Genomic DNA, 115,343 nt, shown 5'->3' on the forward strand with positions numbered 1-115,343 from the left:
CGCGTTGACAGCCTGCGAGGCCTTCTGCGGCAGCGAGCGCTGGCCAGACCGGCGCGGCGAATCGCTGAGCAGCCCGGCAAGCTGCATCGTGACGGTCGACGCGCCGCGCGTGCGCTCGTTCCACAGGTTGCCCCATGCGGCACCGGCGATCCCGCGCCAGTCGACGCCACTGTGTTCGTAGAAGCGCTTGTCCTCGGACACGACGATCGCTTCGCGAAACGCCGGTGACACATCCGCAAGCGACACCCAGTCGCCGCGCCGTTCGGTGAGGTCGACGCGCGTGCGCTGCAGCGGCGTGCCGTCGCGCGCGAGCAGCACCCAGTCGGAGCTGCGCCAGTTGCGGCGCACTTCGTCGTAGCTCGGCAGCGCATGCGCGACGAGCGGCACGGCCAGCACGACGGCGACGAATACGCGGCCGGCGAAACGCGCCGGCCGCGGCATTACCTGATCGATCATCGCTTGCTCGTTACTTGCCCGCGTCGGCCGGTTTCACGGTCATCGGCGGGTTCGGCCACAGGCCGTACACGGACGGTGCGTACAGCGCCTCGACGCGCGTCGGCGGCAGCCCGAAGGTGCCGACGTTGTTCAGGCGCACGGTGTATTCGACCGAGAATTTGCCCTTCGGCAGATAGTCGTAGTACGCGCGGTAGCCGTCGAAGTCACGCTCGATGAACGTCGGCCACGCGCCGTCGGGCGTCTTCTCGCCCTGCGTCGCCGCCTCGGAATCGCGGCCGAGGCCCGAGCCGAGGATCGTCGCGCCGGCCGGAATCGGGTCGTTGACCGCAACCCACGTCATGTCGCTCTGCGCATCGATGTCGAGATGCACGCGCACGACGTCGCCGCGCGTCAGCACGCCCTTGACGGCCGGCGAGACCGGCGTGACGGTCTTCGTGATCCGGTAGCCGGCCGCGAACGGCGAGCGCAGCGGCACGGCCGCGAGGCTTTCGACCGTCGCCCACGGGCGGCCCGTGCCGTCTTGCGTGACGGACAGCGTGGCCGGCCCCTGCGACGCGCGCGGCCACGGCAGCATCACGCTGCGGGCAGCGGCGGCGCGGGTGGCCGGGGTGGCCGACGCAGCCGTGTCGGCGGGCGCGGCCGCCGGCGCCTGCGACCACGCGATCGAGCGCTCGTCGCCGCCCAGCGCGACCTTCGTCGCGCCGGCAACCGGCGTGCTCTCGTAGGTGCGCGAGAAGCGCTCGACCGCGAGCAGGCCGAGCGCATTCGATGTCGTCGTCTGCCATGCGCCCTGGCGCTGCAGGGCGAGCAGGCCGGCCGTCACGCGCGGCATCTCGTCCTTCCACGCCGGGTCGCCCGCGAATTCCAGCGCGAGACGCGCAGCGTTGGTCTCGTTGCTGGTCATCAGCCACCACAGGTCGTCGTCGCGCGCGGTCGAGAACACGAGCTGCGTGCCCTGGTACGTCAGGCGCGCACGCAGGATCTGTTCGACCTGCGCGCGTTTCTCGTCGCGTTGCGGGATGTCCTTCACGCGCGTCAGGATCGCGTGATAGTCGATCACGGCCGACGTCGGCCACTGGTTCGGCGCGATCTCGATCGAGCCGAGCATGCGGCCTTGTGCAGCGCCGAAGCGCGACAGCGCCTCGATCGCGGCGAGCTTGCGCAGGTCGCGGTCCTGGCGCGGCGCCCACGCGTTGCGCTCGATGCGGCCGTCGACGAAGCGCGCGAGCCCGGCCTCGAGCTGCGTGCGCAGGTCTTCCGGCAGCGCGAAGCGCGGGTCGAGGCGGCTGGCTTCGTCCGACACCACGAGCAGGTATGACGACAGCGTCGGGCTGCCGTGGTGCGAATCGTCGGACGACGGCGGGAAGTAGCTCGCGAGCCCGTCACCGTCGAGGTAGACGGGCATGCGGGCGACCAGCGCCTGCCATTGCGCCGGGTCGCGCAGGCCGATCGCGCGCGACGTCTGCTGTTCGAGGCAGCGGTACGGATAGCGCTCGAACCAGCGCTTCACGCCGGGCAGCCCGTCGGCGAGCTTCGACTGCAACGACACGGCGATGCCGCCGCGCGGCAAGCCTTGCGCGTTGTTCGCGGCGCCGGCCGGGGAGGCCACCGGCACCGTCAGCGTGCCGTCCACTTGCGCGAGCGTCGCTTGCTGCACCGTGACCGGCAGCGCGGGCACCACCTTCTGCGCGACCGCCAGCGCGTCGGACGCGCGCTTGCCGCCTTGCTCGGCCGCTTCGATGCGCCAGTTCAGCGCACCGGCCGCGTCGAGCGCCTGCTCGGGCACGGTGATCGTCCACGCGACCTCGGTCGCCGTATTGGCCGCGAGCGACACGGTTTGCGGCGCGACCTCGAGGCCCGTCACGCGCGGCGTCACGACAACCTGCATCGCGCGGTCGGTCGTGTTGCGCAGCGTGACCTGCGCACGGAACGCATCGCCTTCGCGCACGAGCGGCGGCAGGCCGGAGATCAGTTGAAGATCCTGCGTGCTGCGGATCGACGTGCTGCCCGTGCCGAAGCGGTCCGGGCCGACCGCCGCGATCGCGACGATCCGGAAGCGCGTGAGCGCGTCGTTCAGCGGCACCTCGACCGTCGCACTGCCGTTTGCATCCAGCGTCACGCGCGGATTCCACAGCAGCAGCGTGTCGAACAGCTCGCGCGTCGGCGCGCTGCCGCCCCCGCCGCCGGCCGGCACGGCCTTGCGGCCGAAGTGGCGGCGACCGACGATCTCCATCTGCGCGGTGGCCGTTTCGACACCGTACGCACGCCGGCGCAGCATCGCGTCGAGCAGGTCCCAGCTGTTGTTCGGCATCAGTTCGAGCAGCGCCTCGTCGACGGCCGCGACCGCGATCTGCGTGCCGGCCGGCGCGGGCTGGCCGTTCGGCAGCGTGACCTTCACATGCGCCTGCGCCTTGCTGCGCACCGTGTAGCGCGTCGCATCGGTCGTCACCGTCACGCCGAGGCGGTGGACGCCCGTGCCGACCTTGATCTCGCCGAGGCCATAGCGGAACGCGGGCTTCGACAGGTCGACGAACGCGGTCGGCGCCTCATAGTGGCGACCTTCGCGCCAGAACGCGCGCGCCCATTCGACGGGCGCTTTCCAGCCCCACGTGAAGAACGAGTACCACGGCACCTCGCGAATGCGGCCGCGCAGCGCAAGCACCGACACGTATACGTTCGGCCCCCACGATTCGTCGACCTTCAGGTCGACGGTCGGGTTCTTGCCGTTCAGCTCGACGATGTGCGTTTCCATCACGCCGCCGCGTTCGACCGCGACGAGTGCCGTTGCATAGCGGAACGGCATCCGTACCTGGAAGCGGGCCGTTTCGCCCGGTTCGTACGACGTTTTCTCCGGGATCACGTCGATCCGGTCGGTGTTGTCGCCGCCGAACCAGAGTTCGTCCTCGCGCGTGACCCACACCGACGTCGATGCATTCGACGTACGGCCGTCGCCGTCCTTCGCGACCGCGATCAGCTGCACGTTGCCGGCTTGTTCGAGCGTCGCGTCGCAGGCCATGCGGCCCTTGTCGTCGGTCTTGCCCGAGCACAGCACGCCGAGGTCGCGCGTGTCGCTCTTGTTGTCGTACGCATAGAAGCCGCCGACCATCCGCTTGCGCGACGACGTCGTGATGTGCGCGACACCCTTGATCTCGATCGGCACCGAGGCACGCGGCTTGCCCTGCAAATCGACCGCCAGTGCCTGAACCGGCACGCGCTGGCCGACCGACACCCAGCGGCCTGCCTTGACGCCGGCCACCACCGCGGCCGGCCACAGGATCGTGTCGCCACGGATCGTCTGTACTTCGCCGTTCGGGTCGGCGAAGGTTGCTTCGAGTGCGATGCGCTTCGGCGCGTCGACGTCGGGCAGGCCCTTGAGCGTGACCGAGCCCGAGCCGTTGCGGTCGAGCGTCAGCGGCAGCTTGTCGGCGATCAGCTTCGTCGCGTCGGGATCGTTGTTCGACGCCGATGCGTTGTCGCCGTCCTGCGAATCGTCGTCGGCATTGCCGTCGCCCTTGTCGGGGCGATACGGCGTGAAGCTGAAGTCCTCGAAGCGATCCGCGAACGGCGGCGATGCCCACTTCATCAGCGCCGACACCTGCACGGGCAGGTTCGATGCGCCACCGCCCGACACGTAGTCGATTTGCACCGCGAGCGGCGCTTCCTTCACGGCGACGAGCGGGCTCTTCTGCGCGTCGCGCGCGCCGATCGAGCCTTTCAGCACCGGCAGGCGGAATGCCTCGACGCGAAAGCTGCCGCTGTAGTAGGTGGCCGTCGGCGCGTCTTCCGGGCCGCCTTCCAGCTCGACGCTGTATTCGCCGAGCTTCGCGGCGGCCGGCAGCGTGAACTGTGTGTCCGCGCTATGGTCGGCCGCCCACGTGAGCGGCAGCTTGTAGGTCTGGCCCGTGCCGAGATGGCGGATCGTCACGCGCGTCGGGTATTGCGACGGGAACGCGAGGCTCTGCAGCGTCTCGGTACGGATGAAATGCTTCATCGACACGGTTTCGCCGGCGCGCAGCAGCGTGCGGTCGAATACCGTATGCGCACGCACGGTCGGTGCGCTGTCGGTGTCGGTCGGCACGTTGAAGCGCCACGATTCGATTCCGCGGTTCCAGCCCGAGCTGACGAACGCCATGTCGGGGCCCGTCTTCGGATCGTTGACGCGAGCCGACACGAAGTAGTCGTCGAAGCGCTGCTCCGACGAGCTGCATGCGTGCTTCGGCTCGAACGGCCCGTCGATCTTCAGCAGGCCTTGCGCGTCGGTCGTGCCGGCCGCGATTTCATCGCCGTTGCAGTCCGACACGCGGATCTGCGCGTTCGGCACCGGCTTGCCCTTGTCGAGCGTCGTGACCCACACGAGGTTGTTCTCGCGGCCCTGTTTCAGGTGCACGCCGAGGTTCGTGACGAGCACGGTGGTGCGCACGTACATGCTCGACGGCTTCGCGAGCAGCGAGCGACCGAGTGCGGGCGACGCGAGTTCGAGCACGTAGAAGCCGGGCTTGTCGATCGGCACACCGACCACTTCGAACGGGCGCAGCGTCTTCGGGTCGGCGGGCGGCAGCGTCAGCGTCTGCGCGCCGGGCTCGCCCTTGAGCAGCGACAGCGAGCGCACGTCGATCCGACGATTCTTCGGTGCGGGCTGTTTTTCGCCGGCTTCGAGCGGCACGTAGACGGGATGCTGGCCCTTGCGGTCGAGCAGGCCGGGAATCTGATTGTCGATCGAGCCGGCCGTCATCGACCAGTTGTCGAAGCGGTCGACGGTGCGCATCCATTGGCGGATCGCCGTATCGTTCTCGACCTTCAGGTTCGCGAATTGCGCGCCGCCCGCGTTGAGGCCCGCGATATGCAGGTCGGCCTCGACGTTGCGCAGCGTGACGGGCACGAGCGCGGGCGTATCGGGTTCGGCGAAGCGCTCGACGATCCCGAACGTGCCCGACGAGAATTTCGCGAGCGGTGGCATCGGCGCGGTGCGCGTCGCCAGCGGAAACAGGTCGGCATTCGACAGCGGCCGATCGGTCACGTCGCGCAGGCCCGACGGCAGTTCGATCGTCAGGCCGGCCTGCGCGGGCAGCGGCGGGTTGAACGTGACGGTGGTGACTTCCTCGCTCTTGTCGTCGGCTGCGAAGGTCGGGTTCAGCGAGCCATCGGGGCCGCGCAGCTTGATCGCTTCGGCGTTCTTGCGCGAGATCGGCGCATTGAACGACAGCGTGAGCGGGCGCAGCGGCGTGCAGGGCGCCTTTGCGTTCTCGCGTTCGCACGAGAAGCTCGCGGCGAATGGCGCGCGTACGGTGAAGTCGAAGCGTCGTTCGGTTTCATTCGCGATGCCGCTCGGGCTCGCGACACCCTTGCCGTACACGAGCTGCATCTTCGCGCTCGCCGGCAGCGCCTGCGAGCATGACAGCGTCAGCACGCGCGCGGCGTCCTTCTTCAGACCAAAATGATCGAGCAGTGCGTTGCGCGCATCGTCGTCGGCAGCCGTGACCGGGATGCGGTTGCCGATGCCGGCCGCCTCGCACCAGATGTTCGCGAGCGCCGAACGCGGCTCTGCCGGGCCGTTCAGCTTCATCACGAAGATCTGCCGCTCCTCGATCTCGCGCGAGCCGGGGCGTACCGACACCGGGAACGGGCCACCCGTCTGAAACGTGAAGCGGCGCGGGCCGCTCGCCGCATTGCCGGCGACCGAGCGCAGCGTGTCGTTGAGCGCGACCGAGCAGCGCACGCCGGGCGGCAGGTCGTTTTCGAAATCGTAAACCCAGGTCTTGTCGTCGAGCCAGTGACCCTGGCCACGCGCGGCGGTCGAATCGTTGCAGGTGACGCGCGCGGGATTCGGCGCGGAGGCCGAGCCGAACGCGACCATCGGTTCGTCGAACTTGACGACGCTCTGCCGGACTTCGGTGACGGTGCCTTGCGGCGACACGCTCACCGTGCGCGCCGCGCCCGCGTGCAGCGAGAGCGCCGCCGCGCCGCCGAGCACCGCGACGGCGCCGATGCGCCAGAGCAGCCGGGTGGTGTGGTTGGTTCGATTCGCGTTGTTGTGTTTGTCGTGCTGCTTCATCGCTCGATTGCCCTCGGAGGGAAGCTTTCTGTTTGATTGCACGCGATTCTAACCGACCGTCATGCCCGCGCATCGCGGTGCGCGGTGTGTCGTCGGCATGCGACACTGGCGTCGGCGCCGCAGATTTGTCGCGTCAACGACACAAAAATGCAGCGAAATGTCGATTGTCTCGGATTGCGGAACATTTAATGGACTATAAAAAGATTGTTCGATCCGATTTGTGCGCGTACATTTCAGATCCGCGCCAATGTTTGAGAAATATCAAGCGTGGTTTTCCCGAATCCGGTGTTCGAGAGAAGGAAACATGCACAACGACAACACTCCCCACTCGCGTCGTGAAAGCGACGCAACCGCAAGCGGTATCACGCGGCGTCAATGGCTGCAGGGCGCACTGGCGCTGACGGCGGCGGGCCTCACGGGCTCGCTGGCGTTGCGGGCCCTGGCCGACGATCCCGGCACTGCGCCGCTCGATACGTTCATGACGCTCTCCGAAGCATTGACCGGCAAGAAGGGGCTGAGCCGCGTGCTCGGCGAACGCTTCCTGCAGGCCTTGCAGAAGGGCTCGTTCAAGACGGCCGACAGCCTGCCGCAACTCGCCGGCGCACTCGCGTCCGGTTCGCTGAATCCCGATCAGGAAGCGCTCGCGCTGAAGATTCTCGAAGCGTGGTATCTCGGCATCGTCGACAACGTCGTGATTACCTACGAAGAAGCATTAATGTTCAGCGTCGTATCCGACACGCTCGTGATTCCCTCGTATTGCCCCAACAAACCCGGCTTCTGGGCCGAAAAACCGATCGAGAGGCAAGCCTGATGGCCGATACCGATACGCAAAAGGCCGACGTCGTCGTCGTCGGATCGGGTGTCGCAGGCGCGATCGTTGCCCATCAGCTCGCGATGGCCGGGAAGTCCGTGATCCTGCTGGAAGCCGGCCCGCGCATGCCGCGCTGGGAAATCGTCGAGCGCTTTCGCAATCAGGTCGACAAGACCGATTTCATGGCGCCGTATCCGTCGAGCGCATGGGCGCCGCATCCGGAATACGGCCCGCCGAACGACTACCTGATCCTGAAGGGCGAGCACAAGTTCAACTCGCAGTACATCCGCGCGGTGGGCGGCACGACGTGGCACTGGGCCGCGTCGGCGTGGCGTTTCATCCCGAACGACTTCAAGATGAAGACGGTGTACGGCGTCGGCCGCGACTGGCCGATCCAGTACGACGACATCGAGCATTACTACCAGCGCGCCGAAGAAGAACTCGGCGTGTGGGGCCCGGGCCCCGAGGAAGACCTGTACTCGCCGCGCAAGGAGCCGTACCCGATGCCGCCGCTGCCGTTGTCGTTCAACGAGCAGACGATCAAGAGCGCGCTCAACGGCTATGACCCGAAGTTTCACGTGGTGACCGAGCCGGTCGCGCGCAACAGCCGCCCGTACGACGGCCGGCCGACTTGTTGCGGGAACAACAACTGCATGCCGATCTGCCCGATCGGCGCGATGTACAACGGCATCGTGCACGTCGAGAAGGCCGAGCAGGCCGGCGCGAAGCTGATCGACAGCGCGGTCGTCTACAAGCTCGAGACCGGGCCGGACAAGCGCATCGTCGCCGCGATCTACAAGGACAAGACCGGCGCCGACCATCGCGTCGAGGGCAAGTACTTCGTGATCGCCGCGAACGGTATCGAGACGCCGAAGATCCTGCTGATGTCCGCGAACCGCGATTTCCCGAACGGCGTCGCGAACAGCTCCGACATGGTCGGCCGCAACCTGATGGACCACCCGGGCACCGGCGTGTCGTTCTACGCGAACGAGAAGCTCTGGCCGGGCCGCGGCCCGCAGGAGATGACGTCGCTGATCGGTTTCCGCGACGGCCCGTTCCGCGCGACCGAAGCCGCGAAGAAGATCCACCTGTCGAACATGTCGCGCATCAACCAGGAGACGCAGAAGATCTTCAAGAGCGGCAAGCTGATGAAGCCCGCGGAACTCGACGCGCAGATCCGCGACCGTTCCGCGCGCTTCGTGCAGTTCGACTGCTTCCACGAAATCCTGCCGCAGCCCGAGAACCGCATCGTGCCCAGCAAGACGGCCACGGACGCGGTCGGCATTCCGCGCCCCGAGATCACGTATGCGATCGACGACTACGTGAAGCGCGGCGCCGTGCATACGCGCGAGGTCTACGCGACGGCCGCGAAGGTGCTCGGCGGCACCGAAGTCGTCTTCAACGACGAGTTCGCGCCGAACAACCACATCACGGGCGCGACGATCATGGGCGCGGATGCACGCGACTCGGTCGTCGACAAGGACTGCCGAACGTTCGACCATCCGAACCTGTTCATCTCGAGCAGCTCGACGATGCCGACCGTCGGTACGGTGAACGTGACGCTGACGATCGCGGCGCTCGCGCTGCGGATGTCGGACACGCTGAAGAAGGAAGTCTGACCGTGCGGAAATCTACTCTCACCTTCCTCCTCGCCGGCTGCCTCGCGCTGCCGGGGCTCGTACGCGCGGCCGATGCGGCCGATCCGGCGCTGGTCAAGCGCGGCGAATACCTCGCGGTCGCGGGCGACTGCATGGCATGCCATACCGCGAAGGGCGGCAAGCCGTTCGCGGGCGGTCTCGGCATGCCGATCCCGATGCTCGGCAAGATCTACACGAGCAACATCACGCCCGATCCCGATACGGGCATCGGCAACTGGACGGCCGAGGACTTCGAGCGCGCGGTGCGTCACGGGGTGTCGAAGAACGGCGACAACCTGTATCCGGCGATGCCGTACGTGTCTTACGCGAAGATCAACGACGACGACATGCAGGCGCTGTACGCGTACTTCATGCACGGCGTCGAGCCGGTCAAGCAGGCGCCGCCGAAGAACGAGATCCCCGCGCTGCTGAGCATGCGCTGGCCGCTGAAGATCTGGAACTGGCTGTTCCTGAAGGACGGCGCGTACGAGCCGAAGCCGGCGCAGAGCGCCGAGTGGAACCGCGGCGCGTATCTCGTCCAGGGTCTTGCTCACTGCAGCACGTGCCACACGCCGCGCGGCATCGCGATGCAGGAGAAGTCGCTCGACGAAAGCGGCGGCAGCTTCCTGTCGGGTTCGGTGCTCGCGGGTTGGGACGGCTACAACATCACGTCCGACGCCAACGCGGGGATCGGCGGATGGACGCAGCAGCAGCTCGTCCAGTACCTGCGCACTGGTAGCGTGCCGGGCCTCGCGCAGGCGGCCGGCCCGATGGCCGAGGCGATCGAGCACAGCTTCTCGAAGATGACCGAAGCCGATATCGGTGCGATCTCGACGTACATCCGCACGGTGCCGGCGGTGGCCAGCGGCGACGCGAAGCAGTCGCGCTCGTCGTGGGGCAAGCCGGCCGAGGACGGCCTGAAGCTACGCGGCGTCGCGCTCGCGTCGTCGGGCATCGATCCGGCGCGGCTGTACCTCGGCAACTGCGCGACCTGCCACCAGATGCAGGGCAAGGGCACGCCGGACGGCTATTACCCGCCGCTGTTCCACAACTCGACGGTCGGCGCACCGAATCCGACCAACCTCGTGCAGGTGATCCTGAACGGCGTGCAGCGCAAGGCCGGTAGCGAGGACGTCGGAATGCCGGCGTTCCGCCACGAGCTGTCGGATGCGCAGATCGCCGCGCTGACGAACTACGTGACCGGGCAGTTCGGCAATCCGGCCGCGAAGGTGACCGAGCAGGACGTCGCGAAGCTGCGCTGATGCGGCGCGCAACGAAGCAGGGCGACAACGGACAAGAGGAGGCGCACAGCACATCGGGCGGGCCCGATGCCGGTTGTTGCAGGGCGGGGCGGGCGGCGCAGGCGGCCGCCCGTCCTGGTTCGTTGGCAATCCGGTGCGCGTAGGCCGCGCATCGTTTTCGTTGGTCGAGACCATGACACCGAATCAACCGTTTCTCGCGTCCCAGCGCGATGTGCTGCTGCTGCTGTCCCGGATCCTGCTCGTGATCCTGTTCGTGATGTTCGGCTGGAAGAAGATCGTCGACTTCCCCGGTACCATCGCGTTCATGGGCTCCGAAGGCGCGCCCGCGCCGATCATTTCCGCGGCGATCTCGGTCGTGATGGAGCTGTTCGCCGGGATCGCGATCCTCGTCGGCTTCCAGACGCGCCCGCTTGCGCTGCTGCTGGCGCTCTATACGATCGGCACCGGCATCATCGGCCACCACTACTGGACGATGACGGGCGGCGAGCAGATCAACAACATGATTCATTTCTACAAGAACATCGCGATCGCGGGTGGCCTGCTTGCACTGTGCGCGGCGGGCCCCGGTCGATATTCGATCGATCGCGGATAAACAGATCCTGGGCGCGCGCATGGGGCGCGCGCGGGAAGGTCGAGACTCCGAGGGGGCATCATTTTGCGACTTAAACATTTCGCATGGCTGATTGCCGCCGCCACACCGGCGGCTGCCTTTGCACAGACGAGCGTGATGCTGTACGGCCGGATCGACGGCGGCATCGAATACCTGAACCACATCGCGACGCCGAACGGCAGCAAGTCGCGCTGGAGCGCGGAAGGCGGCGACTGGGGCACCAGCATGTTCGGCCTGAAGGGCTTCGAGGATCTCGGCGGCGGGCTGTCGACGGTCTTCAACCTGGAGACCGCATTCCAGGTGATGAACGGCACGACGGGCGGCGGGCGCATGTGGTCGCGGCGCGCATATGTCGGGCTGAAGAGCGACACGTGGGGCCAGCTGCAGGCCGGCCGCAACCTGTTCATCGACAGCGACGGCGTGTGGGAATTCGATCCGTTCGTCCAACAGGCGTTTTCGTCCGCGTCGCTCGTGCGTGGCCGCAACTGGCAGCAGAGCAGCAACAACATCGAATATCACAGCCCGGTGATCGGCGGCTTCGACGTGCAGGCGCAATATGCGTTCGGCAATCAGTCGCGCGGCTTCAACTACGGTGCGGCCGACGATTTCGGCCGCTCGGACGGGATCATGATCTCGTACCACTCGCCGGTGTTCGACGTGCGCGGCATGTACGACGAGCTGCGCGACAACAACGGCAAGTTCAGCAACATCTTCACGGCGTCACGCGAGTACTTCGTCGGTGCAAACGTGAAGGTGTCGAAGTTCAAGATCCAGGGTGCGTATACGCACTACCAGGCGCCTGACAGCCCGGCCGGCGTCGCCGATCGCGCCGATCACTACTGGCTCGGCGCGACCTATGCGGCGAATCCGCAATGGGCCGTGACGGCCGGCGGCTATTACGTGAAGGTGGGCGACGGCGGCAGCGACGCATCGCACGATCCGTCAGGCCACGCGATGATGTACGTGCTCGGCACCACGTACAACCTGTCGAAGCGCACGTTCCTGTACGGCACGGTCGCGTATGTGCGCAACGGCGGCAACTCGAACTTCTCGCTGCTGGCGACGCCGCGCGACGCGACGTCGGGCACGAGCCCGCTTGCGGGCGAGTCGCAGACGGGGGCGTATGTGGGGATGATGCATACGTTCTGAGCGGGGCAACGCCAGATACGCAAAAGGCACGGGTCGTCGAACCCGTGCCTTTTTCATTTGCGGCATGCGGCAGCTTCAGCCGCATCGGCCGCCGCTTAGTCGAGCGACTTCCCCGCCTTCTCGTCCATGCAGCGAATCGCGAGCAGCGTGAATACGCCGCAACCGATCGCATACCACGCGGGCGCATTCGCGTTGCCGGTCGCCGCGATCAGCCACGTGACGAAGAACTGCGCGAAGCCGCCGAAGATCGCGACGCCGACGCTGTACACGAGCGCGCCGCCGGTTGCGCGCACCGCACGCGGGAACAGTTCGCCGAGCATCGCGCCCGTCGCACCGATGTTGATCGCGTGCACGATCGACAGCGCGGCGATGATCGACAGCAGCGACGCCGCGCCCGGCCAGCGGTTCAGCGCGACGAACGCCGGGTAGATCGCGACCATCAGCACGATGCGCGTCCACCAGACGATCCGGTTGCGCCCGTACACGTCGGACAGGTGGCCGCCGATCGGCGTCACGAGCATCAGGATCGCGCCGGCGACGCAGCCGGCCGTCATCGACAACCAGGTCGGCAGGTGCAGCACCTGCACGCCGTAGATCGCCATGTAGAACACGATGATGTAGTGGATCGACGTGCCGCCGATCGTCACGCCAAGGCCCGCGAACACGGCCTTGCCGTGATGGCGCAGCACGTCGGCGAGCGGCAGCGACGCGACCGGTTCGTCGTGCGCGGCGGCGGGCGTGGCAGCCGGCACTTCCTCGACGGTACGGCGCAGCCAGTAGCCGAGCGGAACGAACAGCGTGCCGATGATGAACGGTACGCGCCAGCCCCAGCTTTCGAGCTGCGCGGTATTCAGCGTCGACGTCAGCGCGACACCGGTGAGCGCGCCCGCGAGCGCGGCGAGCCCCTGGCTCGAGAACTGGAACGATGCGTAGAAGCCGCGACGATGCTGCGGCGCCTGCTCGAGCAGCAGCGTCGTCGACGCGCCGACTTCGCCGCCCGACGCGAACCCCTGCAGCAGGCGCGCGAGCACGAGCAGCACCGGTGCGGCGATGCCGATCTGCGCGAAGGTCGGTGCGACCGCGATCGTCGCGGTGCCGAGCGCCATCAGCAGCAGCGTGAGTATCATCGCCTTCTTGCGGCCGGCACGGTCGGCATACATGCCGATCACGAGCCCGCCGAGCGGCCGCGTGACGAAGCCGACGCCGAAGCTCGCGACCGCGAGCATCAGCTGCCCGAACGGCGAATGCACCGGGAAGAACAGCTTGCCGATCAGGATCGCGAAGAAGCTGTAGACCGTGAAGTCGTAGAACTCGAGCGCGTTGCCGACGGCGGCGGCAGCGATCAGCCGGCGTTTCTTTGCGGCGGCGCGGGCATCGACCGGCGTGCCGGCGAAAGGAAGGGCGGACGTTTCCATGGGGTTCCCCCGGTAAGCGCGAAACTGCGTGGTGAAGGGCTGTCAGGCCGCGAGCCAGGCTTCGGCGACGCGAACCCAGTAGCTCGCGCCGATCGCGAGAATGTCGTCGTTGAAGTCGTAGCCGGGGTTGTGCACCATGCAGCCGCCCTTGCTGCCGATCCCGTTGCCGATGAATGCGTAGCAGCCGGGGCGCGCCTCGAGCATGAACGCGAAATCCTCGCTGCCCATCAGCGGTGCGGAGTCGGTTTCGACACGGTCGGCGCCGAGCATCTGGCGCGCGATATCGGCCGCGAACGCGGTCGGTTCCGCGTGATTCACGAGCACCGGGTAGCCGTAGTCGTAGTCGACTTCCGCCGTGACGCCGAAGCTTTCCGCCTGGCCTTTCGCGAGCGCTTCGATGCGGCGCGCGAGCAGCGCGCGCACGTCGGCGTTCAGCGCGCGCACCGACAGCTTCATCACGACGGTTTCGGGAATGATGTTGAACGTCTCGCCGGCCTGCACGCTGCCGACCGTGATCACGGCCGCATGCTGCGCATCGACCTCGCGCGCGACGATCGTCTGCAGCGCGACCATGATGCTGCCCGCCGCCGACATCGGATCGCGCGCGAAATGCGGCATCGCGCCGTGGCCGCCGACGCCGCGCAGCGTGATCGTCACGCGGTCGGCCGACGCCATCGCGGCGCCGGTGCGGAACGCCATGTCGCCGGCCGCGCGGCCCGGCATGTTGTGGATCGCGAAGATCGCGTCGCACGGGAAGCGGTCGAACAGGCCGTCGTCCATCATCGCCTTCGCGCCGCCGAAGTTTTCCTCGGCCGGCTGGAAGATCAGGTTCAGCGTGCCGGAGAACTGGCGCGTTGCCGCGAGGTGGCGCGCCGCGCACAGCAGCATCGCCGTGTGGCCGTCATGGCCGCACGCATGCATCTTGTTCGCATGGCGGCTCGCATACGGCAGGCCCGTGGCTTCCGCGAGCGGCAGCGCGTCCATGTCGGCGCGCAGCCCGACCGTGCGCGTGCCTTGCCCTTCACGCAGCACGCCGACGACGCCTGTCTTGCCGATGCCGCGATGTACTTCATAGCCCCAGCCGGTGAGCAGCTCGGCGACGAGATCGCTCGTGAGCGTCTCTTCGAATGCCAGTTCGGGATGAGCATGGATGCGGCGGCGCACCTCGACCAGTTCGGGCGCGATCGCGGCGATGCCGGGGATGACGGGGTTCACGGCTTGCAGCATGGTGTCTCCAGTGGGGCCGAAGGGGCGTTTGACGCGTATATGACGAGCAAGCATATAAATTTCTTTTGCTTACCAGAAGCTGATAAATTGCTTTGGTGCACACCACCGGTTGCCGCTCGGGAATACCCTGAACAGGCGCGCACGGCCGAGTACAGGGTTTCCACGGATCACGCATCGCCGCCATGAAATACCATCAGCTGAAAGCGTTCGTCACCGTCGCCGAAGAAGGCAGCATTCGCGCGGCCGCGCGGCGTCTGAACGTGTCGCCGGCGGCGCTGACGAAGGCAGTCAAGGAACTTGAGATCGCGCTTGGCGTGTCGCTCGTCGTGCGTACCGCGCGCGGCGTGCAACTCACTGCGTTCGGCCAGCAACTGCAGGTGCGCGCGCGGCTGATCGTCGCCGAAATGCAGCGCGCCCGTGACGACATCGAGCAGGCGCAGGGCGCGATGACGGGTTCCGTCGCGGCGGCGATCACGCCGGCGGCCGCGGTGACGATCCTGCCCGACGCGTTTCGTGCATTCCGGCGCCGCTTTCCGGTAGCGCGCGTCAACCTGATCGAAGGGTTTCCGGGTGTCGCGCTGCCGCGCCTGCACGACGGTTCGCTCGATTTCGCGATCGCCGTCGTCGTGCCCGAGCTGCTGGCGGCCGAGTTCGATCATGCGGAGCTTTACGCGAGCCGCTCGCTGATCGTCGCGCGCAAGGGGCATCCGCTCGCGTCGGCCACGTCGCTCGCCGATCTCGTCGAGGCCGACTGGCTGATGAACCCGTCGCCGGAAAGCTCCACACAGGTATTGTTCAATTCGTTTGTCGCATACGGGCTGCCGGTGCCGGCGCGCGTCGTCGAATGCCCGAGCTTCGGGCTCGCACACAGCCTGATGACCGGTTGCGACCTGATCGCATCGATGCCCGAGCAATTGTTGCAGGGTGAGTGGGCGCGCGACCAGCTCGCGGTGCTGCCGATCCGCGAGCGCCTGCCGGGCGTTTCGGTGCAGGTCGTCACGCGCCGCGACAGCCCGCTGACGCCGGCTGCTGCGATGCTGCTCGACTGCCTGCGCGATTCCGCGCGGCGCAAGGGGTTGCGGTGAACCGGCACGCCACGATCGTCATGTAGTCATCCTGACGATATCCGGCCCGACAGGCGGCCGGCTGCACGTCGTTCCGGCGCATGCCGCGCGAGCCGGTATGATATCGGCCGGCCCGCCGCTCCGGCCGGCCTCCAACCACATCGCCATCCGGCATCCAGCAATCAGAGGCATCACATGACCAGTGCAACCCAATTCGACAACGTATCGGTCGTCAAGCGCGCGAACGTCTATTTCGACGGCAAGTGCGTGTCGCATACCGTGCTCTTCCCGGACGGCACGCGCAAGACGCTCGGCGTGATCCTGCCGTGCGCGCTCAACTTCGGCACGGACGCTCCCGAATTGATGGAAGTGCAGGCCGGCAAGTGCCGCGTGAAGCTCGACGGCAGCAGCGAATGGCAGACCTACGGCGCAGGCGAGTCGTTCTCGGTGCCGGGCAAGAGCCGCTTCGACATCGAAGTGCTCGAGACGCTCGATTACGTCTGCAGCTACCTGTAAGCGCGGGCGGCAGCAAAAGAAAAAGCCCCGCAGAAGCGGGGCTTGTCGCAAGCGGATGGCGCAAGGCCATCCGGAGCGCCTGTTCGATTTACAGGCAGGCGTTGATGTCGCCGGCCGACGATGCATCGCCGCCGCGGAAACCGACCCAGGTTTTCGCATTTGCGGCATTGGCCGGGCGCACCACGGCGGCGGCGCCGTTCGGCGGCTGCTGGCCCGGCGCATAGACGGCCATTGCGAGGCCGTTCGCCAGTTCGTACTGCGACGTCACTTGTTGTTGCGACTTGTCGGCCCACGTCTTGGCGATGCACTGCGCCACCTGGTCGGCGGGTTTTTGGCTTTGTCCCACGTTCTGCAGGGCAGAGTCGGCAGCATGAGCAGAAAATGCCACGGTCAATGCGATGAGCGGTAAGTATTTTGCGTTCACGTTATCTCCCTCGAGTCGTGATTGATTGAGTGGGATGCGCAGCAGTACTGCGTGCTAATGAGATCGCATCGGGAAAGCACGGTTCCGGTGATTCCGAAACAAGTTGTTAACGCGCTTGCCAAATGGCGGCTCCGGTGCTGTGCGGCGTTGCTGCGATGCGGCATGCGTCGTGTGTAACTCGACGTCATGCGTTGCTCGGTCGGCGCGCTGTCCGGTCGTGTGGTGTCGTGATGGCCACGGCAATCGGCATGTGCGTGCATGCCGTGCCGCGACTCTTTATCTGATGGCGAAGTGGAATGGCTGATTGATGGCCCCGTCGCATGGTCACCATGATGACAAACTTTCGTCAGTCGAATTGTTAACCAACTTTAAACGTGGAACGCGGGGGCATGCGATGCGGCGCGCGAAGGGCGCGCGGCATCGTGCAGCGACGTGAAGCGGGAGGAGGAGGCGGTGCGCGGCCGGGATGCCGCGCACGCGGGTGGCGTCAGCCGGCCTTGCGGGTGCCGGCGTCGCGCAGGTTGACCGGGACGATCGGGCGGAAGCGTTCGCGCTTCTGTTCGTCGTCGAAGTGCTGGAGCGCGGGCTTGATCAGGTCGCTGCGCGACACGATGCCGGTGATGCGCAGCGATTGCGCATCGTCGACGACCGGCAGGCGTTCGAGGCCCAGCATCGCGAGGCGCGATGCGACGACGCGGCACGTTTCGTGCGCGAGCGCGACGGACGGCGCGCGGTGCGCGAATGCGCCGGAGATCGGCGTATCGGCGCCGGCCTGTGCGCGCTGCGCGTCGAGCGTCGCGCGATCGACCAGACCGAGCAGGCGGCCGTTCTGCACGACCGGGTACGCGCGATGCGCCTGCTTCGCGCCGAAGTACTGCGACTCGACGGTATCGAGCGTCGCTGCGCCGTCGATCGCGACGAGCCGGTCGGCCGACGTCATCACTTCGGCGATGTCATGTCGCTCGAGCGGATCGACGCCGTATTCGCGATAGATGTGATAGCCGCGACGCGCGATCTTTTCCGTCATGATCGAGCGCTTCATCACGATGGTGGAGAAACCGTGCGCGACGAGCGTCGCCGCGAGCAGCGGCAGCAGCGCGTTCGCGTCGTGCGTGAGGCCGAACGCGAACACGATCGCGGTCAGCGGGGCGCCGAGCGTCGCGCCGAGCGTCGCGGCCATGCACACGAGCGGCCACAGCGCCGGATCGCCGCCCGGCAGCAGCGGCGACAGCACCGTGCCGAGGCCGGCGCCGAGCATCAGCAGCGGGGCGAGCACGCCGCCCGACGTGCCCGAGCCGAGCGCGATCACCCACATCACGGCCTTCACGATCAGCAGCGCGAGCGCGATCTTCAGTGCGATGTGCTGATGAAGCAGGTCGCCGATCACGTCGTAGCCGACGCCGAGCGCCCGCGGTTCGAGCCAGCCGCCGATGCCGATCACGATCGCGCCGAGCGCGGGCCACCACATCCAGTGCACGGGCAGCTTCGCGAAGGTATCCTCGACGCGGTAGAGCGCCGCCGACAGGCCGCATGCGAGCATGCCCGACAGCAGGCCCGCGACGACGCACGACAGCAGCGCGACAGGTGTGGGCGCGGCCGTGGTCAGCGGAAACAGCGGATCGACGCCGAAGAACACCGCGCGTGCGAACCCGGCCACCGCGCATGCAAGCGCGACCGGCAGGAAACTGCGCGGACGCCATTCGAACAGCAGCAGTTCGACCGCGAGCAGCACGGCGGCGACCGGCGTGCCGAACACGGCCGTCATGCCGGCGGCCGCACCGGCGACGAGCAGCGTCTTGCGCTCGGCGGCGGTCACGTGCACGCATTGCGCGATCAGGGAGCCGAGAGCGCCGCCCGTCATGATGATCGGGCCTTCGGCGCCGAACGGGCCGCCGCTGCCGATCACGACGCCGGACGACAGCGGCTTGAGGATCGCGACCTTCGGCGACATGCGGCTCTTGCCGAACAGGATCGCCTCGATCGCTTCGGGAATGCCGTGGCCGCGGATCTTCTCCGAACCGAAGCGCGCCATCATCCCGACGATCAGCCCGCCGATCACCGGGATCACGATTACCCATGCGCCGAGCGTGTTGTTCGCCGGCGAGCGGTCGGCGAACGAAAGCTGCTGGAAGAAGAACAGGTTCGTGAACAGGTGGATCAGGCTCAACAGCACGAACGCGGCAAGCGTGCTGAGCAGGCCGATCCCGGCGGCAAGCAACGCGATCCTGGGCAGGCGTTCGTTGGTCGAGAAATCGCGTTTGTGTGGTGCGTTCATCGGAGTGTCAAGGGCAGGGGTCAGTAATCGATCTGGGGAACCTGGAACGCGTCCTTGAGCGACTTCAGCTCGGCGCGATGCATGGCCGCGAGGCGGGCGAGCAGCGTCTCGCCGGCGGGTTCGAGGTGGACTTCGACCTGCCGGCGATCGGCTTCGCTCGTCTTGCGCTTCACGAGCCCGAGCGCTTCACAGCGTGTCACCAGCGCGACGACGCCGTGATGCTGCGCCTGCAGGCGTTCCGCGAGCTCGCCGATGGTTGCCCATTCGCGATGCGGATAGCCCTTGATGTGCAGCAGCAGCAGGTATTGCAGCGGCGTCACGCCTTCGCTTTGCGCGGCGCGTTCGGAGAAGCGCTCGAAGCGGCGCATCTGGTAGCGGAACTCGGACAGTTGCTGGAAATCGCTTTTCGCCAGCGCGCGTCGGGTATCGTTCATCGAGGTCGGTCGTGCAGTCAGTTTGGGTGGCGTCAAATATATCACAACATGATATAAATGGCCGAGCTTCGGCGAAATGGATGTATTTCACGATGTGTCAGCCGTTATGTGGCATGACGTGCGTTACGCGGCCTCGAGCATTTGGGTCTGCCGATAAAGGCCCGTCACGAGATCCGTCTGCGTAATGATCCCGACGAGCCGGCGCGACGCATCGACGACGGGAATGTGGTGGTGGCCCGAATGCGTGAACAGCGGCACGAGCGCGGTGATCGGCATCGTTTCCGGCACGCACGCGACGTCGCGCGTCATCACGGTGGCGACGCTCGCAGGCTGGCCGCCGAGCGATTGCGGCAGCCGCGCGGACAGGCGTTGCCACAGCGGGGTCGGGCGGCGCAGCTGGCGCGTGAGGTCGGCGCGCGTGACGATGCCGGTCAGGCGGCCTTCGCCGTCGACCACCGGCAGCGCCTTCACGCGGTGGCGGTCGAGCAGCGTCAGCGCGGCCGTCACCGACGTCGACGGCGCGGCCTCGATCGCATTCTTCGTCATCAGGTCGGCGCACGTGAGTTGGCCGAACGTGCGCGCATAGGCCTGCATTTCGGTTTCGCGCAGCAGCGTTTCGAGATCGTCCGGATCGACGTCGAGCCATTCGCCGCGGCGCTTCAGCACCGCGTCGAGATCGCTGCGCGTGAAGCCGCCGCGTGCAGGTGCGGCGCCGCCCGCCTGCGGTTTCGCTTCGGGACGCACGCCGCCGTGCGGGTAGCGGTGCCCGGTCAGCGCGTGATACGCGAGCGCGGCCGACAGCAGGATCGCCGATTGCAGCGCGATCGGCTCCAGCACGAAACTGAAGCCCAGCGAGTGGATCGCCGGGCCGCCGACCACGGCCGTGAGTGCGACGGCGCCCGACGGCGGGTGCACGCAGCGCAGCGCGAACATGCCGCCGATCGCGCACGCGATCGCGACCGCGGCGGCCGTGATCGGATCGGCGATCCATTGCGCGCAGGCAACGCCGACCGTCGCCGCGACGAGATTGCCGCCGATGATCGACCACGGCTGCGCGAGCGGGCTTGCCGGCACCGCGAACAGCAGCACGGCCGATGCCCCCATCGGCGCGACGAGCAGCGGCACGAGGCCAGGCACGCCAGGCAGCAGCCGCATCGTGACGCCGACCGTCGCGATCCCGACGAGCGCACCCGTGCACGAACGCAGGCGTTCGCGCCAGCCAAGCGACATCGGATGGGGAAGGAAGCTGTGCAGCCATTGCCGCAACGTGCGGCGCGACGGAGAGGAGCCTGACGACATGGACGGGGTAAGCGGTAAAAATGACAGCGCGGGGCGCGCGCGGCGACAAGGGCGCGATTATATCGCGTTGTGATACAAATTGTCGCGCTGCATCAAGCCGTTGCATGCGCACGACGCTCGAGCCTTGCGAAAACCTTTCATGTGATGAAAGCTTCGGGGCCGGGCAATCGCGCAAATTTGTCTGCAGCGGCGTACAATTCGGGCCACTGAATCCCCCGTCATGCCAGAACCACGTACGCGATGCCCGCTCTCCCGCCTTTTCTCCGGCTCGGCGATCGAATCGACGTGGTTCGCGGCCGCGTTCCGTTTCCCACCTGACGCGAGCGCCGCCGACGCCTCCCCACTGACTCTCCCCAAGCCAATCCAATGGACATGCTCGAAAACATGCGCCTGTTCGTGCGCGTTGTCGAAGCCGGCAGTTTTACTGCGGTCGCGAAGGAAATCGACGCGACCACCGCGCAGGTGTCGCGCGCGGTCTCGAACCTCGAAGCGCACGTACAGACGCGCCTGCTGCATCGCACGACGCGCCACCTCGGCCTGACCGAAAGCGGCGAACGTTATTTCGAGCGCGCGAAATCGATCCTCGCGGAAATCGACTACGCGAACGCGGAGGCGCGCAACGCGCTGCTGCGGCCGAGCGGCAAGATGCGCATCCATGCGATGACGGGGCTCGGGCAGAGTCATGTCGTGTCGTCGATCGTCCGCTACCAGGAGGACAACCCTGACGTGTCGGTCGAACTGACGCTCGCGCAGCGGATGCCGAATCTCGTCGAGGAGGGCTACGACGTGTCGATCGTGACGGCGTCGCAGCTGCCCGATTCGGGCTATGTCGCACAGACCTGCGGCACGAGCTGCAGCGTGCTCGTCGCATCGCGCGAATACCTGGCGCGGCACGGCACGCCGCAGACGCCCGACGAATTGCCGAACCACGTGTGCCTGCGTCTCGACACGCCCGCATCGCCGGCCAGCGAATGGCGGCTCGAGCGCAACGACGGCGAGGAAGCCGTCTACGAACTGCAGCCGGCGCCGTTCCAGGTCAACGTGCCGGATGCGCTGTGCGTCGCGGTGCGCGCCGGGCGCGGGATCGCGTGCGTCGCGCTGTATACGGTGCTCGACGATATCCGCGAAGGGCGGCTGATTCGCGTGCTGCCTGAGTACCGGCTGCAAACGGTGAGCGTGTATGCCGTCTATGCGACGCGTCGTTATCTCGACGCGAAGATCCGCACGTTCCTCGACCACCTGCGCACGACGCTCACGCCCGCGCTGGAGAACGACCTGCGCGAACTCGAGCGGCTGACGACCGAGCAGACGCCGGGCGGCCGCAAGCGCGCGTGACCGCGCGCATGCGTGCCGCTGCGATGTTCACGCGGACGGCGTGATGCGGATCCGCTCGAAGCGTCCCGCGAGCCACGCGTACGTGGCGATGCCGATCAGCCCGTGCGCGGCGACGAACCACAACGCGCCGGCGAACGAGCCCGTGCTGGCGACGAAGTAGCCGATCACGAGCGGCGTGACGATGCCGGCGATGTTGCCGAGGCCGTTGAACACGCCGCCGCTCAGCCCGACCATTCCTTCCGGCGCCGTATCGGCGAGCACGGCCCAGCCAACCGCTGCAAGCCCCTTGCCGAAGAACGCGATCGTCATCAGCGCGATCACGACCGCGTTCGACGACGCGCCATTCGCGAGCACGAGCAGCGTCGCCATCGCCATTCCCGCGACGAACGGCGTTTTGCGTGCTTTCGACGGATGCATGCCGCGCCGGATCAACCAGTCCGACAGCACGCCGCCGAGCACGCCGCCCGTGAACCCGCAGATTGCCGGCAGCGCGGCAACCCAGCCGGCTTCCATGATCGTCATCCCGCGCCCCTTGATCAGGTAGATCGGAAACCACGTGATGAAGAAGTAGGTGAGCGCCGTGATGCAGTACTGGCCGATATAGATCGCCCACAGGTTCCGGTGGCGGAACAGTTGCGACACGTCATGCCACGACACGCGCGGCCGGTGGCGCACACGGTTCGCCTCGAGATCGACGAGCGCGCCGTGCGCGCGCAGGTAGTCGCGCTCCGCGTCGGTCACGCGCGGATGGCCGTGAGGCTCGCGATACCACGCGAACCACAGCGCGGCGAGCGCGATGCCGAGCATCCCCATCCACAGGAACACATGCTCCCAGCCGAGCGCATGCGTGAGCCAGGCCATCGCCGGCGTAAACAGCACGACGGCCATGTATTGTGCGGAATTGAACAGGGCCGACGCGGTGCCGCGTTCGGCGGTCGGGAACCAGCAGGCGACGATCCGCGAATTGGCCGGGAAGGCCGGCGATTCGACGAGGCCGAGCATGAAGCGCATGACGAACAGCGCGAGCGTCGCGGCCGCACCCTGCACGGCGAGCCAGCCGACCGTACCCTGCAGCATCGTGAATGCCGACCACAGCAGCAGGCTCAGGCCGTACACGCGCCGCGCGCCGAAGCGGTCGAGCAGCCAGCCGCCCGGGATCTGGCCGATCGCATAGGCCCACGCGAATGCTGAAAAGACGATGCCGAGCTGCACGGGCGTCAGGCCGAGATCGTGCGCGACGCCGGTGCCGGCGATCGACATCGTCGCGCGGTCTGCGTAGTTGATGACGGTGACTGCGAAGATCAGTGCGAGGACCGCGTAGCGGACGCGGCCGATCGTGCGCGAAGCGGCGGGCGATGCGGCGAGGGCGGCGCCGCTGGATCGATTGGGCATGCGTGTCTCCTGGCCTCCGTCGGGCGGAGGCGTCTGGTGTCGTAACGGGGGCCGCCGTGCGGCGTGCGGAGGTCAGCTCGTGACGCTGGTCGGCGGGCGTTGGCCCGCGAAGCACGCGGCGAGGTTGGCGAGCACGATCCGGCCCATCGCTTCGCGCGTTTCGTGCGTGGCGCTCGCGCGGTGCGGCTGCACGACGACGCGGTCGAGTTCGAGCAGCGCGGCCGGCACGTGCGGCTCGTTTGCGAACACGTCGAGGCCGGCGCCGGCGATCGTGCCGTCGGCGAGCGCGCGTATGAGTGCGGTTTCGTCGACCAGCTTGCCGCGTGCGACATTGATCAGGAATCCTTTGGGGCCAAGCGCGGCGAGCACGTCGGCCGTCACGAGCACGTTGCCGTGATCGGCCGATGCCGCGATCACGAGCACGTCGCTGTCGCGCGCGAGGGCAGCGAGGTCGGGTACGAAGCGGTAGCCGCTGTCGCGATGCTCGCGCGGGCCGAAGTAGCTGACGGGCATCCGGAACGCCTGCGCGCGTTGCGCGATCGCGCGGCCGACACGGCCTAGCCCGACGATGCCGAGCCGCTTGCCGGTGACCTGCGTGGCGAGCAGCTGGGCCGTCTTCCCCCAGCGGCCGGCGCGCACGATCCGCTCGCCGGCGCCGAGGTCGCGCAGCGTCATCAGGATCAGCCCCAGCGCCATGTCGGCGACGTCGTCGGTCAGCACGTCGGGCGTCGTCGTCACGTGGATGCCGCGTGCGCGAGCGCGGTCGAGATCGACCGCATCGGTGCCGATGCCGCTGATCGCGACGATTTCGAGCGCGCTCAGCCGGTCCATCAGCGCGGCGGACAGGCCGTTCGCACCGCCGGTCACGACACCGCGAATGCGCGATGCCACGCGATCGAGCAGCGCGTCCGGTTGCGCGTCCGCATACAGCCGGTGCACCGCGTAACGGGCGGACAGTTCGGCGTCAATCGTGTCGGGGAGCGGCTGGGTCAGCAGGATGTCGATGGTCATGAAGGTCTCGGTCGTCGTGCGCGGCGCAGGCCGTGCATCAGGTGGAACCGAGTATAGAAATCGCATCGATATCGGTCTAACATCAAAAGACTATCGATTGATTCAAGAATTGGATGATTGAACTGCACCAGCTTCGCTGCTTCGTCGCGGTGGCCGAGGAACTGCATTTCGGCCGCGCGGCCAGACGGCTCTTCATGACCCAGCCGCCGCTGAGCCGGCAGATCCAGCTGCTCGAGCACGCGCTCGGCATCGCGCTGCTCGAGCGCAGCAGCCGGCAGGTCAGCCTGACCGCGGCCGGCGAGCGCTTCCTGCGCGACGCGCGGCACATCCTCGAATTCTCCGCACGGGCCGAGCAGGCCGCGCAGCGCGTCGCGCACGGCGGGGCCGGCCGCATCACGCTCGGCTTCACGGCCGTCAGCGCATACCGGATGATTCCGGTGCTGCTCGCGCACGCGGCGCATGCGCTGCCGGACGTCGACGTGGAATTGCGCGAGATGGTGTCGACCGTGCAGATCGACGCGCTCGCGTCGCGGATGCTCGACGCGGGTTTCGTACGCCAGCGCGCCGCGCGCCAGCCGCTCGAATACCGGCTCGTGCAGCGCGAGCCGATGCTCGTCGCGGTTGCACAAGGCGCGCCGCTTGCCGGCTACGAGCAGATCGGCCCCGACGAACTCGACCGGCAGCCGTTCATCGCGTATTCGCCGAACGAGGGGAAGTACTTCCACGACATGATTTCGGGGATGTTCGCGGGTGCCGGGCGGCTGCCGAACTACCTGCACTACGTCGGGCAGACGCATACGATTCTCGGCCTCGTGCGCGCGGGGCTCGGCGCGGCGCTGGTGCCAGCCTCGGCGCGCGAGCTTCATGTCGATGGCGTGGTGTTCCGGCCGCTGGCGGGCGTGAACGTGGCAGCCGAGCTGTATCTCGCATGGCGAGCGGACAACGACAATCCGGCGCTGCCGGTGTTCAACGCGATGGTCGAACGGTTTCTCGCGCAGGAGCAGGACGGCGCGGTGACGTGATGCGCCGGGAATCCGCGCGAGCGATGTGACAAGCTTTCAGTCGGCAAGCGTGCGCACGCGATGACAAGCAATCCTGACCGAGCACGACAGGTCTCGGTCCTGCGAATCCTTACCGTATTGAAAGCCGTTTCGGCACCGGCGTTCCAACGAAGGAACGCAGCGGTTCGCTGCACTGCGACAATCGCTTGACGCTGCATGCCGGTCGGCGCACGATACGTCCGTGCATTTGGAGCGGGACGCGCCGGCCGCGCGGTTCCTGCACCCGCGACACGCAAAAGAACAACGATGAGCCTTTACGCCCTCGTACCGGAATACCGGCGCCGCATCCGTCCGCACGCCGGCACAACGCTTCACCCGACGCCCGCCGCGTCACGTATCCGTCATCCCGTTTCGTACCGCGCGTCGGTACACTTTCTCGTTCGCGCGACGGCCGCGACGATGAACGGCGCCGGTCCGGCCCGCCGCATCGCTCCACCGCACGCTGCCCCCGCTCACCGCATCCCGAACGGCGCCTACACCGGCGTCTCGTGACGTTCGCACGCGCCCGTCCTTGTATTGCGCCGCCGGCTTTCCTGATTGCCGGGCGGCACCGGAGTCCGAAGCATTTCGATTGCGCTTGAAAAAGCAAACGTACGCAGTTCGGTTCGAGGTTCAAGGAGAAAAACTCATGTCGCAGCTTTCAAATGAAGAAGCAAACGGCAGTTCGGGGAGTGGCAAGGTCAAGCTGATCAAGTGGGCGATCATCGTCGCCGGCGTCGCGATCGCGGCACCGGCCGCGCTGTTCATCCTGAAGGGGATGATCGCGCTGGTCGCGGCCGGCGTGATCGGTCTCGGCGCGATTTATCTGGCGCCGGTCCTCGCGATGAAGCTCGCGAACCAGAAGGTGAAGATGATCGTCGCGGAGGCGCAGTCGAATCCGATCGAGACGCTGATCAACCAGCTCGCGGAAAAGCGCCAGGATGCGCAGAAGTTCGCGGACAGCATCACCGCGTTCCGTACCGAGGTGAAGAACTTCGAGAACAAGACGGAGCTGTTCGAGAAGCAGTACCCGGACGACGCGCCACGCTTCCGGGCGCAGCTCGACACGATGAAGCAGCTGCTTGCGTTTCGCGAGGGCCGCTACAAGCAGGTGCAGGTCGAACTGAAGAATTTCGCGTCGGCGATCGACCGCGCGAAGGCAATGTGGGACATGTCGCAGGCGGCGCAGCAGATGAACAAGCTCGCGGGCCGGCAGGCGTCCGATACGTTCGAGCAGATCAAGACCGACGTGGCCGTCGATTCGGTGATGCGCTCGGTCAACAAGGCGTTCTCCGAGATGGAGACGTCGCTGCTGGATAACCCCGAGGTCAAGCAGGCGCAGCAGCAGGCGGTGTTGAACGGCGGCCGCGCGCCCGGGCTCGATGCGGCGAACCCCGCGCAGTTGCCGTCGAAACAACAATAACTTCCTGCAGGCCCTCAACCATGAAAAAACTTCTTGGCGCAATCGCGTTTCTGGTCGTGCTCGTCGGCGTATGGATCGTGCATCAGGGCGGCCTGTCGACGCTGATTCCCGCGCATGACGCGGCTCCGTCGTCGACATCCGCACAAAATGTCGACACCGGCCAGCCCGCGCAGACGCCGCCGTCGGCCAATGTCCTGCCGGCCGGCTTCACGCCGCAGGCCAGTTCGCTGAAATCGATTGCGGAAAATGGCATCGTGCGGATCTCGGTGCAGAACCCGAGCGAACCGTTCTTCGGCGAGGACAAGGGCGCGCCGCACGGCTTCAACGTCGAATTCGCGCGGTTGCTGTTCGCGGATCCGTCGTTCTCGCACGGTGGCAAGCCGGTCGTCGTCGATACGCGTCACGAGGTCGACACTTACCCGGGCGTGCCGAAGCAACTGCTCGATACGGATGCGAAGGGGAACCACGTGGTCGACGTCGCGATGGACGGGCTGACGTTCCCGGACAACTCGCCGGCCGGCGTCGTCTATTCGGTGCCGTACGTCGACGATTTCGGCTATTCGCTGATCGTGCGGCAGGGCTCGGCGATCCGCTCGACCGACGATCTCGCCGGCAAGACGGTCGGGATCCTGAAGGGCGACCCGGACGTGCGCGCGTTCGTCACGCGCCAGTATCCGAACGTGCACTTCGTCGAGGTCGACGATTCCGATCCGGCGTTCATCGCGAAGAGCATCGACGGCCGCACGGTCGACGCGTTCATCTACGACTATCCGTTCGCGGTCAGCTCGATCAAGAACACCGACCTGAAATTCGCGGTGACCAAGCTCGACGGCTCGAACATCGCGTACAAGATCGGCGTGCGCGCGGACGACCAGGACCTGCTGATCTACCTGAACGCCGCGATCGCGAAGCTCAGGCAGTCGCCGCAGTATCTCGACCTGCTGCGCAAGTACTTCGTCAGCGACCAGGCGGTGACGACCGCGGCCGCATCGGGCGAACATACATACGTGGTGAAGGCGGGCGACACGCTGAACCTGATCGCGGCGAGCAAGCTCGGCAGCGGCCAGCGTTATCGCGAGATCCAGCGCCGCAACAACCTCGCGAACCCGAACCTGATCCTGGCAGGCCAGCATCTCGTGATTCCGGTCCGGTGACGGCGGCGTGGTGTGAATGAAGGAAGGTGAAGGGACGTGAAGGACGGCGCGCGGCCCGGCGGAGAGAAACCGCCGGGCCGCGTGCTTTTGGACGTCAGTGGGTGATCGACAGGAACAGGTACGCGGCGAACAGCGACAGGTGCACGACGCCGTGCAGCACCGTCGTGCGGCCCTGGCTGAGCGTCAGCGTGCTGACCAGCAAGGTGAGCGCCAGCAGCACGGTTTCCATTGGCCCGATGCCGAGCGTGAGCGGCTGGCCGACCCAGATGAACACGGCCGCGACGGTCGGGATCGTGAGCCCGATGCTCGCGAGCGCGGAACCGAGCGCGAGGTTCATGCTGGTCTGCAGGCGGTTCGCACGCGCGGCGGTGACGGCCGCGAGCCCTTCCGGCAGCAGCACGAGCGCGGCGATCACGATACCGACCGCGGCCTCGGGCGCACCAAGCTTCAGCACGGCGTGCTCGACGGCCGGCGACAGCAGCTTCGCGAGCAGCACGACCGCGACGAGGCTCACGAACAGCAGGACCATGCTGATGATGGCGGTACGCGTGCTCGGCGCCGCTGCGTGCACCGACTCGTTTGCGCTGTCGTGCGCGGCGAGGAAGTAGTCGCGGTGGCGCACGGTCTGCACGAACACGAACGCGCCGTACAGCACGAGCGACGATACGCCGGCAAACGCGAGCTGCGATTTCGAAAAGAACGGGCCCGGCGCGGCGCTCAGATAGTTCGGCATCACGAGCGACAGAACCGACAGCGACGCGAGTACCGCGAGCGCCTTGCTCGCACCGCGCCCCTGGAAGTCCTGTTCGCCGTGCTTCCACGCACCGACCAGCAGGCAGATGCCGACGATGCCGTTGCAGATGATCATCACGGCGGCGAACACGGTGTCGCGTGCGAGGCCCGATTTCTCGGGGCCCGCGCCGAGCATCACCGACACGATCAGCGCGACTTCGATGACGGTGACGGCGACCGCGAGCACGAGCGTGCCGAACGGCTCGCCGACGCGGTGCGCGACGACTTCCGCATGATGGACGGCGGCGAACACGGCGCCGGCGAGCGCGGCGGCGAACACCGCGATGACGAGGCCTTCGGCCGGCACGACGCGCGACAGCGCGAGTACCAGCCATGCGGCAAGCGGGGCCCAGAGGGTCCAGCGCGGGAGCTGGTTGGACGAGAGCGGCATGGAGGGTTTCCTGATGCGAGTGGCGGCGCGCGACGCACCGTCACGGGTTGACGAAGCCCGGCCGTACTATCCGCCGAACGAGGATGATGAAACCGAAAGGTGGCAGTGTGCAACGGTGCTGCCTCAAGTTCGCCGCGATGAGGCGGCGAGGGGCGCGGGCGGGCCGAAGCCCGTCGCTGGATGAAACGGTTCGATGTGGCTGGCCGCGGACGGCGAGGCGAGTACACGTGACGACGCGCGGGCCGGAGCTCGGTTCCGACCCCGACAGGGCGGCCAGCGATGGACGGCGGTGGCGACGTGACACGCGGTTTCCCCCTGAAATCCGGCGGTTTGTCGAATTTTATCAGGCGTTCGGGGGTCACTATCTCATATTCGAACACTTACGTTGACCTTTCGGTTTACAAAAAGTGCCCTGATCTTTCAATTTCTTTACTTTTGCAGTCTCCGTAACGGTCTCTTGCACGACAAATTCGGGCAGGCCCTGACATAAATCTACCGACCGGTCGGTTTATAATCGCTCGCACCTCCACTTCATGACGGATCGCAAGCGATGGCTGTTTCCTCTGCACAATCGGTGAACTCGGGCGCGCTGGCGCCGTCGGCCGTCGTCGGCGTGATCGGCGCCGGCGCGATGGGCGCGGGCATTGCGCAGGTCGCAGCCGCGGCCGGCCACACGGTGCTGCTGTACGACCTGAGCGAAGCGGCCTGCGACAAGGCACTGGCCGGCATCCGCGCCCAGTTCGCGCGACTTGCGGAGAAAGGCCGGCTCGAACCGGCTCAGGCCGACGCGGCCGGCAACCGGATCCGCGCGGTGCGTGCGCTGGCCGACTTCGCGGGCGCCGCGCTGGTTGTCGAGGCGGCGGCCGAGCGGCTCGACGTGAAGCGCGAGATCTTCGCGACGCTCGAATGCCATGTTGACGACGCGTGCCTGCTGGCGACCAACACGTCGTCCATCTCGATCACGTCGATCGCGGCCGGGCTGCGTGTGCCGCAGCGCGTCGCCGGCCTGCATTTCTTCAACCCGGCGCCGCTGATGGCGCTCGTCGAGGTGGTCAGCGGGCTCGCGACCGCGCCGGACGTCGCGCAAGTGCTTTATGCAACCGCCGCCGCGTGGGGCAAGAAACCCGTGATGGCGAAATCGACGCCGGGCTTCATCGTGAACCGCGTCGCGCGGCCGTACTACGCGGAGGCGCTGCGCGTGCTGAACGAGCAGGGCGGCGCGCCGGCCTCGATCGACGCGGTGATGCGCGAAGCCGGCGGCTTCCGGATGGGGCCGTTCGAGCTGATGGACCTGATCGGCCACGACGTGAACTTCGCGGTCACTGAATCGGTGTTCCGCGCGTATTTCAACGATCCGCGCTACACGCCGTCGCTGATCCAGCAGGAACTCGTGAACGCGGGCTTCCTCGGGCGCAAGTCGGGGCGCGGTTTCTACTCGTATGCGGATGGCGCGACGCCGCCCGCGCCCGATCTCGAAGCTTCGCGCGACGCGCCGGCCGACGTTGCACTGTTTGCGCAGGACGGCCCGGCCGCCGCGCTGCATGCACGCTTCACCGAACGCATCGCGGGCGCCCGGCAGGCCGGCGCCCATGCCGATGACCTGCTCGCGACGGCGGGCCGCGCGTCGATTGCGCTGACCGATGGCCGCACTGCCACCGCACGCGCCGCGCAGACGGGCGTGGCCGATCTCGTGCTCGTCGATCTCGCCCGCGATTACGCGCAGGCCGGGCTCGTTGCGCTGACACGTGCGCTCCAGTGCAGCGACGCAGCCTATGCGGACGCGGTCGGCCTGTTCCAGCAGGCGGGTTTCCGTGTCGTCGGCGTCGCCGACGTGCCGGGGATGGTCGCGATGCGCACCGTCGCGATGCTCGCGAACGAGGCGGCCGACACGGTGAACCAGGGCGTGTGCTCGCCCGCCGATCTCGATCTCGCGATGGAGAAGGGCGTGAACTACCCGTGCGGCCCGCTCGCGTGGGCCGATGCGATCGGCATCGGCCGCGTGCATCGCGTGCTGTCGAACCTGGCGGCGAGCTACGGCGAGGACCGCTATCGCGTGTCGCCGCGCATCGCCGCGCTGCATGCGGCCGGGCGCACGTTCCGGTCGTAACCGCCCGGTCGCACCGAATACGAACACGAAAACGACATCACTCCATTGGAGGAGCACCCCGATGACTCACCCGACGCATCCCGCCGCCGCCCTCGAGCCGATCGAGACCGCCAGCCGCGACGAACTGCAGGCGCTGCAGCTCGAGCGCATGAAGTGGTCGCTGCGCCACGCGTACGACAACGTCCCGCACTATCGCCGCACGTTCGATGCGGCAGGCGTGCATCCGGACGACCTGAAGTCGCTCGCCGATCTCGCGAAATTCCCGTTCTCGACCAAGAACGACTTGCGCGACAACTATCCGTTCGGGCTGTTTGCCGTGCCGCGCGAGCAGGTCGTGCGCGTGCATGCGTCGAGCGGCACGACCGGCAAGCCGACCGTGGTCGGCTACACCGCGCGCGACATCGATACCTGGGCGAACGTGACCGCGCGCTCGATCCGCGCGGCCGGCGGCCGCCCGGGCGACACGCTGCACAACGCGTTCGGCTATGGCCTGTTCACGGGCGGCCTCGGGATTCACTACGGCGCGGAGCGGCTCGGTTGCATGGTCGTGCCGATGTCGGGCGGCCAGACCGAGAAGCAGGTGCAGTTGATCCGCGATTTCGAGCCGAAGATCATCCTCGTCACGCCGTCGTACATGCTGAACCTGATCGACGAAATGGTGCGGCAGGGGATGGATCCGGCCGAGTCGTCGCTGAAGATCGGCATCTTCGGCGCCGAGCCGTGGACGCAGGCGCTGCGCGAGGAAGTCGAAACGCGCGTGGGCATCGACGCGCTCGACATCTACGGGCTGTCGGAAGTGATGGGCCCGGGCGTCGCGTGCGAATGCGTCGAGACGAAGGACGGCCCGGTGATCTGGGAGGACCATTTCTACCCGGAGATCATCGATCCCGTCACGGGAGAAGTGCTGCCCGACGGCAGCCAGGGCGAGCTCGTGTTCACGTCGTTGACGAAGGAAGCGATGCCGGTGATCCGCTACCGCACGCGCGACCTCACCGCGCTGCTGCCGCCGACCGCGCGCGCGATGCGCCGCCTCGCGAAGATCACCGGCCGCTCCGACGACATGCTGATCGTGCGTGGCGTGAACGTGTTTCCGAGCCAGATCGAGGAGATCGTGGTCGCGCTGCCGCAACTGTCGGGCCAGTTCCAGATCACGCTGTCGCGCGACGGTCACATGGACAAGCTCGACCTCGCGGTCGAGCTGCGCTCCGAGGTTGCCGCGTCCGTCACCGATGGCGATCGCGCGGCGCTTGCGCGCGAGCTGCAGCACCGGATCAAGACGATGGTCGGCGTGTCGTCCGGCGTGACGGTGCTCACGGCCGGCGGCATTCCCGCGACCGCGACCGGCAAGGCGCGGCGCGTGATCGACCGCCGCCAGGCTGCCTGATGCCGATTTTTGCCGTTCTACCCGAGGAAACCTGTTCGATGGATGGATTGAAGACCCTGGCCGTCGCGGTCGATGCGCGCGGCATCGCGACCGTCGCGCTGCAGCGCGGCGATGTGCTCAACGCGTTCGACGAGACGATGATTGCCGAGCTGACCGACGCGTTCACGGCGCTCGGCCGGCGCGACGACGTCCGAGCGATCGTGCTGCGCTCGGACGGTCGCGCGTTTTGCGCGGGCGCCGACCTGCAGTGGATGCAGCGCGCGAGCGCGAACGACGCGGCCGCGAACCTGCGCGACGCCGAGCGTTTTGCCGCGATGATGCGCGCGATCCGGCAGTGCCCGAAACCGACGGTCGCCCGCGTGCAGGGCCACGCGTTCGGTGGCGGCGTCGGCCTGTGCGCGGCCTGCGACATCGTGATCGCGAGCGACCACGCGCGCTTTTCGGTCAGCGAAGCGCGCTTCGGGATTCTGCCGGCCGTGATCGGCCCGTATCTGGTCGAGGCGGTCGGCCAGCGCCAGGCGCGCCGGCTTGCGCTGACCGCGACGCAGCTTGCCGCCGCCGAGGCCGTCGCGATCGGCCTGATTCACCAGGCCGTGCCGCTCGATGCGCTCGACGCAACGCTCGAGCGGACGCTTGCCGAGCTGGGGCGCAACGGCCCGGGCGCGCTGATGGAGATCAAGCGCTTCTTCGACGCGATCGGCGAGTATCCGCCGTCGGACGAGCGCGCGGCATTCACCGCGCAGACGATCTCCCGCGTGCGGGCGACGCCGGAAGCGAAGGAAGGCTTCGCCGCGTTCTTCGCGAAGCGGCCACCGGCCTGGGAGGCGGGCGCCGAGTAAGCGCCCGCGACGACGATCGGCGCCGCCGCGGGCGCGCCCGCATTTTGTGTCACGGGCGCTTGCTCTACAATGCGTGACCCCCGGCGCGCTGCCGGCCCAGCCCCGACCGATGCTTCGCCCCGATGATCGTCAACCGCCTTATCTCCGAGATCCTGTTCGGCTTCACCGGCCTGATCGGCATCATCAATCCGATCGGCATCGCGTTCCTGTTTCTCGAACGGACCGAGGCGCTCACCGAGCATGAGCGGGACCTGCTCGCGCGGAAGGTCGCGTTCAACTCGTTCGTCGTGCTGCTGGTCGCGTTCTTCGCCGGCACGCCGGTGCTGCATTTCTTCGGGATCTCGATGGAGGCGCTGCGGATCGGCGGCGGCTTCGCGGTCGCCGTGGCCGGCTGGCAGATGCTGAACGAGCCCGACGGCCCCGGCGGCGGCGACACGCCGGTCAAGCCGATCGACGCGAACGCGATCATGACGCGCGCGTTCTTCCCGCTGACCGTGCCGCTCACGGTCGGCCCCGGCTCGATTGCCACGGCGATCGCGCTGAACGCGAACCGCACGCACAAGCTGTCGGAGTTCATGCTGTCGAGCATCGTGTCGATCGCCGTCTCCGTGCTCGTCGCGGTCGTGATCTGGCAGGTCTACAGCCGCTCCGCGCTGCTCGCGCGCTACCTCGGCAGCGAAGGGACCAAGGTCGCGAAGCGCGTGTCGGCGTTCCTGCTGCTGTGCATCGGCGTGCAGATCATGCTGACCGGCTTCTCCGCGTTCCTGCAGCCGATCGCCGACCAGGTCAAGTAATCGGATCGTCCCGGTTCATCCTTTCACACAGCCTGCATGCGTGCGCGTGCCGTACGCGTTCGTGCGGTGCGGGATACCATGCGACGTCCGGCGGATGCGCGACGCGCATGTGGCCGCAATCCCAACTTGAGTGGCGAGGCGTGCAATGGAATACGTGAAATTCGGGTCGACCGGGCTGGACGTGTCGAAGCTGGTGCTGGGTTGCATGACGTTCGGCGAGCCGTTGCGCGGCACGCATCCGTGGACGCTGCCGGAAGCTGAAAGCCGCCCGATCATCCAGCGGGCGGTCGAAGCCGGCATCAACTTCTTCGATACCGCGAACATGTATTCGGATGGCACGTCGGAGGAGATCGTCGGCCGTGCGCTGCGCGATTTCACGAAGCGCGACGACGTCGTGATCGCGACCAAGGTGTTCTACCGGATGCGACCAGGCCCGAACGGCGCTGGCCTGTCGCGCAAGGCGATCATGACCGACATCGACCAGAGCCTGAAGCGGCTCGGTACCGACTATGTCGACCTCTACCAGATCCACCGCTGGGACTACGGCACGCCGATCGAGGAGACGCTCGAGGCGCTGCACGACGTCGTGAAGGCCGGCAAGGCGCGCTATATCGGCGCGTCGTCCATGTTCGCGTGGCAGTTTGCGAAGGCGCTGCACCTGTCGAAACAGAACGGCTGGACCCGCTTCGTCAGCATGCAGAACCACCTGAACCTGCTGTATCGGGAAGAAGAGCGCGAAATGCTGCCGCTTTGCGAAGACGAAGGGATCGCGGTGATTCCGTGGAGCCCGCTCGCCCGCGGCCGCCTGACGCGCAGCTGGGACGAGTCGTCGGAACGGCAGCAGAAAGACGACGTCGGCCAGCGGCTGTACGACGCAACGGTCGATGCGGACAAGGCGGTCGTCGAGGCCGTTGCGGCGATCGCCGCCGCGCGCAACGTGCCACGGGCACAGGTCGCGCTGGCGTGGGTGGCCCAGAAGCACGGTGTGACCGCACCGATCGTCGGCATCTCGAAGCCGCGGCAACTGGACGATGCGCTCGGCGCGCTCGCGCTGAAGCTGACCGACGACGAAATCGCGACGCTCGAACGCCCGTACGTGCCGCACGCGATTGCCGGGTTCAACTGAGCGGCATCGCAGGCGCCGCCGCGCACCGCGTTCAGCGTGCGGCGGCGAGCATCGGGTAGGTGAACAGGCCGAAGTGGACGACGTTCAGCCCGGCATGCGCGAGCGCGGAGGCGAGCAATCCGCCGCGCCGCCACGCGAGCCCGTAGCCGGCGCCGGCCACCGTGCCCAGCACGATCCATTGCCAGCCGCCGGCCGCGTGCGCGGCGCCGAACAGCACCGCGCCAGTCGCGAGCGCGACCCACGGGCCCCATGAGAACGCGCGGAGCGCGCGCGTCAGCCCGCCCTGGACGTAGCCACGGAACAGTGCTTCCTCGGCAAGCGTCACGAGCAACAGGTTGTTCACAAGCCACAGCCAGCCCGACGCCGGCCACTTGGGCGCCCAGCCGACCATCCCGAACGCGAGCGCGCCGGCCAGGCACGCGGCGGCCGTCGCGACGGCCGCCACCGCACCGGTGCGCAGCGCGCGCGACAGCGCGACGTCGGGGGCGATCCACGGCAATGCCCACAGCAGCCACAGGCCGATCAGCGGCTTGTCGAGATTCAGGTACATCGTGAACGGCACGGCGTCCGGCGTGAAGCGCGTCGGGCCGATCACGAGCGGATTGTGGAATCCGGGGAGCAGGTGCAGGCTCAGCGCGACCGCAAGCGCGGCAAACACGGCATGCGCGGCGATCCGCACCGCGAGCGGGCGCGTGGGCAACACCCCCCACGCCGCCGCGGCCAGCAGCGCGAGCGGCGCCAGCGCGACTGCCCCGAGCTTGCCGAACGCCAGCGCGACGGCATAGCCGAACACGGCCAGGATGACGCTCAGGCCATGCAGCGGGCGATGCCACGCGAATGCGGCGGCCGCGAACAGGGCGAGCCAGATCGTGGCACACGGAAGGAGCGAAAGGGACATGACGGGCAAGGCTTGGGTCGGACGAGACGCCGCGCATCATACAGCAGCCACCGTGACTGCCGCCGGGTCGTCGATGGAGGGGTGGTCGGGCGGGCGGCCGGCCGGGCGTCAGCGGCCGGCGGTTTCGGTGACGCCGTTGCGGCCCGGGATGTCGACGCTATTGCGCACGCGCATCCGCCGCCGGTACCAGAAGGTCCACGCCAGCAGACAGCCGAACACGGTGTAGCCGACGATCGGCGACACGACGAGCACGCGTTCGACCGGCCAGGTCATCACCATCCAGCAGCGCAGCAGCATTTCCAGCGTCATGAAGCCGCCCCACACGAACGTCATCCGCCGCAGCATCTGCCGCAACCCCGGCTGTGCGGCCCAGACCGCTTCGAAGTGCGCGGCGCCGCCGTCCATCTCTCGGGCCACGGTCGCGCGAGCGAGATAGAAGATCAACGGGCGTTCGCGGAACAGCGACAGCAGGAACACGACGCCGATCGTGCCGGATGCGAGCGATTCGCGCATCAGCAGCGTGCGCGGGCTGCCGCCGAGCGCCATCCCGATGATCGACAGCGCGATGCCGAGCAGCACGATGGCCGCCACCGCGTCGACGCGGCGCGAGCGGACGAATTCGACGATCGACCAGATGATCGGCGGCACCGCCGACGCGTACAGCGCGCCGGTTTCGCCGAAATGCGGTTGCGCGACCCGGTAGGCCACCCACGGCAGCACGAGGTTGACGAAGAGTTCGAGGATCAGTCCGGCTCGCGGTTTCACGGTGCGCAATTCCACGCAGGCTGGGGCGAACGCTCGAAGGACGTGGTGGCCCCCGGCTGCCCCCAAAAGGGTTCGGTCCAGTATATCGAAGAATCGCGCGCGGCTGCGGCGTCGCGATCGGCGTTTGCCGCGACCGGTTTCGTCACGCGTTGGCGGCCGCCGGCAGCGTGATCGTGACCGTGGTGCCTTGCAACACGGCGCTCCGCACCTCGATCTTCCCGCCGTGCCGCTCGACGACCGCCTTGACGAACGCCATGCCGAGCCCGACGCCGCTGGTTTCCGGTTGTCCGGCGGTACGGAAGCGCCGGTAGCGCTCGAACAGCCGCGTCTGGTCCGCGCTGCTGATCCCGCATCCGCTGTCGCGAATCGTGCAGCGTATTGCGTTGCCGTCGGCGCTCGGCTCGACCCGGCATTCGACGCTCGTCAGCGACGCGCTGTACTTGATCGCGTTGTCCAGCAGGTTGATCAGCGCGCGCGACAGCAGGGCCGGGTCGCCCAGCACGATCGTGTCGTCGCGTCGCGGCACGTCGTCGATCGACATGTGCTTCCGGTGCGCGAGCGGCCACACCGCGTCGCGGGCTTCGTTCATCAGGTCGGCGAGATTGACGGGCACGTGCTCGTATTCGCTGGCCTCGGCACGCGACAGCTGCGCGAAACCGTCGGCCATCGCCAGCGTATGCCGCGCGAGCCTCGCGATTCTCGCGAACGGCCGCTGCGTCCGTGCATCGGTCGCGTGGTGCTCCTGCGCGTCGATCAGGATGATCAGCGACGTCAGCGGTGCGCGCATGTCGTGCGAGAACAGCGTCAGCATGTCGTTGCGCTGGCGCTCGAGCATGTCGCGGCGGACATGCGCGTTGCGCAACGTCTCCAGCGCTTCATGGATGCGGGCGATCTCGGGCCCGATGCCGCGCGGCATCGCGACGTGCGCCGTATCGCCGTCACTGAGCGCAATGATCCGGCGGCCGAGTACGTCAAGCGGCTTCGACAGCAGCCGCTGCGTGCCGCGTGCGAGCGAGATCAGGATCGCGACGCTGAGCGCGGTCGCGAACGCCGATATCGCGACCTTGACCCGGGCCGTGTTGCGGTCCGAAATGGCGTGACGCCGGGCGACGTCGATGACGCGGTCGCGCAGCAGTTCGCACGGCCGGAAATACGGGACGATCGTCCTCGAAAAATCGGCGGCACTCATCGCATAGGTGCCGGTCTGGCCGTTTGCGACGATCGTGTCGACGAGCGGGAGCAGGTGCGTGTCGAATGCCGTGTTGAGCTGCGCGTACTCGCGGGCCACGTCGGCGTCGTCGAGCTGCGGGCCGATTGCACCGTCGATCAGGGCGCGCAATTGCTCGATGCGTCCGCGCATCAGCATGATGTCCGCGAACTGCGCGCGGTCGAGCGCCCTTTGCTTGAACATCGGCGCAATGAGCAGCGAGCCCGTGCGGCCCGCGTATTCCCGGAGATCGCTCAGGAGCCGCGCCAGCAGGATCGCACCCGATGTGTGCGGGTCGCGCATGGCCGTATCGGTCATCGCGCCGTCGATCAGCAGCGACACGGTGTCGACGACGCGGAACAGGCGCGACTGCGCGTGCTGGATGGCGTGAACGGTGCGTGACGCGAGCGGCTGGGCGTCGAGTGCATCGACTTCCGCGCGCGCATCGGCAAGCGTGATCCGGATGGCATCGAGCGCGTGCAGCAGGTTGTTGCGCTCGCGGTTGTCGAGCGCGGTTGCCTGCCCGATGCCGGCACGAAAGCGCGCGAGCGCCTGGTCCGAACGGTCGCGGGCGGCGCGCAGGTTGCGTACTTCGGTCGCGTCGTCATTCCGCAGGCGCACCAGCAGGTCGTTCGTCGGGCCGCGCTCGGCCGAGAGCATGTTGGCGGCGATCATCGCGCCGTGGATGAATTCGAAGCTTTGCAGGTCGGCGTTTTCCTGCCGGTATTGCCGGAAACTTCCCCAGATGATCGTGCCGCACAGCACGGCCAGCAGCGTCGTGACGAGCGCGAAGCCGATATGGGTCTTCTGCTGGATCGTCAGCGTTCGAACGTTGTTTGCGTGATCCCGATGGAACGAGAGGGTCATGACACACCATGTTTGCAAGCTATCCCGGTAGGCCCGTATTTTCGGCCTGTCGGCGCTGTCGCGCCGTGAGGTTCAACAGGTGTCCCGCCGTCACGCGGCGGCACCGATCGCGGCCGGGAAGCCGGATCGCGCGTTGCACAGGATCGCCTTGTGTCACGGTCCTGTCGACATCGGACGAAACGTGCTTGATCGGGAGAAACCCTGATCGCGTGCCAGGCGGGTAATGTGTCCTGCCTGATTGTTGGGATTGCGAAAGTTCTTTAACGGCTTGTCAGGGGGAGGCGGGATGAGGTTCGGGTGACGGCGGGGAGGAGGCAGGAGGCGGCAATCGGTTACGTCGCCCGGTAATCGGGCGACGCTCAGCAGCGAAATGGCGATACGCGCGCTATCGGGAAACGGCAGGCTGAACGATGATCTTCACGTTCCGGTCCTTGTGGTTGACCAGTTCCTCGAACCCGTGCGCGACGATGTCGCCGAGCGCGATGCGTCCCGTGATGAGCGGCTGCACGTCGATGCGGCCGTCCGCGATGAAGCGGATCACGTCCGCGAATTCGCCGTTGTAGGCGAGCGAGCCGATCACTTCCTTCTCGGTCGACACGATGTCGAAGAAGTTGAACGGCGTCGGCTCCTCGAAGATGCCGACCATCACCGACTTGCCAGCCTTGCGGATCACGTCGATCGCGAGCTTCGCGGTGGCCGTGTGCCCGATGCACTCGAACGACACGTCGGCGCCATAACCGCCCGTCAACGCCTTGACTTCCGCGATCGCGTCGGCCGTCTTCGGATCGATGACGACGCTCGCGCCGACTTCCAGCGCCTTCTGCTTGCGCGCCGCCGACATCTCCAGCGCGATCACGCGCCCGGCACCGGCCGCCTTTGCACACATGATCGTGCACAGGCCGATCGTGCCCGCGCCGACCACGACGACGGTCTGCCCGACGATGTTGCCGGCCTTCTTCACCGCGTGCAGCCCGACCGCGAGCGGCTCGATCAGCGCGCCGGCCTCGGTCGGGAAGTTGTCGGGCAGCTTGTACAGCAACTCGGCCGGCACATTGACGAATTCGGCGAACGCGCCGTTGTTCATCAGCCCGGTGAACGCGAGGTTCTCGCAGATGTTGTACAGCCCGTGCCTGCAATACCAGCAGGTTCCGCAATGCTGGCACGCGTCGGCCGTCACGCGGTCGCCGACCGCGAAGCCAGATACGCCCGCGCCGAGTTCGGCGATCTCGCCGCTGAATTCGTGCCCGAGGATGCACTGGCCCTTCAGGCCCGTCAGCGGATGCGGCGCATCGACCGGGATGAACACGGGCCCCGCGACGTATTCGTGCAGATCGGAGCCGCAGATGCCGCACCAGTGCACGCGAATCGTGACCCAGCCTGCCGGCGGGCGCTCCGGAACGGGAACCTCTTCGACGCGGATGTCGTGGCGGCCGCGCCAGACGGCGGCTTTCATGCTGCGGGCGGTGATCGGTGCCGGTGTACTCACGTTGCTGTCTCCGTCAGGTTGTCGTCGGGCGTATGGCAGGGCTGCCGGGGCGCCCGTCGCGCGATTGCGCGCTCGACCGGTATGCAGGAACGGGGCCAGCGTGAATCGGTGCTGGTTACGTTGATCGGGTGGAGGGTGAAGTGTGCGGCGCAGCATGCTTCTTTGTGTTGGCTGGGCGCCATTTGACGGGCAACGCGCGCGGAATTTGCTGCATTGGCGAAGCGTCGGTTCAACAGCGGTTCGAGTGAGACGCCGGGACATTCGTCTCAAAGCAATGAGACGAATCGCGAGACGAATGGCAGCGCGTGGCGTGGTTCGATGCGTGCTCAGGCGACGACTTCGTCCACCGTGACCGGCGCGAGCGGCGTGAAGCCGGCGGCACGGTACAGCGGCTGACCGGCCTCGGTCGACACGAGCCACACGCGCTGCGCGCCACGTTGTCGCGCGTGCGCGACGATGGCGGCCAGCAGTTGCGTCGCGAGGCCGCGGCGCCGGTATGCGTCTGCCGTGCCGACGCGGTCGACGACGATATCGCGCGGCGACGCGAAGCCGTAGCGCGCGGTGGCGGCGATCCGCCCGTCGAGGCGGTGCGCGAACAGGAACGCGGCTGGATTCGGCTGGAACGGCGGGAAGGCGTCGCTGGCGTTGAACGCGTCGATGTCGTTCGGCGTGTGGCAGGCAAGCGCGTGCGCGAGCACATCATCGCCGGACAACACGTCGATATCGGCGGCCATGAAGGTTTCGTCCGACAGCCGGCGCGTCCTGCCGTGCAGCGCGGGCGGTAGCGGCACGGCGCCGTAGCGGGTGATCCACGCGCCGATCGCAAACGGGCCGTCGCCGGACACGGGCGCGCCCTCGATCACGAAATGCTCGAAAGGCCGGCCCATGCCGCCGTCGAACTGCACGACCTGGCCGTCCGTGCTGTCGTGCAGCGGTGCATCGCGACGGTCGCGCGCCGCGCAGTACCCGGCAATGAATACGTGCACGGCAGCCTTGCGGCGCGGGAACGCCGACCAGGTTTCGTCGAGCGGGAACAGGGCGGCAGGAGCGGGGGAAGCGGTCGGCATGCGTCGGTGCACCACGTCGTCGGCGCGAAGCCGACAGCTTAGATCAGCGCGCCGCGGCTGTCGTGCGGACCGATTGCCGCGATCTCCGAAACGCATCGTTGCGCACATTACCCCTTTACTTGAAGTTAACTTCAATTTGTATCATGTGCGCGAGTCCGATTGCGGGCGCGTGAGACATCCCGTTGCACGCGGCCGCTTCAACGGAGGTGCGGATGACCGAATCGCCTGTCGCGGCCGATGCCGCCACGCTGCCGTCGCGCAGTTACCGGGCCGCTGTCGCGAACGTCGTGCTGGCGAGCATCGTATCGGCGTTGCACGTCGGCAAGGCGACGATCGCGTTGCCGTCGCTGCAGCACGAGTTCGGCGGCTCGCTCGCGTCGTTGAGCGGGATCATGTCGGTGTTTCCGTTCGTCGGCGTGTTCGGCGGGATCGCCGCCGGCCTGCTGGTGCGGCGCTGGGGCGACCGGCTGTTGCTGATGACGGGCCTCGTCATCCTCGGGCTGTCGAGCGTCGCCGGCGCGTGGGCGGGCAGCTTCGCGCTGCTGTTGGCCACGCGTTTTGCCGAAGGGCTGGGTTTCGTGATCGTGGTCGTTGCCGCGCCGGCCGTGTTGAATCGCGTGACGCCGCCCGAGCGGCGCAATTTCGCGTTCGGCCTGTGGAGCACGTTCATGCCGGCCGGCATGGCGCTGTCGATGCTCGTCGGGCCGCTGCTCGGCGGCTGGCGCAACGGCTGGCTCGCCGCCGCGGCATTGACGCTCGTCGCGGCGGTCGCGGTGCCCGTGACGACGTCGGCCGACGTCCCGTCGCGGCACGCGGCGGCGACACGCATCGGGCCGGCGCTGCGCGACGTGCTCGCGTCGCGTTCGACCACGCTGCTCGCGCTGGGCTTCGCGACCTACAACGTGCAGTTCTTTGCGGTGATGACGTTCCTGCCGGTGTTCCTGATGCAGCGCCTCGGTGTCGCGGTCGGCGCAGCGGGGCTGATCAGCGCGGCGATCGTCGCCGCGTGCGTGATCGGCAACCTGACGGCCGGCTGGCTGCTGTCGCGCGGCGCGCGGCCGGGCGTCGTGATGGCCGCGACGTCGGTTGCGATCGGCGCGGCCGGCGCAGGGCTGTTCAGCGCGGCGACGCCCGCGCCGCTCGCGGTCGCGCTGGGGTTTGCGTTCTCTGCGATGGCAGGAATGCTGCCCGCGACGATCCTCGCGTGCGCGCCGGGCTCCGCGCCTTCGCCGTCGCTGGCGCCACTCAGCATCGGCTGGGTCGTGCAGGGCAACTATCTCGGCCAGGTGATCGGGCCGCTGACGATCGGCGCGATCGTCGGCGCGTTCGGCTGGTCGGGCGGCATCGGGCTGATGCTCACGGCTGCCATGGCCGGTGCGGCGATCGGCCTGTCGCTGCTGCGCGAACCGATGGGCCGGCGCTGAGTGCGCCGATGCCTTTCAATCTGCACGGAAATTCGTCAAGCATGCTCAACACCATGGAAAGCCCGATCTGCGAAGAAGACGTGTCGTGCGATGCGCCTGCCTATGGCGAGCACGAAGAGCAGCCGTCGCGCAATGGCGTTGTCGCGCATCCGCTCGTGACGATCGGCCGTGCGCCGGTTCCGGAGCACGCGGCGGCGGCGGTTTCGCCGTTGCGTCCGCAACTGTTCGTCACGGTGCTGGAGGCCGGAGACGACGGGCTGCTGATTCGATGGGTCGAGAGCGGCCGGTGCCATTACGGCGAGCAACGCTGGCGCTTGCGCGTCGCGCTGCAGCCGGGCCGCTGTGCGCTGTCGGGGCAGCCGATCGAGCCGGGCGAGCCGGTGTTCCGGCCGGTGCGGCGGCCCGTGCCGGCCAATGGCGACGAGATGATCTGCCCGGCGGCGGTGCCGGGTGCGGCCGACGCGATGCGGGACGTGGCGCCGGAGCACGACGACGCGCACGATCCGGCCGACGTGCTCGACTGAACGGAACGCCGGCCGGCCGCGGATCGGCTTACTTCTTCAGATCGTGCCGGTACTGGATGAACCCCGCATTGTTCGCAAGCTTGTCGTACAGCGCGCGTGCGGTCGTGTTGGTCTCGTGCGTGAGCCAGTACACGCGGCTCGCGCCGGCTTCGCGTGCGCGTTCGTACACGGCTTCGATCAGCGCGCCGCCCGCGCCTTGCCCGCGAGCGTTGGGCGCCGTGTACAGGTCCTGCAGGTAGCAGTACGGCCCGTCGGTCCAGCACGAGCGGTGGTAGATCGAGTGCACGATCCCGACCAGCGCGCCCGACGCGTCGAATGCGCCCAGCACGAACATCGGTTCGGCCGGATCCATCAGGCGCGCCCACGTCGTCGCGAACACCGCGTCGCTCAGTGAGGTGTCGTAGAACTTCTGATAGCCCTGCCACAGCGGGCGCCATGCGGCTTCGTCGGCGGCGACGAGCGGGCGCACGGTGACGCGCGTGGCGTCGTTCGCGCGGGCCGCCGCATCGCGCGCGCCGGCCTGCGCGTGGCGGATCGCGGTGAGCGATTGGCGCTGGTTGCCCTCGGCGTCGAAGTTCTCCGATGCGAGCCACGCTTCGAACGCGGCGCGGACGTCCGGCCATTCGCCGTCGATGATCGAGAACCACGCGGTGTCGCGATTGCGGCCGCGGTAGATGATCGCCTGCCGGAACGTACCTTCGTAACGGAAACCCAGCCGTGCGGCCGCCTTGCGCGACGGTTCGTTGAGGTCGTCGCACTTCCATTCGTAGCGCCGGTAGCCGAGCGTGTCGAACGCGTACTTCATCAGCAGGAACTGCGCTTCGGTCGAGACCGGCGTGCGCTTGAGCAGCGGCGAGAACGTGACGGAGCCGACTTCGATCACGCCGTTGGCCGGATCGATGCGCATCAGCGCGAGCGTGCCGACCGCGCGACCGGTGGCGCGGTCGATCACCGTGTAGTGCAGCGGGTCAGGGCTCGCCTGCGCGGTGCGGGCGTAGTCGCGGTAGCTCGACTCGTCGGCGTACGGGCCGTGCGCGAGATAGGTCCAGTCGCTGCCGTCGGGTGCTTGCGAGTAGGCCGCGAACAGGTCGGCCGCATGGCGCTCGGCGTCGAGCGGTTCGAGCCGGCAGTAGCGGCCTTCGAGCGCGATGCGCTCCGGGCGCGGGCGCGCGGACCAGTCGGGAACGGGGTGACCGATGGATTGCTGGAAGGCGTTGGTGAGCGTGGACAAGGTCGATCTCGCTTCGGTTGGCGGCCGGCGACATGCCGGCATGCAGACGATCGTAGTCCTGGCGAGGTACCATGAGAAGCGCCAGGGATCGGTAAATTTATGGTGCCACGATCGGGTGCCATCTTGGGTGCCATCACCTGGATGCCACGCTCCGACACTTTCACGCTGCGACGTTCCGATGACGACTGCCTTTCCTTGCGGCGACGCGCCGTTGCTGCCGCTCGACGCGCCGCTGGCGCGCACGCCGGGCGCGCCTTCGCTGCAGCGCCAGTTGCTGCGCCGCGTGCGCGATGCGATTCTCGGCGGTGCGATGCCGGCCGGCACGCGGCTGCCCGGCACGCGCGCGCTGGCCGAGACGCTCGGCGTGTCGCGCAACACGACGGCCGCCGTCTACGAGCAGCTCGTCGCCGAAGGCTTCCTGCAGTCCGACCGTCGCGGTACGCGTGTGGTCGGGCTGTCGCGGCCGGCGCCGCCGCGCCGGCGAGCGGCGCCGCCGGCCGTCGCGCAGCGGCTCGGCCGGATTCGCCCGAGCCTCGTCGGCACCGGCGAGTCGGAGGGCTTCCGGCCGGGTGTGCCCGCGCTGTCGCATTTCCCGGTGGACGCATGGCGACACGCGATCGACCGTGCGCTGCGCCGCGCCGGCCGCGATCTGCTGGCGTACGGCGATCCGCTCGGCGAGCGAGCGCTGCGCGAATCGATCGCGCGCCACCTGGCCGTGACGCGCGGCGTACGCTGCGATCCCGAACAGATCATCATCACGGAAGGCGCGCAGGGCGCCATTGCACTGTGCGCGCAACTGCTGACGAACCCGGGCGATACGGTGTGGGTCGAGGAGCCCGGCTATCGCGGCGCGCGTACGGCGATGCAGGCGGCCGATCTCGACGTCGTGCCGATGCCGGTCGATGCGGAGGGGCTGCGCGCGGAAGAGGACGACTGGCGTGATCGGACGCCGCGCCTCGTATACACGACGCCGTCGAACCAGTTCCCGACCGGCGCCGTGCTGTCGATTTCGCGCCGGCTTGCGCTGATCGACGCGGCGCGCCGGCATCGTGCGTGGATCATCGAGGACGACTACGACAGCGAGTTCCGTCACACCGGCGAGCCGATCGGCGCGATGCACGGGCTTGCGCCCGATTCGCCGGTCGTCTATCTCGGTTCGTTCAGCAAGACGATGTTTCCGGCGTTGCGGATCGGTTTTCTCGTGCTGCCCGAGGCGCTGCTGGCCGCCGTGCGGCCGGTGCTGCCGGAGATGCTGCGCGGCGGGACGCGTCACGTGCAGCTCGCGCTGGCCGATTTCATCGAGACGGGCGAGTATGGCCGGCATCTCGGGCGGATGCGCCGGCTGTATCGCGACCGGCGGCGTTTGCTGCTCGCCGCGCTCGACAGCAGCCTGGGCGTGCCGCATCAGGTCGAGGGCGGGCCGTGCGGGCTGCATCTCGCGTTGCGGATGCCGGCGCGCTATCGCGATCGTGCGATCGTCGAAGCGGCGCGCGCGCACGGCATCGGACCGTTTGCGCTGTCGGGATTTTCGATCGATGCGGCAGGAGCGGGCAACGGGCTCGTGCTCGGTTTCGGCAATACGTCGGCCGATGCGTTCGAGCCTATGTTGCGGATGTTGTCGTCGATTGCGGAGCGGGTGGGCCGCAGGTGACGCGGATGGTATGGCTCCATCATTCAAGCAACCGGCAGCACGGTGTTTACGGGATGGTGCCGGTGACGATCAGCAAGGAATTTGCGTCGCGTTACCCGTGTGTCAAGTCACGGACGCAAGCCGGTGAAATGCAGCTCTGGTGGTCGTAGCCGGAAAAGCGACGGGCGGGTAGACATCCGGTCCCGTGGTCCGAACGTCGAGTGAGCGCAATGACGGCTTGCCGGCGCCCTGAATGGGCAGCGAAATATTGCATCAATAATTTAAATATTAAATATCTTGAAAATCAGGTTGATCACCGTCGATTCCTGGTTTCGCTCCTTGAGCGTATCAGCACTGCTGTTTCGATCGTCAAGAATGGTCAACGGTGCTTGCAAGTGCCAATGGGATAAGCGACGATGAATTCGCTGTAACAAACGGTTACTTCTCCACGCGTCGTGTGCGGTTTTACGTACTGGTCCGTGTTCATTGCATATACCGTTTGCGGAACCACATAGCGTCCCATGAACTCCGATTCGAATCGATATTGCTTCCCGAACCTGCTGGAAGCGTTCTTCATCGTCGTCGTGCTGAACATGGTCGAGTATCTGATGAACTCGATCATCTGGTCGATCGGCCGAAGCGCCGGGCTCCAAATGATGGCGATCGCCAGTATTGGGCGCGTTCTCGCGAACGGGCTCGTATTCACCGTGCTGCTTTATCACGGCAAATCGACCTACCGGAATCTGCTGCACGACAGTACCGATTCCTGGCGAACGACAATCGGGCAATTTATTGTTCCCGTCTTGCTGATCACACCGGGATTGCTGGTGGTGATGAGCGTGCTTGAAGTCGGAGTCGGGCAGTTTTTTCCGTTGAGCGGGAGCCGGGATGAGGCCCGCGAGGTTTATGTGAATGGCGGGCTCGGACTGATCGTGTTGACTTGCGTAATTGCGCCGCTGCTTGAGGAGATGCTGTTTCGCGGCGTGATGCTTCGCAGTTTTTTGCGACAGTATCCGGCTGGAACGGCGATCGCGCATTCGGCCGCCGTATTCGGGCTTGCACATTTGAATGTCCATCAGTTCGTTCTTGCGTTCGGACTCGGCTTGTTGATTGGAAAACTGTACGCGGCCACACGTTCGCTGCTGCCCGGCATTTTGATTCATGCGTGCTACAACACAGCCGTGGTGATCGTCGCACTGAAATCGCCATTCGTGTTTTCCAGAGAGAGTCTTCTGGATATCTGGCCCACGGCGTGGTGGTTCGGTGCGCTGGTGTCGGGCGGCGTTGGTGCGTGGTTGCTGGTCAAGTCGATCGATGCGCTGCGAATCGGGCCGGCGGGTGCGACGAATCACGACAGCGTGAACTGAGAGCACGCCATTATTTTTACAACGAGAAAATGAGGTGAAACATGCGGGGCAAGCAAGTCTGGTTGGCGAGTCTGACGAGTACGGTATTGATGCTGACAGGGTGCGGTGGTGGCGACGACGGAGGCGCTGCCAATACGGGTAGCAACGCGTCGAATAACAATACGGCGGGAACAACGCCGACCACAACGCCGACGACCCCGACGCCGGGTACTTCTACCCAGCCCTCCATACAAACGGCATGCAGACCGAACGGCAGCTTCAGCTACTCGGGTTCTGCGTCGCCGGTCGCGGCGAACAACGATCAACTGGCGGTGCTCGTGGTGCCGAATTTGCCGAGCGAATATGCGAAGAATCGCAACTTCACGGCGGCCAACGTGCCTGCGACGAGCCTGGTTCAGCAGGGAAGCGGTGCGTTTACGACGCTTGCATCGTCTGCGGCGGCGACCGACTGCCTTGGGCTCGACCATGGAACCGTCACCGACATCCAGGGTGTCGGCACCGACGTTGCGATCGGTCGCTGGATTCGCGCGATGGATACCGACGGCAATACCTATACCGATACGCAAGGCGTTCACTACGCGGTCGGTACGCCGCTGTCGTTGCCCTCGACGGGCGGCCCGCTCGCGTGTACGCAGGTGATCGCCGACACGGTGGCGAGCAACGACGGCAGCACGTCCGGTACGCTCGTTTCGGGTTCGGCCACGCTGGATCCCAGTACGCGCGTGCTCGCCACGCTGAACCTGACGATCAAGCTCGCGAGTGCGCAATATGGGCTGACGTACACGCAAGTGCCGTTGAACGGTGTGTTGAAGACTACTGGGCCCGCCACGATTCAGTCGATCGTCGTCGGACACGACGCGACACAGCCGCTGGTGGCTGTCGGTTACTCGGCCGCATTGCCGAACACGCAAGGGGTGGGCGGCGTGGTGGTGTTGTCGTGCCACTGACCGGGTCCGGGGCAGGCTTGTCGACGGGCGAAGGCCGATAACGAACAGGCCGCGGTCTGCGTGCCGTCTGTCCGTGAGGCGTGACAGGCGGACAATCCATAGCAGACCGCAACGTTCGCATTCGCCACTACCGGCAACGATTCTCAGCTCGCGCTCGCGTCGATGCGTGGTGGATGTGCGGATTGACGAAAGACGCACCTTGTTCGGAACGAACGCCATCGCGGCTCTGCCGCTCCCGTACCCCCCGGCATACGGGTTTCGATTCGTATGTTCGAACAGGCCGCTTGGACTATAAATGGATGCGTGTACCGGTGCTTGTCGGGCGCCTGCGCGTCTCGCGCAGGTCGTCGCCGCGACTGCCGGGGGAGGTGCACCGTGGTTCGCCAGACGCTTGCTCGCGCCGTGCTTCGCACCGCGTTGATCGGGGGCGTGTTTGCCGCTTTGTTGCCGCCGCCGGATGCCATTGCCGCCACCGTCGCGCCGCCCGCCACGCCACGCACCCTGAAGCAGAGGGCGCCCGCCGTGCCTAATGCGATGCCGGTCGATTTTCCGGCGATCGTCGACCGCTACGGTCCGGCGGTCGTGACCATCATGGCCACCGCGCCCGACCCGCAAACGGGCGGCCCGTCCTTCGCGATCCTCGATCCCGACGATCCGCTCGCCGCATTCTTCCGGCACGACGCGCCACCGCCAGCGCAGGGGCCTGCGCCGGGGCCACAGGCGCCACCGGCACCGCAGGTGCCGGCGCCCGACACGGCGCCGCGCGCGGTATCGGGTAGCGGCTCGGGCTTCATCATCAGCGCCGACGGCCTGATTCTAACGTCGGCCCATGTGGTCGACGAAGCGACCGACGTGACCGTGCGGCTGACCGACCGCCGCGAATTCAAGGCGACCGTGCTGGCCGTCGATCCGCAAAGCGACGTCGCCGTGCTGCGCATCAACGCGACGAAACTGCCGTTTGTGCGTGTCGGCGATTCGTCGAAGGTCCGCGCTGGCGAACCGGTGATGACGATCGGCGCGCCGGACGGATCGGGTAACACGGTCACGGCCGGCATCGTTAGTGCGACGTCGCACCGGTTGCCGGACGGCAGCGCATTCCCTTTCTTCGAAACGGACATCGCGCCGAATCCCGACAACTCGGGCGGCCCCGTGTTCAATCGCGCGGGCGACGTGATCGGCATCGCGGTGCAGGTCTACACGGGCAACGATCGCTACGCGAGCATGACGTTCGCGATTCCGATCGCATTCGCGGCAAAGGTGCGCGCGCAGTTGCAGGCGCAACAGCAGGCACAGATGCAGGCGCAACAGGCTCAGGCGCCAGCGTCCGGTGCGCCGTCCGGCAACGCGTTCGGCGTCGACGTGCAGGACGTCGGCGTCGGGCTGGCCGCGGCATTCGGGCTGCCGCGGCCGGCGGGCGCGCTCGTCAACGGCGTCGCGCCGGGCTCGCCGGCCGCCGCGGCCGGCCTGAAGCCCGGCGACGTGATCGTGAAACTCGGCGACAAGGCGATCGGCCACTCGGCAGAACTGAACGACCTGGCCGCCGCGCTGCCGCCCGGCGAGAAGGCGCCGCTGCGCGTGATCCGCAACCGCGCGCCGGTGATGCTGACGATCACGGGCGCCGACGAAGCGGTCGGGAACGCAGGCTCTGCCGCCGGGACGGCCGCGCCGAAGCTTGCCGCGCGACCGGGGCCGGGTCCGGGGCCGGGCCCGGGCCCGGGGGCGGGCGACCGCGGCGACCGCCTCGGACTGACGATGCACGCGCTGAGCGACGACGAGCGTCGTTCGACGGGGCTCGCGGTCGGAATGATGGTGGACGCGGTGCACGGCCCGGCCGCGACCGCGGGCATCCAGCCGGGCGATGTCGTCCTGGAGCTCAACGACACGCTGCTCGAGACGCCGGACGACGTGCCTTCGCTCGAAGCGAGCGGCGGCAACGTGATCGCCGTGCTGATCCAGCGCAACAATGCGCGGAAGTTCGTGTCGGTGCGCGCGCGTTAGGGCGTTGACGCGGCGGGTGTCGCCCGCCTAACATCGGTCGATATCGCGGGCAGTCAGCCCGGCATTCAGGAGCCATTCGGCGTGAAAACGGCTTGCTTCATCGTAGTAGTCCACAGGCGCAGGGTCCGGTAGCGGCACCGCGCCGGCACCCATGCGCCCCCGACTTGTTCGGGGGCTTTTTTTTGTATTGCGCACGGCCGTTCGGTTGGTGCGCGGAGGTATCCGCTTGCAATCGAACCTGCCGATCGATTCCGCCGCGACGTCGCCGCGACACGCGACGCTGATCCTGCTGTGTGCGCTCTCGGTGCTGCCGCTGAGCCTGTTCCTGCCGTCGTTGCCGGCGATCGCACGCGACCTGCACGCCGACTACGCGCTCGTCGCGCTGTCGCTCGGCGGTTACGCGGCGGTGGCCGCGTCGCTCGAGTTCGTGATGGGGCCGCTGTCGGACCGGTTCGGGCGGCGGCCGATCGTGCTGACGAGCGTCGGCGTGTTCGCGCTCGGTTCGCTTGGCTGCGCGATGGCGACCGATATCCGCGTGTTTCTCGCGTGCCGGCTGATGCAGGCGGCGATCACGTCGGTCTATCCGGTGTCGATGGCGACGATCCGCGATACCGGTGGGGGCGCGCGCGTGGCGAGCCGAATCGGCTATGCGGCGATGGCCGCCGCGTTCGCGCCGATGCTCGGCCCGACGCTCGGCGGCGCAATCGACCAGACGGTCGGCTGGCGGGCGAGCTTCTGGCTGCTCGGTGCGGTCGGCATCGCACTGTTCTGCTGGTGCGCATCCGATCTCGTCGAAACCCATACGAACCGGTCGTCGAGCTTCCGGCAGCAGCTTCGCGCGTATCCGGCGCTGCTCCGCGCGCGTCGTTTCTGGGCCTATGCGCTTTGCATGGCGTTTTCGACGGGCTCGTTCTACGCGTTCCTCGCCGGCGCGCCGCTCGCCGCGAAAACGCTGTTCGGCATTGCGCCGGCGGAGATCGGTTTTTACATGGGGACGATCACGGCCGGTTTCGTCGGCGGCAGCTTTCTGGCCGCGCGTATCGCGGGCCGCCACGCATTGGCCACGACGATTCTGTACGGGCGCATCGTCGCATGTGCGGGGCCATTGATCGCGCTCGGGCTGGTGTTCGGCGGCGCGACGCATGCGCTCGCATGGTTCGGGCCGTGCGTGCTGGTCGGCGTCGGCAACGGGCTGACCAATCCCGGCGCGCATGCCGGTGCGGTGTCGGTGCGCCCGGAGCTGGCGGGCAGCGCGTCGGGGCTGACCGGTGCGATGACGATCGCCGGTGGCGCCGCGCTGTCGTCGCTGACGGGCGCAGTGCTGACCGCCGGCAACGCGGGTTATGCACCGCTCGCGATGATGCTGATGTCGGCATCGATCGCGCTGGCGGCCGCCGTCTGCGTACGGGTGTTCGATGCGCGGGATGCCGCGCGATGACCGCGGGTGCGGCCCGGTACCGTGGTACGGCCGATTGGCGGACAATCCGTTGCATACCGGGAGACGACGCGCCCGCCGCGAGCCGTCTTCCCCGACGCGCGCGACGGGGGACTGGACGAGGATGCGATGAGCGATTTTTCAGATTTCCAGCGGGACATCGCCGATGCCGCGAGGGCAACCTTCAAGGCACTGCGGGCGTTGCACCCGGACGAGCATTTCTACGCGTTCGCGCTCTATACGGACAGCGGCGCAATGACGGTGGTGCCGGCCGCCAATTCGATCGAAGGGCTGCGCCGTATCCGCGCGCAACGGGCGATCGCGGACGACGATCCGGCGCCGTGGTACACATGGGGTTCTGCCGAATGGGCGTACGAGGCGGCGGAGGCTTCGCCGTTCAACGCGATCTGCGGCAGGCTGGCGGACGAAGTGCTGAGTCCGCAGTTCGTCCCGTCGCGATTCGCGGAATTCTCGCGGCAACTGCAGGCCGACATGATCGAGGCATTGCGGCTGCTCGACCGCGAGGGCCTGTTCGGCGCGGGCGACGAACGGGCGGCCATCACGCTGTTCGTGTCGATCAGCGACGACGATGCAGCCAGGGCGCTGGAAAACGCATCGGCGAAAACACTGAATCCACCGGCCGTCGCCGACGCATTCCTGCGCCGTTTCGGCTGACCGGCATCGGGATACCGCACGGCGGCCTGGGCGGGCGGCCGCCGTGCGTGCTGCATTACGGCTTCGCGCCCACCACGAATTCGAATGTCGAGACGCCGTCGACGCCGCCCGTCACGCGGTCGCCCGGCTGCAGCGCGCCGACGCCGGCCGGCGTGCCGGTGAAGATCAGGTCGCCGGCCTTCAGCTCGACCGAGCGCGACACGTATGCGATGACGTCGGGCACGGCCCAGATCATGTCGGCCAGGTCGCCTTGCTGGCGCGTGTCGCCGTTCACCGCGAGCCAGATGCGGCCCGTTGCCGGGTGCCCGGTGGCCGACGCCGCGCGCAGTGCGGTCACGGGGCCCGACGCGTCGAAACCCTTCGCCCAGTCCCACGGACGGCTCAGTTTCTTCGCTTCGGCCTGCAGGTCGCGGCGCGTGAGGTCGACGCCGACGCCATAGCCCCATACGTGCGACAGCGCGTCGGCCGGGTCGATCGACCGGCCGTCCTTGCCGATGGCGACCACCAGCTCGATTTCATGATGGAGATCGTTCGTCAGCGGCGGGTAGGCGACGGTGCCGCTGGCCGGAACGATCGCGTCGGCCGGCTTCGTGAAGAAGAACGGCGGTTCGCGGTCGGGATCGGCGCCCATTTCGCGGGCGTGGTCGGCGTAGTTGCGGCCGACGCAGAATACGCGGCGCACGGGAAAGCGCGCGGACGACTGTTCGACTTCGACGGAAGGACGCTCGGCAGCGTCGATGACATAAGCGGACATCGGATGGCCTCGTTCGGTGGGAAGACGGATGCCGGCGCCCGTGCGGCGCACGGGCCGGCATGCGTGCAACGATACCCGACGCGTGTACGGCCGGATGCGACGCAACTGCGTTTTACCGGGACAAAACTACGCGTCGGCGGCCGGCGGTGCGTCGTCGCTGTCCGGCAGCGCGGCGTTCGCGTCGCGGTACGCCTTCGGCGACACGCCGACGCGCGCACGGAAGCGCCGCGCGAAATACCCTTCGTCGCGGAAGCCGACCGAGCGCGCGATGTCCGCGATGCGGCGGCTCGTGTGGGCCAGCAGCGATTGCGCGAGCGCGATCCGGCGCTCGGTCACGAGATCGGTAAACGTGCTGCCGGTTTCCTTGCGGACCAGGTGTGCAAGGTAGTTCGGCGACAGGAACGCGGCCTCGGCGGTCGCGGCGAGCGTCAGGTCCTCGCGGGTCAGGTTCGCGCGGACGTGCCGCAGCACGCGCGCGAGCGCATCGCGCCGGCCCGCACGCTGGGCGCCGCGCTGCGCGAGCTTGTCGAGCGCGCCCGCGTACTGCGTGCAGACGAGCCCGATCAGCTGCAGCAGGTAGCCGCGCAGCAACGTGGTCGAGCCGAAGGTACGCACGCGATCGGTGTCGAGCATGCACAGCGCGAGGCGGCGTGCTTCCTCGTACGTGTCGCCGGTCAGGATGAAGTCGAGATGTTCCTGGAAGCGGAACGGTGTCAGCTCGGGGAAGCGGTGCGCGGGGACGTCCTCGAGATCGAGTGGATCGACGTCGAGATCGGCGCGCAGGAACGCCTGGCTGAAGTTGATCACGATGAAATGCGCGCCTTCCGGATGCGGGATCAGGTGTTCGCGGTGCGGCAGCACGAACGCGAGCGCGCCGCGCGGAAACGGCCGCGTGACACCGCCGATCCGCTGCTCGGTGTCGCCGCCGAGGTTGAACTGGATCTGGAAATACGCGTGCCGGTGCGGCTCGGTGATCGCCTGGCGCGACGCCTGGTCGCGGATGTAGAAGTCGAGCCGGTCGCTGCGTTCGGGCATCCCGTACAGGCGCGGCGGGGCGGTGGAGGGCATGAAGGATTCTGCTGTTGGTGACGCGGTTGAGCCGCGATGGTACAGCGAACCGGGCGCGGCCGGAACGTGCGGGCACGCCGCGGCGTGGCGGCGTGGCGATCAGGCGTCCGGATGGAAGCCGAGATAGCGTGCGTGCGGGCCCGCGCCGGCGCCGGCAAGCGCGCTCGATGCCCCGACCGACACGAGCGTTTCTACCGTGGGCGCGCGGTTCGACACCAGCTTCCATTCGGTCGCATCGCCGCCGGCCGCGGGTGACGGGGCGCGCAGGTCCGTCAATGCGGCGAGCAAGGTGGCGGCGGGCGGCGCATGGACCACGAATCCTTCATTGGCGACGGCCGCCGTGTCGATGCCCAGCGCCGCGCACAGCCGCGCGCGCAACGGCGTCTCGGCCTCGCTCGCGGTGCGCGAGCGTGCGATGTTCTCGCGCGTCGCCGCGTCGACGAGCATGCCGCCACGGATGAGCGGTGCGTGCTGCCAGGCGTCGGGCGGGCATTGCTTGCCGCCGGGCATCAGCGGCACGAACGGATTGATTTCGGCCGGATAGATCCGGCACACGAGCGGGCGCTCGTCGTAGATCCCGCAGCGCAGGTCGTCGCGCAGGTTCGGGCACGGGCCGGCATGGGACGCGGTGAGCACGGCCGTGATGCGCACGGGCAGCGAACCGCTCATCGCGGGTGTCGAACGCGCGCGCTTGTACGCAGCGAACGCGTCGCCAGGCTCGGGTTCGACGGGCCACGGCATGGCGTCGCACAGCAATTCCACGTGGCCGCCGCGCTGCAGCCACGCGATCGCTTCGTCGAGCGTTAGAGGAATGCGCAGGTCGCGGCAGCATGCGCCGCATCCGGTGCAGGCAAAGTCGATGTCGAGGTCGGTCGAGGTGGTATTCATGAAGGTGATGCGGAAACATCGGGCGGGACACGAAGCATCGCGATGCCGCCGGTGATTGCGTTCATCGGTCGAGCAGCGGGGCCACCCGGCGGCGGAGTTCGGGCACGACGTCGGCGTCGAACCACGGATGGTGCTTGAACCACGCCTGATTGCGCGGCGACGGGTGCGGCAGCGGCAGCACGCCCGGGCCGTAGTCGCGCCACGCGTGCACGGTGTCGGTAAGCGTCGCCTTGCGCGTGTCGCGCAGGAAATGCCGCTGCGCGTACTGGCCGATCAGCAGCGTCAGGCGGATCGACGGCAGTTCGGCCAGCAGCCGGTCGATCCACAGGGGCGCGCATTCGGGGCGCGGCGGGTTGTCGCCGCTCGCGCCGCGGCCCGGGTAGCAGAACCCCATCGGCACGATCGCGAAGCGCGTTTCGTCGTAGAAGGTGTCGGCGTCGACATCGAGCCAGCCGCGCAGCCGCTTGCCGCTCGCGTCGTCCCACGGGATGCCGCTCGCATGGACGCGTGCGCCGGGCGCTTGCCCGACGATCAGGATGCGTGCATCACGATGGGCGCGCACGACGGGGCGCGGGCCGAGCGGCAGGTCGGCTTCGCAGGCGCGGCACGCACGGATTTCGGTGAGCAGCACGTCGAGCGGCGCGCGCGTTCGTTTCGGCATCGATTCGGATCGGGGACGGAGTGGTCATGCAGTGTCGCCCGGGCGGTGCGCGCGGATGCCGCCGGGTGGGCCCGGATCGGCGTGGCGCGGCCCTGGAGCGCGCGCCCGCGGCTTCATGCGGCACGCATTACGCGTGCGACGGGCCCGATGCGCCGCCTTCGGCGACCGCAGCATCATACAACGCGGTCTGCGCGATTGCCGCGGCGATGGCCGCATCGTCGTGCGGGCCGTCGAGCATCCCCCAGCGCCGGTATTGGGACAGGAACCAGCGCCCTTCGTGTGGATCGGGCCGGTTTACGGCGCCGCCGTCGTGGAAGCGGATCGGCAGCGGCGGTGCGGCGAACGGCCCCGCGCCGTAGTCGCCGAGCAGGCGCGGCGCGATCAGCCGGGCCGGCACGCCGAGCGCGTCGGGCGACGCGAGCCAGTCGGCCGCCTCGCGGCGGTGCGCGGCGCTGTCGAGCCACGCGCACGCATCGACGAGCGTACGGATCAGTGCGCGCGCGGTGGCAGGATACAGCGCGACGAAGTCGCGCCGGGCGGCCAGCACCTTCTCCGGATGATCGGGCCAGATCTCGCTCGTGACCGCGACGGTCCGGCCCGCGCCGCACGCGTCGGCCACCGCGTGCCACGGCTCGCCGGAACAGAAGCCGTCGAGTTCGCCGCTGGCGAGCGCGGCGACCATCTCGGGCGGCGGGATCACGACGCTGCGCACGTCGCGCAGCGGATCGACGCCGTGCGACGCGAGCCAGTGGTTCAGCCACATTGCGTGCGTGCCGGTCGGGAACGTCTGTGCGAGCAGCGGCTTGCGGCCGAGCGTCGCGAACACGTCGCGCACGCTGCCGCTTTCGCGATAGGCGTCGGCCAGGCCGCGCGACAACGTGATCGCCTGGCCGTTGCGGTTCAGCACCATCAGCGCGGCCATGTCGGCCTGCGGGCCGCCGATGCCGAGCTGCAGCCCGCTGACGAGGCCGTACAGCGCATGCGCGGCGTCGAGCTCGCCGCTCAGCAGCTTGTCGCGCACGGCAGCCCAGGACGGCTGGCGGCTCGGTTCGAGCGTGAGGCCGTGCCGCGCGCCGAGGTTCAGGCGCTGCGCGACGATCAGCGGGGCCGCATCGCTCAGCGCGACGAAGCCGAGGCGAAGATGCGCGCGTTCCGGCGCGGCGGGAGGGGAAGTATCCATGGCAGTCATGACTGGGGTGATGCGTCGAGCAATTGCCGCGCGACGTCGACGATGCGCAGGCCCTGGTCCATCGCGCGCTTGCGCAGCGCCGCATAGGCATCGTGCTCGGACAGCTTGCGCTGGTCCATCAGCGCGCGTTTCGCGCGGTCGATCAGCTTGCGTTCCGCGAGTTCGCGCTCGACGTCGGCCAGCCGGCGGCGCAACGCATCGTCGTGCGAGAAGCGCGCGAGCGCGACTTCGAGAATCGGGGCGAGACGCTCGGCCGACAGGCCTTCGACGAGATACGCGCTGACGCCCGCGCCGACCGCCGCACGGATCAGTTCCTGGTCGGCGTCGTGACTGAACATCAGCACGGGGCGCGGCGCGGTCACGTGCATCACTGCGAGCTGTTCGAGCGTGTCGCGCGACGGCGAGTCGGTATCGATGATCACGACGTCGGGACGCTGCTCCTCGACGGCTGCCGGCAGGCGCGCGGGTGTCGCGACGTCGTTCAGCATCTCGTAGCCGAGGCGTGCGAGTGCGTCGCCGAGCTCGCCGATCGGCTTGTCGGTGTCGGTGACGAGCAGCACGCGCAGACGGGTGGGAGAAGCAGGCGTACTCATGATGCGAACGGCGGCGGCGAAACCGTGGCGCGATGTGCGGATCGGGGGCGGCGGCCCCGTGCGTGCGTGGTGCGGGTGCTGTCCGCGGCGACCCGGCGGCCGATGCGCACGGTGCCGCTGTCTTCATGATAGGTGGGCGGCCGGTGCCGCGTGGTGTCGCGCATGCTATGCGGCCCGGGACAAAGCCGTTTCGGTCGCGGCCAGCGCTGCGCTCGCGCCCGCCACATCCTGCACGGCGGCTTCGCCGATCGCCCCGCCGACGAGGATCACGGCCGGGCTGCCGAGCCGCGCGGCCTCGATACCGTGCGCGAGCGTGCCGAGCGTGCCGGTCCAGCGGCGTTCGTCTGGCGTGCCGGCCCATTGCACGGCGGCTGCCGGCGTCGATGAAGGCAGCGCGGCGAGCAGGCCGGCCGCGATGCTGTCGACGCGGCTCATGCCCATGTAGATCGCGAGCGTGGTGCCGGTCGCCGCGAGCCGCGCCCAGTCGGGTTCGCCATGATCCTGGCGGTGGGCGGTGACGAACGTGACGCCCTGGCAGTGCTCGCGGTGCGTGAGCGAGATGCCGAGGCTCGCGGCGGCCGCGAATCCCGACGAGATGCCGTTGACGATCTCGACCGGAATCGCGGCGGCGCGCAGCGTCGCGAGTTCCTCGCCCGCGCGGCCGAACAGCAGCGCATCGCCGCCTTTCACGCGCACCACGTGCGCGCCGCGCAGCGCGTAGCGGCGCATCAGTTTTTCGATGAATGCCTGCGGCGTGGAGCGGCAGCCGCCGCGCTTGCCGACACGGATCACACGCGCCTGCGGCGCGAGTTCGACGATGCCGGGCGCGACGAGATCGTCGAGCAGCAGCACGTCGGCGGCGGCCAGTGCCTTCACAGCCCTCAGCGTGAGGAGATCGGGGTCGCCGGGGCCGGCGCCCAGCAGCGTGACTTTGCCAGTCGTCATGTCGTGTTCCATTGCCGCATGCGTGTGTGCGGCGTCGATAACGGGTGGTCTGCGCGGCGGCGGCGGGCGGTCGAAACGCACCGGCATCCGGCCGTGCCGCGCACGGAGGGACGCCGTTGTCCTGACGGGCCCGCCGTGAAGGGCGGGCAAGGTTTGCGGGGACTGCCCACCGGCGCCGTTGCCGGTGTGATGCACGAGATCGAGCAATATCCGGGCCAACCGGCGCACGGCCCGGCACGCGCAGCGCGCGATGCACCGTGTGACGGGCGCACCGACGGGCGCCCACGTGCAGGCGGCCGCCGCGCGCGGGCAGCCGCAACGCCGCATCGGCGTGCATCGTGCCCTGCCAGTGCGCACCGCGATGTCGCACGGCGACAGTGCTGCAGCGCACCACATCTGTGCCTTGCTGCCTCATCGCGCATCGCGCGGCAGGTGTCGTCGTGCGCGGCACACCGGCCGGCGAGCCTTGTGCGACGGGGCCGAAGGCCCGATCGGCGGCGACATGGCACGGCGTTTGCGTAAGCTGACTCGGGCGGATCAATGGCGATTCGTCCGCAGTACCGATTACTAGACGCGCCCGGCAACGGGCTTCATGGGCAACGGCGTCCTACGCATCGGGTCTCGACGAGACCGGGTGCGCAGGACGCCGTTTTTCGTTTGGCGGATGACATGACCGACAAAGCTACCCGTATCGATCTCTTCAGTTTCCGCACCGCGCCGATGCGCGCATTCCACATGACGTGGATGGCGTTCTTCGTGTGCTTCTTCGCGTGGTTTGCGTGCGCGCCGCTGATGCCGCTCATCGCGCGTGAATTTCACCTGACGGCGGCCCAGGTCGCCAACATCAACATCGCCGCGGTGGCCGCGACGATTGCCGTGCGGCTGCTCGTCGGCCCGCTGTGCGACCGCTTCGGCCCGCGCCGCGTGTATGTCGGCCTGCTGCTGCTCGGCGCGATTCCCGTGTTCGCCGTGTCGTTCACGCACGACTACCTGTCGTTCCTGATCTGCCGGCTCGGCATCGGCGCGATCGGCGCGGGCTTCGTGATCACGCAGTACCACACGTCGGTGATGTTCGCGCCGAACGTCGTCGGCACCGCAAACGCGACGACGGCCGGCTGGGGCAACGCAGGGGCCGGCGCGACGCAGGCGCTGATGCCGCTGCTCGTCGCCGCCGGCCTGATGCTCGGCTTCGGCGAGGACTCGTCGTGGCGCATCGCGCTGGTCGTGCCGGGCGTCGCGATGCTCGCGATGGCCTGGGCGTACTGGCGTTTCACGCAGGACTGCCCGCAAGGCGACATCCTCGCGCTGCGCAAGGAAGGCGTGACGGCCGACAGCGGCAAGAAGGGCGGCTGGGCGAGCTTCTTCGCCGCATGCGCCAACTATCGCGTGTGGATGCTGTTCGTCACGTACGGCGCGTGCTTCGGCGTCGAAGTGTTCATCCACAACATCGCCGCGCTGTACTACGTCGATCACTTCAGCCTGTCGCTGAAGGATGCCGGTTTCGCGGTCGGCCTGTTCGGGCTGCTCGCGCTGTTCGCCCGTGCGCTCGGCGGCTGGCTGTCCGACAAGATCGCCGCGCGCCGCAGCCTCGACGTGCGCGCGGCGCTGCTGTGCGCGCTGATCGTCGGCGAAGGGCTCGGGCTGATCTGGTTTTCGCACGCGCAAAGCATCGGCATCGCGCTCGTCGCGATGCTGACCTTCGGCCTGTTCACGCACATGGCGTGCGGCGCGACCTACGCGCTGGTGCCGTTCATCGACCGCAAGGCGCTCGGCGGTGTCGCGGGGATCGTCGGTGCGGGCGGCAACGTCGGAGCTGTCGCCGCGGCCTTCCTGTTGAAGGGCGTGGGCGACGTGCAGCAGACGCTGAGCCTGCTCGGCCTCGCCGTCACCGCAACCGCGCTGTGCGCGATGGCCGTGCGCTTCAGCGAAGAGCACAAGGCACGCGAAGCCGAACTGCGCGACCGCGCGCTGGCCGCCGCCACGGCCGCGAACTGATCGACCGAAGGAACCGTCACCATGAAACTCATCGTCATCGGCCACGGCATGGTCGGCCACAAGCTCCTCGAATGCGTCGCGGCGGAAGCCGGCACGGCGGGTGCGCTGCAGGTCACCGTGCTCGGCGAGGAGCCGCGCCCGGCCTACGATCGCGTGCACCTGTCCGAGTTCTTCGCGGGCAAGTCTGCGGACGACCTGTCGCTCGTCGAACCGGGCTTCTTCGAGCGTCATCCGCAGTTCGATCTGCGCCTGAACGCGCAGGTCGCGTCGATCGACCGCGCCGCGCATACGGTCAAGCTCGCATCGGGCGAAACGCTTGCGTACGACAAGCTGGTGCTCGCCACGGGCTCGCGCCCGTTCGTGCCGCCGGTGCCGGGGCGCGATCGTGCAGGCTGCTTCGTGTACCGGACGATCGAGGACCTCGAAGCGATGCAGGCGTGCGGCGCGCACGCGAAGCGCGGCGTCGTGATCGGCGGCGGGCTGCTGGGCCTTGAATGCGCGAAGGCGCTGCGCGACATGGGGCTCGACACGCACGTCGTCGAATTCGCACCGCGGCTGATGGCCGTGCAGGTCGACGACGGCGGCGGGCGGATGCTGCGCGCGAAGATCGAGGCGCTCGGCGTGACCGTGCATACGGGCAAGAACACGCTGGAAATCGTCGATGGCGAGGAAGGCGCGCACCGGATGGCGTTCGCCGACGGTACGCATCTGGACGCCGACATGATCGTGTTCTCGGCCGGCATCCGCGCCCGCGACGAGCTGGCGCGTGCATGCGGGCTCGACACCGGCGCGCGCGGTGGCGTCGCGATCGACGACGCATGCCGCACGAGCGATGCCGATATCTACGCGATCGGCGAATGCGCAGCGTGGAACGGCATGGTGTACGGCCTCGTCGCGCCCGGCTACGACATGGCGCGCGTGGTGGCGAAGCAGCTTGCAGGCAGCGCTGATGGCACGGGCGCGGCTGCATTCGCGGGCGCCGACATGAGCACGAAGCTGAAGCTGATGGGCGTCGACGTCGCGAGCATCGGCGACGCGCACGGCACGACGGCCGGCAGCCGCACCTACCAGTACGCGGACGAGCGCCGCCAGGTCTACAAGAAGCTCGTGGTGTCCGACTGCGGCAAGTTCCTGCACGGCGCGGTGATGGTCGGCGACGCGGCCGAATACGGCACGCTGCTGCAGATGATGCTGAACCGCATCGAGCTGCCCGAGTCGCCCGAATTCCTGATCCTGCCGTCGTCGGACGGCGTCGCGAAACCGGCGCTCGGCGTCGACGCGCTGCCTGACGGCGCCCAGATCTGCTCGTGCAACAACGTGTCGAAATCGCAGATCTGCACGGCCGTCGCCGACGGCGCGACGAGTCTCGGCGCGCTGAAGACGTGCACGGGCGCCGGCACGTCGTGCGGCGGCTGCGTGCCGCTCGTCACGCAGATCATGAAGGCCGAGATGAAGAAGCAGGGTCTCGCGGTCAACAACCACCTGTGCGAACACTTCCCGCATTCGCGCCAGGAGCTGTTCCACCTGATTCGCGTCGAGCGCATCACGACCTTCGACGAACTGCTCGCGAAGCACGGCCACGGGCTCGGCTGCGACGTGTGCAAGCCGGCGGTGGCGGGCATCCTCGCGTCGTGCTTCAACGAGTTCGTGCTGAAGAAGGAACACGCGAGCCTGCAGGATTCGAACGACTACTACCTCGCGAACATCCAGCGCGACGGCACGTACTCGGTCGTGCCGCGCATGCCAGGCGGCGAAGTCACGCCGGAAGGGCTGATCGCGGTCGGCCAGGTCGCGCAGAAGTACGGGCTCTACACGAAGATCACGGGCGGCCAGCGTGTCGACCTGTTCGGCGCGCGCGTCGAGCAGCTGCCGTCGATCTGGGAAGAACTGATCGCGGCCGGCTTCGAATCGGGTCACGCCTACGGCAAGGCGCTGCGCACCGTGAAGTCGTGCGTCGGTTCGACGTGGTGCCGCTACGGCGTCGACGATTCGGTCGGCCTCGCGATCGACTTCGAGAATCGCTACAAGGGGCTGCGCGCGCCGCACAAGATCAAGTTCGGCGTGTCCGGCTGCACGCGCGAGTGCGCGGAAGCGCAGGGCAAGGACGTCGGGATCATCGCGACCGAAAAAGGCTGGAACCTGTACGTGTGTGGCAACGGCGGGATGAAGCCGCGCCACGCCGAACTGCTCGCGTCCGATCTCGACCGCGCGACGCTGATGCGCTACATCGATCGTTTCCTGATGTTCTACGTGCGTACGGCCGACCGGCTGCAGCGCACGAGCGTGTGGCGCGACAACCTCGAAGGCGGCCTCGACTACCTGATCGACGTCGTCGTGCACGACCGGCTCGGGATCGGCGCCGAGCTCGAAGCCGACATGCAGCACGTGGTCGACACCTACGAATGCGAATGGAAGAAGGCCGTGACCGATCCCGACACGCGCAAGCGCTTCCGCCACTTCGTGAACAGCGACGCGCCGGATACGACCATCGAATTCGTCGAGACGCGCGGCCAGATCCGCCCCGCGACGCCCGGCGAGCGCGCGGGTGGTAAGCCCGTGTCGATTCCCGTCGTCGCCGAAAGCGCGGCGCAAGCCGTGACCGAACCCGCAACCGTTTGACCCTGACCGATACCCGCATTTTTTTGCGAAGGAGCCCATCATGAACGATCGTCTTCCGCTGTCCTGGACCCGCGTGTGCCCGCTCGACGACATCGTGCCGAACACCGGCGTGTGCGCGCTCGTCAACGGCGAGCAGGTCGCGGTGTTTCACGTCGCGCATGCCGAAGAAGGCGGCGTGTTCGCGATCGACAACGTCGATCCGGTATCGCAGGCGGCCGTGATGTCGCGCGGGCTGATCGGCAGCCTCGGCGAGCGCGTCGTCGTCGCGTCGCCGCTGTACAAGCAGCACTTCGACCTGCGCACCGGCGAATGCCTGGAAGCGCCCGAGCAGTCGGTGAGCGCGTATCCGTCGCGGGTCGAGGACGGCTTCGTGTGGATCGCGGCCTGACCGTCCCGGAGCGCGCATGACCGCCACCCCCGTCAAGAGCGTGTGCCCGTACTGCGGCGTCGGCTGCGGCATGGTGCTGCACGTCGAGGATGGCGAAGTCGTCAAGGTGTCCGGCGACTCCGACCATCCGACCAACTTCGGGCGGCTGTGCACGAAGGGTTCGTCGGCGCACGTCGCGCTGCGCCGCTCGGGGCGGCTCGACCGTGCGTTCGTGCGCCGCGCGCGCGAGGACGACCTCGTGCCGCTGCCGGCGCGCGACGCGATCGCCGAAACCGCGCGTCGCCTGCGCGCGGTGCTCGATACGCACGGGCCGGACGCGTTGTCGTTCTACGTGTCGGGGCAGATGTCGATCGAGGCGCAATACCTCGTCAACAAGCTCGCGAAGGGCTTCGTCGGCACCAACAACATCGAGTCGAACTCGCGTCTCTGCATGGCGAGCGCGAGCACCGGCTACAAGCAGTCGCTCGGCGCGGACGGCCCGCCCGGGTCGTACCAGGACTTCGATCGCGCGAACCTGTTCTTCGTGATCGGCGCGAACATGGCCGACTGCCATCCGATCCTGTTCCTGCGGATGATGGATCGCGTAAAGGCCGGCGCGAAGCTGATCGTCGTCGATCCGCGGCGCACCGGCACCGCCGACAAGGCCGACCTGTTCCTGCAGATCCGGCCGGGCACCGATCTCGCGCTGACCAACGGGCTGCTGCACCTGCTGCATGCGAACGGTCGCACCGATGCCGCGTTCATCGACGCATACACGGAAGGCTGGGACGCGATGCCGGCATTCCTCGCCGACTACACGCCCGAGCGCGTCGCGGCGATCACGGGGCTCGCGGAAGCCGATCTCCGCACGGCCGCGCAATGGATTGGCGACGCGCAGGAGTGGATGAGCTGCTGGACGATGGGGCTCAACCAGAGCACGCACGGTGTGTGGAACACCAACGCGATCTGCAACCTGCATCTCGCGACGGGCAGGATTTGCCGCGCCGGCAGCGGGCCGTTTTCGCTGACCGGCCAGCCGAACGCGATGGGCGGGCGCGAGATGGGCTACATGGGCCCGGGTTTGCCGGGCCAGCGCTCGGTGGCTTCCGACGACGATCGCCGTTTCGTCGAGAACCTGTGGTGCGTGCCGGCCGGTACGTTGCGCAAGGAAGTCGGAAAGGGCACGGTCGACCTGTTCGAACGGATGGCGGCCGGTGACATCAAGGCGTGCTGGATTATTTGCACGAACCCGGTTGCCACGGTGCCGAACCGGCAGAACGTGATCGCCGGACTGCAGGCCGCGGAACTCGTGATCGCGCAGGACGCATTTCTCGATACCGAGACCAACCGCTACGCGGACATCCTGCTTCCCGGTGCGCTGTGGGCCGAAGGCGACGGCGTGATGGTCAACTCCGAGCGCAACATGACGCTGATGCGCGCCGCAGTTGCGCCGCCGGGCGACGCGCTGCCCGACTGGCGCATCGTCGCGGAGGTCGCGCGTGCGATGGGCTTCGGCGATGCGTTCGACTACGCGTCGGCGGCCGACGTGTTCGACGAGATCGTGCGTTTCTCGAATCCGGCGACCGGCTACGACCTGCGCGGCGCGAGCCACGCGGCGCTGCGCGACGGCCCGGTGCAATGGCCGGTTGCGCCGGGCACCGCGCGCGAGCGGCACCCGATCCGCTACCTGAACGACGGCGTGAGCCAGACGCCGCTCGCGGCCGCCGACGGCAACGGCGCACCGCGCATCGCGTTCCCGACGCCGTCGGGCAAGGCGCGCTTCTTCGCACGGCCGCACGTCGATCCGGCCGAGCTGCCCGACGACACGTTCCCGATCGTGCTGAACACCGGGCGACTGCAGCATCAATGGCACACGATGACGAAGACGGGCAAGGTCGCGATGCTGAACAAGCTCAACCCGCGCCCGTTCGTCGAGCTGCACCCGGACGATGCAAGCGCGCTCGGCATCGCCGCGAAGGACAGCGTCGAAATCCGTTCGGCGCGTGGCCGCGCGGTGTTGCCGGCCGTCGTGACCGAGCGCGTGCAGCGCGGCAACTGCTTCGCGCCGATGCACTGGAACGACGTGTACGGCGACGACCTGTGCATCAACGCGGTGACGAACGACGCGATCGATCCGGAATCGCAGCAACCCGAACTGAAATATTGCGCGGTCGCGCTGCAACGCGTCGACACGGATGCGTTCGCGTCCGCCGACGACGAGACGGCGCAACCCGATGCCCGCGCCGCCGACGCGCGGCCCGCGCCGGCGATGGTGCAGGCCACTGCTTCACAGGAATCCGACATGGCAGACATCGACACTTTCGCGGCCGCGCTCGGCGTCGCCGATCTCGCGCCGCCGCCGTTGACCGACACCGAACGGCTGTATGTGGCTGGCCTCGTCAGCGGCCTGAAGGCTAGCGCCGGCCGGCGCGAGGGCAGCGTGCCCGTGCTGCCGGCTGCTGCGCCGTTGACGCCGCCGGTGCGGTTCTGGCTCGACGGCATGCTCGCGGGCCTGTTCAGCCGTTCGCTGCCTGCGCATTCGCCGGCGGCCGCGACGGCCGCGCTGCCGGCAGATGCCGCCGCGTCCGGCGGCGTGCGGATCGTGCGTACACGCCCGAAGGTCGTGCTGCTGTGGGCGTCGCAGACCGGCAACATCGAATCGTTGACCGAGGATTACGCGACGCAATTGATGAACGCGGGCTTCGAGATTCGCACCGCGTGCATGTCCGACTATCCGGTCGCATCGCTCGCCGGTGCGCAATACGTGCTGCTGATGACGAGCACGTTCGGCGACGGCGATGCGCCCGACAACGGCACCGAGTTCTGGGACGCGCTGCAGGCCGGCAGCGCCGCGCGCCTCGACGGCGTGCATTTCGCGGTGCTCGCGTTCGGCGACCGCAACTACGACCAGTTTTGCGGTCACGGCCGACGCCTCGACGCGCGGCTTGCGGAACTCGGCGCGGCGCGCCTGTGTGCGCGCGTCGATTGCGACGTCGAATTCCAGCACGATGCCGACCAGTGGCTCGAACGCGTCGTCGCGCGGATCAAGGAAGCCGATGCCGCGCTGCACGCGGTGCCGTCCGGCGGGATGAGCCCTTCGGGGCTGCTGCCGACGAAGGCGCATCCGGCGCCGTCGAAGCTCGTTGCGAACCTGCGGCTGAACCGTCCGGGCGCCGCGAAAGATACGCGCTACGTGTCGCTGTCGACCGAAGGCGCGAACCTCGAATACGAAACCGGCGACGCGCTCGGCGTATGGCCGACCAATTGCCCGGAGCTGGTCGACGAGCTGCTGTCGGTCACCGCGCTGAAAGCCGACGCACCGGTGTCGATCGCGGGCGTCGGCGACGTGCGCCTCGGCGATGCGCTCGCGCGTCATTTCGACATCACGCGGCCGCATCCGGACGCGCTCGCGTTCATCGCGTCACGCAGCGCGAACGGCGCGCTGAAGTCGCTGCTCGGCGACGAGCGCAAGGGCGACCTGAAGCAATGGCTGTGGGGGCAGCAGCTCGCGGACGTGCTGCACGAGTTTCCGGTCGAGCTGTCGGGCACGGAGCTGGTCGGCATGCTCAAGCGCATGCAGCCGCGCCTCTATTCGATCGCGTCGAGCCCGAGCGCGCACGAGGGCGAGATCCACCTGACCGTGTCGGCCGTGCGTTATCACAACGGCCGGCGCGCACGCAAAGGCGTCGCGTCGACGTTCCTCGCCGATCGCGCGGACGACGGCCGCGTGCCCGTGTTCGTGCAGAAGTCCGCGCATTTCCGGCCGCCGGTGAACGGCGACGTGCCGATCGTGATGGTCGGCCCCGGCACCGGCGTGGCGCCGTTCCGCGGCTTCCTGCACGAGCGGCAGGCGCGCGGCGCACGCGGGCGCAACTGGCTGTTCTTCGGCGAACAGCACGCGCAGACCGACTTCTATTACGGCGACGAGTTGGGCGCGATGCACGACAGTGGCTTCCTCACACGGCTCGATCTCGCGTTCTCGCGCGACCAGGCCGACAAGATCTACGTGCAGGACCGGATGCGCGCGCAGGGCGCCGAGCTGTTCGCGTGGCTTGAGGAGGGCGCGCACTTCTACGTGTGCGGCGACGCCGCGCGGATGGCCAAGGACGTCGATACCGCGCTGAAGGCGGTTGTCGCCGAGCACGGCGGGATGTCGGACGAAGCCGCGAACGACTACGTCGCGCGGCTATCGAAGGCGCGGCGCTACATGCGCGACGTGTACTGAGCGCGGGCGGCGCGACTTGACGCGGCCCGCCGGCATGCGGGCCCGGCTTCGGCGACGGGTTGGCCTGCGGTGGTTCGAGCCGTCGGGACGGCTGGCGACGGCGAACGCGACACGCCGGGCGGCGGGCGTCGCGTTCCTGCGTGAACCACCGGCCGCCGCCGGTTTACATCACTGCTGACGGTCCCATGCGCGCGCCTGTTCGGCGCGGACGAAGGTTTCCGACGACTGCGGCAGCAGGTTGCGGAATGCGCCGCCGTCGCTTTCGATCACGTCGACCATCTTCGCGATCATCTCTTCCGGATCGTGCTGTTCGAGCGGGAACGTCAGCCGCTCGGGCGTCACGGTATGGACGGCCGGATCGTGCCAGCGCCGCGTCGTCTCCATCATCCGGTCGTTGAAGCCGGTGCTGTACGGGCCGGGGTTCACGGTCGCGACACGGATCCCGTGCGGCGCCAGTTCCGCGTGCATCGCCTCGGCCACCGATTCGACCGCATGCTTCGACGCGCAATAGGCGCCCGTGAACGGCCCGGTGATCAGGCCCGCGATCGACGACACGAACACGATCTTGCCGTGCCGGCGCGCCAGCATGCCGCGCGCGATTTGCTGCGTGAGTTCGAGCGGGCCGAACACGTTGACGTCGAACAGCTCGCGGACGATCTCGACCGGCAGGTCGACGAGCGCACCGGCTTCGCCGACGCCCGCGTTGTTCACGAGCACGTCGAAGTCGAGCTCGGCCGCACGGGCGCGATCGTGCGCCGACGTGACGTCGAGCTTGATCGCGCGCAGTGCGGTGCCGCGTTGCGCGGCGGCGTCCGTCAGCGCATCGATCTCGACGGTGACGCGTACGCCGGCCGTCACGTCGTGACCGCGCTCGGCGAGCCGTAAAGCGACTTCGCGGCCAAAGCCGGTGCCTGCGCCGGTGATGAGGATGCGTTTCTGTGTCATGTGCTTACCCTGTGGTTTGGAGGTGGAGCGTTGCCGGAAAGCGGTCGCGGCCGTGTTGCGCGATCGCGGTGTCTTCGTCGACGCTGCCGCCCGAGACACCGATCGCGCCCACGCAGCGCCCGTTGCCGTCGAAGAGCGGTTCGCCGCCGCCGAACGTGACGAGCCCGCCGTGGCTGTGCTCGATGCCGCGCAGCGGACCGTCGCCCGACATCGCGCCGAGTGCGCCGGTCGAGGCGCGGAAGCGGACTGCCGTCAGCGCCTTGCGCTGCGCGAGATCGATCGCACCGAGGAAGCAATCGTCGGTGCGTACGAAGGCGAGCAGGTTTGCACCGGCATCGACGATTGCAATGGCGATGCCGACGACTTGCAGCGACGCGGCATGCGCGAGGGCGGCATCGATCGTGCGACGGGCGGCCGCGAGCGGCAGTGCGGCGGTGAGCGGGTCCATGCAAGGCTCCGATGGGACGACAGCGCCAGTGTAGGCAGTAGCGGTATATGGGAGAATCCACATTCCACTCGAAAGAGTTTCAAGTTTTTCTAAAGATGAGCCGACGCGATCCGATGGCCGGGCTGCACGTGTTCATGACCGTTGCGACCGCCGGCAACTTTACGCGCGCGGCCGCCGCGCTCGGCCTGACGCCGGCTGCCGTCAGCCTCGCGATCGGGCAGCTCGAGGGCGAGCTGAACGTGAAGCTGTTCAACCGCAGCACGCGCGGCGTGAGCCTGACGGAAGCCGGACAGCGCTATTGGCGGCAGACGGAGCCCGCGTACCGGCAGGTCATGCAGGCGCGCGACGAGCTGAAGGATGCGCGCAGCGAGCCGAGCGGCGTGTTGCGCGTGACCGCGCTGCCGCTCGCGCGCGCGCTCGTGATCGCGCCGGTGCTCGCCACGTTTCGCGAGCGTTTTCCGAAAGTGCGGCTCGAGATCCGCTACGAGAACGAGCTGGTCGATATCGCGAAGGACGGGTTCGATGCGGGGATTCGCCTCGCCGACCGGCTGCAGCCAGGGACGATCGGCGTGCGCATCGCGCCGGCGCTTTCGTGCGCGCTGGTCGCATCACCCGGTTACCTCGCGCGGTACGGCACGCCCGCGTCGATCGCCGAGCTCGAGCTTCATGCCTGCGTCCGCTTCCGGTTCTCGGAGAGCGGGCGGTTGCACAAATGGCTGCTGCATGACGGGCGCCGTGATGTCGATCTCGATCCGGAAGGCGTATTTGTGACGAACGATGCCGATGCGGTGATCGACGCGGCGCGCGCCGGTGTCGGAATCGCGTTTGCGTTCATGCGCGAACGGATCGAGCAGGACCTGCGCGACGGCACGCTCGTCGAGGTGCTGCCGGGCGCGTGCCGGACGCTGCCACCGATGTGGCTGTATTACGTGAATCGCAAGCACGTGCCGGCGAAGCTGCGCGCGTTCATCGACGTGCTGCGGGAGCGCGACGGCGCGGATGCGACGTAATCGCATCGGCCGGATGACTGCAGCAATCGCTGTGGCGGCGCATGATGGCGGCTCGAGCCACCAAGCCTTGGAGTCGCGTCATGACGGCATCCCCGTATTTCCCGATTCGAACCCTCGTGATCGCCGCCGCGCTGGCGGCCGCCGCGATCTGGTGCGCTCCAGCCATCGGCCAGACGTCGAGCGTGCCGGCCGGCTCGGCCAATGCGACGCCTGACAACGCGATATTGCTGACGGTTTTCCTGAAACACGACCAGTCGCGGCCGCTTGCCGAGCTGAATGCGCAACTCGCGAAGCAGGGGTTCTACAAGGCGTTTCCGCCGCCGGGCGTCGAAGTGGTGAGCTGGACCGTGACGATGGGGATCGGGCAGATCGACGTGCTGCGGCTGCCGGCGTCGCGGCTGCGTGAAATCAATCGGGTGCTCGAGGATACGGCGTGGGGTGCTTATCGGACGGAGTTCTATCCGACTTACGACTACAAGGCGATCGCGTTGGGGGAGCGTGAGCGGGGGAAGTGAGTTTGCGCGTGCGTGCTGCGTCGTCCCGTAAGCATGCAAATCGAGGCCGAATCTCCTGATGCGGCGAATTGTCTGAAACATATTTTAACTGTTTCCCGATTATCGCCACGCAACGTGATATCTGGTGGATTCTTAACTGTGGCGAAGAGAATCGAGAGTCAATACTGGCGAATTCTGATTAATTTCAGTCAAAACAAGATGAATTAATTTGAGATAGAAGGGGGCAGAATTATCCCAAAAATACATTGCGTCACGTCCTTACAATGCTTGGTAATTGCTGACAGTCATCCTATGGTTTTATGACGACTGCTTTGCTAACGTTCATCGATCTGAAAGAAGTCCAATAAAGAACGATGAATCAGAAGACCTACCGTCTGGTGTATTCCAGACTCCGGGGAATGGTGGTGGCTGTTGAAGAGACGGCTGCTGCTTCGGGGAAAACAGCGTCCGGCGAGCGCCGTGCCGGCCGCCGTGCGCTTGGCGGTTCGGGCTGGCTGATCGCGGCCGCATCGCTGGCCGGCGCGCCTTCGCTCGCGCCGGCGCAGATCGTGCCGACGCCGGGCGCGCCCACCCACGTGATCCAGACGCAGAACGGTTTGCCGCAGGTGAATATCGCCAGGCCCTCCGGCGCCGGTGTATCGGTCAATACCTATAACCAGTTCGACGTTCAGAAGAACGGCGCGATCCTGAATAACTCGCCGACGCTCGTCAATACGCAGCAGGCCGGTTATATCAACGGGAATCCGAATTTCGGGCCCGGCCAGTCGGCCCGGATCATCGTCAACCAGGTGAACAGCGCGAACCCGTCGCAGCTTCGCGGTTATGTCGAAGTCGCCGGAAATCGCGCGGAAGTGGTGCTGGCCAACCCGGCCGGTATCGTCGTCGACGGCGGCGGCTTCATCAATACATCGCGTGCCACGCTGACGACCGGGCAGCCATACTACGGCGCGGACGGTTCGCTTGCCGGCTACAACGTCAACCGTGGCCTCGTTACCGTGCAGGGCGCGGGGCTCAATGCGGCGAACGTCGATCAGGTCGACATCATTGCCCGCGCCGTGCAGGCGAATGCGGCGATCTACGCGAAGAACCTGAACGTCGTCGCTGGAGCTAACCAGGTCAATCACGACACGCTGGCAGCGACGCCGATCCAGGGCGACGGCGCCGCGCCAGGCGTCGCGATCGACGTCAGCCAGCTCGGCGGGATGTACAGCGAGCGGATTTATCTGGTCGGCACCGAAGGTGGCGTCGGCGTGCGTAACGCCGGCACGATCGCGGCCCAGGCCGGTGACATGACGCTGCAGTCGAACGGCCGGCTCGTGCTGACCGGCATGACCACGGCGACCGGCGATCTCGCGATGTCGGCGGCGGGCGGTATCGACAACAGTGGCACGGTCTATGCGCAGCAATCGGTATCGGCGAACACGGCGGCCGATCTCGTAAACAGCGGCACGTTCGCCGCGCAACAGAGCGCGACGATTGCGGCGGGCTCGGTGAACTCGACTGGCACGCTCGGCGCGGGCGTGAACAACGACGGCGCGGTCGGGCACAGCGGCGACCTGAACGTCACGACGTCGGGGCAACTGACGGCGACCGGCCGGAACCTGGTCGGCGGAGATGCGTCGCTTACCGGTGGTAGCGTGAATCTTGCCGGCAGCCAGACGGCTGCGAACGGCGCGCTCGCGTTGAGTGCGACGGCGGGCGACCTCAATCTGCCAGACGCGAAGACGAGTGCGCAGGGTGCCATTACGGCGAATGCGACCGGTACGCTTGTCAACGATCGCGGCAGCGTGTCGAGCGACAGCGGCATTACGCTCAGGGGCGGCAATGTATCGAACCAGGGCGGCAAGGTGTCGGCGCAAGGGCCGCTGCTGGTGCAGGCGGCCGGGCAGCTCGCCAACCAGTCGGGCACACTCGTGTCGCAAGCTGCCGCGGAGGTGCGCGGCGACTCGATCCTGAACAACCAGGGAACGATCCAGAGCGCCGCAGGGATGACGGTGGCCGGTGGGGCGCTGGACAACTCCGGCGGGCGCGTCACGTCGCTGAATGGCGACGGGTTATCGGTGACGACGACGGGGCTGCTGACGAATGCAGGCGGTACGACAGCGGGTGGTGTGCAGGGTGGCGTAATTGGCGGTAACGGCGACGTCACGCTCCAGGCTGGTCAGATGGTCAATCACGGTACGGTGACCGCCCGGCAGGACCTTCGTGCGACGAGCCGGGCGCTCGATAATGGCGGCGGCACGCTGTTAGCCGGGCGGAATGCGAACCTCGATGCCGGCGCAGCACTGACGAACGCCGCCGGCAGTATCGCAGCGGGTCAGGCGGCGGCCATCAAAGCGACGTCGCTCGACAACGGCGACGGTTCCATCAACGCAGCGCAACTGGCACTGACTGCCAGCGATCTTGCGAACCGCGGCGGGTCGATCACGCAAACCGGCACGGGCGCCATGCTCGCGGCCGTCTCCGGGATGTTTGACAACACCCGCGGCACGCTGCAAACCAACAGCACCGACCTGATCCTTTCGCCCACCGCACTGGTCAACGACCAGGGCAAGATCGCGCACGCCGGCAGCGGCACGTTGTCGATCGCGACCGGCACGCTGTCGAACAACGGCGGGCAGATCGCAACGAACGGTGCACTCGCGCTGCAAGCGGCCGCGCTCTCGAACCAGGCCGGCACCTTGAGTGCGCAGCGGCAGGCGTTCGTTGCCGTCCAGTCGCTGGACAATCGTGCGGGAGGTTACGTCGGAGCCGACAGCGTCAGGCTGAATTCACAAGGCCGGATCGATAACGGTGGCGGCACGATCGAGGCGAACAACGGGCTGACGGTGGCGGCCGACAGTCTCGCGAACGACACGGGTTCGATCAAGAACATCGGTGTGAGCAGTCTGAGCGTGACGTCGACGAACGCGTTGTCGAACACGGCCGGCGGCACGATCGGCGGCAATGGCGATGTAGCGGTCCTGGCGGGCAGCGTCGACAACTCGACCGGCTCGCTGTTGTCGGCGCAGGCGCTTACGCTGTCGTCGAACGGCGCGTTGACGAACACCGCAGGCCTGATTCAGGCCAACGGCAACCTGGGCGTTCACGCCCAGGGGATGATCCGCAATACCGGCGGCCAGATCGAGGCGAACGATGCGACATCAACGCTGGCGCTTTCCGGCAGCAGCATCGACAACAGTGATGGCCGGGTCGTCAACGTCGGGACAGGTGCGACGACGATCGATGGCGGCGCGTCGATCACGAACGGCAATGCGGCAGGCAAGCCCGGCGCGGGCGTGATAGGCGGCAACGGCGATGTGACGGTCACTGCACAATCGCTGGCGAATACCCAGGGGGCCCAGGTGCTGGCGGGACGCGATCTGATGCTCGCCGTTGCAAACCGGCTCGACAATTCGAACGGCGTGCTGTCCGCTGCGGACAATGCAACGCTGAACGGCTCGAACACGGTGCTCGTCAACCAGGCGGGGTCCATTCGCGCGAACGGCGCGCTAGGGCTGACCACCGCCTCGATCGACAACACGAACGGCAAGATCGGCAACGACGCAGGTAGCGGCGGCAGTGTGGCGTTGAATACCGGTGCGCTGGTCAACCAGGGCGGCGCGATCGGCAGCGACCGGGACCTGACGCTGACAGCCGACTCGCTGAGCGGCGCCGGGTCGGTCGTCGCGGGTCGCAACGGTAGCGTGTCGCTCGCAAGCGATTACACCCATATCGCCGCGAACAAACTGCACGCGAACGGCGATCTGACGTTCTCCACGTCGGGCAAGCTGACGAACCAGGGCACGCTCGACGCCAACGGCGCGCTAACCGTCAACGCAGCTAATGTCGACAACCAGGTGGGCGCCGATCTGAACTCGGCAAACACGACAGTCAATGCGAACGGCGGAACGATCGATAACGCGGGCCGAATCGAGGGCGATACGGTCGCGACGAACAGCGCGACGCTGAACAATACGGCGACGATCATCGGCCGCGACGTCACGGTGAATGCTGGCGTCATCTCGAATGCCGGGGCGGCGGCCGTGATCGCTGCAGCCAATCGGGCGAACCTGTATGCGTCGAACCGGTTGTCGAACACCGGCGGGGCGAGCATCTTCAGCGTCGGCGACATCAACATCGCGGCGAATGGCCAGCGAGACGCCGACGGGTTCCTCGCCAATCGCGCGCCGACAGTGCTGAACGACCAGTCGTCGATCGAGGCGCTGGGCAGCGTCGAACTGGCGGCCGATACGTTCACGAATACGCGCTCGGCTCCCGTGATCGACACCGAGACGACCAGCGTCGAAAAAAAGCGCGAGACGAAGCGCAGCAAGTACATCGGTTGCCCGACCGGCAACGCGGCGCCGAATCACGGTGTTTGCTCCGATGCGACGTGGCGCGGGCCGTACAAGACGCCGCAGACCGCGACGTATTCGAGCAGCCAGATCGTCTCCAGCACAAACGGCGACAATGCGGTCGATCGCGTGCTCGTCGTCGACGTCAACGGCCAGCCGCAGACGATCTACTACAACACGCTGACCGACAACGGCAACGGCACGCTCACGGCCGTCTATTGGGACGGCTACGACCCGCATGTCAACTACGATCCCGCCAGCGAATACGCGACCCGCAGCGACGGCCACAATGGCTACCAGCGCGTCGAGATCGCGCGCGACACCACGACGACGATCCGGCAGGACAAGGTAACGAGCCAGGCGCAGCAGGCGCAACTCGTCGCCGGCGGCAATATCGTGATGAAGAATGTCGGCACGATCAACAACGAATACAGTGTGATTTCGGCAGGCAGGTCGATCAAGATCGGCGATGCGGACGTTGCTGGAAGCGCAGGCTCGGGCGGCTACGGCGGCACGACGGTCAATAACGTCGGGCAGACACTGTATCAGTACCAGCGGGACGACATCGTCTCCACTTATGCGTGGAACGAGAACACCAGCTCGGACGTCGGCAAGATCGTGCAGCCGTCGCGGGTGTACACGCCGGTCGCGATCGGCAATACCGGCGGCACGATCGTTGCGAACCAGTCGATCAACATCGATGCGAAGGACGTGAACAACCGCAACGTCGCAGCGGAAAACTCGGCGACGGGTGCGACTGGCGGCACGCTCGGCGCGAACCAGGCCAATGGCGGCGTGACCGGCACCGGGCAGTCGAAGGTCGGCCCCGCGACAGATCAGAAGCCGGTCGACGCAGTGCAGTCGGTGGTGAGCCCGACCGGCGTGCTGCCCGACCTGAAGCTGCCGACGAGCGGCCTCTACTCGATCAATCCGGCACCCGGGCAGCCGTATCTGATCGTCACCGACCCGCGCCTCACGAGCTACACGAACTTCATCTCGAGCGATTACATGCTCGGCCAGCTCAACCTGAATCCGGCGAGCATCGAGAAGCGTCTCGGCGACGGCATGTATGAGCAGCAGATGGTGCGCAACCAGATCACGCAATTGACTGGGCGCACGTTCCTGCCGGGCTATGCGAGCGCCGAGGACGAGTATCGCGCGCTGATGACGAGCGGCGCGAATTACGCGAAGCAGTTCGGCATGGTGCCGGGGATGACGCTGTCCGCCGCGCAGATGGATGCGCTGACGAGCGACATCGTGTGGCTCGTGAACCAGGTCGTAACGTTGCCGGACGGCAGTACGACGCAGGTGCTGGCGCCGGTCGTATATCTGGCGAAGACGCATGCGAACGATCTTCAACCGACCGGCGCGCTGATCGCGGCCGACGACGTCGAGATCCGCGCAGCCGGCAGCACGACGAACAGTGGCGTGATCAAGGGCGGCACTAAGACGGTCGTGACTGCGACGGACATCCTGAATCGCGGCGGCACGATCGCAAGCGACGGGACGAACGGCACGACGGTGGTGTCGGCGAGCAACGACGTCGTGAACGCGTCGGGGCAGATGACCGGCAACCGGGTGGCGGTGCTGGCCGGGCGGGATGTGGTCAATACGACGCTGGTGGATGCGGTCGGCGTTAGCGGGGCTGACGGCGCGAGCAAGGTGAGCCAGAGCCTGATCGGCCAGCAAGGGACGATCGCGTCGACGGGAGATCTCGCCGTGCAAGCCGGGCGGGATCTGTCGATTCATGGCGCGAATCTTTCGGCGGGCGGTGATGCGCTCGTGACGACCGGGCGCGACATCAATGTCGATACGGTTCAGTCGAAGACGGATCAGTCGTTGTATCTGAACGACCAGCATCATTGGGAAGAGTCGACGACGACGCATGTGACGAGCGGTGTTGGCGTTGGCGGCAACCTGACGATGCAAAGCGGCAACGACGCGTCGTTCAAGGGAGCGACCGTGACGGCCGGGAAGGATCTGTCGGTCGTGGCGGGCGGGAATCTGACGGCGACGGCGGTAACCGACGAGCATCAACTGAACAACGTCGCGGTCGACGGCCGTGCGCGCAAGGAGGTCGATCGCACATACGATCAGCAGGCTGTCGGGACGACCTTCAGTGCTGGCCAGAATGCCACCCTCGGGGCAGTCAACAGGACTGACGCGACCAAGGGCAACGTGACGTTGACCGGTTCGTCGGTGACAGCCGGTACGAACGCAGAGACGGCTGGCGGCGTGACGATCGCGGCGTCCAAGGACGTGACAATCACAGAAGCCCGCGAAGAGCACGACAGCTACCAGAACGTGCAGGTCAAGCGCGGCAGTTTCGTGTCGGGTACGGCGACGAAGGAATCGCACGATACGCGCGCGAATATCGGCGTGGCGAGCACGGTGTCCGGCGATACGGTGCAGATCCAGGCGGGCAGGGATCTCACGGTTCAGGGCAGCAACATCGTCGGCACGAACGATGTAAAGCTTGGTGCAGCGAACAACGTCGCGATCAGGACTTCTCAGGATACCGTCCAGTCGGCGAACAGCTACGAGAAGAAAGAATCCGGGTTCATGTCGAACGGCGGGTTGTCCGTATCGGTCGGCACGCGTTCAATGTCGGATCAGCAGCATTCGACAGACGTTAGTAACACGGGCAGCATGGTCGGTTCGCTGAACGGGAATCTGACGGTCGCGACGGGCAACGACCTGCACGTAACTGGTAGCACGCTGCACGCTGGCAATGATGTGAACCTCGCCGGTAAGACCGTCAAGATCGATGCTGCGACCGATACGACGAATTTTGCGGAGCAACAGCAGTTCCGCCAATCCGGATTGACGGTGGGCGTGACGAACCCGGTTGTCGCGGCGGTACAGACGGGCCGGCAATTGGCGAACGCGGCGCAGAGCGTGGGCAGCGATCCGCGCCTGCTTGCGCTTGCGGCGGCCACATCGGGGCTTGCGGCGAAGAATACCTATGACGCGGTGAAATCGGTCGGTGGCAATCCGGTGACGGCGGTGGCCAGTGTCGGTATCAACGTATCGGTTGGGGCGAGCAAGAGCGACAGCCAGATGCAGGCACAGTCGAGCACGGCGGTGGGGAGCACGGTGTCGGCGGGTCGGAATGTGACGATTGCGGCCGCTGGTGCCGGCGAGGACAGCAATATCGACGTGATCGGAAGCACGATCTCCGCAGGCAAGAACGCGATGCTTGCCGCCGAAGGCGATGTGAATCTTCAAGCGGCTCGGAATACGAGCAGTCAGCACAGTACGAATAGTGGGTCGAGCGCTTCGGTAGGTGTTTCGTTCACCGTTGGCGCAAAGACTGGGGTTGCCCTCACGGCAGGAGTGGCAGGGAATCGTGGTAACGCTGACGGTGATTCGTCGACATCGACGAATACGCACGTAACCGCAGGCAACCAACTCACCATTCAGTCAGGTGGAGATACGAATCTGAAGGGCGCGGTCGCATCTGGCAAGCAGGTGGTTGCGGACGTTGGCAGCAACCTGAATATTGAAAGCCTGCAGGACAAGGATCGCTACGATTCGAAGCAGCAGAACGCAGGCGTATCGGTGAGCGTGTGTCCCCCGCCGTGCGTATCGAGCGTGGTGGGCAATGTCGGCCAGACGAAGATGAGCAGCGACTACGCCAGCGTGAACGAGCAATCGGGGATCAAGGCGGGCGATGGCGGTTTCCAGGTCGATGTGAAGGGCAACACCGATCTCAAGGGCGGCGTAATCGCGAGCAGCGACAAGGCCGTGCTGGACGGTGTGAACAGTCTGACTACGGCGACGCTGACGCATAGCGATATCGAAAACCATGCGTCATACGATGCCTCGCAAGTCGCGCTGAGCGGTGGCTACAGCTTCGGTGGGGATAGCGGTTCGGATGGCAACAAGAGCGGTATTGGTAAGGACCAGAAGGGTACGGCCGACAATGTGAATCCGGTTCCCGGGACCGAGTTGCCGAAGGGTGATGGTGGATTCTCGGCAGCGACCCCAGTTGCGCTGGGCGCATCGGGCGACGCGAATTCGACCACGCGAAGCGGGATCAGCGGCGGCGCGTTGACGATTCGTGACGATTCAGCGCAACAGCAACTCACCCGTCAGTCCGCCGCTGAGACTGTCGCGAGCATCAATCGGGATACATCGGATACCGGCGGCGCACTTGCGCCGATCTTCGACAAGGGGAAAATTCAGGCCGGGTTCGACATCACGAGTCAGTTCATCAATCAGGTCGGAACCTTTGTTACGAATCGTGCGACCGAAGTCGATGCAGCGAAGAAGGCTGCGGGCGACGCGAGTCTGACGCCGGAACAGCGTGCGGCGGCGCAGCAGCGCGCGGATCAGTTGTCGGCGGAATGGGGACCGGGCGGGACCTATCGTCAGGTGTTGACGGCGCTTGCGGTAGCGGCGGGCGGTAACGTGACTGGAGGCGCGGGCCAGTTCGCGCAAAACGCGACAGTGGCGTATCTGCAGGAACTTGGGGCGAATGGGGTTAAGCAGATTGCGGATTACCTCAGCAAAGACAGTTCGGCGGGTGGCGAGACGGCCCGTGCTGCGATGCACGTCATTGTAGGTTGCGCGGGGGCGGTAGCGAGCAGTCAGAGGTGTGGTGCTGGCGCGATGGGCGCTGCTGCAAGTTCGGTGTTGGGTAGTTTGCTGAAACCGGCGGACGGTTTGTCCGCCTCGGACCTCGAAGCCCGCGTGACCTTGGTGAGCAACTTGGTCGCAGGCATCGCGACGGCAGGCGGACTCGATGGCGCAACCGCAAGCAGCGCTGCGAGAATCGAGGCAGAGAATAACCAAGTGGCGCCGATGGCGCCCGTTCCGGGCTGGCTTGCAGGATTCAACTTGCCAGGTTATGTCGGGCAAAGCCGTAGCAAGGATGATAGCGTGATTGTTGACCCTGCTACGGAGCTTGATCCATCGATGAAAGGCGGTGCTCTTGGAACACCGAATCCGGGGCCCGGAGTGATTGATGCGTTGGTGACGGCGGTTGTGCCGAGGTGGATTCAGAGTCTCTTGAGCGGTGTGATCACGGCGGATAGCAAGCCAGTCATAGACTCGAAGATTAGTGATCAGCTTGTAGATCGGGGGTGGACCGAGAGCGAAATTCAGGCGGTCGTCAAGAATGGCGCTACCGGCACTAGTATTGATAAGCGATCCGCAAAAAAATCGCCCGACGGTGTGGCGAGAGATGATCCGGCAACGGTATATGGGGCACCAAATGGTTATATTGTTGTGAATGATAGAACTGGAGAGGTGGTTCAAGTCAGTGATAAGAATGATCCGAGTTGGACTGTTGATGGTCGAGTTAAATGGAGTAGTTCAAAATGAATGCAGGTCGAGCCAGAAATACGCTCGTTGATCGATCGAAGCGTTACACCAATCCCGAGGAGTTTTTCTCACTTCACGGAAGTGTGGTCATGAAGCTCTCTCCCGAGGCGGCGATTGCTGTATGTGAGCAGGCGGCGCATAGGGGCTTACTCGTTGCCCGCGTCGAAGGTGGAATTTGGCATAACTCAAAATTTGAAGCGCGCATTGACTGTATATGGGATGGTGCGGATCCGCCGTTAGATGCAGAGGCTGCACACGTAAACAATCTGTCTGCTGTCGAATTCATCCGATCCGAATTTCCTGAGCATAGTGCTTTCATTATTACAGCTCCGCCAATAACTGGATGGGAGCGGTAGTTTGAATTGGCTGCGTGGGGGGACTTGTGCGTGTGTCGCGTCTCCGACGCAGGATAAAACAGTGTGGCCGACGGTGAATTGAGAAATCGGCGCCGACACTGAGCGAATTTAGATAAATGCGAGAGACCGGAAAACTACCGCTTGTCGTCGACCTCGACGGCACGCTGACCCCATCGGACACCCTGATGGAATCAGTGATCCACCTGGTAAGACGCAAGCCTTCAAACCTGCTGCGATTGCCTTTCTGGCTTGCCGGCGGGCGCGCCGCGTTCAAGGCCAAAGTTGCAGAACACGCCGATTTTCGAGCTGAGACACTCCCGTATCGCGAACCGCTTGTCGACTATCTCGAGAGCGAACGCGAAAGTGGCCGCAAGATCGTGCTCGCAACTGCCGCGCATCGTTCGATCGCCGAGCAGGTGAACGCGCATCTCGGTCTGTTTGATTGCGTCATCGCAACTACCGGCAACACGAATCTCAAGGGCGAGACCAAACTGGCCGGCATTCGCCGGCAGGTCGGCGACGACTTCGTGTATGCGGGTGACAGCAAAGCCGATCTGCCGATCTGGGCAGGTGCGAAAGGTGCAGTCCTTGCCGGCGTTACGCATGGTGTTGCGGCGAATGTCCGTAGTCGTATTCCGGTTGAGCGAGAGTTTTCGAACGTGCGCGCGGGCTTCGCCACATGGTGCAAAGCGCTGCGTGTTCACCAGTGGCTGAAAAACCTGTTGCTGTTCGTTCCGCTGCTGACTGCGTTTGCGTTCCTCGACACCGACAAGGTTGCCACACTCGCACTCGCCTTCCTGTCGATGTCGCTTGGCGCGTCGGCCACCTACATCGGCAACGATCTCTGGGATCTGGACGACGATCGCCGACACCCTCGTAAGCGCAACCGCGCATTCGCAAGTGGCACGCTGTCGATTGTGCAGGGGCTCGGTTGCGCGGCACTGCTGCTGACTCTGGCGTTTGCGCTGGCATTCGTGGTGTCGCCCGAATTTGCCGGCATGTTTGCGCTCTATCTGCTGCTCACAACCGCATATAGTTGGCGCCTGAAATCGATCGTGCTGCTCGATGTCGTCGTGTTGTCGTTGCTGTACACATATCGAATCATCGCCGGAGCCGTCGCTGCGGAAATCACGGTCAGCCGCTGGTTACTCGCGTTTTCCGTATTCGCGTTCCTGAGCCTCGCGCTCGTAAAGCGCTGCTCCGAGCTGGTGCTTTTGCGTCAGCACAACAAACGCGCTTCGGCAGGCCGCGACTACCGCGTGAGCGATCTCGAAGTGCTCTGGCCGTTCGGTATCGGTGCATCGCTTGCCGCAGTGGTCGTCTTCGGCCTCTTCATCAACGCCCCTGAAACCGCAGCACGCTACGCGATTCCGCACTTGCTCTGGTTCGTGCAGATCGGCCTGATCTACTTGTTCGGCCGACTCTGGATCACCACGGTTCGCGGCGCGATGCACGACGATCCGATCGTTCATATCCTCGAAAATCGCGGCAGCTTCGCCATGCTTTGCGTCATGGTGACGATCGTGTTGGCCGCTCACTTCCTGCCGGCACCGTAAGCGGCGACAACCCTATGACGGAAAAGAACCAACACCGGGTGCGAGCCTTCTGCCGTTTCGCCATCGTCTACGTGCTGCTGTTCATCTGCGCCGGAAACATCACGAACAGCATGCTGCTGAAATGGGGTTTCCGCGACGATCAGAAGGGTGACTTTGCAACGAGCTACAGCCTAGTCGGCATGATGAACGGCGACGCACCGAGGCCTTATGTCTACCGGTCGTCGTTTCCGACTGCCGCCAAGTGGATTGCCGAGCAGCTTGACCAAACCAGGCAGGACAAGCTGTTCAAATCGATCAAGCGACATGACTCACTGCGCAACGCCTATTTCACGAGCGTTCCGGAGGAATACTGGACGCCTGTCACGGCGCTCGTCTATCACGTGACGTATATCGCGATCGTACTGTCGACCCTCTTTGCGCTTCTGCTGATCTACAAGCTGGCCAGGATGCACGGACTTGGCTTCGGGCATTCCGTCGGCTTTCTGGCTGCGTTCAGTTTCGTCTATCCGTTGACGTTTCAGCAGGGTGGCTACTACTACGATTTCTTTGAACTGCTCGGCGTGCTGGGTGCGTGCTACTTCCTGATCAAGAGGCGAATGCTCGCATGCACGCTGATGATTGCCGTCTTCTCCCTGAACAAGGAAACGTTCTTTCTCGTACCGCTCGCGTTGTTCCTGTTGCACGAGCGGGACGTCGCAATGTCGAAGCGCGTTGCGTGGCTCGTACTGCAGCTCGGGATCTGCATCGCGACCCGGCAGTTCATCATGAGCGGATATAGTGAAAACGCTGGCGGATTCGTCGAATATCACGTGTGGGACAACCTGAAGTTCTGGGTGAATCCCAAGTCCTATTTGTCCTTCTACAACCTCATCGGCAAAGGCATCTTCACGCCGAGCCTGGAAAATCCGCTGATGCTCGTGCCACTTGCCGTGTTCTTCCGGGCAGCCTGGCGAGCGACGCCAACGCGCTACCGAAGCTACTTCTTTGCGGCATTCCTGCCCGTACTGGTGCTGTTCATCTTTTTCGGTTATCGGGACGAGGCGCGCAATTTCTCGGTCGTGTTTCCCGCGGTCGTGTTGATTGCGCTGCACGGCGCGAACCGGTTCAACGCAATTTTCAGCAGCAGTACAGATTCATCGGGTGGCAGTCGTGTCTCGCCCAATCGTCGGGCGGATATCGCGGTGGCGACGGAGGCGGCGCGATGAACTGGCTGATCGTTGTCGCGAGTGGCGTGTTCGGCGGGCTCGCCAGCGTATTGCTCAGGGTTGCTGCGCTCAAGGAAATCTCACTTGGCGAGTCGAACGTACTGCCATGGATTGCGCGCGGTGCCGCCGTTGCCGCTTACGGCGTCGGGTTCGTGCTTTACGCGGCCGCATTGCGCAAGACAACCCTCGGCATTGCCTATCCCACCATGGTGGCGATCTCCATGCTCGTCGTGCTGTCGTTCACAGCAATGCATGAGCAACTATTGCGGCCGATGCAGGCGGCCGGCGCATTCGTCATCCTGATCGGCGTTTGGATGATCACGCGGTACGCGTAATCCAGAGAAACCAGCATATGAAGAAAAAAATCCGGGGAGCCAACCTCGTCGCGGCTTCGGTACTGCTCGCATCGGCCGGAGTCGCGGCGCAATCCGCTTCGCCAGGCACGCTACCGGCAAGCAATGATCAGCGCGCTCGCGAGCAGGAAGAAGCGCGTGAACGCGAAAGAACCGTTTCTGCTCCTGCGGTTCGTTCATCGATGACCGAGCGTGTCGCGTTCCCGTCATTGCCGACCGAATCGCCATGTTTCCGCATCGACCGTTTTGCACTCGACGTACCCGATTCGCTGCCCAACACGGTGAAAGCCCAGGGCGCGTCCACGTTGCCGATGGATCGCTTCGCCTTCGCGCGCGAGTGGCTCGGTCACTATGAAGGGCAGTGCGTTGGCAAGCAGGGCCTCGATGTGCTCGTGAAAGGGCTGTCCCAGGCTATCCTTGCGCGCGGCTACATCACGACGCGCGTGCTTCTGCCCGAGCAGAGTCTGTCCGCAGGGACGCTCAAGCTGGCGTTGATCCCCGGCGTCGTCCGCCACGTGCGCTTCTCCGACGAGAAACTCCGCGGCACCTGGAAGACCGCCTTCCCCACCCGCGACGGCGACCTCCTGAACCTGCGCGACCTCGAGCAAGGCCTCGAGCAAATGAGGCGCGTCTCGAGCCAGGACGTCTCGATGCAGATCGTCCCCGCCGACACGCCGGGCGAAAGTGACGTCGTGCTCGACATCAAGCGCGGCAAACCCTGGACCGTCGTCGCCTCGATTGACAACTCCGGCACTCGCGCCACCGGCCGCCTGCAAGGCAACCTGTCGGTCGGCATCGACAACCCGCTCGGCCTGAACGATATCTTCAACATCGGGGTGAGTCAGGATCTCGAACTCGGCGACAAGCGTCTCGGCTCGCACGGCTGGAACGGCTTTTATTCGATTCCGTGGGGCTACTGGACCGCGACGCTGTCGGCCTACACGAACACGTACTACCAGCAGATTGCCGGTGTGAACCAGACCTTCGTCGTGAGCGGCAACTCGAAGACCATCGACTTCAAGCTGAACCGCGTGCTGTCGCGCAGCCAGAACGACGTGCTCGGCGCGCAATTCCGGCTGTCGCGCCGCTTCGGCCAGAGCTTCATCGAAGACACGGAAATCCCGCAGCAGCGCCGCAACAACACGTTCGTCGAGATCGGCCTGACCGATCGTCACTACTTTGGCGGCGCGCAGTTCGACGGGATGCTCGCGTACCGGCAGGGCATCGGTGCATTCGGCGCGCAGGAGGACATCCAGGTGGCCGAAGGCGGTCCAACCTACCGCTACCGGATAGCCGTGCTCGACGCGAACCTGCAGGTGCCGTTCGTCGTAGCGAAACAGCCGTTCCGCTATGTCGGCACCGTCCACGGCCAATACACGGGCAATTCGCTGTACTACATCGACGACCTGACGATCGGCAGCCGCTACACGGTGCGCGGTTTCGATGGCGAGACGATGCTGGCAGCCGCACGCGGCTTCTATTGGCGCAACGAGTTGCAGATGCCGATCGGGCAGACGGGGCAGGCCGTCTACGCAGGGCTCGATTACGGTCGCGTGTGGGGGCCGCAGCCTGTCGCGCTGGTCGGCACGCAACTGGTCGGTGCGGTGATCGGCGTGAAGGGAAGTGTCGGTACGCGATTCGGCGCTTATGCGTACGACCTGTTCGCGGGTACGCCGGTCTACAAGCCATCGGGTTTCCCGACCGCGCGCGTGACGTTCGGCTTCCAACTGACGGCGCAGTTTTGACGGCGACGGCCATGTGACGGAAGGCGGGTTCAGGCCGCCAGAGGGGATGACCCTGAACTTCACGTCGAACCTCATCCCCGATCCGTTCCCGCCGGTTGTTGAACTGGCAGACGTATCCGGCGGAACTGTCACGTACAAGCCAGCAATCCAGGGCAACCTCATTTCGACTCCGCCGAATTTCAGCCTGAGCGTCCATCCGAACGCTCCCGGTTTGTATGTGGTTCGCCTGAAACGGTAGGCACTGCGCCTGGCCGTGGCGAGCGTCCGGTTTCGTCTGTCCGACGACTTGGTGCGTCGAGCCGCGGCCATCATGGCGTCACTATTCAGTTGATATCGGATCGTCCCGGCATCCCGGCACGCTTGGGCAGTGAAGGGCCGGCAAAACAGGATCAGCTTGCCCGAAAACATCCGACCCTATCAATGAAGCCCGGTCGGACTTGCGATTCGTGCTCGTCGCGGCGCATCGTTCGGGCAATTTTCTCCCAAATGCATCACAAGTCATTCATCCAATGAAAAAACCACGTCAGTTCCCGGTATGATGCGCACCTCGCGCGTGATCGGCCGTCGAACTTTGATGCGACATTGATACACGCAGCGCTACAAATCCGCACAACGAGCGCGTGAAAGATTTTGTAATATAAGACCCGTATACTTGTAAGTTCTGATCCAGGCGCCACCTGCCTCCGTCTTCGGCTGACCGCCCACGCAGAACAACCAGATTCGTCGCCGCCTGGCCTTCTTGCGCCGCGACACGCTATGCACCACCACTGAACAACTTATGTCTTCCCGCCACTCAGGTTCGCCCGGCCGTGCCGCGGCGGTGATCGCCCGTGTCCGGGCGCTGATCCGCAACGAGCGCGTGCTGTCGCCGCTGCTCGCGCTCGGCATCGGCCTGCTGCTGATCGTGGTTTTCCAGCATCTGTCGGAATCCGTCGACTACCGGTCGGTGATCCGCCAGTTGCGTCACATGTCCGTCAGCGAGTGGGGCGCGTCGCTGGCCGCGACGGCCCTCAGCTATCTCGCGCTCGTTGCCCGTGACGCGGTCGGCCTGCGCTATGTCGCCGCGAAGGTGCCGCGCGTCGCGTTGTGGATCGGCGCGATCGCCGGTTCCGCACTCGGCAACGCAACCGGCTTCGGCGCGCTGACGGGCGGCGCGGTCCGCGCCCGCGTGTACGGCGTGTCGGGTGTCACGCCCGCGCAGATCGGCCGGATGACGGTGTTCACGAGCGGCACGCTGGCGCTCGCGATGGTGTTGATGACGGCAGTCGGCATGGTCTGCGTGCCGGAGGCGCTTGCCGCGATGCTGCACGTCGCGCCCGGCGTGCTGACGTGGGGCGGCGCCGCGCTGCTCGTGATACTGGCCGCGATGGTCGCGATGTGCGGCAGCACGGCGCGACCGGTCGTCACGCGCTTCAAGTGGCTGTCGTTCGACGTGCCCGCGCGGCGCGATCTCGTCGCGCAGGTCGTCTACGCGGTGCTCGACGTCGTCGCCGCGGGCCTGACGCTGTGGGTGCTGCTGCCGGCGGCACCGGTCGGATTCCCGACTTTCATCACCGTCTACGCAGCCGCGCTGCTGCTCGGGATGATCGGCCATACGCCGGGCGGGATCGGCGTGTTCGAAGCCGCGATGGTGTTCACGCTCGGCCGCGAAGTGCCCGCGCACGCGATGGTCGCCGCGCTGATCGCGTATCGCGCAATCTACTTCGGCGTGCCGCTCGTGCTGTCGGCCGGCCTGCTGGCCGGTTTCGAGGGCCGCGCGCTGCGACGTCGCCTCGTCACGCGGCAGGCCGTGCGCGTGTCGCAGCTCGCACCGGTGTTCCTGAGCCTCGTGACGTTCGCGGTCGGCGGGATGCTGGTGATCTCGAGCGCGACGCCCGCGTTCTGGCACCGGATCGCGATCCTGCGCCATATCGTGCCGTTGTGGGTGCTCGAAGGCTCGCAGGTGATCTGCAGCGTGCTCGGCGTCGCGCTGCTGTTCGTCGCGCGTGGGCTGCTGCGGCGGCTCGACGGCGCGTGGTGGATGACCTTCGCGCTGACGCTCGCGAGCCTTGCGCTGTCGCTGGCGAAGGGCCTCGCGTTCGTCGAGGCCGGCGTGCTCGGCACGCTGCTCGTGCTGCTGCTCGTCAGCCGCCGCCGTTTCAACCGCCATTCGTCGCTGCTCGCCGAGCGCTTCACGGTGAGCTGGTTCGTGTCGGTGACGATGGTGCTGATGCTGGCCGTATGGGTGCTGTTCTTCGCGTTCCGCGACGTGCCGTACACGCGCGAGCTGTGGTCGCATTTCTCGTTCGACGCGCGCGCGCCGCGTGCGCTGCGTGCGACGCTTGCGTCCGGCGTGTTCGTTGCGCTGTTCGCGCTGTGGCAATTGCTGCGCCCGGCGCCCGGCCGGTTCGTGAAGCCCGTGCCGCAGGACCTGTTCGACGCCGAACGGATCATTCGCGCGCAGGAGTGCAGCGATGCGGGCCTCGCGCTGATGGGCGACAAGTCGTTCCTGTTTTCGGAATCGCGCCAGGCCTTCCTGATGTATGCCAAGAACGGCCGCACGTGGGCCGCGCTGCACGACCCGGTCGGGCCGCGCGAGGAATGGCCGGCGCTGATCAGCAAGTTCATCGCGCTCGCACACGCGCACAGCGGTCGCGCGGCGTTCTACCAGGTGCGCGCGAACGCGCTGCCGCTGTATCTCGACGCAGGCCTCACGCTGATGAAGCTCGGCGAGGAAGCGCATATCGCACTCGACCGATTCGACCTGAAGGGCTCGAACCGGTCGCACCTGCGCTACGCGCTGCGCCGCGGCGACAAGGACGCGCTGGCGGTCGAGGTGATCGCGCCGGGCGACGTGCCGGCCGCGCTGCCGGCGCTGCGCGATATCTCCGACGGCTGGCTCGACAGCCGCGATGCGCGCGAGAAGAGTTTCTCGGTGGCCGCGTTCCATGACGGCTATCTCGCGACGCAGTCGGTGATGCTGGTGCGGCAGGCCGACAAGCCGATCGCGTTCGTCACGTTCATGACGACCGACCTCAACACCGAGGCGACGGTCGGCGTGATGCGCCATCTGCCGGACGCGTCGCCGTACGCGATGGAATATCTGTTTACGCAGCTCGCGCTGCATCTGAAGGAAGCGGGTTTCCGCAAGCTGAGCCTGGGCATCGCGCCGTTCTCGGGGATGGGGGCGGCGAAGATGCCGTCGCCGTGGCACCGGCTCGGCCTGATGGTCTGGCGCTTCGGCGGCCGCTTCTACAACTTCCGCGGCTTGCGCGCTTTCAAGAGCAAGTTCGAACCGCACTGGGAGCCGCGTTATCTCGCGGCCTCGGGCTCGGTCGGCGTGTTCGTCACGCTTGCGGATCTGTCATTGCTGGCTGGAGGTCGGCGTTCATGAGTTTGAAGAAGGGAATCGCGCGGGCGGCAGCCGCCTGCGCGGGAATGATGCTGGCCGGCGCCGCGTGCGCCACGCAGCCAGCCGCCGTGAAAGCCGAAACCGTGTCGGGCGGTCGTTATGGGCCCGTCACCGTGACCAAGCCGAGCGGGCCGCTGCGCGGATTCGTCGTGCTGTTCTCGCGTGAGGCCGGCTGGAATGCGGCCGATCAGCAGGCGGCCGACGCGCTCGCGAAAGCCGGTGCGATGACGGTCGGCGTCGATTCAGAGCGTTACGCGATGAATCTCGCCGCGAAGCAGGAGACCTGCCACCACCTCGACGGCGACGCCGAGGCGGTCAGCCACCAGCTCGAACGTCTCGCGCAGTCGTCGCGTTATTTCACGCCGATCGTCGCGGGTGTGGGCCAGGGCGGCGCGATCGCGAAGCAGATTCTGTCGATGGCGCCGGAGAACACGATTGCCGGCGTCGTATCGGTCGACCCGGCCGCGAAGCTCGATCCGCGCTTCAAGCCGTGCCCGCCCGATCCGACGATCGTGCGCCGCGCAATGCCGGGCTTCGTCGAAACGGCGGCCGCGGGCGACAACACGAAGCTCGTGTCGCTCGTCACGGCGCACCTGCGCGACACCAGCAGCGGCGACGAACTCGACGTGTCGGATCTGCCGCTCGTCGAGCTGCCGGCCAAGGGCGGCAGCGACCGGCTCGCGATCGTGATCTCGGGCGACGGCGGCTGGCGCGATCTCGACAAGACGATCGCGGAGGCGCTGCAGCGCGACGGCGTGTCGGTGGTCGGCATCGATAGCCTGCGCTATTTCTGGAGCGAGAAGCCGCCGGCGCAAGTGAGCCGCGATCTCGCACGCGTGATGCGCACGTACATGGCGCGCTGGCATGCGAGCCGCGTGGCGCTGGTCGGCTACTCGTTCGGCGCCGACGTGATGCCGTTCGCGTACAACCGGCTGCCGGCCGACTTGCGCGACAAGGTCGCGGTGATGTCGCTGCTCGGCTTCGCGCCGTCCGCCGATTTCCAGATCCGCGTGACGGGCTGGCTCGGCATGCCCGCGAGCGACAAGGCGCTGAAGGTCGCGCCGGAAATCGCGAAGGTGCCGCCGCAGCTCGTGCAGTGCTTCTACGGCGCGGAAGAGAAGGACACGATGTGCCCGGCGCTGGTGAACACGGGCGCCGACGTGATCAAGACGCAGGGCGATCACCACTTCGGCCGCGACTACCTCGCGCTCGAGAGGAAGATTCTCGGCGCGTTCGGCAAGCCGGTGGCGGCGCGCTGAACGCCGGCGCCCGCGTCACGGCGGGTACCGGCCGGATTGCTTCCGGTTCTTCGTACGGGCGGCCAGTGTGCCGCCCGTTTCATTTTCCGGCCGGCCCTGCCGCACCCTGCGGCGGCATCGCCGCTCTCGCATCGCGCTGATAGAAGCCCGGAAACCGGTCGAGTTGACGCCGTGCGGCCGCGATATCGGTGTCGTCGCCGAGCACGGCGCTCGAAAACCCCGTGCGTTCCATCAGCAGCAACTGGTCGACCAGCACTTCGCCGGTCGCGCGCAGGTCGCCCGTGAAGGCGTAGCGCTTGCGCAGCAGATAAGCCTGGCTGTACGCGCGGCCGTCGGTGAACGACGGAAACTGCAGGTCGATGCGCGTGGCTAGTGCGATTTGCGCGGCGAGCGGCGGCAATTCCTCGTCGTTGCCGATCGTCAGCGTCGCGTGGTCGTGTGGCCGCGTGTCGCCGGCGTGTTCCGCCGGCGTCAGCAGGCGGATGCGCGCGTGTGTGTTCGACGTTTCCTGGTTCATGCGTGCTCTGCCTGATGGCGCGCGTCGTTCGCGGCGGCCTTGAAGGGTTCCGCGCCGATGCGGCGCACGGTGTCGATGAATCGTTCGCTGCGGCCGTTCGCATCGATTCGCGCGTCGAGGTAAGCGTTGACGATTGCATCGACGACATCGACGATCTCGTCCGCCGAGAACGACGGGCCGATCACCTTGCCCGGCCGTGCGGGGCCGCTCGCGGCCGAGCCGTCCGACCCGCCGAGCGTCACCTGGTACCACTCCGCGCCGTCCTTGTCGACGCCGAGGATGCCGAGGTGGCCGCTGTGATGATGGCCGCACGAATTGATGCAGCCGCTGATGTGCAGGTCGATGTCGCCGATGTCGTGCAGCAGGTCGAGATCCTGGAAACGCTCGGTGATCGCGTCGGCGATCGGAATCGAGCGCGCGTTCGCGAGCGCGCAGAAATCGCCGCCTGGGCACGCGATCATGTCGGTCAGCAGCCCGACGTTCGCACTCGCGAGCCCGATCGCACGCGCGTTCTCCCACAGCAGGAACAGGTCGTCGACGTGCACCCACGGCAGCACGACGTTCTGTGTGTGCGTGACGCGCGCCTCGCCGGCCGAGAAGCGGTCGGCGAGATCGGCGAGGGCGTCGAGCTGATCGGGCGATGCGTCGCCAGGCGCCTGCAGGCGGCGCTTGAACGACAGCGTGACGATGCGCAGCGCCGGATCGCGATGCTCGGCGACGTTGCGGGCGAGCCAGCGAGCGAATGCCGGATGACGGGCCGCCTGCGCGGATACGCGCGCATTCGCATCGGACAGATCGAGCGTGCGCGGCTTGAGCCGCGGCGGGACGAACGACGCGGCGACGCGATCGAACTCGGCCTGCGGGATCGTGTGCGGGCCGCCGTCGAGGACGACGATCTGGCGGAACTCCTCCTCGACGTCGTCGATGTAGCGCTGCCCCTCGGTCTTCACGAGGATCTTGATGCGCGCCTTGTACTTGTTGTCGCGGCGCCCGTAGCGGTTGTACACGCGGACGATCGCCTCGATGTAGTTCATCACGTGCTGCCACGGCAGGAACGCGCGCAGCAGCGTCGCGATCATCGGCGTGCGGCCCATTCCGCCGCCGACGCTCACGCGAAAACCGAGCGCACCCGTGTCGTCGCGCACGAGCTGCAGCCCGACGTCGTGCCAGTCGGTCGCCGCGCGGTCTTCCGTGGCGCCGGTGATCGCGATCTTGAACTTGCGCGGCAGGAACGCGAATTCGGGGTGCAGTGTGGTCCACTGGCGCATCACTTCGGCGAACGGGCGCGGATCGGCGATTTCGTCCGGCGCGACGCCGGCGCGCTCGTCGCACGAGATATTGCGGATGCAGTTGCCGCTCGTCTGGATGCCGTGCATGTCGACGGTTGCGAGCAGGTCCATCACGTCGGCCGCTTTCGCGAGCGGAATCCAGTTGAACTGCACGTTGGTGCGTGTCGTGAAGTGCGCGCTGCGGGTCGGCAGGCGCAACGTGCCGAGCAGCGCCTGTGCGTCGCGCGCGGCGCGGTAGGTGGCGTCGTCGGGCACGTCGTAGTCGCGCGCGATGCGCGCCAGCACGCGAAGCTGCGCGCTCGACAGCTCGCCGTACGGCACGGCGACGCGCAGCATCGGCGCGTGGCGTTGCACATACCAGCCGTTCTGCAGCCGCAGCGGCCGGAACGCGTCTTCGCTCAGCGTGCCGTGCTGCCAGCGTTCGAGCTGGTCGCGGAACTGGGCGGCGCGGCTGTGCACGAGCGCCCGGTCGAAATCGGTATATCGATACATGACGTGATACGCGAGAAGCGCCGCGACGCGGAGTGCGCGCGGCTCGGACTGACGTTGCGACGGGTGTCAGGCAACGGAAGACAGCGTAGGGAACGCGAGGCGGCGGGACAAGCAGCAGATCGGGACGAAAAAGGCGCAGCAGATGGCCGACGGCATGCCGGCGTCGGCGGGGGAGACCGGGCATGCGACCATGCCCGTGGCGCGGTCAGACGCTGGCGTCGACGACGAGCGCGGGATCGAGCGCGCGGATGCGCTGATCGATGAAGTAGCCGCCGCCTTCCTGGTAGCGCAGGAACAAACGACCGCACGAGCGGCAGCGGCTGACGGTGCAGCGGTTGTACGGGAAATGGCGCAGGGCGATCGGTGCGTCGTCCGACGCGTAGCGCGTGCCGGCCGGATGATGTTCCGCATAGGTCGGCTCGGCGTCGTCGGGCGGCGCGAGCGTGGCGACTTCGATCAGTTGCGCATCCTGCAGCGACAGCGGCAGGGTCGTCCATCCGGCGAGCGAAGTCTTCGTGCACGTGCACGACTGCGTGACATGCGCCGCTTCGGTCGCCAGTTTCAACAGTGCGTCGTGATCGAGGTAAGGCAGTTGGCTCATGGAAAATCGTGAAGGAGCGGCGGGATCAGCAATGTAACCCGCGCGCGGATTGCCTGCATGGCCGCGACGCGGGCGGCGCGCACCGCACCTGCCGTGAACGGTCAACCTGCCTTGCGGACCGAAGGCTGCGCGACCAGTTCGCCGAGCACGCGTATCGCCTGCTCGATGTCGCGGCTCCACGGATGGCCGAAGTTCACGCGCACGCAGCGCTCGAAGCCGTGCGCGGCCGAAAACAGCGGCCCCGGCGCGAAGCTGATCCCGCGTGCGATCGCCTGGCGATGCAGCTCCATCGCGTCGATCGCGTCGGGAAACGCGAGCCACAGGAAGTACCCGCCATCGGGCCGCACCCATTCGACGCCGGGCGGCAGCCAGCGCCGCAGCGCGTCGTCCATCCGGTCGAGCTGCGCGTGCAGCGCGCCGCGCAGCTTGCGCAGATGGCGGTCGTAGCCGCCATGCTCGAGATAGTTCGCGATGCCGGCCTGCGCGGGAATGCTCGCCGACAGCGTCGTCATCAGCTTGAGCCGCTGCACCTTCTCGGCGAAGCGGCCGGCGGCGGCCCAGCCGATCCGGTAGCCGGGCGCAAGCGTCTTCGAGAACGAACTGCAGTGCATCACGAGGCCGTGTCGATCGAACGCGCGTGCCGGCAGCGGATAGTCGGGGCCGAAATGCAGCTCGCCGTACACGTCGTCCTCGATCAGCGGCACCTCGCGCGCCGCGAGCATGTCGACGAGCGCGCGTTTCTTGTCGGCGGACAGCGTGACGCCGGTCGGATTCTGGAAATTGGTCATGAACCAGCACGCACGGATGTCGTGCCGGTCGAGTGCGTTTGCAAGCGCATCGAGATCGAGGCCCGTACGCGGATCGACGGGAATCTCGACGGCGCGCAGGTCGAGCCGTTCGATCGCCTGCAGTGCCGCATAGAAGCCGGGCGCTTCGACCGCGACGACGTCACCGGGTCGCGTGACGGCCATCAGGCACAGGTTCAGCGCTTCGAGCGCGCCGTTCGTGACGACGATCTCGTCGATCGGCTGCGAGATGCCGGTGGCGAGATAACGTCGCGCGATCTGCTGGCGCAGCGCCTCGTTGCCGGGCGGCAGGTCGACGACCGTGCTCCACGGGCTCACGAGCCGCGTGGCCTGCGCAAGCGATTTCGCCAGACGCGGCAGCGGAAACAATTGCGGCGCGGGGAATGCGGAACCGAGCGGCACGATGCCGGGTTGAGTGGCCGCATCGAGAACGGAGAACACGAGGCTGCTGATGTCGACCTTGCGCGTGGCGCCGGCGCGGCTCGAGCGGCGCTTCGCGGCGGGGCCCGGCTCCGGCTTGGCGCCCGGCGCAACGTAGTAGCCCGAGCGTTCGCGGGCACGAATCAATCCCCACTGTTCGAGCAGGTAATACGCGCGAAACACCGTCGACTGGCTCACGCCATGCTGCGCGATGATCTGCCGCAGCGACGGCAGGCGCGTGCCGACGGCAAGGTTGCCGTTGCGGATGTCGTCGGCGATCGTATGGGCGAGGGTTTCGTAGCGTTTCATCGGCTGGGCGGAGCGCGCCGTCGCCGCGCACGGGCCGAAGTGGCGCCGCGCCGGCAGGCGCGGGTCATTGTCCGACGGGCGGGAAGAAAAGGAAAGCGCGCGGTGCCGGCCGCGCTTTCCCTAAGCATCAGGCCGCGCTCGGCTCCGCATTCCGCCTGTTTGCGCCGCCACGCAGCGGCGGCAGCGGCTCGACCTTGCCGACGATGAACAGGTACGACAGCGCGCCGACGACGCACAGCGCGCCGGCCACCGCGAGCGGTACGACGAACGAGCCTTTCGTGATCGACAGCATCACGCCCGTGAACGTCGTGATGAAGATCCCCGCGAGATTGCCCGCGAAGTTCTGGATGCCGCCGAGCGACGCGACATGGGCGGGTGTCGGCGCGACTTCGCCGACGAGCGTCCACACGTTGGCGCCGGCGAACGACAGGCTGGCATACGCGAGTGCGAACAGCCCGAGGCACGCCCACACATTTTCGACGAACGCCGACAGCGCGATCGACGACGACAGCAGCATCCCGAGCACGAGGCAGGTCTTGCGCGCGGCGGTCGCGCTCCAGCCGCGGCGGAACAGGCTGTCCGACACGTAGCCGCCGAGCCAGCCGCCCGGAATCGCGAGCAGCGCGGGCAGCATGCCCCACGTGCCGAGCGACGCGAGCGAGAAGCCGCGCGACTGCAGCAGGTAGCTCGGGAACCACGTGATGAAGAAGTAGATCGCGAAGTTCAGGCAGAACAGGCCGATCATCATCCCCCACACGGTGCGGTAGCGGAACAGGTCGAGCCACGACACCTTCGGGCCGTCGGTTGCGTCCGCAACGGCTGGTGCGGCGCGTTGCGCGAGCAGCGCATCGACGGCATCGGGCGCGATCGCGCGGTAGCGTTCCGGGTCGCGATAGACGAACCACCACGCCAGTGCCCACACGATGCCGATGCCGCCCGTGATCACGAACGACCCACGCCAGCCGACGATCGAGATCAGCCACGCGACGAGCGGCAGCGACAGCGCGGAGCCGACGCGCGAGCCGCTGTCGAAGATGCTGCTTGCGAGCCCGCGTTCGCTGCGCGGGAACCAGTTGAACGCGACCTTCGCGAACGACGGGATCGCGGCCGCTTCGCCGACGCCGAGCATCAGCCGCACGCCGACGAGTTGCGCGAGGCCGCGCGCGGCGCCCGTCGCGACGGTGAACACCGACCACCAGCCGACGGCCAGCGCGAGGCTCACGCGCACGCCGACCTTATCGATGAACCAGCCGGCCGGCAGTTGCAGGAACGCGTAGGTCCAGAAGAACGCGCTCAGCACGAGCCCCATGCCGACCGCGTCGAGGCCGAGGTCGGCGCGAATGCTGGGCGCCGCGATCGCGAGGTTCGCGCGGTCGATGAAGTTGATGACGTTGGCCAGGAAGCACATCAGGATCATGGCCCATCGGATGCGTGGCATGCGGTGTCTCCGTGCGGAATGTCGTGACGGGCGACCGGCGATCCGCTGCGCCGGCCGCCTCGATGGGCGGATTACCGTGCCGCGTGCGGTGCGGTGTCGAACTTCGCGAGCGCTTCCCACAGGCCGTTCAGGTACACCGCGCCGAGCGCGCGGTCGTACAGGCCATAGCCGGGCTTGCCCGTTTCGCCCCAGATCATGCGGCCGTGGTCGGGGCGCACGTAGCCGGTGAAGCCGGTGTCGTGGTATGCCTTTACGATCGCGGCGATGTCGAGCGAGCCGCAGTTCGACAGGTGCGCGGTTTCCTCGAAATTGCCGTTCGCGTCGACCTTCACGTTGCGGATGTGCGCGAAGTGGATGCGGCCCATCGCGCCGAATTCGCGCACCAGCGCTTCGACGTCGTTTTGCGGGCCTGCGCCGAGCGAACCCGAGCACAGCGTCAGCCCGTTCGCGGGCGTGTCGACGATGCGCAGGATCCGTGCGAGATCGTCGCGGTTCTTCACGATGCGCGGCAGCCCGAAGATCGGGCGCGGCGGGTCGTCCGGGTGGATCGCCATCTTCACGCCGGCTTCCTCGGCCACCGGGATGATCGCTTTCAGGAAGTACTCGAGGTTGGCCCACAGAGCGGCTTCGTCGACGTCGCGATAGTCGGCGAGCAGCGCCTGCAGCTGTTCGGGCCGGTAGCTCGAATCCCAGCCGGGCAGCGCGATGCCGTCGTTCGGATCGATCCGGTCGACCGCGTCGGTGCTGAACGCGAGGCAGGTCGAGCCGTCGTCGAGCGTCTTCGACAGCTCGGTGCGGGTCCAGTCGAACACGGGCATGAAGTTGTAGCAGATGACGCGGATGCCGGCCGCGCCGAGGTGGCGGATCGTCTGCCGGTAGTGGTCGATCAGGCGGTCGCGGCCCGGCTTGCCGAGCTTGATGTCCTCGTGGACGGGCACCGATTCGACGACTTCGAACTGCAGGCCGGCGCGCTCGATCGTCGCCTTCAGCGCATCGATCTTGTGCGCGGGCCAGACTTCACCCACCGGTTCGTCGTAAATCGCGGACACGATATGCGTGACGCCCGGGATCTGGCGGATGTATTGCAGCGAGACCGGATCGGACTCGCCGTACCAACGGAAAGACATCTTCACTGGAGCGGCTCCTGGCTGGCGGTTCATGCACGGACGACCGGGCGGCATCGTGCCGGCCCGTCGTCGGTGTGCGGATTATGATTGGTATGCCAGTTGTGGTGGATAGTGGTTTACCAGTTATCCACGCAAGCGCTGGCCAACGTAATGTTTCCGGGGATGGACTGTAACCTTGGTCGAACGGCCAATCCGGATGCCGGCCGAAATTGGTGTACCATTTTGGTGATCCGGTGCCGCGACGGCGCCAGCCAGCCCGTTGCGAGCCTTTCGATGACCGATCTTTCCAGCCTGCCCGCCAGCCGTGACACCGACGCCGCGGACCGCTCCTATATCGGCCTTGCGCGGCAGATCCACGCAATGGTGGCCGCCGGCGCGTTCGAAGCCGGCGCGCGGCTGCCGTCGGAGCGCAGCCTGGCCGACCAGTTCGGCGTGAGCCGCACGCAGGTGCGCGAGGCGATCATCGCGCTCGAGGTGCAGGGGATCGTCGAAGTGCGGATCGGCTCGGGCATCTATGTATCGGCAGCCGATGCCGCGCGGCCGGTGACGTTCGAGGTGCCGCGCGGCCCGGGGCCGATCGAGACGCTGCGCGCGCGCGGGCTGATCGAGGCGGAAGTCGCGGCGCTCGCGGCGACCGAACGCAAGGACGCCGATCTCGACCGCCTGTTTTTCTCGCTGACGACGATGCGCGAGCAGATGGACGACAAGGCCGCGTACGACGCAGCCGATCGCCAGTTTCATCTGCGGATTGCCGAATCGACCGGCAACACGGTGCTGCTGCACATGGTTACTGCGATGTGGGACTGCGCGCGCAGCGATCCGCTGTGGGACAAGATCGAGGAGCATTTCCACTCGACCGCGCTGCGCGAGGCGTCACAGGAGGATCACCAGCGGATCTTCGCAGCGATCATGGCGCGTGACGCAACCGGCGCACGTGAAGCGATGCGTGCGCACCTGTCGCGCGTGATCGCCGAGTTCACGCAAGCGTGGCGTTGACGTTCGTTTTCACGGCCCGAAGCGGGCCGGAGTAACTGCGTCGCATTCCGACGCCGACGCCGGTGAACGTGCATGCCGCGTACGGCTTCTTCCAATTGCGCGACCGTACGATTTATGGTCTCGTTGCGTGATATCGCATCGGCTCGAAAAAGGACAGTCGAATGCAGCCGGGGGATTCACACGGGGTCCGATTGATCAGGGGAATCGGTGCGCGCATGCGTGCATGCGGTGCCGTGCTCGGGCTGCTCATCGTATTGACAATGGGCTTGCTTGCGCCCGTTCCGCCGGCTTTCGCCACCTCTCCCGAAACCGTCAACGACAACGTGCTGCGCGTGCTCGCGTGGCCCGGCTATGCGGACAGCGACGTCGTCAGCGCGTTCGAGGCCCAGTTCCACGCGCGCGTCGAAGTGACGTTCGTCGATTCCGACGAAGCGCTGTGGTCGCGGATGCACAGCGCGTCGCCGCCGCCGTACGACGTGCTGGCCGCGAATACGGCCGAGATCCAGCGCTATGCACACGAACGGCTGCTCGCGCCGATCGACCTGGCGCGCATCCCGAACCGGCGGCGGCAGTTGCCGAACTTCCAGCAGCTCGCGACGATCGGCGGGCTCGTGCAGGACAGCGAGACCTACGCGATCCCGTTCACGTATTCGTCGATGGGGCTGATCTACGACCGCAAGCAGGTACCGGCCGCGCCGCGCTCGATGCGCGAGCTGTGGAATCCGCGCTACCGCGGCAAGGTGCTCGACTTCAACAGCGCGCAGCACAATTTCTCGTTCACCGCGCTCGCGCTCGGCTATTCCGATCCGTTTCGGCTGTCGTCCACGCAGACGCTTGCGGTCGCGCGCAAGCTGATCGACCTGCGCCGCAACCTGCTGACGTATTACACGCTTCCGGAAGAGGCGACCGCGCTGTTCGTCCAACATCGCGCGGCGCTGATGTTCGGCAACTACGGCACGCAGCAGGTCGAGCTGCTGCGGCGCGCGGGCGCGGACGTCGGCTACGTGATCCCGGAAGAAGGCGCGCTCGCGTGGCTCGACTGCTGGGCCGTCACGCGCGGCGCGCAACGCCCCGAGCTCGCGTTCGCGTGGATCAACTACATGCTCGAACCGGCGATCGGCACGCTATTGACCGAGCGCCAGGGGCTCGCGAATACGCTCGAGCCGCCGCCGGGCCTCGACACCGGGCACCAGCATCTCGTGTGGCTGCAGCCCGTCGAGAACATCGCGCGCCGCGAATCGTTGTGGAGCCGCATCGTGTCGGGCGACCGGCCGGAGCGGTTCGGAAAATGATCCGCCTCGGCCTCACGTCGAAACTGTCGGTGCTGTTCGCCTGCATCGGCGTGATCGCGTCCGGCACGACCGGCTACTACGCGTATCGCGCCAACCGCGCGATGCTCGTGCAGGAGGCGCAGCACAACCTGCTGATGTCGACGCAACTGCTCGGGCAACGCTTCACGACCGCGCTGGCGGACGTTGCCGACGATGCGCTCGTGCTCGCCCAGTTGCCGTCGTCCGCGTTCGTTGCCGGTGGCGACGATCCGGACATCGCACGACGCACGCGACTCGAGCAGGTGTATTACAGCTTCATGCGAAACCATCCGGAATACCTGCAGATCCGCCTGATCGCGAGCGGGCATTTCGGGATCGAACGCATCCGTGTCGATCGCGATGCGCGCGGCATCGTCGTGCTGCCCGAAAACGCATTCCAGGAGAAAGGGCAGTTTTCCTATGTATTCGATACGCTCGCGACGGCGCCCGGCCACATCTACCTGTCGCCGATCGTGATCAACCACGAGACGGGGTCGCACGCCGCCGAAGGACTGCCGATCCTGCGGGTGGGCACGCCGGTCGTCGACACGTCGGGGCGGACGGTTGGCGCGCTCGTCGTCGACGTCGAGCTTTCGCGCGTGTTCGACCGGCTCGAGCGCGACTTGCCGGAAGACTATGCGGTCTATCTCGCGAACGAGTGGGGCGATTTTCTCGTGCATCCCGATCCGGCGCAGACGTTCGGTTTCGATCGCGGCAGGCGCGTGCTGATGCAGGACCGCTTTACCGCCACGCGCGCGTTGTTCGACAACGTGCAAGCGAACGTGACGCTCAACGGCCTCGCTCAGCCCGACGTGGCGCCGGGCCAGATGTACGCGTTCACGCACACGCCGTTCGGGCACGACGAGGGCAACCGCTTCGTCGTGCTCGGCATGGCGCGTCCGCTCGCGGACGTGCTGGCGCCGGCCGGCGTGCTCGGCGAGCGGATCGTCCGGATGGTGCTCGTGTCGAGCCTGCTGGCGGTGATCCTCGCGATCCTGTTCGCGCGTGCGATCACGCGGCCGCTGCAGACGCTGGCGCGTGCCGCGACGCACGTATTCGACGATTCGGCCGCCGAGCAGCTGCCGATCGCGCGCGCCGATGAGATCGGCGTGCTCGCGCGCTGTTTCGACAGCATGCGTGTCGAGATCCGCACGCAGGTCGCGATGCTGCGTGCGAAGCAGCAGGAGCTTGCACACCTCGCCGGCCACGACCCGCTCACGGCGCTACCGAACCGCCTGTTGTTCATGGAGCATCTCGATGCCGCAATCCGGCATGCGGCGGCCGTGCGCGAAGGGCTGGCCGTGATGTTCGTCGACCTCGACCGCTTCAAGCAGATCAATGACCAGCACGGCCACTCGGCCGGCGATCGCACGCTCGTCGCGGTCGCGAAGCGGCTGAGCCTCGTGCTGCGCAACGGCGACATGGTCGCGCGACTCGGCGGCGACGAATTCATCGTGTTGATCGCGGACGTGCGTTCGCCGGCGGTGATCGGCGATGTTGCGTCGCGCATCCAGATCGTGTTGGCCGAGGAACTGGAGTTCGGCGATCGGCGTGTGGCGGTCGGCGCAAGCATCGGCGTCAGCGAGTTTCCGGCCGACGGCGCGTCGGCCGAGGAACTGCTCGTCAAGGCCGACGCGGCGATGTACGCGGCGAAGGCGTCCGCGCAGTGCGCATGCGTGCGTTATCAGGATTTGGTGCGGGGCGGTATCGCGAGGGATGAAGGCGACCGGGTCGCATCGGGCGGCAGCCGTTGATCATCGGTCGGCAAAACATGCGCTGCAAACGCAACGAGCCCGTCATGGACGGGCTCGTTGCATGGCCGGACTGCGCGCGATGCGCGCAGCGGCTGACTTAGTGGCCGAAGTAGACCGAGTCGTGCGCGGGTTGCGGCTTGACGGCCGGTGCGCCACCCTGGACGGTTGCGGCCGGTTGTGCACCGTAGCCGCTGTTGTCGGCGCCGCGTACGCGGGCTTGGGCGGCCTGGATGTCGGCCGGGTAGTACGGGCTCGACAGGCCCGGCTTGTAGCCGGCGTTTTCGAGCTGGACCAGTTCGTTGCGCACCTGGGCGCGGGTCACGGTGCTTTGGGCGAATGCGCCGAACGAAGCGGACAGGGCAACAGCTGCAACGACTGCGGAAACGAGCGATTTCATGATGACCTCCGATGTTTTTGGCTTTCCGCGTTCGACACCATGTCGTAAGCGGTTGATTACATCGTAGGCTTCGGCGGACCTAGGGTAAACGTGAGTTTTAGTGAAAGATCGTTGCCGGTGGAGTAATAATTCCGCGATAAATCTCTTCGGTCCCCATTGGGTATTGCCGGATTTGCAATGGAACGGCGGTGGGGGCGCGGCGCGGACGGCGCGCACGGGCGGGCGCCCGGCGATAGCGGAAAGCGGGGATGGATGCGGGCGGGTGGCGGGGAGGCCGGCTCAGACGTCGTCGTCGATTTCCTTGCGCTCCCGGCGTTCCTCGTTGCCGCGGCGCGCGCGCAGGCGCTGCCGCGACAGGACGGCGATCACCTGCTGGGTCGGCGCGCCGGACGGCAGTTCGTTGCGGATGCGATCGGGCACCATCGGCAGGCCCGCACGCTGCCGGCGCAGCGCCTTGGCGATTGCCCGGCGGCATTCGTCCCCGTGGCAATCCCATTCATCGCGGATTCTCTGGCAATAACGGCATTGTTCCATCCGGACAGTCTAACCGGTCTTCGGGAACGGGGCAGAGCGCCGGGCGGCACGCCTCAGGCGCCGGGCACGGCGAGCGCCTTCGCGTGGGACTGGAAGCGGCGGTGTTCTTCCGGCGGAACGAGCGAGCCGCCGGTTGCCCAGATGACGTGCGTGGACGCGCGCATGTCGATCGCGTGGCGGCGCAGGTAGTCCCTGCCGGCCGGTGATTGGGCCAACCAGCCTGGCCCGCCGACGGCGGCTGCGGCCGACGGCTCCAGTTCCACTCCCGTGGAGCGTTGAACCGCGAGCAATTGCGTGTAGAGCTGCGCGTCGCTGACCGTGAAGACGCCCGACAACTGCGACGCCATCAGCGGGCTGACCAGATGCGAGGCCTGCGCGACCGCCAGGCCATCGGCTTCGGTCCGGTTGTCGAGGCCGATGTCGTAGACGGACACCGGCGTGCCTGCGCCGGCGGCGAGCTGGACGAGCATGCATGGCGCCGCGACAGGCTCGGCGAAAAAGCAATGCACGTGCTCGCCGAACAGCGCCTTGAGGCCATACGTGATGCCGCCCGGCGCGCCGCCGACTCCGCACGGGAGATGGACGAAGAGCGGATGCGCGGCGTCCACGCGGCGGCCCGATTCGGCAAGCTGCGCGGCGAGATGGCGGGCGCTCGCCGCGTAGCCGAGGAACAGCATCAGCGAGCCTTCGTCGTCGACGAAATGGCCGCGTGGTTGATCGCGCGCCTGCGATCGACCGGCGGCGACCGCTTGCGCGTAATCGCCGTCGTGCTCGACGACGCGGACACCACGGTTGCGCAGGCGTGCCTTTTTCCACGGCTTCGCATCGGTCGACATGTGGACGACCGATTCGAACCCCAGCGCGGCGGCCATCACGCCGATGCTCAAGCCGAGATTGCCGGTGCTGCCCACGACGACGGTATGCGTGGCGAACAACGCGCGCGCGGCGGCCGACGCGAGAATCCGCCGGTCGCCCTCGGGGGCGATCAGCCCGTGTTCGATCGCAATCGACTCGGCGAGCGCGAGCACTTCATGAAAGCCGCCGCGCGCCTTGATCGAACCGGCCACCGGCAATGCGTCGTCGCGCTTGATGAACCAGGCACCGTGCGCGTCGTCCGCGTGCGACAACGCGCGCTGCAAGTCGTCCGCCGGCATCAGCGGCGATTCGATTTTTCCGGCGGTGGCCGCGAGTTCCGGAAACAACTCGGCCATCAGCGGCTCGCAGCGCGCCAGTCTCGCTTCGGCCGCCGCGATCGCGTCGAACGAAGGGGCGCCCTGCGGCAACGGGCGGCCGGCTTCCGGGTTCAGCCACAGCAGCGGTTGACGGGATTGCAGTCTGGCTAATAGATCGGCGGGTTGAAGCGTAGCGGTCACGGAGCGGCCTTGTGTTCGTTGAGCGGGATACAAGGCTGAAATGCTACGATTCAAGGCGACTGCGCAAAAGCGCCGATTTCTAATCCATGCATTAGCCTGACTTATATCGATGAGACTGGACGGTTCGATCCTCGGTGCGTTGCTCTGCTTTGAAACGGCCGGCCGGCTGTTGAGCTTCACGAAGACGGCGCAGGCGTTCAACCTGACGCAAAGCGCCGTGAGCCAGCAGATCCGGAATCTGGAGGACCGGCTGGGCTATCCGCTGTTCGTGCGCCAGGCGCGCGGGTTGAGGCTGACGGAGAAGGGCGCGATCCTGCTCGGGACGATGTCGGGCGCATTCGGCGATATTCATCGCACGCTTCAGGCGCTCGGCATGTCGGATGCGCCGCTGCAGGTCAGTTGTCTGCCGTCGCTTGCATTGCAATGGCTGATGCCGCGCCTGACCGGATTTCACCGGCAGCAGCCGGCCGTGTCGGTGCGTGTGCAGGCCGAATTCCAGGTGCTGGACCGCGAGGCGATGGAGACCGGCGACATCGACGTGGCCGTGCGCTATGACCCGGTGCAATACGGTCGACTGCATGCCGAGGTCATTCTCGACGAGATTCTGTTCCCGGTCGCCACGCCGGCGTATCTGGCGCAGCATCCGGCGTTCGCCAGCGGGGCGTCGCCGGACGGCGTCGTGTTGCTGCACGATGCCGCGCCGTGGGTCGGCGCGCCCGAGTTCGTCGAGTGGCGTACGTGGCTGGAGGCCGTCCGGCCGGCGTGGATCGCGCATCTGGACGGGCCTCAGTTCAATTTTTCCAGCCTGGCGATCACGGCCGCGTTGAACCATCAGGGTGTCGCGATGGCGCGCGCCGCGCTCGTGCATGACGAGATTCAGAGCGGACGGCTCGTCGATGTGTTCGGCGCACACGTGCGTGCGCCGGCGCGCTACGTGCTGCTGTCACGCAACCCGGACGACCCGCGAACCGCCGCCTTTTCGGACTGGCTCAAGGCCGAGTGCGTGCGCTTCCGTGAAGCCCGGTCGCGCGTGCCGTCGAAGGCGGAGCGGCACGCATGATCGATGCCGCCGGATGGCTGGATCGGAGTGCGAAGCAATGTGGTTGAAGACGTGGCGGCAAACTACAGTTTCCCGTCCCTCGCCATACGGATTGCTTGCGCATGGACGGGGCCGGTCGCCTTATCTGAGGGACCAGATGCCCCAGATCGCGATCAACAGGCCAAGGCCGAACCCGCAGCCCAGCAACACATAGGTTTCCATTTCGTGTCTCTGAAAACGTGGCAGCGCCGATGTCGGCATCAGCGTGCGAACAGCACAGTCGGCAGCGTATCGTCGGCGTTGCCGGCCGGAGCGATACGCCGGGTCCGCGAATACTACGCGTTGCAGCTTTCAGAACGCATGCGCGACCGGTAATGGCGCCGCTTGCTAGTTCCGGACCGCGTGCGCACTGTCGCCCTGCGCGACGTGCGGGCTGCCGTGCCGCAACACGCCCGATTTCCAGATCATTTGCGACGCCGCGACGAGCACGAACAGCAGGACCACCATCCGGAAGATTTTCGGCGACATCTTGTCCCGCAGCGGGCGAACCAGCCACATGCCGGCGATGGCCGGCAGGCTGGCCGCCGCCGAGATTGCCAGATCGGCGGCGCTTGCATGCGCGGCGCCGCTGAACGTCGTGATCAGCGTGACGATCGACACCACGAGGATGATCGCGATCTGCTTCGTGAACACGCGCCCGGTCGCGCCGGACGAAATCAGGTAGGTCGCGAGCAGCGGCCCGGGAACCGACGCGATGCTTTCCATCAGCGCCGCGCCGAAGCCGAGCGCGAACCCGACCGGCTTCTGCCACGCTTCCGGCAGGTTGAGTTTCGGCGCGGCGAGCATCAGCGCCGCGGCCACGATCAGGAGCGCACCGGAGGCCGCCTGCGCGTGCCCCGGATTGAGCGACAGCAGGATCGCGACGCCGACGATATTGCCGATCACCGTTCCTGCGATCGGTGCGGCGATTTTCCGGGCCGTGGCCAGCACCTGGCCGCCTTCCAGCGCCTGCGGAATGTTGCCGAGGATGATCGGCATCGACAGCAGCAGCACCGCATGCCGGATCGGCAGGAACTGGCTGAGGATCGGCATCGCGATCAGCGGCACGCCGATCCCGGTGATGCCCTTGGCCATGCCGCCCAGCAGCAGCGCAACGGCGATGCCGGTCAGGTCGAGCACGGTGAGCGCCTGCAGGCTGGAAACCAGCACACCTTCAGTCAGATTGAAATGAATCATGGAATGGCATGTCGCGGAATAGCCGGCAGCGAGCGCTGTCGACGGAGCCCGTTGCGGTCGCGTGCGTTTCGCACGCGTTCGTTCTCGTCTGGCTTGAACCGGTCATGCGATCGCATGGCGCCGCCTCGTGTGCGGCCGGCGGGCGCGTGGCTCGGTCCAGGCCGGCAGGTCGTGCCGGCAAGCATGGGCAACGCGGTGGCGTGGTTCAACCTGGCTAATCGACCGCCGGCCGGTGCGCATGCAAGGGCGCGGCGGATCGAGCGTGCATCTTACCTGAGCGCTGCCGACGATGTCCGGCTCGACCCCGGCGTGGTGCGGGCGCGGCGTTCCGTGCGATGGCGCCGATTCAATATAATTCATGATGGTTTGCCGCATCATGCGGCGAATACATGCCATCGAAACAAGGAAATCCGATGACGCTTGCCCAGTTGCAGGCCCTGGCGGCCGTGGTCGAACTCGGTTCGCTCACGGCCGCTGCCGACCGGCTCAGTCGCAGCCAATCCGCGATCAGCCATGCGCTGACCGAGCTGGAGGACCTCACGCAGGTCAAGCTGCTCTGGCGCGATCGGCAGCCGGTCGTCCTGACGGCCGCTGGCGAACGCCTGTGGCCGTACGTCCAGAGCGTCGTCCGTGAAGCGCAGATGCTGCGCCAGCAGTTCAGCCTGTCGCGCGGCAAGCTCGAAGGGCGGCTGGTGGTCGCGTCGTTGCCGAGCGTGTCGCTGGCGTTCGTCGCCCCCGCGCTCGAGGCGTTGAAGGAGCAGCACGAGGGCGTATCGGCGGTGCTGCTCGAAGGCACGGACAGTGAAGTCGAAGGATGGATCGACGACGGGACGGCCGATGTCGGCGTGGTGGCCGGCACGAAGATTTTCGCGCACAACCTGCCGCTGCTCGACGAGGATTTCGTCGCGGTGGCGGCCGACGGCATGTTCGCCGGTCGCAAGAGCGTGTCGGCCAGGCAGTTGTCCGCGGCGCCGTTCATTTTTTCGAAGGCCGGGTGCGGGCCGGTGATCGCCGAGTATTTCGCGCGCGGCGGCGCGCCGCTGCAGGCTGCGTTCAACGTGGTGGAGATGCGTACCATCCTGTCGATGGCGGAGGCCGGGATGGGCGTGTCGATCGTGCCGCGCATCACGCTCACGTACACGCCGTTCGGCGGCCGCGTGCTGGACCTGTCGCCGCGGCTGCATCGTTCCGTGCGGTTGGCGTGGAACACAGCTGGCAACGCGGTGACCGATGAATTCGTGAGGCTCGTCGACGCGCAACGTGCGAAGGCGGGGAAGGCGATCCACGCACGCGCGAAAAAGAGCGGGTAGCGGGAGGACGGCGCGATGAACGGGGTTCATGGGCGGCTTGCAGATTATTCATGCTGACCACCGTCAGCATGCAATACATTGATTGGACCTCGTCCCCGTTGCCCTGAAGGAGATTGCCGTGCCGGCCTTGCCCACCCTGTTTGCGTTCGGACTCGTGTCGCTCGGCATGGTGCTGACGCCCGGACCGAACATGATCTACCTGGTGTCGCGCGCGATCTGCCAGGGCCGCCGTGCCGGGCTCGTGTCGCTCGGCGGCGTCGCGCTTGGGTTCGTGTTCTACATGGTGTGTGCCGCGCTCGGCATTACCGCGCTGGTGATGACCGTGCCGTATGCGTACGACGCGCTGCGCTTGGCCGGCGCGCTGTATCTGGCCTACCTGGCGTGGCAGGCGCTGAAACCCGGCGGCCGCTCGGCGTTCCAGGTCCGGCAATTGCCGCACGACAGTCGTGCCAGGCTGTTCACGATGGGTTTCGTCACGAACCTCGCTAATCCGAAGATCGCGGTGATGTATCTGTCGCTGTTGCCGCAATTCATTTCGCCGGGCCACGGCAGCGTGCTCACGCAATCGCTGGTGTTGGGCTGCGTGCAAATCGCGGTGAGCGTCAGCGTGAATGCGCTGATCGCGTGCACGGCCGGTTCGATCGCGGGCTTTCTCGCGGGTCGGCCGCTCTGGGCGTCGGCCCAGCGCTGGTTGATGGGCACCGTGTTGGCCGGACTGGCCGTGCGGATCGCGCTGGAGTCGCGAAGCTAGGGCGCGGTGGCTGGCGCTTGGAGGCACGGCCGGCTGCAAGCTGACCTTGCGCCGAAAATGCCGGGCAGCGTCATCCGTGGCAATCGCCTTCGGCCACTTTGCCGACGCGAACGGGCGCGGCCTTGTCCTTGCGTCGGCTGCGCGTCGAGAGCCAGCACAGGATCGACCCGCCGCACACCATCAATGCGCCTTGCCAGAATTCGACCGACAGCGGCGCATGCAGCAGCGTCGCGGCGAACGCGGCGGCGAGCACCGGCGTGAAGTACGACGCGCCGACGATGACCGTCACGTTGCCGTGCATGATGCCGGTATTCCAGGCCGCATAGCCGAATCCGAGCGCGGACGCCGCCAGCACGAGGTACAGGACCGCGTGAAAGCTGAACGTCATGCCGCCGCCGCCTTCCACCGCGAACTTGATCCAGAGCACCGCGGCAACCAGCATGAAGAACGGCGTGACGCCGTTCTTGCCGTCGGCGAGGCGTGCCGTCACCGTGCAATAGCCGGCCCAGATCAGCGCGCCGATGAATGCGAGGCCATAGCTCAGAGGATTGTCCGCGACGTTGCGCAGCATGCCGGCCGGATCGAGGCCGCGGTCGCCGCCGAGCACCCAGCAGATGCCGAGCATCGACAGCAGGACACCCGGCACGACCAGCAGGTTCGCACGCTGCTTGTTGAATACGATGGCCGCGACCAGCGTGAGGCTCGGCCACAGATAGTTGACCATCGCGACTTCGATCGCCTGCTGCCCGTTGCTCGCATAGCCGATCGACAGCGCGAGGCACAGCTCGTACGAGACGAACAGCAGCCCGCCCCAGAGCAGATAGCTTTTCGGGAACTTGCTCAGGTCGGGGAAGCCGACCGAAAACAGCAGAAGCACGGACGCCACCGTATAGATCATCGCGGCGCCGCCGGTCGCGCCGAGACTTTCACTGACGCCGCGAACAAGCGCGACCACCGAGGCCCACAACACCACCGCGCCGAGCCCGGCGAGCGTTGCCTTGTTCTTGCGTTTCATGCTTCCTGCTTGTTTCAACATGCCAATTCGATTTCGGATGATACGGGGCCGTTCGCGCGTGCTGTCGTCGCGAGCGGCAATGCAATGGGGGGATTTCGCCGGAAACGCGCATTCTAACGGGGCGAAGCCGTTGCGACGATGCAGACAGACGGAAGCGTACGGCAGATTCAGACGCGTGAGCCGATCACGCGTCGTCGATACGCCACGCCGCGCCGATTGCCGACAACGCGTGCCCGATCGAGTCGAGCATGGCGTTCCGCGTCGGCCCGAGCGTCGTCACGAGGAAGAATCCGTCTTCATCGGTCGTCAGGCCGATCAGCGGCCAGCCGCCGGTGTCATCGCGGACCTCGAGCTGTCGTCGGCCGCGATCGATGTCGATGCCGCCATGCGCTTGCCGCAGTGCATTCGCGATGGCATCGAATGCGTCGGCCGACGGGCGCGTGTGGATGCGGTATTCGAAACTCATCGTCGTGGGTAGGTGTGCGAGCCGGGCAGTCTAACGCGTGCCACGACATCCTGCCCCGCGATGGCAGTGCAATCGGCGCCCGCCGTGGCGGGCGCCCGCACGATCACCGCTCGTGCCGCTTCTTGCTCAGCTCGATCGTCTCGAACAGCTCGTACTGGGCGGTCGGGTGCTGGTCGGCGCCCGGCGCGTGGTAGTAGCGCATCGTGATCGTCGTGTGACCGCCCGGCTTGCCCGGGTCGTGGTCGAACACCGCAATCCCGTAGCCGGTGCCGGTGTCGCGGCGCGCGGACCAGATCGCATCCTCGAGCGCATCGGCCGGCTGACGCACGAACGTGTTCGGCGCCGTGCCCGGCACCGGGCGGTTCGGCTTCGTGAACACCTTCGCGCGCGCAAAACCGGTCGACGGGTTCTCGCCGTACACGTCGAGCGGCGCGCTGGTGCCGCCGCCGCCGAGGATCAGGTGGATCGTGCCGTGGCTCGTGTCGAATTTCATGCGGTCCGGGTCGTTGGAGCCGACCGGACGCGGCTGCAGCGTCTCGACCACTTCGCCGGTCGTCGCATCGACGCCCGCGCGGTGATTGCAGCCGCGCACCGGGTAGCTGCGCTCGTAGTCGTGATCGTGGCCGCATAGCACGAGGTCGACGCCGTAACGGTCGAACAGCGGCAGCCAGGCTTCGCGAATACCCTTGTCGGAGCCGTTGCCCGTCTTCGACGAGCTGAGCGCGTCCTGGTGCATCTGCACGACGATCCAGTCGATGTCGTCGTCATGGGCGGCATGACGGAGCGTGCGTTCGAGCCAGCGCGTCTGCTCGCCGTTGCTGTAGCCGCGCACGTAGAACGACGTGCCGGGTTCGATCGGCGGGCGGCCCGTGCTCGCGGCCGGCACGAGCGGCGCCGGGCCGCCGACGAACGCGGCGGCGTCCTGGTACACGACATCGTCGGCGTCGAGCGACACGAACAGCACTGAGCTCACGCGGAAGCTGTACCAGCGGCCGGGGAAGTGCGTGCCGTTCTCCGGCAGCGTATAGCGCGCGAGATACGAATCGAGCCCCTGCGGGCCGTTGTTGAACTCGATCTCGTGATTGCCCGGGCACGGCATCCACGGGCGATTCGCGGCCGACGTCTGGTTGTTGTTGCCGAAATCGCGCCACACCTCGGGCTGATGCGCGGGGTTCAGGTTCGCATAGCAGAGGTCGCCGTTCAGCAGGTGGAACAGCGGCTGGAACTGCTCGACGGCCTGCACCGCGAAGCGGCTCTGCGGCGACGACAGCACCCACGCGCCGTTCGGCGTCGCGAGATCGCCGTAGCTCGTGAAGCGGAACGGCGCACGGCCGCGCGGCGCGGTCGAAAAATTCGCGGAAAACGGCTGCGCGGCGTTGCTGTCGTTGTCGGCGGTGATCTCGTAGCGGTAGCGCGTATCGGGCTTCAGCCCGTGCACGCGCGCGTGGTACGCGAACACGGTTTCGCCGTTCAGGCCGTCGGTGTACAGGCGCTGGACGCCGTGCACGGTACGCGCAGGCTCGCCGTCGGCGACGATGCGCGCACGCGGATTGACGGCCGGCGCGAGCGACGCCCACGAGATCACGACCTCGGACGTCGGGTCGTTGCCCCACGTCAGGTGAACCTGTTCGGGCGTGCCGTCCGGATTCGCCACGGCGGCGCGCGTGGCTGCGAGGCCGCCGGCAGCGGTGGCGAGGCCGGATACGCCGGCAAGTTTCAGGAAGCCGCGACGCGATACCGAGGCGGCCGGCTCGTTCGGCTGATCAGGGAGAGTGTCCTGGTTCGACATGGTCGGTGTTTTCGTTGGTGGGGACGCGAGACGAGGAACCGCGCGGCCATGCGCGAGCGCGGCCGGGGCGTGGGCCGGAAACGAGCGGGATCCCGGTCGCATGCATTGTCGAAGGGCAGTTTTGCCGCGTTGTGACAGCACGGCAACCCGGCGTGGGCGGCGGCCGATGGGCAGGATCGCGCAGCACGGTACCCGGCACGCGCCGAAGCCGTGTCGGTCTCCCTGAAATTTATTTGCAGACTCCGCGACGGAATTGTTTCGCCCATGCCGTTTAACGCATGAACGACCGCAACCGGTCGATGCCCGTTACTTCGGAGTCTTTCATGAAACTTTCTGTTCCATTGCGATTTGCCATGGCATGCGTGGCCGCGCTGGCGGCATCCGCGTCTTTCGCGCAGGCCGTGATCGTTGCGCCTTATGCGCCGCCACCGCCGCGCGTCGAAGTGCTGCCGGCGCCGCGCGCGGGCTACGTCTGGGATCAGGGGCACTGGCACTGGCGGCAGGGTCGTTACGTCTGGATTCCGGGCCACTGGCAAGTGGTGCGCGTCGGTTACCACTGGGTGCCCGGTCATTGGGCCGCGCGCGGGCCGGCCTGGCGATGGGTACCCGGTCACTGGGCGTGACGCGTGCGCCGTCGCCCGGCACACGGTGCCCGCGCGACGGATCCTTCATGCAACATCATGAGACGAAGCCATGCCTTTCCGAACCATCGTGATACTGGCGGCCGCAGCCATCGTGCTGGCCGGCTGCGTCGTGGTGCCGGCCCGTCCGGTGTATTACCGGCCCGCGCCGGTCGTCGTATATTGAGCGCGCCGGCCGCCGGTCGCGTGGCCGGCAGACAGGATCGATATGCCGCGCGAACCGGATGTCGATGAAACGGGCTTGGCCGACGCCGTGTGCGACGCCGCGCGCGATCCGCGTGGCGGCGCCGAACAGTCGGCGTGGCGCCGTCCGATGATGGCCCGACGCATGCAAGGAGAGCACGACGATGAGCTTCAGCCGGGCGGCGGGTTCCCCTGCCGTGACAGTGCGGCGCCCGTGCGCCGCGCGACGGAGCAGGCGGCGTTGAACGATCGCGGCGACCGCGATCCGGACGCGGAACTGGTCGCGCGCGTCGGCGCGCGCGATTCGTCGGCAGTGCGCGTGCTCGTCGCGCGCAAGCTGCCGCGGCTGCTTGCATTGGCGACGCGCATGCTCGGCGACCGGAACGAAGCCGAGGACGTCGCGCAGGAGACGTTCTTGCGAATCTGGAACCAGGCGCCGCGCTGGCGCGAAGGCGAGGCGCGCTTCGATACGTGGCTGCATCGCGTCGTACTGAACCTGTGCTACGACCGGTTGCGCGGCCGCCGCGAGGAGCCGGTCGACACGCTGCCCGACGTGCCCGACACGCAACCGGAGCCGGCCGCGCAGGCGGAGCTGCGTTCGCGCGATGTGCGCGTGCGGCAGGCGCTGGCCGCATTGCCGCCGAGGCAGCGGGAAGCGCTCGTGCTCCAGTACTATCAGGAAATGTCGAATGTGGAAGCGGCCAACCTGATGGGCATCACCGTCGATGCGCTGGAAAGCCTGCTCGCCCGCGCGAGGCGCAACCTGCGCGCGCAGCTGGCCGGCGACCCACCTAGCGAGGACAAGCGATGACACCCGAACGATTTCGTACCATCGTCGCCGCGTACGGCTCGGACGCGCGGCGCTGGCCGGCCGGCGAGCGCGTGGCCGCCGAGTCATGGGCGCAAGCGAACCCGCGCGAAGCGTTGCTCGCACTGGACGACGCGGCCGACCTCGATGCCTGGCTCGCGTACGACACGGTCGCGCCGCCCGCGCCGTCGCTGGTCGAGCGCATCGTCGCGACGGCGCCCGCGCCGCAGCGCGCACGCAGGCGTGGCAATGTGTGGTGGTCGGGCGCGGCGTTCGCGGGCGTCGGCCTGGCCGGTGCGCTCGCGGGCGCGGTGGCCGTGTCGATGCTGATGCTCGGCAGCGCGCCAGCGCCGCAGCATGAACCGGGCTATCTGACGACGACGTTCGGCGGCCCGAGCGTGGATTGGAGCGATGAATGACTGAACGTGGCTGGAAATTCATCCTCGTCGGCTCGGTCGTGCTGAACGTGTTCGTGCTCGGCGCGATCGGCGGCGGCGCCTATCAGTGGTTCTCGACGCATCGCGACCTGCATGCGGCAGGCGCACCTGCATCGCGCACGGCGTTGCGTTTCGCGGCGGACGAATTGCCCGATGCGCGGCAGCGTGAATTCGCCGCCGCGTTGAAGGCGGCGCGCAAGGACGGCCGCGATTTCGCGCGGGAAGGGCGCGACGGCCGGATCACCGTGCTGGACCTGCTCGCCGCGCCGCAACTCGATCGTGCCGCGATCGATGCCGCGCTCGATCGTACGCGCGCGGCCGATACCGCGATGCGTGCGCAGGTCGAGCGCAGCGTCGTCGATTTCGCGGCGACATTGACACCCGACGAGCGCGCGAAGTTCGTCGACGGATTGCAGCACAGCGGGAACTGGCGTTTGCCGCCGAAGCTGCAGAAGAAGCCGGACACGCCGGCGAGTCAGTAACACCTGCCGGACGGCGGCACGCGAACCGCGTGTCGCCGTCGTGCGCTTTCGGTCACGTGCCATGCGTGCGCCGTTTCCGGTGGATTGCCGCGCCGCTGTCGTTCATGACGTGCATCGCCGCGTTACTAGACTTCCACCGATCACGCCGCCCCGCGTTTCCCCGCTCGAAATTTATTTGCGATTTCCGCGACGGATTTCCCGGCGCATCCGCGTTGAACGTGGGTACGCACCGCGAGAGAGCCCGTCATGGACCATCCGAACGACATCACGCCGGCCGCGATTGCGCTGAACCGCTTCGGTCTCGGCGCGCGGGCCGACGAAGCGCCGCCTGCCGACCCGAAGGCGGCGCTCGTTGCGCAACTCGATCGTTACGACGCGCGGCCCGCCGCGTGGGCCGGCGAGCCCGACGCGGTCGCGCTCGCGACACGCTTCGCGAACGCGCGCAACGCGATGACGGGCGACGACGCGGCAGCGAAACGCGCGACCGCGCAATCGATCCGGCGCGATGGCTACGATGTCTATCGCAGTGCGGTTACCGCGCGCATGAACAGTGCGTTGAACACGTCCACACCGTTCGTCGAACATCTCGTGCATTTCTGGGCGAACCATTTCGCGGTGTCGGTCGACAAGGGGCAGGTGGCCGCGTATGCGGGCGCATTCGAACGCGACGCGATCCGCCCGCACGTGCTCGGCCGCTTCGAGGACATGCTCGTCGCCGTCGAACAGCATCCCGCGATGCAGGTGTTCCTCGACCAGGCGCGCTCGGTCGGCCCCGACAGCCCGGCTGCGTTGCGCGCCGAAGCACGCAATCCCGCGGCGAAGCGCGGTCTCAACGAGAACCTCGCGCGCGAAATCATGGAACTGCATACGCTCGGCGTCCGCACGGGTTACACGCAAGCCGACGTGACGGAATTCGCGCGTGCGCTGACCGGCTGGAGCATCGCCGGCGGGCGTGGGCCGCAGCCGGGCGATGCCGCACCCGGTGCGTTCGTGTTCCGCCCCAAGCTGCACGAACCGGGCATGCGCACGGTGATGGGGCGCACCTACGACCAGCCGGGCGAAGCGCAGGCGCGTGCGATCCTGCACGACCTCGCGCGCTCGGATGCGACGGGCCGGCACATCGCGTTCCAG

89 protein-coding genes (2 of these 89 cut by a window edge) are annotated in these 115,343 nt (G+C 67.0%); 50 read left to right on the top strand and 39 right to left on the bottom strand.

Features of this window, described 5'->3' with window-relative positions:
* Positions 1-456, bottom strand: partial view of a penicillin-binding protein 1C gene (gene pbpC, locus KEC55_RS18295; protein ID WP_282509309.1) — the 5' portion only. 1,788 nt of this gene lie to the left of the window's left edge; the window shows 456 of its 2,244 coding nt (coding positions 1-456); it begins with the start codon at positions 454-456; its stop codon lies off the left edge, out of view.
* 10 nt (positions 457-466) lie between these two features.
* Positions 467-6,508 carry an alpha-2-macroglobulin family protein gene (locus tag KEC55_RS18300; protein WP_282509311.1) on the bottom strand — a complete coding sequence of 2,014 codons (6,042 nt, stop codon included), beginning with the start codon at positions 6,506-6,508 and terminating at the stop codon, positions 467-469.
* Positions 6,509-6,812: 304 nt separating this feature from the next.
* On the opposite strand from KEC55_RS18300, the gene KEC55_RS18305 reads away from it, so the two are divergent.
* The 5 genes from KEC55_RS18305 to KEC55_RS18325 all read left to right on the top strand — a co-directional run bounded on the left by KEC55_RS18305 (position 6,813) and on the right by KEC55_RS18325 (position 11,977).
* Positions 6,813-7,319, top strand: a complete 507-nt coding sequence (locus KEC55_RS18305; protein WP_049028374.1) for a sugar dehydrogenase complex small subunit — start codon at positions 6,813-6,815, stop codon at positions 7,317-7,319.
* Positions 7,319-8,938, top strand: coding sequence for a GMC family oxidoreductase (locus KEC55_RS18310; protein ID WP_282509316.1), 1,620 nt, complete (start codon positions 7,319-7,321; stop codon positions 8,936-8,938). Before KEC55_RS18305 ends, KEC55_RS18310 begins: the two co-directional genes overlap by 1 nt.
* A 2-nt stretch (positions 8,939-8,940) precedes the next feature.
* Positions 8,941-10,218, top strand: coding sequence for a cytochrome c (locus tag KEC55_RS18315; RefSeq protein ID WP_282509318.1), 1,278 nt, complete (start codon positions 8,941-8,943; stop codon positions 10,216-10,218).
* A gap of 172 nt (positions 10,219-10,390) precedes the next feature.
* The gene (locus KEC55_RS18320) at positions 10,391-10,810 is read left to right on the top strand and encodes a DoxX family protein (RefSeq protein WP_282509320.1); all 420 of its coding nucleotides are present in this window, start codon (positions 10,391-10,393) and stop codon (positions 10,808-10,810) included.
* Positions 10,811-10,873: 63 nt separating this feature from the next.
* The gene (locus tag KEC55_RS18325) at positions 10,874-11,977 is read left to right on the top strand and encodes a porin (protein WP_059240317.1); all 1,104 of its coding nucleotides are present in this window, start codon (positions 10,874-10,876) and stop codon (positions 11,975-11,977) included.
* Between the two features lie 95 nt (positions 11,978-12,072).
* Here the strand turns inward: KEC55_RS18325 and KEC55_RS18330 are convergent, their stop codons facing one another.
* Both KEC55_RS18330 and KEC55_RS18335 read right to left on the bottom strand, forming a co-directional pair.
* Positions 12,073-13,392 (bottom strand): MFS transporter, encoded by a 1,320-nt coding sequence (locus tag KEC55_RS18330; RefSeq protein ID WP_282509324.1) that lies wholly within the window; start codon positions 13,390-13,392, stop codon positions 12,073-12,075.
* Positions 13,393-13,434: 42 nt separating this feature from the next.
* A complete protein-coding gene (locus tag KEC55_RS18335) occupies positions 13,435-14,619 on the bottom strand; it encodes a M20 aminoacylase family protein (RefSeq protein WP_282509326.1) in 1,185 nt (394 codons plus the stop codon).
* Between the two features lie 182 nt (positions 14,620-14,801).
* On the opposite strand from KEC55_RS18335, the gene KEC55_RS18340 reads away from it, so the two are divergent.
* Positions 14,802-15,704 carry a LysR substrate-binding domain-containing protein gene (locus KEC55_RS18340; RefSeq protein WP_176045655.1) on the top strand — a complete coding sequence of 301 codons (903 nt, stop codon included), beginning with the start codon at positions 14,802-14,804 and terminating at the stop codon, positions 15,702-15,704.
* A 174-nt stretch (positions 15,705-15,878) separates the two neighbouring features.
* A complete protein-coding gene (locus KEC55_RS18345; protein WP_006478890.1) occupies positions 15,879-16,199 on the top strand; it encodes a pyrimidine/purine nucleoside phosphorylase in 321 nt (106 codons plus the stop codon).
* An 88-nt stretch (positions 16,200-16,287) separates the two neighbouring features.
* Here KEC55_RS18345 and KEC55_RS18350 read toward each other — a convergent pair whose 3' ends face one another.
* From KEC55_RS18350 to KEC55_RS18365, 4 genes are all read right to left on the bottom strand, one after another.
* Positions 16,288-16,623, bottom strand: coding sequence for a hypothetical protein (locus tag KEC55_RS18350; protein WP_021162025.1), 336 nt, complete (start codon positions 16,621-16,623; stop codon positions 16,288-16,290).
* 487 nt (positions 16,624-17,110) lie between these two features.
* Entirely contained in the window at positions 17,111-18,898 is a 1,788-nt protein-coding gene (locus KEC55_RS18355; RefSeq protein ID WP_282509332.1) for a chloride channel protein, read from the bottom strand.
* A gap of 20 nt (positions 18,899-18,918) precedes the next feature.
* Positions 18,919-19,332 carry a MarR family winged helix-turn-helix transcriptional regulator gene (locus KEC55_RS18360; protein WP_085037382.1) on the bottom strand — a complete coding sequence of 138 codons (414 nt, stop codon included), beginning with the start codon at positions 19,330-19,332 and terminating at the stop codon, positions 18,919-18,921.
* Between the two features lie 123 nt (positions 19,333-19,455).
* Positions 19,456-20,631 (bottom strand): HPP family protein, encoded by a 1,176-nt coding sequence (locus KEC55_RS18365; RefSeq protein ID WP_282509347.1) that lies wholly within the window; start codon positions 20,629-20,631, stop codon positions 19,456-19,458.
* Between the two features lie 366 nt (positions 20,632-20,997).
* Between KEC55_RS18365 and KEC55_RS18370 the strand changes: the two genes are divergently transcribed.
* Complete coding sequence (locus KEC55_RS18370) at positions 20,998-21,966, top strand: LysR family transcriptional regulator (RefSeq protein ID WP_282509348.1); 969 nt, start codon at positions 20,998-21,000, stop codon at positions 21,964-21,966.
* A 27-nt stretch (positions 21,967-21,993) separates the two neighbouring features.
* Here KEC55_RS18370 and KEC55_RS18375 read toward each other — a convergent pair whose 3' ends face one another.
* Positions 21,994-23,358 (bottom strand): MFS transporter, encoded by a 1,365-nt coding sequence (locus tag KEC55_RS18375; protein ID WP_282509350.1) that lies wholly within the window; start codon positions 23,356-23,358, stop codon positions 21,994-21,996.
* Between the two features lie 72 nt (positions 23,359-23,430).
* On the bottom strand, positions 23,431-24,369 hold the full coding sequence (locus KEC55_RS18380; protein WP_282509352.1) for a 2-hydroxyacid dehydrogenase: 939 nt from the start codon (positions 24,367-24,369) through the stop codon (positions 23,431-23,433).
* Between the two features lie 113 nt (positions 24,370-24,482).
* On the opposite strand from KEC55_RS18380, the gene KEC55_RS18385 reads away from it, so the two are divergent.
* The 3 genes from KEC55_RS18385 (at position 24,483) to KEC55_RS18395 (ending at position 27,986) form a co-directional block, all read left to right on the top strand.
* Positions 24,483-25,391 carry a LysR substrate-binding domain-containing protein gene (locus KEC55_RS18385; RefSeq protein WP_282509355.1) on the top strand — a complete coding sequence of 303 codons (909 nt, stop codon included), beginning with the start codon at positions 24,483-24,485 and terminating at the stop codon, positions 25,389-25,391.
* Between the two features lie 667 nt (positions 25,392-26,058).
* The gene (locus KEC55_RS18390) at positions 26,059-26,832 is read left to right on the top strand and encodes a hypothetical protein (protein WP_282509357.1); all 774 of its coding nucleotides are present in this window, start codon (positions 26,059-26,061) and stop codon (positions 26,830-26,832) included.
* 20 nt (positions 26,833-26,852) lie between these two features.
* Positions 26,853-27,986, top strand: coding sequence for a transporter substrate-binding and LysM peptidoglycan-binding domain-containing protein (locus KEC55_RS18395; protein WP_282509359.1), 1,134 nt, complete (start codon positions 26,853-26,855; stop codon positions 27,984-27,986).
* A gap of 94 nt (positions 27,987-28,080) precedes the next feature.
* On the opposite strand, the gene KEC55_RS18400 is transcribed toward KEC55_RS18395, so the two are convergent.
* Positions 28,081-29,169: a calcium:proton antiporter gene (locus KEC55_RS18400; RefSeq protein ID WP_282509361.1), complete on the bottom strand. Its 1,089-nt coding sequence runs from the start codon at positions 29,167-29,169 to the stop codon at positions 28,081-28,083.
* A 550-nt stretch (positions 29,170-29,719) separates the two neighbouring features.
* Here KEC55_RS18400 and KEC55_RS18405 point away from each other — a divergent pair.
* From KEC55_RS18405 to KEC55_RS18425, 5 genes are all read left to right on the top strand, one after another.
* Positions 29,720-31,276: a 3-hydroxyacyl-CoA dehydrogenase gene (locus KEC55_RS18405; RefSeq protein ID WP_282509363.1), complete on the top strand. Its 1,557-nt coding sequence runs from the start codon at positions 29,720-29,722 to the stop codon at positions 31,274-31,276.
* A 61-nt stretch (positions 31,277-31,337) separates the two neighbouring features.
* Complete coding sequence (gene paaK / locus KEC55_RS18410; RefSeq protein WP_282509365.1) at positions 31,338-32,660, top strand: phenylacetate--CoA ligase PaaK; 1,323 nt, start codon at positions 31,338-31,340, stop codon at positions 32,658-32,660.
* 38 nt (positions 32,661-32,698) lie between these two features.
* The gene (locus KEC55_RS18415) at positions 32,699-33,499 is read left to right on the top strand and encodes an enoyl-CoA hydratase-related protein (RefSeq protein ID WP_282509367.1); all 801 of its coding nucleotides are present in this window, start codon (positions 32,699-32,701) and stop codon (positions 33,497-33,499) included.
* Between the two features lie 122 nt (positions 33,500-33,621).
* Positions 33,622-34,293, top strand: a complete 672-nt coding sequence (locus KEC55_RS18420; protein WP_282509369.1) for a MarC family protein — start codon at positions 33,622-33,624, stop codon at positions 34,291-34,293.
* 145 nt (positions 34,294-34,438) lie between these two features.
* On the top strand, positions 34,439-35,419 hold the full coding sequence (locus KEC55_RS18425; RefSeq protein WP_282509371.1) for an aldo/keto reductase: 981 nt from the start codon (positions 34,439-34,441) through the stop codon (positions 35,417-35,419).
* A gap of 31 nt (positions 35,420-35,450) precedes the next feature.
* Here KEC55_RS18425 and KEC55_RS18430 read toward each other — a convergent pair whose 3' ends face one another.
* The 5 genes from KEC55_RS18430 to KEC55_RS18450 form a co-directional block, all read right to left on the bottom strand.
* The gene (locus tag KEC55_RS18430; protein WP_282509373.1) at positions 35,451-36,317 is read right to left on the bottom strand and encodes a CPBP family intramembrane glutamic endopeptidase; all 867 of its coding nucleotides are present in this window, start codon (positions 36,315-36,317) and stop codon (positions 35,451-35,453) included.
* Between the two features lie 108 nt (positions 36,318-36,425).
* Entirely contained in the window at positions 36,426-37,082 is a 657-nt protein-coding gene (locus KEC55_RS18435) for a VC0807 family protein (RefSeq protein WP_176045626.1), read from the bottom strand.
* A gap of 142 nt (positions 37,083-37,224) precedes the next feature.
* Positions 37,225-39,156, bottom strand: coding sequence for a sensor histidine kinase (locus tag KEC55_RS18440; RefSeq protein WP_282509377.1), 1,932 nt, complete (start codon positions 39,154-39,156; stop codon positions 37,225-37,227).
* Positions 39,157-39,541: 385 nt separating this feature from the next.
* Positions 39,542-40,609 (bottom strand): 2,3-butanediol dehydrogenase, encoded by a 1,068-nt coding sequence (locus KEC55_RS18445; protein ID WP_282511500.1) that lies wholly within the window; start codon positions 40,607-40,609, stop codon positions 39,542-39,544.
* Between the two features lie 359 nt (positions 40,610-40,968).
* Positions 40,969-41,709 carry a GNAT family N-acetyltransferase gene (locus KEC55_RS18450; RefSeq protein ID WP_282509379.1) on the bottom strand — a complete coding sequence of 247 codons (741 nt, stop codon included), beginning with the start codon at positions 41,707-41,709 and terminating at the stop codon, positions 40,969-40,971.
* A gap of 212 nt (positions 41,710-41,921) precedes the next feature.
* On the opposite strand from KEC55_RS18450, the gene KEC55_RS18455 reads away from it, so the two are divergent.
* Positions 41,922-43,133, top strand: coding sequence for an MFS transporter (locus KEC55_RS18455; protein ID WP_282509381.1), 1,212 nt, complete (start codon positions 41,922-41,924; stop codon positions 43,131-43,133).
* A 41-nt stretch (positions 43,134-43,174) separates the two neighbouring features.
* A complete protein-coding gene (locus KEC55_RS18460; RefSeq protein ID WP_282509383.1) occupies positions 43,175-43,657 on the top strand; it encodes a DUF3331 domain-containing protein in 483 nt (160 codons plus the stop codon).
* Positions 43,658-43,685: 28 nt separating this feature from the next.
* On the opposite strand, the gene KEC55_RS18465 is transcribed toward KEC55_RS18460, so the two are convergent.
* On the bottom strand, positions 43,686-44,930 hold the full coding sequence (locus KEC55_RS18465; RefSeq protein ID WP_432626309.1) for a GNAT family N-acetyltransferase: 1,245 nt from the start codon (positions 44,928-44,930) through the stop codon (positions 43,686-43,688).
* A gap of 136 nt (positions 44,931-45,066) precedes the next feature.
* On the opposite strand from KEC55_RS18465, the gene KEC55_RS18470 reads away from it, so the two are divergent.
* From KEC55_RS18470 to KEC55_RS18495, 6 genes are all read left to right on the top strand, one after another.
* Entirely contained in the window at positions 45,067-46,539 is a 1,473-nt protein-coding gene (locus KEC55_RS18470; protein WP_282509386.1) for a PLP-dependent aminotransferase family protein, read from the top strand.
* Between the two features lie 500 nt (positions 46,540-47,039).
* Complete coding sequence (locus tag KEC55_RS18475; RefSeq protein ID WP_282509388.1) at positions 47,040-47,885, top strand: CPBP family intramembrane glutamic endopeptidase; 846 nt, start codon at positions 47,040-47,042, stop codon at positions 47,883-47,885.
* A gap of 89 nt (positions 47,886-47,974) precedes the next feature.
* The gene (locus KEC55_RS18480) at positions 47,975-48,832 is read left to right on the top strand and encodes a hypothetical protein (RefSeq protein WP_348995926.1); all 858 of its coding nucleotides are present in this window, start codon (positions 47,975-47,977) and stop codon (positions 48,830-48,832) included.
* Positions 48,833-49,207: 375 nt separating this feature from the next.
* A complete protein-coding gene (locus KEC55_RS18485) occupies positions 49,208-50,830 on the top strand; it encodes a trypsin-like peptidase domain-containing protein (RefSeq protein WP_282509392.1) in 1,623 nt (540 codons plus the stop codon).
* A 226-nt stretch (positions 50,831-51,056) separates the two neighbouring features.
* Positions 51,057-52,268 (top strand): MFS transporter, encoded by a 1,212-nt coding sequence (locus KEC55_RS18490; RefSeq protein WP_282509394.1) that lies wholly within the window; start codon positions 51,057-51,059, stop codon positions 52,266-52,268.
* 126 nt (positions 52,269-52,394) lie between these two features.
* Positions 52,395-52,940 (top strand): DUF4303 domain-containing protein, encoded by a 546-nt coding sequence (locus KEC55_RS18495; RefSeq protein WP_282509396.1) that lies wholly within the window; start codon positions 52,395-52,397, stop codon positions 52,938-52,940.
* Between the two features lie 55 nt (positions 52,941-52,995).
* On the opposite strand, the gene KEC55_RS18500 is transcribed toward KEC55_RS18495, so the two are convergent.
* The 7 genes from KEC55_RS18500 to cobA all read right to left on the bottom strand — a co-directional run bounded on the left by KEC55_RS18500 (position 52,996) and on the right by cobA (position 59,038).
* Positions 52,996-53,694, bottom strand: coding sequence for a fumarylacetoacetate hydrolase family protein (locus tag KEC55_RS18500; protein WP_282509398.1), 699 nt, complete (start codon positions 53,692-53,694; stop codon positions 52,996-52,998).
* A 126-nt stretch (positions 53,695-53,820) separates the two neighbouring features.
* Positions 53,821-54,762 (bottom strand): helix-turn-helix transcriptional regulator, encoded by a 942-nt coding sequence (locus KEC55_RS18505; protein WP_282509400.1) that lies wholly within the window; start codon positions 54,760-54,762, stop codon positions 53,821-53,823.
* Between the two features lie 99 nt (positions 54,763-54,861).
* Positions 54,862-55,650, bottom strand: coding sequence for a YkgJ family cysteine cluster protein (locus KEC55_RS18510; protein ID WP_282509402.1), 789 nt, complete (start codon positions 55,648-55,650; stop codon positions 54,862-54,864).
* Positions 55,651-55,711: 61 nt separating this feature from the next.
* Positions 55,712-56,311 carry a uracil-DNA glycosylase family protein gene (locus tag KEC55_RS18515; RefSeq protein ID WP_282509404.1) on the bottom strand — a complete coding sequence of 200 codons (600 nt, stop codon included), beginning with the start codon at positions 56,309-56,311 and terminating at the stop codon, positions 55,712-55,714.
* A 127-nt stretch (positions 56,312-56,438) separates the two neighbouring features.
* Complete coding sequence (locus KEC55_RS18520) at positions 56,439-57,491, bottom strand: CmpA/NrtA family ABC transporter substrate-binding protein (RefSeq protein ID WP_282509406.1); 1,053 nt, start codon at positions 57,489-57,491, stop codon at positions 56,439-56,441.
* A gap of 5 nt (positions 57,492-57,496) precedes the next feature.
* The gene (locus KEC55_RS18525) at positions 57,497-58,093 is read right to left on the bottom strand and encodes an ANTAR domain-containing response regulator (RefSeq protein WP_282509408.1); all 597 of its coding nucleotides are present in this window, start codon (positions 58,091-58,093) and stop codon (positions 57,497-57,499) included.
* 165 nt (positions 58,094-58,258) lie between these two features.
* Positions 58,259-59,038, bottom strand: coding sequence for a uroporphyrinogen-III C-methyltransferase (cobA, locus tag KEC55_RS18530; RefSeq protein ID WP_282509410.1), 780 nt, complete (start codon positions 59,036-59,038; stop codon positions 58,259-58,261).
* Between the two features lie 669 nt (positions 59,039-59,707).
* On the opposite strand from cobA, the gene KEC55_RS18535 reads away from it, so the two are divergent.
* From KEC55_RS18535 to KEC55_RS18550, 4 genes are read left to right on the top strand one after another with little or no spacing between them, the layout of a single operon-like run.
* Positions 59,708-61,033 (top strand): MFS transporter, encoded by a 1,326-nt coding sequence (locus KEC55_RS18535; RefSeq protein WP_282509412.1) that lies wholly within the window; start codon positions 59,708-59,710, stop codon positions 61,031-61,033.
* Between the two features lie 21 nt (positions 61,034-61,054).
* Complete coding sequence (gene nirB / locus KEC55_RS18540) at positions 61,055-63,652, top strand: nitrite reductase large subunit NirB (protein ID WP_282509414.1); 2,598 nt, start codon at positions 61,055-61,057, stop codon at positions 63,650-63,652.
* A 40-nt stretch (positions 63,653-63,692) separates the two neighbouring features.
* Positions 63,693-64,040 carry a nitrite reductase small subunit NirD gene (gene nirD / locus KEC55_RS18545; protein ID WP_011354949.1) on the top strand — a complete coding sequence of 116 codons (348 nt, stop codon included), beginning with the start codon at positions 63,693-63,695 and terminating at the stop codon, positions 64,038-64,040.
* A 16-nt stretch (positions 64,041-64,056) separates the two neighbouring features.
* Positions 64,057-68,244, top strand: coding sequence for a bifunctional nitrate reductase/sulfite reductase flavoprotein subunit alpha (locus KEC55_RS18550; protein WP_282509417.1), 4,188 nt, complete (start codon positions 64,057-64,059; stop codon positions 68,242-68,244).
* Positions 68,245-68,412: 168 nt separating this feature from the next.
* On the opposite strand, the gene KEC55_RS18555 is transcribed toward KEC55_RS18550, so the two are convergent.
* Both KEC55_RS18555 and KEC55_RS18560 read right to left on the bottom strand, forming a co-directional pair.
* The gene (locus KEC55_RS18555; RefSeq protein ID WP_282509419.1) at positions 68,413-69,189 is read right to left on the bottom strand and encodes an SDR family oxidoreductase; all 777 of its coding nucleotides are present in this window, start codon (positions 69,187-69,189) and stop codon (positions 68,413-68,415) included.
* Between the two features lie 4 nt (positions 69,190-69,193).
* Positions 69,194-69,637: a GlcG/HbpS family heme-binding protein gene (locus tag KEC55_RS18560; RefSeq protein WP_282509420.1), complete on the bottom strand. Its 444-nt coding sequence runs from the start codon at positions 69,635-69,637 to the stop codon at positions 69,194-69,196.
* Positions 69,638-69,732: 95 nt separating this feature from the next.
* On the opposite strand from KEC55_RS18560, the gene KEC55_RS18565 reads away from it, so the two are divergent.
* The 11 genes from KEC55_RS18565 (at position 69,733) to KEC55_RS18615 (ending at position 90,692) form a co-directional block, all read left to right on the top strand.
* A complete protein-coding gene (locus KEC55_RS18565; protein ID WP_282509421.1) occupies positions 69,733-70,647 on the top strand; it encodes a LysR family transcriptional regulator in 915 nt (304 codons plus the stop codon).
* Positions 70,648-70,727: 80 nt separating this feature from the next.
* Positions 70,728-71,162: a hypothetical protein gene (locus tag KEC55_RS18570; protein ID WP_282509422.1), complete on the top strand. Its 435-nt coding sequence runs from the start codon at positions 70,728-70,730 to the stop codon at positions 71,160-71,162.
* Between the two features lie 353 nt (positions 71,163-71,515).
* Entirely contained in the window at positions 71,516-80,827 is a 9,312-nt protein-coding gene (locus KEC55_RS18575; protein WP_282509424.1) for a hemagglutinin repeat-containing protein, read from the top strand.
* 89 nt (positions 80,828-80,916) lie between these two features.
* On the top strand, positions 80,917-81,183 hold the full coding sequence (locus tag KEC55_RS18580; RefSeq protein WP_282511501.1) for a colicin immunity protein: 267 nt from the start codon (positions 80,917-80,919) through the stop codon (positions 81,181-81,183).
* Between the two features lie 116 nt (positions 81,184-81,299).
* Positions 81,300-82,739 carry a UbiA family prenyltransferase gene (locus tag KEC55_RS18585; RefSeq protein ID WP_282509426.1) on the top strand — a complete coding sequence of 480 codons (1,440 nt, stop codon included), beginning with the start codon at positions 81,300-81,302 and terminating at the stop codon, positions 82,737-82,739.
* A gap of 14 nt (positions 82,740-82,753) precedes the next feature.
* Positions 82,754-83,944, top strand: coding sequence for a hypothetical protein (locus tag KEC55_RS18590; protein ID WP_282509428.1), 1,191 nt, complete (start codon positions 82,754-82,756; stop codon positions 83,942-83,944).
* Positions 83,941-84,279 (top strand): small multidrug resistance protein, encoded by a 339-nt coding sequence (locus KEC55_RS18595; RefSeq protein ID WP_282509430.1) that lies wholly within the window; start codon positions 83,941-83,943, stop codon positions 84,277-84,279. Before KEC55_RS18590 ends, KEC55_RS18595 begins: the two co-directional genes overlap by 4 nt.
* Positions 84,280-84,296: 17 nt before the next feature.
* Complete coding sequence (locus KEC55_RS18600; protein ID WP_282509432.1) at positions 84,297-86,042, top strand: ShlB/FhaC/HecB family hemolysin secretion/activation protein; 1,746 nt, start codon at positions 84,297-84,299, stop codon at positions 86,040-86,042.
* Between the two features lie 46 nt (positions 86,043-86,088).
* Entirely contained in the window at positions 86,089-86,280 is a 192-nt protein-coding gene (locus KEC55_RS18605) for a hypothetical protein (protein ID WP_282509434.1), read from the top strand.
* Positions 86,281-86,820: 540 nt separating this feature from the next.
* Positions 86,821-89,415: a bifunctional lysylphosphatidylglycerol flippase/synthetase MprF gene (mprF, locus tag KEC55_RS18610; protein WP_282509436.1), complete on the top strand. Its 2,595-nt coding sequence runs from the start codon at positions 86,821-86,823 to the stop codon at positions 89,413-89,415.
* Entirely contained in the window at positions 89,412-90,692 is a 1,281-nt protein-coding gene (locus tag KEC55_RS18615) for a virulence factor family protein (RefSeq protein WP_282509438.1), read from the top strand. Before mprF ends, KEC55_RS18615 begins: the two co-directional genes overlap by 4 nt.
* A gap of 79 nt (positions 90,693-90,771) precedes the next feature.
* Here the strand turns inward: KEC55_RS18615 and KEC55_RS18620 are convergent, their stop codons facing one another.
* The 6 genes from KEC55_RS18620 to uxuA all read right to left on the bottom strand — a co-directional run bounded on the left by KEC55_RS18620 (position 90,772) and on the right by uxuA (position 97,697).
* Positions 90,772-91,209: a DUF934 domain-containing protein gene (locus tag KEC55_RS18620; RefSeq protein ID WP_282509440.1), complete on the bottom strand. Its 438-nt coding sequence runs from the start codon at positions 91,207-91,209 to the stop codon at positions 90,772-90,774.
* The gene (locus KEC55_RS18625) at positions 91,206-92,990 is read right to left on the bottom strand and encodes a nitrite/sulfite reductase (RefSeq protein WP_282509441.1); all 1,785 of its coding nucleotides are present in this window, start codon (positions 92,988-92,990) and stop codon (positions 91,206-91,208) included. Before KEC55_RS18625 ends, KEC55_RS18620 begins: the two co-directional genes overlap by 4 nt.
* A 205-nt stretch (positions 92,991-93,195) precedes the next feature.
* A complete protein-coding gene (locus KEC55_RS18630) occupies positions 93,196-93,591 on the bottom strand; it encodes a hypothetical protein (RefSeq protein ID WP_282509443.1) in 396 nt (131 codons plus the stop codon).
* A 101-nt stretch (positions 93,592-93,692) separates the two neighbouring features.
* Positions 93,693-95,126 (bottom strand): PLP-dependent aminotransferase family protein, encoded by a 1,434-nt coding sequence (locus tag KEC55_RS18635; RefSeq protein ID WP_282509444.1) that lies wholly within the window; start codon positions 95,124-95,126, stop codon positions 93,693-93,695.
* A gap of 127 nt (positions 95,127-95,253) precedes the next feature.
* Complete coding sequence (locus KEC55_RS18640) at positions 95,254-96,564, bottom strand: MFS transporter (protein ID WP_282509445.1); 1,311 nt, start codon at positions 96,562-96,564, stop codon at positions 95,254-95,256.
* A gap of 71 nt (positions 96,565-96,635) precedes the next feature.
* A complete protein-coding gene (gene uxuA / locus KEC55_RS18645) occupies positions 96,636-97,697 on the bottom strand; it encodes a mannonate dehydratase (protein ID WP_282509446.1) in 1,062 nt (353 codons plus the stop codon).
* A 267-nt stretch (positions 97,698-97,964) separates the two neighbouring features.
* Here uxuA and KEC55_RS18650 point away from each other — a divergent pair, with 267 nt between their 5' ends.
* From KEC55_RS18650 to KEC55_RS18660, 3 genes are all read left to right on the top strand, one after another.
* Entirely contained in the window at positions 97,965-98,687 is a 723-nt protein-coding gene (locus KEC55_RS18650; protein ID WP_282509447.1) for a FadR/GntR family transcriptional regulator, read from the top strand.
* 161 nt (positions 98,688-98,848) lie between these two features.
* Positions 98,849-99,979, top strand: a complete 1,131-nt coding sequence (locus KEC55_RS18655; protein ID WP_282509448.1) for an extracellular solute-binding protein — start codon at positions 98,849-98,851, stop codon at positions 99,977-99,979.
* Positions 99,976-101,751 (top strand): GGDEF domain-containing protein, encoded by a 1,776-nt coding sequence (locus KEC55_RS18660; RefSeq protein WP_282509449.1) that lies wholly within the window; start codon positions 99,976-99,978, stop codon positions 101,749-101,751. Before KEC55_RS18655 ends, KEC55_RS18660 begins: the two co-directional genes overlap by 4 nt.
* A gap of 97 nt (positions 101,752-101,848) precedes the next feature.
* Here KEC55_RS18660 and KEC55_RS18665 read toward each other — a convergent pair whose 3' ends face one another.
* The 3 genes from KEC55_RS18665 to KEC55_RS18675 all read right to left on the bottom strand — a co-directional run bounded on the left by KEC55_RS18665 (position 101,849) and on the right by KEC55_RS18675 (position 104,016).
* Entirely contained in the window at positions 101,849-102,148 is a 300-nt protein-coding gene (locus KEC55_RS18665; protein WP_282509451.1) for a DUF4148 domain-containing protein, read from the bottom strand.
* Positions 102,149-102,427: 279 nt separating this feature from the next.
* On the bottom strand, positions 102,428-102,682 hold the full coding sequence (locus tag KEC55_RS18670; RefSeq protein ID WP_027791787.1) for a hypothetical protein: 255 nt from the start codon (positions 102,680-102,682) through the stop codon (positions 102,428-102,430).
* 53 nt (positions 102,683-102,735) lie between these two features.
* Positions 102,736-104,016 (bottom strand): D-serine ammonia-lyase, encoded by a 1,281-nt coding sequence (locus KEC55_RS18675; protein ID WP_282511502.1) that lies wholly within the window; start codon positions 104,014-104,016, stop codon positions 102,736-102,738.
* 148 nt (positions 104,017-104,164) lie between these two features.
* Here KEC55_RS18675 and KEC55_RS18680 point away from each other — a divergent pair, with 148 nt between their 5' ends.
* Positions 104,165-105,115: a LysR substrate-binding domain-containing protein gene (locus KEC55_RS18680; protein ID WP_282509453.1), complete on the top strand. Its 951-nt coding sequence runs from the start codon at positions 104,165-104,167 to the stop codon at positions 105,113-105,115.
* A gap of 366 nt (positions 105,116-105,481) precedes the next feature.
* Here KEC55_RS18680 and KEC55_RS18685 read toward each other — a convergent pair whose 3' ends face one another.
* Complete coding sequence (locus KEC55_RS18685; protein ID WP_282509455.1) at positions 105,482-106,330, bottom strand: sulfite exporter TauE/SafE family protein; 849 nt, start codon at positions 106,328-106,330, stop codon at positions 105,482-105,484.
* A 413-nt stretch (positions 106,331-106,743) separates the two neighbouring features.
* On the opposite strand from KEC55_RS18685, the gene KEC55_RS18690 reads away from it, so the two are divergent.
* The gene (locus KEC55_RS18690; RefSeq protein WP_282509464.1) at positions 106,744-107,640 is read left to right on the top strand and encodes a LysR family transcriptional regulator; all 897 of its coding nucleotides are present in this window, start codon (positions 106,744-106,746) and stop codon (positions 107,638-107,640) included.
* Between the two features lie 118 nt (positions 107,641-107,758).
* A complete protein-coding gene (locus KEC55_RS18695) occupies positions 107,759-108,391 on the top strand; it encodes a LysE family translocator (protein ID WP_282509466.1) in 633 nt (210 codons plus the stop codon).
* Positions 108,392-108,461: 70 nt separating this feature from the next.
* On the opposite strand, the gene yddG is transcribed toward KEC55_RS18695, so the two are convergent.
* The 3 genes from yddG to KEC55_RS18710 all read right to left on the bottom strand — a co-directional run bounded on the left by yddG (position 108,462) and on the right by KEC55_RS18710 (position 111,661).
* Positions 108,462-109,406, bottom strand: a complete 945-nt coding sequence (gene yddG, locus KEC55_RS18700; RefSeq protein ID WP_282509468.1) for an aromatic amino acid DMT transporter YddG — start codon at positions 109,404-109,406, stop codon at positions 108,462-108,464.
* A gap of 184 nt (positions 109,407-109,590) precedes the next feature.
* The gene (locus KEC55_RS18705) at positions 109,591-109,872 is read right to left on the bottom strand and encodes a hypothetical protein (RefSeq protein ID WP_282509470.1); all 282 of its coding nucleotides are present in this window, start codon (positions 109,870-109,872) and stop codon (positions 109,591-109,593) included.
* A 103-nt stretch (positions 109,873-109,975) separates the two neighbouring features.
* The gene (locus tag KEC55_RS18710) at positions 109,976-111,661 is read right to left on the bottom strand and encodes a purple acid phosphatase family protein (RefSeq protein WP_282509472.1); all 1,686 of its coding nucleotides are present in this window, start codon (positions 111,659-111,661) and stop codon (positions 109,976-109,978) included.
* A 323-nt stretch (positions 111,662-111,984) separates the two neighbouring features.
* Between KEC55_RS18710 and KEC55_RS18715 the strand changes: the two genes are divergently transcribed.
* The 5 genes from KEC55_RS18715 to KEC55_RS18735 all read left to right on the top strand — a co-directional run.
* The gene (locus tag KEC55_RS18715) at positions 111,985-112,284 is read left to right on the top strand and encodes a YXWGXW repeat-containing protein (RefSeq protein WP_282509474.1); all 300 of its coding nucleotides are present in this window, start codon (positions 111,985-111,987) and stop codon (positions 112,282-112,284) included.
* Positions 112,285-112,510: 226 nt separating this feature from the next.
* Positions 112,511-113,296, top strand: coding sequence for an RNA polymerase sigma factor (locus tag KEC55_RS18720; protein ID WP_282509476.1), 786 nt, complete (start codon positions 112,511-112,513; stop codon positions 113,294-113,296).
* A complete protein-coding gene (locus tag KEC55_RS18725) occupies positions 113,293-113,712 on the top strand; it encodes a hypothetical protein (RefSeq protein WP_282509478.1) in 420 nt (139 codons plus the stop codon). The genes KEC55_RS18720 and KEC55_RS18725 overlap by 4 nt, the downstream gene beginning before the upstream one ends.
* The gene (locus KEC55_RS18730) at positions 113,709-114,212 is read left to right on the top strand and encodes a periplasmic heavy metal sensor (RefSeq protein WP_282509480.1); all 504 of its coding nucleotides are present in this window, start codon (positions 113,709-113,711) and stop codon (positions 114,210-114,212) included. Before KEC55_RS18725 ends, KEC55_RS18730 begins: the two co-directional genes overlap by 4 nt.
* A 246-nt stretch (positions 114,213-114,458) precedes the next feature.
* Positions 114,459-115,343: the 5' portion of a DUF1800 domain-containing protein gene (locus KEC55_RS18735; RefSeq protein WP_282509482.1), read on the top strand. The gene runs 510 nt beyond the window's last position; the window shows 885 of its 1,395 coding nt (coding positions 1-885); it begins with the start codon at positions 114,459-114,461; the stop codon falls past the right edge of the window.

It is taken from the genome of Burkholderia cepacia (assembly GCF_029962485.1).
Lineage (GTDB): Bacteria > Pseudomonadota > Gammaproteobacteria > Burkholderiales > Burkholderiaceae > Burkholderia.

Bases quoted from the DNA above. Each gene is read 5' to 3' on its own strand.
- KEC55_RS18380 (WP_282509352.1), bottom strand. From the start codon at position 24,369: ATGACCATCGACATCCTGCTGACCCAGCCGCTCCCCGACACGATTGAC.
- nirD (WP_011354949.1), top strand. From the start codon at position 63,693: ATGAACGATCGTCTTCCGCTGTCCTGGACCCGCGTGTGCCCGCTCGAC.
- KEC55_RS18505 (WP_282509400.1), bottom strand. From the start codon at position 54,762: ATGCCCTCCACCGCCCCGCCGCGCCTGTACGGGATGCCCGAACGCAGC.
- KEC55_RS18565 (WP_282509421.1), top strand. From the start codon at position 69,733: ATGAGCCGACGCGATCCGATGGCCGGGCTGCACGTGTTCATGACCGTT.
- KEC55_RS18590 (WP_282509428.1), top strand. From the start codon at position 82,754: ATGACGGAAAAGAACCAACACCGGGTGCGAGCCTTCTGCCGTTTCGCC.
- KEC55_RS18525 (WP_282509408.1), bottom strand. From the start codon at position 58,093: ATGAGTACGCCTGCTTCTCCCACCCGTCTGCGCGTGCTGCTCGTCACC.
- cobA (WP_282509410.1), bottom strand. From the start codon at position 59,038: ATGACGACTGGCAAAGTCACGCTGCTGGGCGCCGGCCCCGGCGACCCC.
- KEC55_RS18495 (WP_282509396.1), top strand. From the start codon at position 52,395: ATGAGCGATTTTTCAGATTTCCAGCGGGACATCGCCGATGCCGCGAGG.
- KEC55_RS18405 (WP_282509363.1), top strand. From the start codon at position 29,720: ATGGCTGTTTCCTCTGCACAATCGGTGAACTCGGGCGCGCTGGCGCCG.
- KEC55_RS18670 (WP_027791787.1), bottom strand. From the start codon at position 102,682: ATGGAACAATGCCGTTATTGCCAGAGAATCCGCGATGAATGGGATTGC.
- KEC55_RS18710 (WP_282509472.1), bottom strand. From the start codon at position 111,661: ATGTCGAACCAGGACACTCTCCCTGATCAGCCGAACGAGCCGGCCGCC.
- KEC55_RS18630 (WP_282509443.1), bottom strand. From the start codon at position 93,591: ATGAGCCAACTGCCTTACCTCGATCACGACGCACTGTTGAAACTGGCG.
- KEC55_RS18395 (WP_282509359.1), top strand. From the start codon at position 26,853: ATGAAAAAACTTCTTGGCGCAATCGCGTTTCTGGTCGTGCTCGTCGGC.
- yddG (WP_282509468.1), bottom strand. From the start codon at position 109,406: ATGAAACGCAAGAACAAGGCAACGCTCGCCGGGCTCGGCGCGGTGGTG.
- KEC55_RS18730 (WP_282509480.1), top strand. From the start codon at position 113,709: ATGACTGAACGTGGCTGGAAATTCATCCTCGTCGGCTCGGTCGTGCTG.
- KEC55_RS18625 (WP_282509441.1), bottom strand. From the start codon at position 92,990: ATGTATCGATATACCGATTTCGACCGGGCGCTCGTGCACAGCCGCGCC.
- KEC55_RS18455 (WP_282509381.1), top strand. From the start codon at position 41,922: ATGACCGAATCGCCTGTCGCGGCCGATGCCGCCACGCTGCCGTCGCGC.
- KEC55_RS18480 (WP_348995926.1), top strand. From the start codon at position 47,975: ATGCTGACAGGGTGCGGTGGTGGCGACGACGGAGGCGCTGCCAATACG.
- KEC55_RS18520 (WP_282509406.1), bottom strand. From the start codon at position 57,491: ATGGATACTTCCCCTCCCGCCGCGCCGGAACGCGCGCATCTTCGCCTC.
- KEC55_RS18555 (WP_282509419.1), bottom strand. From the start codon at position 69,189: ATGACACAGAAACGCATCCTCATCACCGGCGCAGGCACCGGCTTTGGC.
- KEC55_RS18705 (WP_282509470.1), bottom strand. From the start codon at position 109,872: ATGAGTTTCGAATACCGCATCCACACGCGCCCGTCGGCCGACGCATTC.
- KEC55_RS18335 (WP_282509326.1), bottom strand. From the start codon at position 14,619: ATGCTGCAAGCCGTGAACCCCGTCATCCCCGGCATCGCCGCGATCGCG.
- KEC55_RS18605 (WP_282509434.1), top strand. From the start codon at position 86,089: ATGACCCTGAACTTCACGTCGAACCTCATCCCCGATCCGTTCCCGCCG.
- KEC55_RS18685 (WP_282509455.1), bottom strand. From the start codon at position 106,330: ATGATTCATTTCAATCTGACTGAAGGTGTGCTGGTTTCCAGCCTGCAG.
- KEC55_RS18470 (WP_282509386.1), top strand. From the start codon at position 45,067: ATGACGACTGCCTTTCCTTGCGGCGACGCGCCGTTGCTGCCGCTCGAC.
- KEC55_RS18680 (WP_282509453.1), top strand. From the start codon at position 104,165: ATGAGACTGGACGGTTCGATCCTCGGTGCGTTGCTCTGCTTTGAAACG.
- KEC55_RS18360 (WP_085037382.1), bottom strand. From the start codon at position 19,332: ATGAACGATACCCGACGCGCGCTGGCGAAAAGCGATTTCCAGCAACTG.
- KEC55_RS18550 (WP_282509417.1), top strand. From the start codon at position 64,057: ATGACCGCCACCCCCGTCAAGAGCGTGTGCCCGTACTGCGGCGTCGGC.
- KEC55_RS18585 (WP_282509426.1), top strand. From the start codon at position 81,300: ATGCGAGAGACCGGAAAACTACCGCTTGTCGTCGACCTCGACGGCACG.
- KEC55_RS18330 (WP_282509324.1), bottom strand. From the start codon at position 13,392: ATGGAAACGTCCGCCCTTCCTTTCGCCGGCACGCCGGTCGATGCCCGC.
- KEC55_RS18665 (WP_282509451.1), bottom strand. From the start codon at position 102,148: ATGAAATCGCTCGTTTCCGCAGTCGTTGCAGCTGTTGCCCTGTCCGCT.
- KEC55_RS18560 (WP_282509420.1), bottom strand. From the start codon at position 69,637: ATGGACCCGCTCACCGCCGCACTGCCGCTCGCGGCCGCCCGTCGCACG.
- KEC55_RS18475 (WP_282509388.1), top strand. From the start codon at position 47,040: ATGAACTCCGATTCGAATCGATATTGCTTCCCGAACCTGCTGGAAGCG.
- KEC55_RS18305 (WP_049028374.1), top strand. From the start codon at position 6,813: ATGCACAACGACAACACTCCCCACTCGCGTCGTGAAAGCGACGCAACC.
- KEC55_RS18370 (WP_282509348.1), top strand. From the start codon at position 20,998: ATGGACATGCTCGAAAACATGCGCCTGTTCGTGCGCGTTGTCGAAGCC.
- mprF (WP_282509436.1), top strand. From the start codon at position 86,821: ATGTCTTCCCGCCACTCAGGTTCGCCCGGCCGTGCCGCGGCGGTGATC.
- KEC55_RS18650 (WP_282509447.1), top strand. From the start codon at position 97,965: ATGACCGATCTTTCCAGCCTGCCCGCCAGCCGTGACACCGACGCCGCG.
- KEC55_RS18355 (WP_282509332.1), bottom strand. From the start codon at position 18,898: ATGAACGCACCACACAAACGCGATTTCTCGACCAACGAACGCCTGCCC.
- KEC55_RS18445 (WP_282511500.1), bottom strand. From the start codon at position 40,609: ATGAAAGCCGCCGTCTGGCGCGGCCGCCACGACATCCGCGTCGAAGAG.
- KEC55_RS18570 (WP_282509422.1), top strand. From the start codon at position 70,728: ATGACGGCATCCCCGTATTTCCCGATTCGAACCCTCGTGATCGCCGCC.
- KEC55_RS18515 (WP_282509404.1), bottom strand. From the start codon at position 56,311: ATGCCGAAACGAACGCGCGCGCCGCTCGACGTGCTGCTCACCGAAATC.
- KEC55_RS18425 (WP_282509371.1), top strand. From the start codon at position 34,439: ATGGAATACGTGAAATTCGGGTCGACCGGGCTGGACGTGTCGAAGCTG.
- KEC55_RS18600 (WP_282509432.1), top strand. From the start codon at position 84,297: ATGAAGAAAAAAATCCGGGGAGCCAACCTCGTCGCGGCTTCGGTACTG.
- KEC55_RS18500 (WP_282509398.1), bottom strand. From the start codon at position 53,694: ATGTCCGCTTATGTCATCGACGCTGCCGAGCGTCCTTCCGTCGAAGTC.
- KEC55_RS18715 (WP_282509474.1), top strand. From the start codon at position 111,985: ATGAAACTTTCTGTTCCATTGCGATTTGCCATGGCATGCGTGGCCGCG.
- KEC55_RS18310 (WP_282509316.1), top strand. From the start codon at position 7,319: ATGGCCGATACCGATACGCAAAAGGCCGACGTCGTCGTCGTCGGATCG.
- paaK (WP_282509365.1), top strand. From the start codon at position 31,338: ATGACTCACCCGACGCATCCCGCCGCCGCCCTCGAGCCGATCGAGACC.
- KEC55_RS18690 (WP_282509464.1), top strand. From the start codon at position 106,744: ATGACGCTTGCCCAGTTGCAGGCCCTGGCGGCCGTGGTCGAACTCGGT.
- KEC55_RS18720 (WP_282509476.1), top strand. From the start codon at position 112,511: ATGCCGCGCGAACCGGATGTCGATGAAACGGGCTTGGCCGACGCCGTG.
- KEC55_RS18655 (WP_282509448.1), top strand. From the start codon at position 98,849: ATGCAGCCGGGGGATTCACACGGGGTCCGATTGATCAGGGGAATCGGT.
- KEC55_RS18615 (WP_282509438.1), top strand. From the start codon at position 89,412: ATGAGTTTGAAGAAGGGAATCGCGCGGGCGGCAGCCGCCTGCGCGGGA.
- KEC55_RS18440 (WP_282509377.1), bottom strand. From the start codon at position 39,156: ATGACCCTCTCGTTCCATCGGGATCACGCAAACAACGTTCGAACGCTG.
- KEC55_RS18575 (WP_282509424.1), top strand. From the start codon at position 71,516: ATGAATCAGAAGACCTACCGTCTGGTGTATTCCAGACTCCGGGGAATG.
- nirB (WP_282509414.1), top strand. From the start codon at position 61,055: ATGAAACTCATCGTCATCGGCCACGGCATGGTCGGCCACAAGCTCCTC.
- KEC55_RS18535 (WP_282509412.1), top strand. From the start codon at position 59,708: ATGACCGACAAAGCTACCCGTATCGATCTCTTCAGTTTCCGCACCGCG.
- KEC55_RS18365 (WP_282509347.1), bottom strand. From the start codon at position 20,631: ATGTCGTCAGGCTCCTCTCCGTCGCGCCGCACGTTGCGGCAATGGCTG.
- KEC55_RS18450 (WP_282509379.1), bottom strand. From the start codon at position 41,709: ATGCCGACCGCTTCCCCCGCTCCTGCCGCCCTGTTCCCGCTCGACGAA.
- KEC55_RS18420 (WP_282509369.1), top strand. From the start codon at position 33,622: ATGATCGTCAACCGCCTTATCTCCGAGATCCTGTTCGGCTTCACCGGC.
- KEC55_RS18510 (WP_282509402.1), bottom strand. From the start codon at position 55,650: ATGAATACCACCTCGACCGACCTCGACATCGACTTTGCCTGCACCGGA.
- KEC55_RS18415 (WP_282509367.1), top strand. From the start codon at position 32,699: ATGGATGGATTGAAGACCCTGGCCGTCGCGGTCGATGCGCGCGGCATC.
- KEC55_RS18640 (WP_282509445.1), bottom strand. From the start codon at position 96,564: ATGCCACGCATCCGATGGGCCATGATCCTGATGTGCTTCCTGGCCAAC.
- KEC55_RS18300 (WP_282509311.1), bottom strand. From the start codon at position 6,508: ATGAAGCAGCACGACAAACACAACAACGCGAATCGAACCAACCACACC.
- KEC55_RS18595 (WP_282509430.1), top strand. From the start codon at position 83,941: ATGAACTGGCTGATCGTTGTCGCGAGTGGCGTGTTCGGCGGGCTCGCC.
- KEC55_RS18375 (WP_282509350.1), bottom strand. From the start codon at position 23,358: ATGCCCAATCGATCCAGCGGCGCCGCCCTCGCCGCATCGCCCGCCGCT.
- KEC55_RS18400 (WP_282509361.1), bottom strand. From the start codon at position 29,169: ATGCCGCTCTCGTCCAACCAGCTCCCGCGCTGGACCCTCTGGGCCCCG.
- KEC55_RS18635 (WP_282509444.1), bottom strand. From the start codon at position 95,126: ATGAAACGCTACGAAACCCTCGCCCATACGATCGCCGACGACATCCGC.
- KEC55_RS18320 (WP_282509320.1), top strand. From the start codon at position 10,391: ATGACACCGAATCAACCGTTTCTCGCGTCCCAGCGCGATGTGCTGCTG.
- KEC55_RS18660 (WP_282509449.1), top strand. From the start codon at position 99,976: ATGATCCGCCTCGGCCTCACGTCGAAACTGTCGGTGCTGTTCGCCTGC.
- KEC55_RS18580 (WP_282511501.1), top strand. From the start codon at position 80,917: ATGAAGCTCTCTCCCGAGGCGGCGATTGCTGTATGTGAGCAGGCGGCG.
- KEC55_RS18385 (WP_282509355.1), top strand. From the start codon at position 24,483: ATGATTGAACTGCACCAGCTTCGCTGCTTCGTCGCGGTGGCCGAGGAA.
- KEC55_RS18725 (WP_282509478.1), top strand. From the start codon at position 113,293: ATGACACCCGAACGATTTCGTACCATCGTCGCCGCGTACGGCTCGGAC.
- KEC55_RS18465 (WP_432626309.1), bottom strand. From the start codon at position 44,930: ATGCCGGCATGTCGCCGGCCGCCAACCGAAGCGAGATCGACCTTGTCC.
- KEC55_RS18460 (WP_282509383.1), top strand. From the start codon at position 43,175: ATGCTCAACACCATGGAAAGCCCGATCTGCGAAGAAGACGTGTCGTGC.
- KEC55_RS18430 (WP_282509373.1), bottom strand. From the start codon at position 36,317: ATGTCCCTTTCGCTCCTTCCGTGTGCCACGATCTGGCTCGCCCTGTTC.
- KEC55_RS18345 (WP_006478890.1), top strand. From the start codon at position 15,879: ATGACCAGTGCAACCCAATTCGACAACGTATCGGTCGTCAAGCGCGCG.
- KEC55_RS18340 (WP_176045655.1), top strand. From the start codon at position 14,802: ATGAAATACCATCAGCTGAAAGCGTTCGTCACCGTCGCCGAAGAAGGC.
- KEC55_RS18390 (WP_282509357.1), top strand. From the start codon at position 26,059: ATGTCGCAGCTTTCAAATGAAGAAGCAAACGGCAGTTCGGGGAGTGGC.
- KEC55_RS18620 (WP_282509440.1), bottom strand. From the start codon at position 91,209: ATGAACCAGGAAACGTCGAACACACACGCGCGCATCCGCCTGCTGACG.